Origin of the sequence: Azospirillum argentinense (genome assembly GCF_000632475.1) — a bacterium.
Classification (GTDB): Bacteria; Pseudomonadota; Alphaproteobacteria; order Azospirillales; family Azospirillaceae; genus Azospirillum; species Azospirillum baldaniorum.
Window position 1 is genome coordinate 473,608 of sequence record NZ_CP007794.1, and the last position, 111,890, is coordinate 585,497.

Below are 111,890 nucleotides of genomic sequence, written 5' to 3' on the forward strand. Positions count from 1 at the left end.
CGAAGTCGCAGATCGAACGCCTGCTGCCGCCGCCGGAGGAGCCGCTGCCGCGGCCGGTCGTGGCCCCCCAGGTGCCGCCGTCGCCGACCCTGCCGGAGGCGCCCGCGGTGGCCCAGCTGCCGCCGCCCCCGCCGGGCTCCACCACCACGGTGCCGCGCCAGGACTCGTAGCCCGCGCCGCCGGTGGCGGCCGCCCCGGCTCCGCAGCCGGCACCTGCTCCGGCGAAGGCGTCGGTGGGGGAAACTGGCGTGTCCAGCTCGCCGCGGTGCGCAGCGAGGCCGAGGCCTCGACGGAGTGGAAGCGCCTGACCAGCCGCCACGGCGCGGCGCTCGGCGGTCTGTCCATGCAGGTCGCCAAGGCCGATCTGGGCGAGAAGGGCATCTTCTACCGCATCCAGGGCGTCGGCCTTGACGAGGAGCGCGCCAAGTCGGTCTGCGCCCAGCTCAAGTCCCAGAATGTGGGGTGTGTGGTTGTCCGTCCCTGATCCGGCTTTGCCGAACGCCCGAAACGCGTCCGGACCCCATCGTGCAGTGGTGTTCGGCGCCACCGGCACCGCCCTGACCGCGGACGAGCGCGCCTTTTTCCGTGACGCCGATCCGCTGGGCTTCATCCTGTTCCGGCGCAACTGCGACACGCCGGAGCAGGTGCGTGCGCTGGTGGCGGAGATGCGCGCGGCGGTGGGCCGCGCCGACGCGCCGGTGCTGATCGACCAGGAAGGCGGTCGGGTGGCCCGCATGCGCCCGCCGCACTGGCCGGCCTTTCCGCCGATGCGGGCGTTCGGCGACCTCGCGGCCCGTGACGCCGCCGCCGGGCGGGGGGCCGCCCGGATCAACGCCCGGCTGCTGGCGCTGATGCTGGCGGACTGCGGCGTGACGGTGGATTGCGCCCCGGTCTGCGACGTGCCGGTGGAGGGCGCCCACGACATCATCGGCGACCGCGCCTTCTGCGGCGATCCGGCCCGCGTCGCCGATCTGGCGCGGGCGACCTGCGAGGGGCTGATGGCCGGCGGCGTTCTGCCGGTCGTCAAGCATCTGCCCGGCCATGGCCGGGCTTTCACCGACAGCCACGCCGAACTGCCGGTGGTGGACGCCCCGCGCGCGGCGCTGGAGGCCACCGACTTCGCGCCCTTCCGCGCCCTGGCCGACATGCCGCTCGGCATGGTCGCCCATGTGGTGATGAAGGCCATCGACCCGGACCAGCCCGCCAGCACCTCGGCGATCGTGGTGCGCGAGGTGGTGCGCGGCGCCCCCATCGGCTTCGACGGGCTGCTGTTCAGCGACGACCTGTCGATGGGCGCGCTGGCCGGCGGCATGCGCGGACGCGCGGAGGCGGTTCTCGCCGCCGGGCTGGACGTCGTGCTCCATTGCAATGGCGTGATGGAGGAGATGGTGGCGGTGGCCGAGGGCGTTCCGGCGATGAGCGGCGCGGCGGTGCGGCGCTGGGCGAGGGCCGAGGCGATGCGCGGCCCGGCGCAGCCGGCGGACGCCGACGACCTGCGGGCGCGTCTGGCGGAATTGCTGGGAACTCCCCAGGTTTAGAGCCATGCTCAGGCTTCCCCGGCGAATCCGGGGGGCGCAACGGGAGAGATGCGCGTGCTGGAAGGTCTGATCGACCGCATACCGATGATCTTTGCGGTCGCCATCCCCGCGATCCTCGCCATCACGATGCACGAGGCGGCGCACGGATTCGTGGCGATGTGGCGCGGCGACGACACGGCGTGGCGGCTGGGCCGGGTGACGCTGAACCCGCTCCGCCACATCGACCCCCTGGGCACGGTGGTGCTGCCGGCGGTGATGTATTTCACCACCGGCTTCGTCTTTGGCTGGGCCAAGCCGGTGCCGGTGAATTTCGGGCGTCTGCACCACCCGCGCCGCGACATGGTGTGGGTGGCGCTGGCCGGGCCGGGGGTGAATTTCGTGCTGGCGCTGGTCTCCGCGATCATCTGGGGCTTCACCAGCCCGCAGGGCGGGGCGACCGAGATGTGGTTCCGCGCCGCGCTGGAGGTGTCGGTCCTGGTCAACGTCGTGCTGATGGTCTTCAACATGATCCCGCTGCCGCCGCTCGATGGCGGTCGCGTGGCGGTCGGCATCCTGCCCGACGTGCTGGCCTTCCCGCTGGCCCGGCTGGAGAAATACGGCATGCTGATCCTGATCGGCGCCTTCTTCCTGCTGCCCTTCATTGGGCGGGAGCTGGGCATGGACCTCAGCGTCTTCTCCTGGGTGCTCGGCCCGCCGGTGGATTACATGATCGAGCTGATCCGCATCCTCAGCGGCAACTGACGGCATGGTCGGCAGGAAACCCCCGGATCGTGAGGACGAGGGCGCCGAGGCGGCCAGCCCGGCGGACCAGCTCGTCCTCGTCCTGGACGGGTTCGAGGGGCCGCTCGACATGCTGCTGGCACTGGGGCGCGAGCAGAAGGTGGACCTGACGAAGATCTCCATCCTCCAGCTCGCCGATCAGTATCTCGCCTTCATCGCCGAGGCGCGGAAGGTGCGGCTGGAGCTGGCGGCGGATTACCTCGTCATGGCGGCGTGGCTGGCCTACCTGAAATCGCGCCTGCTGATTCCGGAGGTCGAGGACGAAGAGCCGTCGGGCGAGGACATGGCGGCGGCGCTGGCCTTCCAACTCCAGCGGCTGGAGGCGATGAAGGGGGCGGCGGCCAAGCTGTTCGCCCGCCCGCAGCTTGGGGTGGACCGCTTCGCCCGCGGCGCCCCGGAGGACCTCGACATCCTGCGCAAGTCGGTCTTCCAAGTCACGCTCTACGACCTGCTGAAGGCCTATGGCGAGCACAAGAAGCGGCAGGAGGGCGGCGTCCTGCACATCGAGCCGGTGCGCCTTTATTCGCTGGAGGACGCGGTGCGCCGCCTGTCCGAGCTGCTGGGCCGCATGCCGGACTGGGCCACCCTGTCGAGTTTCCTGCCCGACGGCGTGCGCGGCGGGCTGCTGACCCGCTCGGCGCTGGCCGCCCATTTCGCGGCGACGCTGGAGCTGGCCAAGGCCGGCCGTGTGGAGCTTCGCCAGGACGGCGCCTTTTCCCCCATCTACGTCCGCCGGGCATCGCGCCGGCATGAGCACCAGCATGAGCAAGGCGACGAGGAATGAGCGGACCCGACGGCATGATCCAGGAGATCGAGAACCCGGAGGAGGTCGAGCGGCGCCTGCGCGATCTGCGCCTGCTGGAGGCGTTGCTGTTCGCCTCCGCCGATCCGCTGGACGAGGAGACGCTGGGCAGGCGGCTGACCCGCGACGCCGACGTGCGGGCGCTGCTGGAGGAGCTGCGCGTCCATTACGCGGCGCGCGGGGTGAACCTGATCCGCACCGGAGCCGGCTGGTCCTTCCGTACGGCGATGGACCTCGCGCCGCTGCTGCGGCAGGAGGAGGAGGTCTCCAAGAAGCTGTCCCGCGCCGCCATCGAGACGCTGGCGATCATCGCCTACCACCAGCCGGTGACCCGTGCAGAGATCGAGGCGATCCGCAGCGTGGCGACCAGCAAGGGGACGCTGGACATCCTGATGGAGAATGGCTGGATCCGGCCGGGGCGCCGCCGCGAGACGCCGGGCCGTCCGCTGACCTGGATCACCACCGACCATTTCCTCGACCATTTCGGCCTGGAGACGCTGCGCGACCTGCCGGGGGTGGAGGACCTGCGCGCCGCCGGGCTGCTCGATTCGCGGCCCGTGCTGCTGGGCATCGGCGGTGCCGGTCTGGAGGACGCGGAACCATCGGAAAACGCTGACGATTCCGATACCTGAGCGAAACGCTCGAAAATAAGAACCATTTGCATCGGGGTCGGCGCACCGGTACTAAGGTCAATCGACCGCCATCAAACGACCCCCGGGCCGCTTCAGACTGGGACCGCCATAGACTGGGACTGCCATGGATCGTCCGTCCGTCACCGACGCCCGCTCTTTCTCCGCGACCGGAGACGCCGTTTCCGAACCCCGGCCGGCCGGCCTGCGCACCGCCCTGCGCGACAAGGCGTCGGCCCTGTTCAGCCGCGGGACCGATCCGCGGCAGGGCGCGCCCTGCGAGGCCGCGCCGGTCACGCTGCCGGCCAACGGGCGGCATCTCGACGCCTCCGGCCCGCAGGGCGGCGCTGCCGCCATCGCAATGGAGGCCCTGGCGCTGAATGGAGTCACCCACCGCTACGGGCGCGTCGTCGCCGTCGACGACGTCAGCGTGACCATCGGGGCGGGGGAGATCGTCTGCCTGTGCGGGCCGTCGGGCTGCGGCAAGTCCTCGCTGCTGCGCATCGCGGCGGGGCTGGAGGCGGTGCAGACCGGCTCGGTCCGGATCGGCGGAACCGTGGTGGCGGACGAGCGCGGCGCGGTGCCGCCGGAACGCCGCGGCGTCGGCCTCGTCTTCCAAGATTACGCGCTGTTTCCGCACCTGTCGGTGCTCGACAACGTGCGCTTCGGCCTGACCGCCCTGTCCGGCGAGGCGCAGCGCAAGCGCGCGCTGGAAACGCTGGGGCAGGTCGGCATGGCCGGCTACGCCGATTCCTTCCCGCACCATCTCTCCGGCGGGCAGCAGCAGCGCGTGGCGCTCGCCCGCGCGCTCGCCCCGAATCCGGCGGTTCTGCTGCTCGACGAGCCCTTCTCGGGCTTGGACGCCCGGCTGCGCGAGCAGGTGCGCGACGAGACGCTGCATGTGCTGAAGCAGAACGGTGCGGCCACCATGCTGGTCACCCACGACCCGGAGGAGGCCATGTTCCTGGCCGACCGCATCGCGCTGATGCGCGCCGGCAAGGTCGTTCAGGTCGGCAACCCGGTGGACCTCTACACCCGCCCAGTGAACGCCTTCGCCGCCGAGTTCTTCGGCGAGGTCAACCGGCTGGCGGGCGTCGTGCAGGGCGGGGCGGTGGACACGCCGGTCGGCCCGATTCCCACGGAGATCGCCGACGGCACCGCCGTGGACGTGCTGATCCGCCCGGAAGCGCTGAAGCTGTCCGCTCAGCCCACCGCCACGGTTCCCGCCGGGGACCTGCTGGTCCTGGCGCGCGTGATGGCGGCGCGCCTGCTGGGCCGGACCAGCCTCGTCCATCTCGACGTGCCGGACGGGAAGGGCGGGTCGGTGCATCTGCACTCCCGCATGCCGGGCCAGTTCCTGCCCGCCGAACAAAGTCACGTTTCGGTGTGCATGGACCTGTGTCAGGCCTTCGTTTTTCCAGCCGGTGCACCCACTTAGTCGTTTGAGCGGTTTCGCCCGACCGATCGTTGCGGGAGGGGAACCTTTCTGCCATAGTGCCGCCCCGCCATTGGGCTGCCTGTTCAGGAAACGTGTGTCATGGGATTCTCCAGCGTCTGGCATTGGGTCATCGTCCTTCTGATCGTCCTGCTCCTGTTCGGCGCCGGCAAGCTGCCGAAGGTCATGGGCGACCTCGCCAAGGGCATCAAGAACTTCAAGGCCGGCCTGAAGGACGAGGAAGAGGGTACCGCCACCGGTGCCGACTCCAAGGTCCTGAACCAGCCGGTCCCGCCGGCCCAGCCGGTGTCCTCGGTCCATCCGGTTCCGCCGGCCCCGGTTTCGCCCGCCCCGGTTCCGCCCGTCGCCGACCCCGGCGTGAAGAAGGACGAGACGGCCCGCACCTGACCGTCCGGCGCCCTTCATCCCCGCGCCGCTTCGAAAGGCTGAGGAGCCATGTTCGACATCGCATGGTCGGAACTGATGGTCATAGCGGTCATCGCCCTCGTGGTGATCGGCCCGAAGGACCTGCCCAAGGCCATCTACACCCTGGGAAAATGGGTGAAGAAGGCGCGCGTCGTCGCGCGCGATTTTCAGGGCCACATCGACGACATGATGCGCGAGGCGGAGCTTGACGAGCTTCGCAAGGAGGCCCTGAAGGTCCGCGACACGAACCTCCAGAAGATGGTCGAGAACACGATCGATCCGAAGGGGGAACTGAAGGGCGCCTTCGACGTGGGGGCCAACCTCGGGGCCGACGGCTATCACGGCAGCCCGCCGGAGGATGGTCCCGCTCCCGTGCCTCCCGTCGGATCGCCGCAGGTGACGGCGGCCCAGCCGCAGCCGGCGACCGAACCGCCGGTCACGGCCCCGCTTCCTCCGGCACCGCCCGCGGAATTCGTCCCGGCCCCGGCCCAGCCGCCGGTTCCGGCCTCCGCCGATTCCGCTGCGGCGGCAACCACGAACAAGCAGGCGTGACCCAGTGTCCGGCGAAACGCGCATGACCGGCGAGTCCGACGACGAACTCGAAGAAAGCAAGATGCCGCTGATCGACCATCTGGTCGAGCTGCGCAACCGTCTGATGTACGCGACGCTGGCGATCATCGTTGCCTTCTTCGTGTGCTATGCTTTCTCGGACCGGATCTACAACTTCCTGGTCCAGCCCCTGGCCGACATCCTGGCCGGGCAGGGGCGGCGGATGATCTACACCGGCCTGACCGAAGCCTTCTTCACCTATGTGAAGGTGGCCTTCTGGGCCGGCTGCTTCCTGTCCTTTCCCATCGTCGCCAGCCAGATCTGGATGTTCGTCGCGCCCGGCCTCTACAAGCACGAGCGCAAGGCCTTCCTGCCGTTCCTGGTGGCCACCCCGATCCTGTTCTTCCTGGGCGGGGCGATGGTCTACTACTTTATCTTCCCGCTGGCCTGGCGCTTCTTCCTGGGGTTCGAGTTCCACCCGGGCATGGACGCCGGTGCCCTGCCGATCGAGTTCGAGGCCCGCGTCAGCGAGTATCTCGGCCTCGTGATGCACCTCATCTTCGCCTTCGGTCTGGCCTTCCAGCTTCCGGTCCTGCTGACCCTGCTGATCCGGGCCGGGCTGCTGACGACGGAGACGCTGGCCGCCAAGCGGCGCTACGCCATCGTCTTCGTGTTCATCGTCGCGGCGATCCTGACCCCGCCGGACGTCATCAGCCAGGTCGGCCTCGCCATCCCGCTGCTGGCGCTTTACGAGGTGTCGATCCTGATCGGCCGCCGCATCGAGAAGACGCGCGGCGACACCGACGAGACGGAAGCCGAGCAGGCGTAAGGCCCGTCACGCCTTACGCCGTCGCTTCGTCGACCATCACCTGATTGCGGCCGTTCCGCTTGGCCCGGTAGAGGGCCAGGTCGGCGGCCGCCAGCGCCGCGTCGAGATCCTCGCCGCTGCGGCAGGCGGCGATGCCGATGCTGACGCTGGCGGCGATCTCATGGCCCTGAAAGGGCAGCGGCCGCGCCGCCACGTCGCGCCGCAGCGCTTCCGCCAGCGTCACCGCCCCGGTGCGGTCGGTGTCGGGAAGCAGAAGGCAGAACTCCTCCCCGCCATAGCGTCCGAACAGGTCGGTGCGGCGCAGCCGCGCCGTGACGGTCTCGGAGAAGAGCCGAAGAAGCGCGTCGCCGGCCAGATGGCCGAAGGTGTCGTTGACCCGCTTGAAGCGGTCGAGATCGAGAAGCAGCAGGGTCAGCGGCGCCCCGTTGCGTTGCGCCCGCAGCAACTCCCGCTCGGCGTGCTTCAGGAAGGCCCGGCGGTTGTAGGCGCCGGTCAGCGGGTCGATGGTGCCGATGCGGTCCAGATCGGCCTGAAGCTTCTCGCTGGTCATGGCGAGGAAGCCGAACCCCCAGCCCGTGACGGCAAGGATGGCCTCCAGGAATCCGGCGCTCTGCACCAAATTGGGCGTCAGGATGCTGTCCAGCGGCCCACCCCAGGCGGTCAGCACGGCGCGCCCGGCCACGAACAGGGCGTGGGCCAGGAAAACCAGGGCGGTGACCCGCTGCGCCCGCCGCGGCCGGTCCGCCGGCCCCGTCCACCACAACTCCAGGGCGGCCAGCAGCGACAGGCCGGCGATTCCGGCGGACATGATCAGGATGCGCGCCGTCACGTCGTTGGTTGCCACCACGAACCACGCGATGCCGGCGGTCAGCACGGCGAGCAGCGCCATCCCGAAGCGCCAGGGAATGGACCGTCCGGCGAAGCTGCGCACGCCGAACCAGTTCAGGATGTAGGTGGCGGCGACCAGGGCGTTGCTCAGCGGTACGACGGCGGCGGGCGGCCAGACCCCGTAAACGGTGACCATGGCCATCCCGACGGTGCCGAGCAGCGCTCCCCCGGCCCAATAGACCAGCGCGGTGATGTGGCGGTGCGCCCTCCAGGTCAGGAAGGCGGCGATGGACAGCAGAACGCCGATGCCCACCAGGACGATGACGAGGGTGCGGGTGTCGAGGATCATGTCCGGAGTGGGGAGGGCAGCGGTCGATTCCGGGGTTCTGCACGCATTCGCGTTCCCGGCGCCACCGATAAGTATAGGACACCAATCATTTCAGGGGCTTTCCCATCGGCGGGGCTCCGCCTCTGGACCTTCACCCGGCGGCGGACTATAACCAGCCTCCCACCCATTCCGTATCGCCGTGAGCCATGCACGACCTTCGCGCCATCCGTGAGAACCCCGAATCCTTCGACCGCGGTCTCGCCCGCCGGGGCCTTGAGCCGATGTCGCCGACGGTGCTGGACCTCGATTCGCGCCGCCGCGCCGCGCAGACCCAGCTTCAGGAAATGCAGGCGCGCCGCAACGAGGCGGCGAAGGAGATCGGCCTCGCCAAGCGGGAGGGCCGCGACGCCCAGCCGCTGATGGACGAGATGGCGCAGCTCAAGGAGCGGCTGCCCCAGGTCGAAGAGGAGGAGAAGGCGCTGGGCGCCGAGCTGGACGGCCTGCTCGCCTCCATCCCGAACCTGCCCGCCGACGATGTTCCGGAAGGCCCGGACGAGAGCGCCAACGTCGAAATCCGCCGCTGGGGCGAGCCGAAGGCCATCGCGGACGCCAAGCAGCATTTCGAACTGGGCGAAGCGCTGGGCCTGATGGATTTCGAGGCGGCGTCGCGCATGTCCGGCGCCCGCTTCACCGTCCTGAAGGGCGGGCTGGCCCGGCTGGAGCGCGCGCTCGCCGACTTCATGCTGGACATTCACACCGGCGAGCACGGCTACACCGAGATCGCGCCGCCGCTGATGGTCCGCGACAACGCCCTGTTCGGCACCGGCCAGCTTCCGAAGTTCGAGGAGGACCTGTTCCGCACGGGCGATCACTACCTGATCCCGACCTCGGAAGTGCCGCTGACCAACCTCGTCAACGACCAGATCGTGGCGACGGAGGAACTGCCCCACCGCTACACCGCGCTGACCCCCTGTTTCCGCGCCGAGGCCGGGTCGGCCGGGCGCGACACGCGCGGCATGATCCGCCAGCACCAGTTCTGGAAGGTCGAGATGGTCAGCGTCACCGCCCCGGACCAGTCGGAGGCGGAGCATCTGCGCATGACCCAGTGCGCCGAGACCATCCTGCAGCGGCTGGGGCTGCCCTACCGCGTGGTGACTCTGTGCACCGGCGACATGGGCTTCTCGGCGCGCAAGACCTACGACATCGAGGTCTGGCTGCCCGGCCAGAACATGTACCGCGAGATTTCGAGCTGCTCGAACTGCGGCGACTTCCAGGCCCGCCGCATGAAGGCGCGCTGCCGTCCGAAGGGCGAGAAGCAGACGCAGTTCGTCCACACGCTGAACGGCTCGGGCGTGGCGGTCGGGCGTTGCCTGATCGCGGTGCTGGAGAACTACCAGCAACCCGACGGCTCCATCCTGGTTCCCGAAGCGCTCCGGCCCTACATGCGCGGGCTGGAAAGGATCACCACCTGATGTTCGATCTCCCGCTCGACCTGTCGAACGCGCGCATCCTCGTCACCAATGACGACGGCATCCACGCGCCGGGCCTGAAGGTTCTGGAGGCCATCGCCCGCTCCATCTCCGACGACGTGTGGGTGGTGGCGCCGGAGATGGAGCAGTCGGCGGCCAGCCACTCGCTGACCATCAACCGGCCGCTGCGCCTGCGCCAGCTGGACGAGCGGCGCTACACGGTGGACGGCACGCCGACCGACTGCGTCCTGCTGGCCGTCAACCACATCATGAAGGACGCCCGTCCGACGCTGGTCCTGTCCGGCGTCAACCAGGGCTCCAACATCGGCGAGGATGTGACCTATTCGGGCACCATCGCGGCGGCCATGGAGGCAACCCTGCTGGGCGTCCCGGCCATCGCGCTCAGCCAGCACTACGAGAACCGCGCCCAGATCGACTGGTCGGCGGCGGAGCGTTGGGGGGCGGAGGTGATCCGCAAGGCCGTCTCCACGCCTTGGCCGAAATACGTCCTGCTCAACGTGAACTTCCCGGCCTGTCCGGCGGACCGGGTCACCGGCATCCAGGTGGTCCGCCACGGCAAGCGCAAGATTGGCGACGAGTTGGTGGAACGTGTCGATCCACGCGGCAAGCCCTATATCTGGATTGGGACCCTGCGCGGCGAGGCCGACGTGGCGCCCGACACCGACATCCATGTGGTCTTCCACGGGGGCATTTCGGTGACGCCGGTCTATCTGGATCTGACGCACACGCCGACGCTCCAGACCTTGCGGCACGCGTTCGAGTAATCCGGTTTCCGAGGTGAATGGGTAGGGTGTGACGGTCGAGGCACGCAAGATCCGGCTTCTGATGGCGTTGCGCCGCAACGGCGTGACCGACACCCGGGTTTTGGCCGCGATCGAGCGAATCCCGCGCGAGCGCTTCGTCCCCGACCCCTTCCAGGATCAGGCGTGGGAGGACACGGCGCTTCCCATCGATCTGGGCCAGACCATCAGCCAGCCGCTGATCGTGGCGCTGATGACCCAGGCGCTGGAGCTGGGGGAGCGGCAGACCGTGCTGGAAATCGGCACCGGCTCCGGCTATCAGGCGGCTGTTTTGTCGCGGCTGTGCCGACGGGTCTACACCGTCGAGCGGCTGCGCCCGCTGCTGACCGAGGCGGAGGCGCGATTCCAGGCGCTGCGCCTGAACAACATCACGACCCGCCACGGCGACGGGACGAAGGGCTGGCCCGAGCAGGCGCCGTTCGAGCGCATACTGGTCACGGCCGCCGGAGGCCCCGATGCGCCAAAGGACTTGACGGATCAGCTCGCCGTTGGTGGTGTCATGGTCATCCCGCTGGGGGACGACTACCGCGGTCAGCGGGTCGTCCGCATCCGGCGGACCGAAACCGGTCTTACACGGGAGGACTTGTGGCCCGTCCGCTTCGTACCGTTGCTGTCCGACCCTCCGTCCCCGCCAGGAACGGAGTAGCCGGCCCGTTCGGCGTGTCACTTGGCGTCACATCCAGCGTGTCTGGGCGCGCCCTCCTCGCGGCGCTGGCGTTGATTCCGCTGCTCGCCGCCTGCCAGCAGCGCACCGGCGATCTGGCGCCGGTCACCTCGGTGTCCAATTCCCCGGACTCCATCGGCGGAGCGGTGATCGTGCAGCGCGGGGACTCCGCCTATTCGCTGTCGCGGCGCTACAACGTGCCGCTGCGCGACCTGCTGGAGGTCAACCACCTGTCGCCGCCCTACCAGTTGCAGGTCGGCCAGCGTCTCGTCCTGCCGGTATCGCGCCAGTACATCGTCCAGCGCGGCGACACGCTCTATGGCATCTCCCGCATGTTCAGCGCGGACATGAGCGAGCTGACCCGGCTCAACGGCCTGACCGCGCCCTACGCGGTGCAGGCCGGGCAACCGCTGCGCCTGCCGGGTGGAGACGCCCCGGGCGGCACCGCGGTGGCCCAGGCGCCGTCCTCCAGCGCGGGGTCCGCCGTCGGCGGGGTGGTGGCTTCGGCCCCGGTCAAGCAGGTGTCGCGCGGGTCCATCCAGGCGGCGGAGCTGCCGCCTCCGGGCGCCTCGGCCCCGGCTCCGGTCGAGAGGGCCCCGGTGGAGAGTCCCTCGCAGACCGCGACCGTCCTCGCCCCGGTGCCCGGCGCCAAGCCGGCCGCCGCGCCGGAGGGGACGACCGGAGCCCCCGTCTATCAGCCGGGGCAGGCCCCGACCTCGCTGCGCCCGCCCGGCCAGAAGCCCGCCGTTCCGGAGCCCGCGCCCGCGCCGCGTGCCGTCGAGGCCGCTCCGGTCCCGCCTCCGTCGCCAGCACCGGCCCAGGAGGTCGCCGCCGCTCCGCCCCCGCCGCCCAAGGCCGCGGAGCAGGCGCCGGCGCAGCGCGCCACCGGGCGCCTGCTCTGGCCGGTGAAGGGGAAGGTGATCTCGACCTTCGGGCCGAAGCCGGACGGTCTGCACAACGACGGCCTGAACATCGCCGCGGCCAAGGGAGCGACGGTGGTCGCCGCCGACAACGGCGTCGTCGCCTATGCCGGCAACGAGCTGCGTGGCTTCGGCAATCTGCTGCTGGTGAAGCATTCGGACGGCTTCATCACCGCCTATGCCCATCTCGACCGCATCGACGTCGAGCGGGGCGTGGCGGTGAAGCGCGGGCAGGCCATCGGCACGGTCGGCCAGACCGGGTCGGTGACGAGCCCGCAGCTTCACTTCGAACTGCGCAAGGGCAGCCAAGCGGTCGATCCGCGCGACCGCATGGAGCCGCGGGTCAGCGAAGGGGCTTCTCCAGACGGCCAGCCAGGTCCTGGATGAACTGCCAGGCCACCCGGCCGGAGCGGCTGCCGCGGGTCACCGACCATTCCACGGCCTCGGCCCGCAGCTGCTCCGCCGGGATGTCCAGCCCGAAGCGGGCGGCGTAGCCCTCGATCATCGCGAAGTAGGTCGGCTGGTCGCAGTTGTGGAAGCCCAGCCACAGGCCGAAGCGGTCGGACAGCGACACCTTCTCCTCGACCGCTTCCGCCGGGTTGATGGCGGTGGAGCGCTCGTTCTCGATCATGTCGCGCGGCATCAGGTGGCGGCGGTTGGAGGTGGCGTAGAACACCACATTCTCCGGACGCCCCTCGATCCCACCCTCCAGAACGGCCTTCAGCGACTTGTAGTGGGCGTCGTCATGGTCGAAGGACAGGTCGTCGCAGAACAGGATGAAGCGGCGCGGCTCGTCCTTCAGCCGGGCGAGCAGGCGGGGCAGGGTGGGGATGTCCTCGCGATGGATCTCCACCAGAGCCAGCGTGCCGGGATGGTCCTGGGCCACCGCGGCGTGCACCGACTTGACCAGCGAGCTTTTGCCCATGCCGCGCGAGCCCCAGAGCAGGGCGTTGTTGGCGGGCAGACCGGTGGCGAAGCGGGTGGTGTTGTCCAGCAGGATGTCGCGCTGCCGCTCGACGCCGCGCAGCAGGCCGATCTCCACCCGGTTGACGGTGGGCACCGGCTCCAGCCGGTCGGGATCGGCGTGCCAGACGAAGGCGTCGGCGGCGCCGAGGTCGAGCCGGCCCGGCGGCGGCGGGGCGAGCCGTTCCAGGGCCTCGGCGATGCGGGTGAGGAGGGGCAGCAATTGGGCGTCCGACATCGTGTTCCTTCGCAGGCGTTTCTTCCGGTTTCGTTGCGCCGACCCTAACCCGCCGGCGCGCCGCCGGACAAGGCGCTGCGCTTGCGGGGGAGGCGTGCGCGCCGCTATGGTGCCGGGAACGCGAACCGAGGGACGGCCATGCACGCAGAACGTTCCGCCGATTTCCCCAACCCGGCGGGGAGCGCCGCGCATGTCCTGCGGCGGCTGGAGGAGACACCCCTTCGCGAGGACCCCTTTCCGCATCTGGTGGTGCCGGACGTCCTGCCGGCGGACCTCTACGCCCGCGCCATCGCCCACTGGCCGAGGTTCGAGGCGCTGGCCCTCCTGCAGATGGACACGCTGCCCCAGCGCTATCAGATGGTCCTGACCGACCGCAATCTGAGGGAGATGGAGCCGGAGGCCGAAGCGGTTTGGCGGGAGGTCCGCGATTGCCTGTTCGGGCCGGAGACCTTGAAGCGGCTGGCGCCGCGCTTCCCCTCGCTCGCCGCCAAGCTGGAAACGCCCGTCGCCGCCCGGCCGGCCATGGTCTACGCGCGTCTGGTCGAGGACCATGCGGGCCACGCCATGCTGCCCCACACCGACGTGTTCGGCACCTTCCTGTCCATGCTGCTCTACATGCCGGCGGACGACAGCCGTCCCAATCTCGGCACGGCGCTGTACCGACCCCGCGACCCGTCCTTCACCGCCAACGCCGGGCGCTCGACCGAACGGTTCCCGCGCGAGGATTTCGAGCTGGCTGGCACAGCGCCCTTCCTGCCGAACCATCTGCTGGCCTATGCACCGTCCGACCGGTCCTTCCACGGGGTGGAGCCGGTGGAGGCGCCCTGCACGCGCCGCTTCCTGCTTCTCTTTGCCGTGATGGACAGCCGCGGCCCTTGAAGCCCGGCGGACGTACCCCTATTCCATTGCATCGACGGCCCGGACCGTTATAGTCGCCGCGTCCGCGAGCGCCCGCTGCGCCTTCGGAACCAAACCACAGGGAGCCTCCAGATGTTCGTTTCGACGGCCTATGCACAGACCGCCGCGCCCGCCGCCGGTGGGGCCGACATGATCGTGCAGTTCCTGCCGCTGATTCTGATTTTCGTCGTCTTCTATTTCCTGCTGATCCGTCCGCAGCAGAAGAAGATGAAGGAACACAAGGGCATGCTGGAGTCCATCCGCCGCGGTGACCGCGTGGTGACCGGCGGCGGCATCATCGGCACGATCACGAAGGTCGGCCCGGACGACGAGCTTCAGGTCGAGATCGCCGAGAACGTCCGCGTCCGCGTCATGCGCTCCACCGTGAACCTCGTGCTGTCGAAGTCCGAGCCGGCCAAGAGCGCCGACGAGAAGGCTGAAGAGAAGGTCGTGGACCGCAAGTAACGCGGTTCTCCGGTAGCGAACGGGACTGGTTTACGAATGCTGTATTTTCCGCGCTGGAAGATTTTTCTGATCGTCGCGATCTGCGTGCTCGGGACCATCCTCACGCTGCCGAACTTTCTCAGCCGTGAGACGTTGTCGGCCCTGCCGAACTGGTACGCGCACAACCGGGTCAACCTCGGCCTCGATCTGCGCGGCGGGTCGCACCTGCTGCTTGAGGTGGACATGGGCGCGGTCATCCGTGACCGCGTCGAAGGCTTGGTCGATTCGGCTCGCACCCAGCTGCGCAACGACAATGTCGGCTACACGGCGATTAACCCGGGCGACCGCGGCATCACCGTGCAGCTCCGCGACCCGGCGCAGGCCGACACGGCGGTGCGGTCGCTGCGCCAGCTCGCCAACACCATCGGTGGTGGACCGCTCGGCGGCGGCCAGCCGGACCTGGAGGTCACCGCCAGCGGCGGCAGCGTCACCGCCCGGCTCAGCGAGATCGCCCTGCGCGAGCGCGCCACCCAGGCCATCGAGCAGTCCATCGAGATCGTGCGGCGCCGCATCGACGAGACCGGCGTCAACGAGCCGACCATCGCCCGCCAGGGCGCCGACCGCATCCTGGTCCAGCTTCCCGGCGTCGAGGACCCCGACCGCGTGAAGCGGCTGCTCGGCACCACCGCGAAGATGACTTTCCGTCTGGTCGACATGAACGCCGACCCGAGCGCCGGCCGCGCCCCTCCGGGCACCGACATCCTGCCCTCGGCCGAAGGCGGGCGGGCGCAGAGCGCCTACGTCATCCGCAAGAAGGTCGAGGTGGACGGCGCCAACCTGACCAACGCCACCGCGGGCAGCAACCCGCAGACCGGCGAGTGGGTGGTCAATTTCGAATTCGACAGCATCGGCGCCCGCCGCTTCGCCGACGTGACCCGCGCCAACGTCGGCCGGCCCTTCGCCATCGTGCTCGACAACAAGGTCATCAGCGCCCCGGTGATCCGCGAGCCGATCACCGGCGGACGCGGCCAGATCAGCGGCAACTTCACCGCCGCCGATGCCAACGACCTTGCCGTCCTGCTGCGCGCCGGCGCCCTGCCGGCCCCGCTGAAGGTGATCGAGGAGCGCACGGTGGGCCCCGACCTCGGCGCCGATTCGATCCGCGCCGGCCTGATGGCGGTGGGCATCGGCTTCGTGCTGGTCTGCACCTACATGATCGCCGCTTACGGCCTGTTCGGGGCCTTCGCTTGCTTCGCCCTGCTGGTCAACACCGTCCTGACGCTGGCCGCGCTGTCGCTGCTCCAGGCGACGCTGACGCTGCCGGGCATCGCCGGTATCCTGCTGTCGCTCGGTCTGGCGGTCGACGCCAACATCCTGATCAACGAGCGTGTCCGCGAGGAGACCAAGAAGGGCCGTGGCGTCTTCGGCTCGGTCGAGGCCGGCTTCAGCCGCGCCTACTCCACCATCGTGGACGCCAACCTGACCACCGCCATCAAGATGGCCATCCTGTTCGTGCTGGGCACCGGCGCGATCAAGGGCTTCGCCGTCACCATCACCTTCGGCATCCTGATTTCGCTGTTCACGGCCACCGTGCTCGTGCGTCTCATGATGGTCAGTTGGCTGCGCAAGACGCGGCCGGCCGCCCTGCCGGTGTAAGAGGTCATTCCCATGTTCCGGCTTCGTCTGGTCCCTGACAACACCAACATCCAGTTCATGCGCGGGCGACACGCCGGCCTGATCGTGTCGGCGTTCCTGTCGATCGCGTCGGTGGTGCTGTTCTTCTATCCCGGCCTGAACTACGGCATCGACTTCCGCGGCGGCATCGTCATCGAGGCGCGCACGCCGCAGGCCGCCGACTTCGCCTCGCTGCGCCACACGCTGAACCAGCTCAACATGGGGCAGGTGCAGTTGCAGGAGTTCGGCTCGCCCCAGGACGTGCTGATCCGGCTGGAGCGCCAGCCGGGCGACGACGCGGCCCAGCAGGTGGCCGCCGACAAGGTGAGGGCCACGCTCGCCCAGGAGATTCCCGGCACCACGGTGCGCCGCGTCGAGGCGGTCGGCGCGTCGGTCAGCGGCGAGCTGTTCTTCAACGGCATGCTGGCGCTCGGTCTCGCGCTGCTGGCGATGCTCGTCTACATCTGGTTCCGCTTCGAATGGCAGTTCGGGTTGGGCGCCATCGTCACGCTGCTTCTGGACGTGACGAAGGTGGTCGGCTTCTACGCGATCACCGGGATGCAGTTCAACCTGACGGCCATCGCGGCGATCCTGACGATCATGGGCTATTCGACCAACGACAAGGTCGTGGTCTATGACCGCATGCGCGAGAATCTGCGCATCTACAAGAAGATGCCGCTGCGCGAGCTGATCGACCGTTCGATCAACGAGACCCTGAACCGCACGCTGGGCACCTCCATGTCGACGCTGCTGTCGATCCTGCCGCTGGCCTTCTTCGGCGGCGAGGCGTTGCAGGACTTCGGCATCGTGCTGATCTTCGGCATTTTCCTGGCGACCTCCTCGTCCATCTTCATCGCCGCCCCCATCTTGCTGTTCCTGGGCGAGAACCGGCTGCGCCGCAACGCGCCGGCGGAGAACGCGGCCCCGGCCGCCAATCCGACGCCCTGAGCGACAAGAACAGGAAACGGACAAGAGATGGCGGACATCACGCCGATCATCCCGTCGGACCGTCAGGTCATCGACGGCTACGGAGACGGGCAGTTCTGCGTGTCCGGGCAATGGCGCACCGGCGCGGTTGTGGTCCTTCCCGACCGCACGGAGCCCTGGCGCCCCCAGGACTTCGCCGCACTGACGGCGGATGACTTCGCCCAGATCATCGCGGCGGAGCCGCGAGTGGAGTTCCTTTTGCTGGGCTCAGGCGCCCGGATGCAGCTTTTGCCCAAGGCGCTGCGCCAGAGCCTGCGCGACGCCGGGCTGGTGGTTGAGGTGATGGACACCGGGGCCGCCTGCCGCACCTACAACGTCCTGCTGGCCGAAGGCCGGCGGGTGGGGGCGGCACTGTTGCCGGTGTGATCCGGGTCGGAAGCCCGACCGGAAGAGACCAACAAAAAAGGCCCCCGATTGGGGGCCTTTTCCGTTCTGGCGATCCGGTAGAGGATCAGGCCGGGGCCTTCGACAGGCGCTCGGCCACGAATTCCCAGTTCACCAGGCTCTCCAGGAACGCCTTCACGAAGTCCGCGCGGCGGTTCTGGTAGTCGACGTAGTAGGCGTGCTCCCACACGTCGGCGGTCAGCAGCGGGAAGTGGCCCTGGGCCAGCGGGGTGTCGGCGTTGGAGGTCTTGGTGACCTTCAGCTTGCCGCCGTCGATGTACAGCCACGCCCAGCCCGAGCCGAACTGGGTGATGGCGGCGTTCGAGAATTCTTCCTTGAACTTGTCGACGCTGCCGAAGTCGGCGATCAGGCGCTTCTCAAGCTCGCCCGGGATGGCGCCGCCACCGTTCTTCTTCATGCTCTGCCAGTAGAAGGTGTGGTTCCACACCTGACCGGCGTTGTTGAACAGGCCCTGCTTGGAGGCGTCGCCGTAGCTTTGCTTGATGACGTCTTCCAGGCTGGCGTCGGCCAGCGGGCTGTCCTTCGTCAGGTTGTTCAGGTTGGTGACGTAGGTCTGGTGGTGCTTGTCGTGGTGCAGGTGCAGCGTCTCCGACGACATGAACGGCTGCAGAGCATCATAGCCATACGGGAGCGGCGGCAGTTCGAACGCCATTGAGTTACCCTCTCTTCTTGGATTGTCCCATCTCGGCCCGCGCCTTGCGGCACGGCACCTCCGTCCGCTCAAATAGGCCCGCGGCGCGGCAAAGTGAAGGCTGGAAAAAGGCCGAGGCGCGAAAAGGTGGTAATCCTTGCGTTCAGGACCGCGCGTGCGGCGAACTCGCCGGAGCGCACCGCACCTTCGAGTGTTGCTGGAAGCCCCATCTTCGTCCAATCGCCGGCCAGAACGAGGTTTTTCAAAGCGGTTCGGGCATCGGGGCGATTCGCCGCATGGACAGGGGACTGGTCCGGAGTCGCCCGGCGCTCCTTGATGATTCGGTGGGGTGGCAGAGCCATGCCAGGCGCGCCGAGCGCCTTCGCCACGTCGCGCCACAGGGTGGCGGCGACCGCTTCGGCGGGCTGACCGGCGAGCGCGTCGGCGTCGCTGACCGTCACCGACAGCACGTCGCTGCGCCGGAACAGCCAGTCCGCCGTGCCGCCCACCAGTCCCAGGAAGGGCAGGCCGCCCGGCAGGTTGATCGGGGCGGGCAGCCGGAAGTGGGCGTTGACGATGGCCCGCCCGGCGGCCGGGGGGGAAACGGGCAGCGCCTCGGGAAGCAGGCGCGCGGCGATCCAGGCGGGCACCGCCAGGACCACCGTGTCGTCGTTGCCAAGCGCGATGCGCTCCCCATCCACCGACAGGGCGGCCACACGATCACCGGCGCGTTCCAGCCCGTCCACACGCACTCCGGTGCGCAGCTCGGCGCCGTGCCGTTCCAGCCACGCCACCGCCGGATCAACCAGGGCGGCGGACAGACCCTTCTCCGCGAACAGCGGGCGGCAGGCGGCCTCGCCGCGCAGCAGCGTTTCCCGCAGCACGGCCCCGAACAGGCGGGCGGACACCCGCTCCGGTGCCCCGTTCATCACCGACACGGCCAGCGGGCGCCACAGCCGGTCATAGAGCGGCCCGCCGGGGGGCAGCGCGTCGGCCACCGCCGCCTCGGGGCGGGCGGTCAGGGTCCGTAGGGCGGCGAGGTAATCGGCGGGGTGGCTTCCCGGCACACGACGCGCTTTGTCGAACAGCCACAGCCCGCCGGGCCGCAGGCACCAGCGCTCCCCGGTGGTCAGGTCGAGGAAGGGAAAGGCGGCGGGGCGCAGCTCGGTCAGGGCGCCGCCGACGCCGACCCGCTCCAGATAGCCGAGCAGGGAGCGGTTGCCGCTGAGCGCCAGATGGCTGCCGTTGTCCACCACGCGGTCCAGCGTGGCGTCGTAAAAGGAGCGGCAGCGCCCCCCGGCCTGCGGCGCGTTCTCGTGCAGGATGACCCGCCGCCCGGCCTCGGTCAGGCGGACGGCGGCGGACAGGCCGGCAAGGCCGGCGCCGACGATGTGGACGGTGCCCAAGCCGGCCCGTCAGGCGGCGGGCGGATAGCCGAGCGCGCAGCGCACGGCCACCAGGGCGCATTCGCGCTTGCCGACCCGCACCCGCCGGTCGAGGTCGCGCCAGCCCCGGGCGCGCAGCCGCACCAGCAGCCGGTGGTACAGCACCATCATGGCGACCGCCGCCCACAGCGAACCACGCCGTCCGGCGGACTGACCCTCGGCGAGCGCCCGCCGCGCTTCGGCGAAGCGCTCCTCGGCGAGAACCGCCAGCGCCTCGCAGGTCTGGGGCAGGTTGGGGTGGGCGAGCACCGTGGCGGGGTCGGAGCTGCCGATGCCGGCCTCGTCGAGCAACTCGCGCGGCAGATAGAGCCGCCCGATCTCCGCGTCCTCCGTCAGGTCGCGCAGGATGTTGGTCAACTGCAACGCCTCGCCCAGCGCCAGGGCGAAGGCCTCGGTGGAGGCATCCGCCCGGTCGAACACGCGGATCGCCAGCATGCCCACCGCACCGGCGACGCGGCGGCAATAGAGCCGCAGGGTCGGCAACGCCGGACCGGTCATGCCCCCGCTGTTCCCGGCCCCGTTGCCGTCGTCCGCCGGGATGTCCATCGCCATGCCGTCGATCAGCGCTTCCAGCTCGCCCCGCGGCAGGCCGTAGCGTTCGATGGCGCCCTTCAGCGCGGCGCCCAACGAGCTGGACGGCGCGCCGCCGGCGTAAAGGCCGCGGATTTCGGTCCTCCAGGCGTCGAGCGCCGCGCGCTTCTCCGCGGGTTCGCCGGGCTCGTCCGCGATGTCGTCGATTCGCCGGCAGAAGGCGTAGATGGCGAACATCGCCGCCCGCTTTGAGCGGGGGAGAAGCAGCATCGGCCAGTAGAAGGTGCTGCCCGACCGTCCGGTCACCGCCGCCGCCGCGGCAGCCGGGCTGCCGGCGGTGTCGCTCTGCGTCGAATCCAGCGATGGCTGCGGCATACGTCGGTCCTGCGTGGTGTCGGTCGAAGAGGCTGGAGTCTATTTGCTCCCGATGGCGCGCGCCAGCCCGCGTGCGGTGGCGAACAGCTTATGATGCGTGCCGAGCACCACCCGCTTCTTCAGCGGGTCGCGGCTGCGCAGCCGCTGCGCCAGCGATTCGGCGAGGCTGAGGATCACCGACGCCTCCATCCGCAGCCCACGGTGCTGGATCAGGCCGGGCAGGGGGGCGGCGCGCTCAAGCAGGCGGTCGGTGTGCTCCAGCGTGCGGTCGAAGATGGCGCGCAGCTTGGCGTCGCTCTCCGTCTCGACCAGCCGCTCGACGCTGATCGCCGAATCGTCGAACCAGACCAGCGGGATGTAGCAGCGCCCGAGCTGGCTCCAGTCCTCCCGGCAATCCTGAAGGTGGTTCAGCACCTGCAGGGCGGTGCACAGCGCGTCCGACGCCGGCCCGGCGGCCACGCCTTCGCCATGCAGGTCCAGCAGGTAGCGGCCGACCGGGTTGGCGGAGAAGCGGCAGTAGAGCAGCAGGTCGCTCCAGCTGTGGCAGCGCGCGCCCACCGCGTCGCGCCGGAAGGCGCGCAGCACCTGCCGGGGGTGGCGGTCGCTGACGCCGGTCGCCTGCAGGCTGGCGCGCAGGTCCAGCGCCGGCTTCAGATAGGCGTGCTTGGCCTGCCCGGTGGTCAGCGAGCGTTCCAGCGCCTCCAGATAGGCGAGCTTGGTCTCCGGTTCGAGATCGGGATCGTCGGCGATGTCGTCGCCCAGCCGGACGAACCGGTAGAAGGCCATGACATGTGGCCTGAGATGCTTCGGCAACAGGCGCGAGGCGACCGGAAAATTCTCCGAGTCCGTGTCCTTGCGGGCGACCGGGCTGGGTTTGCGGGGCTTGGTGGGGGCGACGTTGAAATCGGCCATTGTTCCGCCTGCTGCGCGTCGGGGCTGGTGTGGAAAGCCTGTGTGCCTAATATAAGGCGCAAGCGGGCTTTGCCCCGCTTCCAAACTGTGCCACCCCCATTTTTCCAGAACAGGCATCACATGGCGAAGGCGACCCCCGACCTGTCCTATTGCGGACGGGAGGTGAGGAAATATGACAACGACCGTTTCCTGACGTGCCTTTTCGCCCCGGCGGAGCGCCGCGAATCGCTGTTCGCCCTCTACGCCTTCAACCTGGAGATCGCCAAGACCCGCGAGGTGGTGACCGAGCCTGTGCTGGGCCAGATGCGGCTGCAATTCTGGCGCGACGGGCTGGACAAGATCTACGAGGGCGCCGCCGTGCCCAAGCACGCGGTGATGGAACCGCTGGCCGCTGCCGTGCGGGAGGGCGGGTTGAGCCGCGCCCTGTTCGACCGGCTGATCGACGCGAGGGAGGCCGATCTGGACGACACCCCGCCGGCCAACCTGTCCTGCCTCGTCAACTACGCGGAGGTCACCGGCGCACCGCTCGTCCAGCTCGCGCTGGAGATCCTCGGCGCGAAGGGGCCCGAGGCGATGGAGGCCGGGCGTCAGGCCGGGATCGGCTACGCGCTGGCCGGCATCGTCCGGGCGGTGCCCTTCCACGCCCGCCAGCACCGCCAGCTTCTCCCCGCCGACCGCATGGCGGCGCACGGCGCCCAGCCGGGCGACCTGTTCGAGCTGCGCTCCACCCCCGAGCTGCGCCCCGTGGCGCGCGAGGTGGCGGAGGCCGCCCGCGACCATCTGGCGAAGGCCCGCGCGCTGCGCCGCTCCGTGCCGCGCGCCGCTCTGTCGGCCCTGCTGCCGGCGGTGCTGGCCGGGCTGCATCTGGACGCGCTGGCGCGGGAGGGCAACGACCCCTTCGCCGCGCGCGTGCTGATGCCCCACCCGCTGCGCCACGCCAAGCTGGCCTGGGCGGCGCTGCGCGGGCGATTCTGACCCCTGTCGGTCAGGCGGCGCGGATCATCGCCACGAACCGCTCCACCTCCTGGCGGAGCTGGTCGGCCTCACGCGACAGGTCGCCGGCCGCGTTGAGCGCCTGATCGGCCATCGAGCCGGTGGAGCCCGCCGCCTGGGTCACGCCGCCGATGTTCACCGACACGGCGGCGGTTCCCATCGACGCCTGCTGGACGTTGCGGCTGATCTCCTGGGTGGCGGCGCCCTGCTGCTCCGCGGCGGCGGCGATGGCGGTGATCGTTTCGTTGATGGCGATGATGCTCCGCCCCACCGTCCCGATGACGCCGACCACGGTGCCGCTGACGGTCTGCATCTCGGCGATCTGCCGGGAGATGTCCTCCGTCGCCTTGGCGGTCTGGTTGGCGAGATTCTTCACCTCGCTGGCGACGACGGCGAAGCCCTTGCCGGCCTCGCCGGCGCGGGCGGCCTCGATGGTGGCGTTGAGCGCCAGAAGGTTGGTCTGCCCGGCAATGCCCTGGATCAGATTCACCACGTCGCCGATCTTCTGCGCGGCTGTGGCCAGCCCTTCCAGCGTGCTGTTGGTGCGCTCCACCTCGGCGACCGCCTCCGTGGCCATCTGGGAGGAGCGGCCGATCCGCTCGTTGATCTCGCGGATGGAGCAGCTCAGCTCCTCCGTGGCGGCGGCCACCGTCTGGACGTTCTGGCTGGCCTCCTCGGCGGCGGTGGACACGGCGGCGGCCTGACGGTCGGTCTGGGCGGCGATGGCCGACAGGCTCTGCGCGGTGCTGCGCATCTCGCCCGCCTGTTCCGACACGTTGCGCACGACCCCACCCACCGACGCCTCGAACCGGCTGGCGACGTCGGCGAGGTCGCGTTTGCGGCGTTCGGCGGCGCGCTGCTCCTCGCGGTGGCGTTCCTCCTCCAGCTCCGCCATGCGGGTGGCGTTGTCCTGGAAGAGCTTCAGGGCCTTGTTGATGGCGCCGATTTCGTCGGTGCGGCCGGTGTCGGTGATGACCACCCCACGCTCCCCGGCGACCACGGCGTCCAGCGTTGCGATGGTGCGGCGCAGCGGCAGGCCGACGATGCTGCGGCTGGCGAACAGAAGCGCGGCGACCAGGGCGGCCAGCAGGACCAGCCCGCCGATGATGGTGGCGTTGCGAAGCTCCCGGACCGGAGCGTTGATCTTGTCGAGCGGCAGGTTGACCAGCAGGGACCAGGGTGTTTCCGTTCCCGCGACCGTCACCGGCAGGAACAGCTGTTTCACGGGCTGTCCATCGGCGACCGACATCTGCTCGAAACTCCGGCCCGCGCGGATGGCCAGCTTGGCGGCGTCGAGCGTCGGGTCCGACTTGCCGATCGGTTGCCCCATCCGCTCGGTATCGGGATGACCGGCCCAGACGCCGTCGTTGGAAATCAGGTGGATGGACCCGCTGTCGAAGGGCTTCACCGTCTTCAGCATGGACCAGATGCCGTCGGTGGACAGATCGATGCCGGCCACTCCGATGACCCGGCCGTTTTCGACGATCGGGACGGACATGGACACCATCAGCACCTTCCGGCCGGCGACGGTGTAGCTGTAGGGCTCCACCACCATGGCGTGCCCGGTGCGCTTCGGGATCTGATAATAGGCGCCGTCGGAGCCCGGATCGTCATAGCCGACGAGGGACTCCAGCGCGACCGTTCCCGACCCGCGGTTCCAGTAGGGAAGGAACCGGCCGGACGCGTCGGAGCCCGGCTTGTTGGCGAACTCTGCGTCACGGCCGTCCAGGGCGTTCGGCTCCATCCCCACCCACACGCCGAGGAAATCCGGGTTGGCCTCGGCGATGCTCTTGAGCCAGATGGAGAGCTGCTCCCGGTCGGTGCGGCCCGCGGCCTTCAGGCCGACCAGCGAGGTCGCGATGAAGCGGCCGGCCTCCATCGCGTTGCCCAGCCGGGCGTGGACCATCTCGCCGTAACGGTGGCCAAGCTGTTCCCCGCTCTGGAAGGCCAGGGTTTCGATGTCCGACCCGCTCTTGGTTGTCAGGGCCGCAATTCCGACCGCCAGGGAAAAGATCGTCACCGTCACGATGACGATCACCTGTTTGGCAACCAACGATTTTGTTTTAATCATAACCATCCCACTGGAAGTCTTTCTCGCTCATTCGAAAGAAAGTGTCCCACGGCATTGGTTAAGCGTTACTTATGATCTTTATTATCGTTCCGTGATAAATTTCCCGAAATTGCTGGGCCTCAGACGGCGACAGCGGGTGCGGCCTTTAGCCACCCCTCCAAGTCCTCAAGCGCGCGGCGGGTGTAGGCCAGCTTGCGGTCGCGCCCGCGGATGCGCTCGTCCACCGGCGGGAACAGGCCGAAATTGACGTTCATCGGCTGGTAGGTGTCGGCGTTGGCGCCACCGGTGATGTGGCCGAGGATCGCCCCCAGCGCCGTGGTGACCGGCGGGGCGGCCGGCTCGCCGCCCAGCCGCTCGGCGGCGGCGAAGCGCCCGGCCAGCAGGCCGACGGCGGCGCTTTCCACATAGCCCTCGCAGCCCGTCACCTGCCCGGCGAAGCGGATGCGCGGCTGGGCCTTCAGCCGCAGCGCGCCGTCAAGCAGGCGCGGGCTGTTCAGGAAGGTGTTGCGGTGCAGGCCGCCGAGCCGGGCGAACTCCGCCTTTTCCAGGCCGGGGATCATGCGGAAGATCCGCGCCTGCTCGGCGTGGCGCAGCTTGGTCTGGAAGCCGACGAGGTTGTAGAGCGTGCCGAGCGCGTTGTCCTGACGAAGCTGGACCACCGCGTAGGGGCGGCGTTCCGGCTTGTGCGGGTTGGTCAGGCCGACCGGCTTCATCGGGCCGTAGCGCAGCGTGTCGACGCCGCGCTCCGCCATCACCTCGATGGGCAGACAGCCTTCGAAGTAAGGCGTGCTTTTCTCCCACTCCTTGAAGTCCACCTTATCGGCATTCAGCAGCGCGTCGATGAAGGCGCGGTACTCGTCCTTCTCAAAGGCGCAGTTGATATAGTCCTTGCCGGTGCCGCCGGGGCCGGGCTTGTCGTAGCGCGACTGGAACCAGGCCTTGGACAGGTCCACGCTCTCCAGATAGACGATGGGAGCGATGGCATCGAAGAAGGCCAGCGATTCCTCGCCGGTGAAGCTGCGGATCGCCTCGGCCAGCGGCGGGGAGGTGAGGGGGCCGGTGGCGATGACGACGCTGTCCCACGCCTCCGGTGGCAGGCCGGCGACCTCGCCGCGTTCCACGGTGATGAGCGGGTGTCCGGTGATCGCCTCGGTCACGGCGCCCGCGAAGCCGTCGCGGTCCATGGCCAGCGCGCCGCCCGCCGGCACCTTGTGCGCGTCGGCGCAGCGCAGGATCAGCGAACCGCAGCGCCGCATCTCCTCGTGCAGCAGCCCGACCGCGTTGTACTCCGCGTCGTCCGACCGGAAGGAGTTGGAGCAGACCAGTTCGGCGAGCTGGTCGGTGCTGTGCGCCTCGGTCGGGCGGACGGGCCGCATCTCGTGCAGCACGACGGGAACGCCGCGTTGTGCGAGCTGCCAAGCGGCTTCGGACCCGGCAAGGCCGCCGCCAATGACGTGAACGGGGGAAAGGGACGTGTCGACCATATCAGCAACTTTCACAAAGTTGCCGAACAAGTAGACCGTCATTGTCGCTACGGCAAGGCCAACCCAAACCACGGCGCGGAATCGCGACCAGCGGTGACTTACTGGGCGGCGAGCTTCTGCTTCAGCCCGTCGAAGCCAGAGGTGAAGATGCCGGAGATCACCTTGCGCGATTCCTCGTCGCTGGCGCCGTTGGAGGTGTAGCGTGCCTTCCACACGACGCGCGTGCCCTTGCCCGCCGGTTCGGCCGACAGGGAGGCCGCGTAGTCCTTGACCGGCAGCGGGCTGGTCAGGATCGAATAGCGGATGCGGTGGCTGCTGGCGGAGGAGGAGAGCAGCCGCTCCTCGATCGCGCCGCCGCCCTTGAGGGCCAGCACGCGCTCCTGCGCGCCGTCCTTCCGGCGCAGGGTGCAGCTTTCCACCGCCGGGTGCCAAGTGCCGAGGTTGCAGAAGGGGCCGATCTGCTGCCAGACCTTTTCGACCGGGTAGGGCAGGGTCGTCGATTCCGTGACCTCGACGGCCAGGGCCGGGCTGGCCAGAGCGGCCAGGGTGGCCGCGACCGCGAACAGGGTACGCATGGGGTTCCCTCCGTTGTTCGGCTGTTCCGGCGCGCTTCATTGGGCGCGCCTCGAAATCCTAGCCGAGCGGGGAGGGATTGAAACTTGTACGTTGGTAGGACGAACAGTGGAGGGACCGGCAAGACAACGGCCGGTCCCGCCTGTGCGGAGCCGGCCGTTTCATTTGGGAGCGAAACGAAAAGCCTTTATTCGCTCTTGGTCGTCGTCGTACGCTCGGTGGTGGTCGAGCCGCCGGTCGGCGGGGTGGTCAGGCTGGAGTTGCCGTAGTTGGGCGAGGTGGTCGTGGTGGTGGTCGTGGTGCTGGTGGACTCGTCGGTCCCGCAGGCGCTGACCAGCAGGGCCGCGCCGAAGGCCAGCGCCACACCGGACATCATGGTCCTGGACATGCTCCGTCTCCATCCTGTTTGGCGAACGATGAAGAGGAAACACCCCCGCTGCCGCTTTGTTTCCAGGGCAAAAATCGGCCCTAAGAAAAAGGCCGGGGGTAACCCCGGCCCATCTTCATGCCCTCTTCCGGCTTTTCGGCTTCGCCTTCAGGTAGGGGGCCAGATACTGGCCGGTGTAACTCCGCTTGACCTTCACCACGTCTTCCGGGGTGCCCTCCGCAACGATCTCGCCGCCGCCGGTGCCGCCTTCAGGGCCAAGGTCGATGATCCAGTCGGCGGTCTTGATGACCTCCAGATTGTGCTCGATCACCAGCACCGTGTTGCCCTGTTCGACCAGCGCGTGGAGCACCTCCATCAGCTTCTCGACGTCGGCGAAATGCAGGCCGGTGGTCGGCTCGTCGAGGATGTAGAGGGTGCGGCCGGTGGCGCGGCGGCTCAATTCCTTGGACAGCTTCACCCGCTGCGCCTCGCCGCCCGACAGCGTCGTGGCGGGCTGGCCGATGTGGATGTAGCCGAGGCCGACCCGCTCCAGAGTTTCCAGCTTGTCGCGGATGCCGGGCACCGCTTTGAAGAACTCCTTGCCCTCCTCGACCGTCATGTCGAGCACGTCGGCGATGGTCTTGTCGCGGTAGGTGACTTCCAGCGTCTCGCGGTTATAGCGTTTGCCGTGGCAGACGTCGCAGGTGACGTAGACATCGGGCAGGAAGTGCATCTCGATCTTGATGACGCCGTCGCCCTGGCACGCCTCGCAGCGCCCGCCCTTCACGTTGAAGGAGAAGCGGCCGGGGCCGTAGCCGCGGGCCTTGGCCTCCGGCAGGCCGGCGAACCAGTCGCGGATCGGGGTGAAGGCGCCGGTGTAGGTGGCCGGGTTGGAGCGCGGGGTGCGGCCGATCGGCGACTGGTCGATGTCGATGACCTTGTCGAGATTCTCCAGCCCCAGCAACTCGTCATGCTCCGCCGGATGCTCGCGGGCGCCCATCAGCTTGCGCGCCACCGCCTTGTAGAGCGTTTCGATGATCAGGGTGGACTTGCCGCCGCCCGACACGCCGGTCACGCAGGTGAAGGTGCCCATCGGGATGCGCGCCGAGACGTTCTGAAGGTTGTTGGCGCGTGCGCCCTTCACCTCCAGGAACTGGCCCTTGTGGCCGGGGCGCCGCTGGTCCGGCACCGGCACGAAGCGGGTGCCGTTGAGGAACTGGGCGGTGACACTGTCGGGGTTGGCCTGGACCTCCGCCGGGGTGCCCTGGGCGATCACGGTGCCGCCGTGCTGGCCGGCGCCGGGGCCCATATCCACCAGATAGTCGGCGGTGCGGATGGCGTCCTCGTCATGCTCGACCACGATCACGGTGTTGCCGAGGTCGCGCAGCCGCTTCAGCGTCGCCAGCAGCCGGTCGTTGTCGCGCTGGTGCAGGCCGATCGACGGCTCGTCCAGCACGTAGAGCACGCCGGTCAGGCCGGACCCGATCTGCGAGGCGAGGCGGATGCGCTGGCTCTCGCCGCCGGACAGCGACCCGGAGCCGCGGCTGAGCGTCAGGTATTCCAATCCCACGGCATTGAGGAAGCCCAGCCGCTCGTTGATCTCCTTGAGGATTCGGTAGGCGATCTCCTTGTCCTTCGGGCGCAGATGGTCGTTCAGCGTGCTGAACCACGTCGCCGCGTCGGCGATGGACATTTCCGCGGCCTGGGAGATGTGCTGGCCGTGCACCTTGACCGCCAGCGCCTCCGGCTTCAGGCGGGCGCCCTTGCAGGTCTCGCAAGGCTGGGAGGACTGGTACTTGGACAGCTCCTCCCGCATGTAGGCGCTTTCCGTCTCGCGGTAGCGGCGCTCCAGGTTGTTGATGATGCCCTCGAAGGCCTTGTGCGTCTGGTAGCTGCGCAGCCCGTCGTCGTAGGTCATCGTGATCGGCGCGCCGTCGGAGCCGTAGAGGATGGTCTGGCGGACCTTCTCCGGCAGCTTTTCCCACGGCGTGTCCATGGCGACGCCGAAATGCTGGGCGATGCTCTCCAGCGTCTGCACATAATACTGGGAGGAGGAGCCGGCCCAGGGGGCGATGGCGCCCTTCTTCAGCGACAGCCGCTCGTCCGGAACGACCAGCATGGGGTCGAAGTAGATCTTGCTGCCCAGCCCGTCGCAGGCCGGGCAGGCGCCGAACGGGTTGTTGAAGGAGAACAGCCGCGGCTCGATCTCCGGGATGGTGAATCCGGACACCGGGCAGGCGAATTTCTGCGAGAAGACGGTCTGCTCGTGCGACTCGGCGTCCTCGACGAAGACGATCCCGTCGGCAAGGCCGAGCGCCGTCTCCAGCGAATCGGCGAGCCGGTTGCCCAGCCCCTCGCGCACGACGATGCGGTCCACCACCACGTCGATGTCGTGCTTCAGCTTCTTGTTGAGCGCCGGGACCTCGTCGATCTCGTGCATCGTGCCGTCGACGCGCACGCGCTGGAAGCCGCGCTTGCGGAGGTCCTGGATCTCCTTTTTGTACTCGCCCTTGCGGCCGCGGATGAGCGGCGCCAGCAGCAGCAGGCGCGTGCCCTCCGGCATCGCCAGGATGCGGTCGACCATCTGGCTGACCGTCTGGCTCTCGATGGGCAGGCCGGTGGCCGGGGAGTAGGGAATGCCGACCCGCGCCCACAACAGGCGCATGTAGTCGTAGATCTCCGTCACCGTGCCGACGGTGGAGCGCGGGTTCTTCGACGTCGTCTTCTGCTCAATGGAGATGGCCGGCGACAGCCCCTCGATCGAGTCGACGTCCGGCTTCTGCATCAGTTCCAGGAACTGGCGCGCGTAGGCCGACAGGCTCTCGACGTAGCGCCGCTGGCCCTCCGCGTAGATCGTGTCGAACGCCAGCGATGACTTGCCCGATCCCGACAAGCCGGTGATGACGATCAGCTCGTCCCGAGGCAGATCGACATCGACGTTCTTGAGGTTGTGCTCCCGCGCGCCGCGGACACTGATGTGCTTGTTCATGGAGTGTTCTTAGCCGAAACCGGTGGGGAAGGGAAGACGCCTGAGACGGTTCAAAAGCCCGGACAGATATGTGCCACGCGCAGGCGACTTGCCACCGGTGCGCGTCCCTTTCCGGCCTTGCGGGACCCAGGGTCGCGGTGCGGGAATGCCAGGGAGCCGACGATGGGGAACCACCAAGGAATATGTTGGCGGCACGGACTCTCTCTGCTATGTTTGTTCATGGAGTGTTCTCTTCCGTGCGGGCTGGGCGGGTTGATCCGGATGGAAGGGGCAAGGCGCTCCGGCGGCGGCGGTTGACCCGTGCCTGTTCCCCGTGCTTTGTGAAGCGCAAGGCGGGGCGGGCATGGACCGGACCACGGATCAAACCGGCCCTGCGAACAGACACCCCCGGTATCCGGACGCCCTTCCGCCGGGCGCCCGAACGGGTCGGATGGGATACCGGGAACCCGCGCTAGGAGACACGTGCGATGAATGTATGGACGTTTACGGGGCGCCTCGGAGCGGATGGCGAGCTTCGCTCCACGCAGAGCGGCGAAAAGGTTCTGGGCTTCCGCGTCGCCAACGACGTCGGCTTCGGCGACCGCAAGACCACCCAGTGGGTGGATTGCTCCATCTGGGGCCGCCGTGCGGAGGCTCTGGCGCAGCACCTGACCAAGGGCAAGGCCGTGGTCATCTCCGGCGAGGTGACGCTTCGCGAGTTCGAGAAGCGCGACGGCACCCGCGGCGCCGGCCTGTCCGTGCGTGTCGCCGAGATCGACTTCACCGGCGGCCGTGAAGGCGAAGGCGGCGGTGGTGGCGGTTACGGCGGTGGTGGTGGTGGCGGCTACGAGTCGCGTGGCGGCGGTGGTGGCGGTGGCTACGGCGGCGGCGGCAGCAGCGGCGGTGGCGGCTACGGTGGTGGCGGTGGCGGCCGCAGCGGCGGTGGTGCTCCGCCCAAGCACGACGATCTGGACGACGAAATCCCGTTCTGACCACCCGGATGATCGTGAGGGAGGGGGCTTTCCCCCTCCCGTCCGCCATCGGCCGCAGGCTTGTCGTCGCGTAACCTGCGCAGGCCGGGCTTGACGGGGGATGCCCGCCAACCGAGATTCCACGGCGAGCGTCCGTCGTGATCCAGGAGCAGCCATGGCCCCCCAGCGCCGTCACATCCTGCGTGCCCTTGCCGCTGTCGCGGTCGGTGGTGGCGCCGCGACCCTGTCGGGTCCTGCCGCGGCGTTCCGCGTGATTCCGAACGACGATCTGAAGGGCGTGTTGGACGAGGGCTGCGGCGCCACCGCCTATCATCGCCGGATGATCGACGAGGCGGTTCAGGCGGCCGGCGTCTCGCTGACGGAGGAGCAGCGCAACACGCTGCTTTCCCAGATGTCCTGCCCGACCTGCCGTTGCCCGCTCAACCAGATCGACAATCCCGCGGCCGGCCTGCGCTTCTGAGGGACCTTCGGGGCTCTCCACGATGCCGGGCGCGCCCTGCAACCAGTTGTTTCAGCCCGCGCGGGATGCGCGTGCGGTCGCCCCAACGCACGGCGATCCCGGCGGCGCGGCATTCCGCCGTCAGTTCCCGGCCATTCTCGTAGCGGTGCTGGTCGAGCAGCGGCCAGCCGTCCAACCCGCGGTAATCGAACGGGCGCCCGTCGAGGACGTCCCGGAAGCCGTCGAAGAAGCGTGGATGCAGGACCACCGGCTTCGCCTCCCGCCAGGAGCGCGCCCCGTAGAAGCGGTTGTTGGTCACCCCGCTCATTGAAGCGATCCCGGACTGGCGCCCGTAGGGGTGTCCAGAACGGCCCGGCCCAAGCGGTCGAGCAGAGCCGCCGTCGCGCTTGGGCCATGCAGGGCGGCGAGCCGGTCCACCGATTCGACCATCATTGCCCAGGCGACCAACCGGTCCGGCACGCCCTCGCGCCGTCCTTCGGCCCACAGCGAACGCACCAGGTCCAGCGCCGCTTCGAAGCCCGCCGGAACGCCCGGCGCATCCACATCCTCGATCATCATCCCCCCGTTGCCGCATGTCGCCAAACAGCTCCGGGCGTATGTAACGTTATATCATAACATTTAAAAGATCAAAGCATGCCCATCGGCCAGACCTTGCGGCCCCGTCATGGGGTGCTTCGCATGGTCTGGCCGAAGGAGGGATCAGCGCGGGGCCGTGGCGCGGTTCCAGTTGGTGGCATCCGCCGGATCGCCGGGCAGGGGAGCGAGGGCCGGAGCCATCGCAGCGGGCGTGGCGAACAGGGCATCGAACTGGTCCGCGCTCATGCCGGTGAGGACGAGCGCCTGCCGCTCTTCCGAATAGCGCAGCTGCCCGGAATCCAGCGTCACGTGGCGTTTCACCGGATGGACCGGCGCGCCGCTCGCCACCACGAGTTGGACCGGTTCGCGGGCCGGAGTTAGGACGACGTCCTCGACCGAACCCAGGATGCGGTTCTCGGGAATGGACTGCACCGTCAGTCCGACCAGTTCCAGGGGCGACATCTGCGCCATGGGCCGTTGCGCAGCGCCGGTCTCCGCACAGGCGCCGAGCGCCGCCAGGGCGCAGACGGCGAGCAGCCGGGTGGCGGGGCGGGGGGTGAGGCGTCGATGGTTCATGCGTGGCTCCTCCGTCGCGTGGGCAAGGCTATAACGCGGCAGCGGAGCGGAGGGGCAGCGGACCGGAGCGGAAAAGGGCGCGGCCAGCCGCGGCCACGCCCCTTGCGCCATCGGGCCCCCATGCCCGCGGTACTTCCTTCAGGTGAGCTTACCGGTCAGGTGAAGACATAGTCGCGACCGGACAGCAGCCCGACGGTATCCACGGTCAGTGACGAACCGTCCCGGAACCCGAAGGCCGTGCTGGTGGCGGTGGTGGAGACGGTCAGGTCGGCGGCGGAGAAGCCGCGGAACTCGATGCGGTCGATTCCCGCTTCGAAATAGCTGATGTCGTCGGTGCCGAAGCCGCCCGGCGCCACGTCGAAGCGGAAGATGTCCGTCGCGCCGTCGCGGTAGCTGACCATATGGTCGTTGCCGGCACCGGGCAGGAAGATGTCGGACCCGTCGTCGCGCAGCGTGTCGATCAGCCAATCGTCGCCGGTTCCGCCGACCAAAGTGTCGTCGCCGCGCCCGCCCTTCACCGTGTCGTTGCCCGAACCGCCGTCCAGCCAGTCATTGCCGGCCCCGCCGAACAGCTGGTCGTCGCCCTGGCGCCCGTACATGCGGTCGTTGCCCGGATCGCCGGCGTAGGGATCGCCCAGCCAGTCGTTCCCAAGCCCACCATCCAGAAAATCGTTGCCGAGCCCCCCTGAGAGCGAGTCATTCCCTCCATTGCCATAGACCGTGTCGGCGGAGTCGGTGCCGAGATAGCGTTCGGCGGCGTTGGTTCCCGAAAACCTGGCCATGGTTGCCTCTCCTTAATGATTAACAAATCGTTAACATTAAGTTGGGAAGAGAGAAAGGTAAAAAAACACTTAACGCCCCGGTGCCAACTTTTGCCACCGTCCCTTTGGTCTTGTTGCCCATGTGTTTCGGTGTTGTTTCCAGATTCGAATATTCGACTTTCGGCGGCTGGAGTACGGACAAGGAAAAAGGCCGACGCTTCACAGCATCGGCCTTTCTTGAAACGACGTTCGCGCGGATTGCGCCGCGCCCGGCGCCTTACGCCTGGGTCGGCGTCGGCATGCCGGGAACCGGCTGATCCGCCGGCGGCGGCATCTCCGGAGGGGTGTCGGGATTCTCAGGCACCGGGTAGGGGTCCGGCGTGGTCGGACGGTCCGGCTGCGGGGTATTCGGGTTGCTCGGCGGCGGCACCTCGGTAGGGCGTCCTGGGGTGGGGCGCTCCGGCGTCATGGGATCGCTCATACGGGCGTCTCTCTTGTGGTTGAAAAGCGTGGTGGGACGCGTCACTCGGCGGCGCGTTCGACGGCCCGGCCGCCGGCCTGGACGTCCTGCCCGGCCCCTTCGATCGTGTTGCAGCCGACGAGCAGCGCGGCGAAGGTCAGGACGAAGCTGGCGAGGGCAATCTGGCGGACGGGGAACGGCATGGAGCGGCTCATGATCCCGAACTCCTCAGTGGATGCTGTTGCTTCGTCAACGCGCCGCCGCGGGCGTTGGTTCCGGCCCATTCGGCGGATTTGCAACAGGGCGGAAGGACAATAAGCCGCCACTTGACGTGGTACGCCGCACGGTCAAGATGGCCGGTTCCGCCACCGGCGGTGACAACCGTACACAAGCGACCGACAGCCTTGATCATGCCCGACCACGCGATTCCCGCTCCTCTCCTGGCCGACCGTCTGCGCACCCACGCCGGCGAACTGCTGCGGCTGGCCGCCCCGGTCATCGTCTCGCGCGCCGGGCTGGTCGTCATGATGGCGGTGGACACGGCCATCGTCGGCCGCTACAGCGCGCAGGAGCTGGCCTATTACGGGCTGGCCCACCTGCCGGCCAATCTGCTGGTCACCACCGGCGTGGGGCTGATGATGGGCGTGGTGGCGGTGACCGCCCATGCCCTTGGCGCCGGGCAGGACGCCGAGTGCGGGCGCGTCTGGCGCCGGGCGATTCCCTACGCGCTGCTGCTTGGCATCCTCTTCGCCCTGGCCTCGCTGGCCGGAGAGTCCTTCTTCCGCCTGACCGGCCAGTCCGCGGATCTGGCGGCGGGCGGCGGGCAGGTGATGGCGGTGCTCGGCTACGGCATGCCGGGCATGATGCTGTACGTCGCTACCGGTTTCTTCCTGGAGGGACTGAAGAGACCCATTCCGGGCATGGTGGCGATGATCCTCGGCAATCTCCTGAACGCGTTGCTCGCCTGGATGCTGGTCTGGGGGCATGGCGGGTTCCCGGCGCTGGGGGCGGTCGGCTCGGCCTGGGCGACCACGGCGGTGCGCTGGGGAATGGGGCTCGGCCTCGTCTTCTACGCTTGGCATATGAGCGACCACGCCCGCTGGGCGGTGCGCGACCCGGTCCGCGACTGGTGGAGCGGCAGCCGCAAGCAGCGCCATCTCGGCTACGCCGCCGGGGTCAGCCTGGGCGTGGAAAGCGGCGCCTTCGCCACGCTGGGCCTGTTCGCCGGGATGATCTCGCCGCTGGCGCTGGGCGCCTACACGGTCGGGCTGAACCTGACGGCGCTGCCCTTCATGGCGGCGGTCGGGCTGGCCTCGGCCACGGCGGTGCGGGTGGGGGTGGCCTATGGCCGGCGCGACCCGCTGGACATGGCGCTGGCCGGCTGGACGGGGCTGGCCGTGACCAGCCTGATCCTGGCCGGAGTCGGGGTGCTCTACCGCTGGATGCCGGAGCCGCTGGCGGCGATCTACAGCGCCGACACCCAGCTGATCGCCGCGGTGGCGCCGCTGATCGCCTTCACCGCCTGGGTCCTGGTGGCGGACGGCGGGCAGGTGGTCATGGCGAACGCGTTGCGCGGGCGCGGCGACGCCTGGGTTCCCACCGCGCTGCACTTCATCTCCTACGCGGTGGTGATGATTCCGGTGTCGGCCTTGCTCGCCTTCGGGTTGGAGCGCGGCGCGCGTGGTCTTTTTGAGGGAATTTTGATCGCCAGTGTGGTATCCGTGACCATCCTTTCGCTGCGCTTCGCGCTGTTGAGCCGCCCTCGTCCTGCAAAGGCCGGAGGCCATTGACCTGCAAAGGCCAGAAATCGTGGGACTGCCGGAGCGTTGTGTGCACATGCGAAAGCTGATAGGAATTCTTATATTACATGCAGCGGCCCGAAGGGCCGTGCGGACGTGCCCCGTTGAACCTTAAGTGTTGACCTTGAGCGTTGAACAGCAAGCGTTGAACACCGAGCATCGCCGCAGCCCGTAGAATGAGTTTGTCTCCTTGAGCACGACGCCCCTTCCTCCCGCCTCCGACATCGCGCCGGTCACCATCGAAGACGAGATGCGCCGGTCCTATCTCGATTACGCGATGAGCGTGATCGTGAGCCGCGCTCTGCCCGACGTCCGCGACGGGCTGAAGCCGGTGCACCGCCGCATCCTCTACGCGATGAAGGAGGGCGGGTACGATTCGACCAAGCCCTACAAGAAGTCGGCGCGCATCGTCGGCGACGTGATGGGTAAATACCACCCGCACGGCGACAGCGCGATCTACGACGCCATGGTCCGCATGGCGCAGGACTTCTCCATGCGCCTGCCGCTGATCGACGGGCAGGGCAACTTCGGCTCGATGGACGGCGACCCGGCGGCGGCCATGCGCTACACCGAGGCGCGGCTGGCCAAGGCGGCGGAGGCGCTGCTCGACGACATCGACAAGGACACCGTCGATTTCCAGGCCAACTACGACGATTCGGGCAAGGAGCCCACGGTCGTCCCGGCGCGCTTCCCGAACCTGCTGGTCAACGGCGCCGGCGGCATCGCCGTCGGCATGGCGACCAACATCCCCACCCACAATCTGAGTGAGGTGGTGGACGCCTGCTGCGCCTACATCGACAACAACGATGTCACCGACGAAGAGTTGATGGAGTTCGTGCCGGGCCCGGACTTCCCGACGGGCGGTATGATCCTCGGCCGGTCGGGCGTCCGCTCGGCTCTGATGACCGGGCGCGGCTCCGTCATCATCCGCGCCAAGACCGAGATCGAAGAGATCCGCAAGGACCGCTTCGCCATCGTGGCGACGGAGATCCCGTACCAGGTCAACAAGTCCAAGCTGATGGAGCGCATCGGCGAGGTCGTCAACGACAAGACGATCGAGGGCATCGCCGACCTGCGCGACGAGTCGGACCGCGACGGTGTCCGCGTGGTGATCGAGCTGAAGCGCGATGCCGTGCCCGACGTGGTGCTGGCCCAGCTGTTCCGCCACACCCAGCTCCAGACCTCCTTCGGCGTCAACATGCTGGCGCTGAACGGCGGCCGGCCGGAACTGATGAACTTGCGGCAGATCATCGCCGCTTTCGTCCGGTTCCGCGAGCAGGTCATCACCCGGCGCACCGAGTTCCTGCTGGGCAAGGCGCGCGAGCGCGCCCACACCTTGGTCGGTCTGGCCGTCGCCGTCGCCAATCTGGACGCCATGATCGCGCTGATTCGCAGCGCCCCGGACCCCGTCTGGGCGCGCGAGCAGATGATGGAGCGCGAGTGGCCGGCGATGGACGTCGCACCGCTGATCGCGCTGATCGACGAGCCGGGCCGTGGCGTGTCCGAGAACGGGACCTACCGGCTGTCGGAGGAGCAGGCCCGCGCCATCCTGGATCTGCGTCTGCACCGCCTGACCGGGCTGGAGCGCGACCGGATCGGCGCCGAGCTGAAGGACGTCACCGACCAGATTGCCGATTACCTGGAGACCCTGGCCAACCGCGCGAAGCTGCTGGGCATCCTCCGCGACGAGCTGGTGGAGATGAAGGAGCGGTTCGGCACCCCGCGCCGCACCGAGATCCAGGAGCTGGAGTTCGAGGCCGACATCGAGGATCTGATCCAGCGCGAGGACATGGTCGTCACGGTCAGCCAGTCCGGCTACGTGAAGCGCGTTCCGCTGTCCACCTACCGCGCGCAGAAGCGCGGCGGCAAGGGGCGGTCGGGCATGTCGATGAAGGCGGAGGACGCGGTCAGCGACCTGTTCGTCGCCAACACCCACACGCCGCTCCTGCTCTTCTCTTCACGCGGCATGGTCTACAAGCTGAAGGTCTACCGTCTGCCACTGGGCAACCCGCAGGCGCGCGGCAAGGCTTTCGTGAACCTGCTGCCGCTGATCGACGGCGAGACCATCACCACCGTCCTGCCGCTGCCCGAGGACGAGGCCGTGTGGGCGGACCTGCACGTCGTCTTCGCCACGTCGAAGGGCAATGTGCGGCGCAACCGCCTGTCGGATTTCGCCAACATCCGCTCCAACGGCCTGATCGCCATGAAGCTGGAGGAGGAGGGCGAGCGCCTGATCGCCGTCCGCACCTGCTCCGAGGCCGACGACGTGCTCCTGGCCACCGGCGGCGGCAAGTGCATCCGCTTCGAGGTCGCCGACGTGCGCGTCTTCGCCGGCCGCACCTCGACCGGCGTGCGCGGCATCCGTCTGGCCGATGGCGACGAGGTCATCTCAATGACCACGCTCCACCACGTCGAGTCCTCGCCCGAGGAGCGCGCCGCCTTCCTGAAGCGCAAGCGCGAGGAAGGCGTCGACATGGAGGGTGAGGCGGCGCCGGAGGCGGACGAGGTGTCGACCGAGTCCGTGACGCTCAGCACGGAGCGTTACGAGGAGCTGAAGGGCCTGGAGCAGTATGTGCTGACCGTGACCGAGCGCGGCTACGGCAAGCGGACCTCCTCCTACGAGTACCGGGTGACCGGCCGCGGCGGCCAGGGCATCTGGAACATGGAGATGGGCGAGCGCAACGGCTCCATCGTCGCGGCCTTCCCGGTGGAAGACTCGCATCAGGTAATGATGGTGACCAACGGCGGTCAGGTCATCCGCATGCCGATCCACGACGTGCGAATCGCGGGTCGCAAGACGCTGGGCGTCACGCTGTTCCGCGTCGGTGCGGACGAGCGCGTGGTGTCCGTCGCCTCCATCGCGGAGGATGAGGACACCAACGGGAACGGGACCAACGGAAACGGTGGCGATCCGAACGTCGATGATCCGAACGGCGGCGGGACGGCCTCCGTGGACGATGCTGCTGGGAACGAGGCCGCTCCTGGCGATACCCCCGGTGATACGATCGAATAAAAAGAGGCGGAAGGTACTCCCATGGCCAAGCGCCGCATCGGTGTCTATCCCGGCACCTTCGACCCGATCACCAACGGGCACATGGACATCATCCAGCGGGCCTCGCGTCTCGTCGATCATCTGATCGTCGGCGTGGCCCGCAACGCCGGCAAAGGCCCGCTTTTCTCGACGGACGAGCGAGTGGCGATGGTCCGGGAGGACGTGACCGCCCTGAACAACGCCGGGGCCAGCATCGAGGTGCGGGCCTTCGACACGCTGCTGATGCATTTCGCGGTGGAGGTGAACGCCACCGTGATCATCCGCGGCCTGCGGGCGGTTTCGGACTTCGAATACGAGTTCCAGATGGCGGGCATGAACGCCCGCCTGAACCCGAAGATCGAGACCATGTTCCTGATGGCCTCGGAGAAGAGCCAATTCATTTCCTCCCGCTTCGTCAAGGAGATCGGGCGTCTGGGCGGTGACATCCGCGGCTTCGTCAGCGGCCGTGTGGCCGACCATCTGGCCGAACGTTTCGCCCTGGAAGCCGGCAACGGCGACGCCAGCAAGCAGATCCAGACCCTCAAACAGTGACGGGCAAACAGTGACGGCGCCGGGGCTGCGGCGGAGAGCGAAATTTTTGTGCGCTCCGTCCAACCCCGCTGTTGACCGGGGCGTCACCGCCCCCTATGTTGCGCCCCGCATCGGCAACAGGCCGCATGCTTTTTGTGATCCGGTAGCTCAGTCGGTAGAGCACGTGACTTTTAATCATGTGGCCGTGGGTTCGAGTCCCACCCGGATCACCATTCCCCTCAATAACTTAACGGTTTAACAGGGCATCCGTTCGAACTCCCTCGGCAAACCGGCCCGTGGCGCTTTGCAAAGGACGGGGTACTGCTCCCGGTCGCGGCCTGTTCAAATAGCCGATCCCTCGTGTCACCCCGGCAGAAAGCCGGAACCTTCGGCCAATTTCCGGTGTTGCTTGGCGGCAGCGTCAAGAGGGGGAGTCGCCGGCATGAACCGAGCCACCGATCCGTATGCCGACACCATGGGCGGCGTCGCGGCGGGCAACACAGCAAACACAACACCCACATCCGATGCCCCGGCAGCGCCGCAAGGCCGGCGTGGGACGGACGAGATCGAGCAGGACATCCACGCCATCCGTGGCCGCATGGACGCGGTTCTCGACGAAATCGAATTCCGCCTGTCGCCCGGCCAGATGTCAGGCGGTGTCATCGAGGTGGTGCGGGACGTGGTGGAGGGCAACCCGTCGCGCATGGCGCGCGCCATCCGCTCCAATCCCTGGCCGCTGGCCGTGATGGCGGCGGGCGCCCTGTGGTTCGCCTGGACTGTGTCGCGCACGCCGGAGGTCGAACCCGTCTCCTCCGGAGCGCCGGCGGGACGGGTCGTCGACGGGACGATCCAGGATGTGCTGAGCGTTCTGGTCGCCGCTTGCCGTCAGGGGGCCACCGGATTCCGTCAAGCCGACATGGTTCTGGACGATCCGGACCTGAAGGGGCGGCTGGCCCAGGTTGCCACCCAGTTCGACCGTAGCGCCGCCGCCTTGGAGGCGGAACTGGTGCGCCGCGGCGGCGGCCGCGATCTCCAGGCGCCGGTCCACGCGGTCTGGCGCGACCTGGACATGGAACTGGGCGGTCCGCGGACGCGCGGCGGGCTGCTCCGCGGGCTGGAAAGCGGTGTGGAGGGAACGCTGGGGCTGTTCCGCAACAGCCTTCACGATGACCTGCCCGAAGAGCTGACGGTGATCGTCGGCGCCCATTTCCATGAGATCGAGACGGTGCGTCACCGTGTCGGCGCTCTGCGCGAAGCGGTCGCGTGAGGGAGGGGGCATGCTGGGGTTGAGCCGTCACCACCGCAACCAGTATCCGCGCGTCGAGATGGGAGGGGGACGTGGACGGTCGGCGGCCCGGCCTTCCGACATTCCCAAGGCGGGCTGGAAGGACATCCTCTGGCGCACCTGGGAGGAGCAGGGAAAGGACAACATCTCCATCGTGGCGGCGGGGGTGGCCTACTACGCCCTGTTCGCCATCTTCCCGGCCATCGCCGCGCTGGTGTCGCTCTACGGCCTCGTCTTCGACCCGGCGGGGGTGGAGCAGCAGGTCAATCAACTGGCCGGTCTGCTGCCGCCGGAGGCGCTGAACGTGCTGCGCGATCAGGCGCGCAACGTGGCGTCGGCGCCGCAGGAGGGGCTGGGCTTCGGCGTTCTGTTCGGCCTTGTCCTGACGCTGTGGAGCGCGTCGCGCGGCACCAACTCGTTGATCACCGCGCTGAACATCGCGTATGGCGAAGAGGAACGGCGCAGCTTCATCCGGCTTGCCGGGCTGTCGCTGGTGTTGACGCTGGCCGGTTTGATCTTCGTGATCGTGACGCTGGCGCTGATCGTGGCGGTGCCGGCGGCCATCAATTTCCTCGGCCTGCGGGACACCCCGATCGGCTGGGCCGCCAGCCTCGCGCGTTGGCCGATCCTGGCGGTGGCGATCGTGCTGGCGCTCGCCGTGCTCTACCGCTACGGCCCGGATCGGCGGCAGCCGAAATGGCGCTGGGTTACCTGGGGATCGGCCATCGCCACGGCGCTGTGGATCATCGCCTCGGTGGGCTTCTCGGTCTACGTCTCGAACTTCGGCAGCTACAACCAGACCTACGGGTCGGTCGGGGCGGGCGTGGTGCTGCTGCTGTGGTTCAACCTGACCTCCTACGTGATCCTGATGGGGGCGGAGCTGAACGCGGAGATCGAGCACCAGACCGCCCGCGACACCACGGAAGAGGATGGGCGCGGCCCGAAGCCGATGGGTCATCGGGACGCCTATGTCGCCGACACGGTGGGAAAGCGCCGTGCGTAGCGCTTTCCCCTGCCGGATGCTGTCGGGTCAGCGGCTGCCGCAACTCTGAATGACGCCGTCGACCTTGCGGGCAGCGTCCGCGCTCAGCCGGTCGTGGACGAAGTCGGACCACAGGCCGGCCCGGTTCAGATCGTCGGCCACGCAGCGGCAGGTGGCGGTGCAATGCGCCATCTCGCCGCCACTGCTGGTGCAGGTCGCCACGCAGGAGGTCTGGAAACTGCGGACGTCCGCCGGGTCGGCGCCAATCCCCATCGCCAGCAAGGACAGCGTACCGAACAGAACGGGCTGGTGAAGCAGATAGACCGCCAGACTGTGCCGGCCGGCCCAGGCGAACCCGCGCCCGACCGCTCCGCCCGGAGTCTTCTCCGGGCCGGGACGCCACAGGCGACCCAGCGCCATCCCGAACAGGAAGCCGCCGAACCACGGAAAGAGCGGCACGTAGTCGTTCGATTCCGGCTCGAAGGTCATCAGCCCGATCCAGCGCAGCCAGGGCTCATCGAACAGCGGAAGGGTGATGGTCTCGCCCAGCGCGATCACCGCCACGCCGAGCAGCAGAAGCCCCGGCCAGGGGAGGCGCAGCAGCGCGAGGCCGAGAAGACTCGCCACCGCCATGTGGTGCAGCACGCCGAAGACGATCGGGCTGTCCGGAAACATGACCACCGACACCGCCGACACGCCGGCCGCCGCCAGAACGAGCAGGGCGAAGCGCCGCAGGAAGCGGCGCCGGTCGATGCCGCCTTCCGCCGCCAGGACGAGGCTGAGACCCGACAGGATCAGGAAGCTGCCGAGGATGCCGGTGCGCGCGGCCAGCCAGAGCGGATCGCCGAACAGGTCGAAATCGGCCAAGCCGAGATAGGTCAGGTCCCAGGAGCCGTGATAGAGGGCCATGGCGAGCAGCGCCACGCCACGCGCCGTGTCGATGACGCCGACGCGCCGTGCCGTCTTGGTCGCCGAGGGCGCCGATGCGGATGGGGTGGGGAGGATGGGCATGGCGCGACTTTTGCCGGAACGGCGCGCCGCTGTCCACCGATGCCCGCCAGGAAAGGCCTATCGGGAAAAGGCCTGTCAGGAAGCCATGGTCTGGGTCAGGACCAGCCGGGCCGTGGTGCCCTGTCCGCGCGATCCGGTCATGCTGAAGGTTCCGCCGATCTGGGCGGCCAGCGAGCTGACGATCTTCAGGCCGAGGCTGGAGGGGCGCGTCAGGGTGAAGCCATCGGGAAGGCCCGCACCGTCGTCATGCACCGTCAGGACCAGTGCCCCATCGTCGGCCCGCAAGTCGACGCCGATCCGCCCGGCCTCGCCGTTGGGGAAGCCGTGCTCCAGCGCGTTGCTGACCAGCTCGGCGAGGATCAGGGCCAGCGGGATCAGGGTGTCCGGCGGCAGATCGGATTCGGCGGCGCTGACCGTGCAGTCGACCCGCTCCGCCCCGGACGTTTTGAGGATGTCCTGGCACAGTTCGCGCAGGAACGGCTCCATGTCCATCGGCCCGTCATGGGGGGCGTGAAGCCGGCGGTGCAGGCGGCCCAGCGTGGACAGCCGTCCGGCGGCCTCCTCCAGCGCGCGGCGGGCTTCGGGATCCCTGACCTTGGACTTCTGGATCGCGATCAGCGAGGAGGCGAGCTGAAGGTTGTTGGAGACGCGGTGCTGAAGCTCGCTGAACATCACCTGGGTCTGCTGCGTCAGGCGGGCGCTGCGGTTGCGTTCCTCCGCCAGCCGTTCCAACGCCACGTTCAGGATGTGGATCACGGCGATGTCGACCGCCACGACCAACCCGAAGAAACCCAGCGCCAAGGCGCTGCCTGGGTTCAGATCAAGCGATTGGTTGGGGCCGAGGAAGAAATACCAGGAGGCCAGCCCGCTCAGCAGCGCCGTCAGGATGCCCGGCCACAGCCCGGCGAGGAAGGTGGTGACGATGACCGCCGGGAAGAAGGTCAGGAAGGGGAACCCCGCCGGCAGCCGGTCGTCCAGGGCGAGGCGCGCCACCAGGGCGACGGCGAAGGTCGCCAGAGCGAACATGAACCCCAAACCCTTGTGCCCGCGCAATCGGGTGAACTGGGCAAGAGTCATATGCGGCGGTCGTCCGTTTCGAAAGCGGGGAACGGACGAAGCCGTCCGCGGAGGGAAGCGACTACGATATGGAGATTCGTATGCGAACGCACCGCCTTTTATACGGGTGCTTGGCAAATTAAGTTCGATCTTCGTGCGGTTTGTCCGGCGCTTGGCCGCGGGTCTTCAGTCGGACGTCACGGATCTGCGGAAATCAGTGCATAGACCAAGCAACGGCGCCATCGAGCGGTGTGCGGCGATGCGGGTGGCGGTGTCCAGGGGCTGCCGGGCCGCGGTGATGTTCCCCTGGTCGGCCAACCCGCGGGCCAGCGCGAGTCGCGCCCAGGCTTCGTCGCCCAGCTGTCCGGCGGCCACGGCTTTTTCGGCGGCGTCGCGGGCATTGCGGACGGCGTCCTCCGGCTGACCGGACAGCAAAGCGGCTTTGGCGATCCAGATGAGGATTTGCGGCTCGTGGCGCCGGATGCCGAGCATCCGAGCATGTTCCCGGCTGCCCAGCAGCAAGGACGCTCCATCATTGAGCGCTCCGGTGCGAACCAGCGCATAACCCAGCGCACCCAGGACCAGGGGTTGGCAGGTATGCAGGCGGATCGTTTCGGTGATGGCGACGGCCTGCTTCAACGGCTCCACCGCCATGGCGTAGCGCTGCGCGGTCAGCGCGGCCCAGCCGAGATGCAGACAGGCCAGAGCGCGGGATGCGGCGTGGCCGTCATCCTCCGCCCGGGCGAGCGCCGCGCGGGCCAGCCGCAGCGCCTCCTCCGGATCACCCAACTCCGCCCGGCAACGCGCCCGGTGCGCGGCGATGCAGACCGGCGCCAACGCGGTCGGGCCGTGGAGACGGCACGTTTCCCCGCGCGTTGCCAACGCGGCGGCGGCGCGCAGAACGCTGTCGGCGTAGCGGAAACGGCCTTCTTCGGTCAAGCCTCGGCCCAGTTTGATGAGCATCTGCACCTGTTGACCGGGGCTTTGGCTTTCCCGCCAGAGCCTCAACGCCCGCAGGCCCGTCCGCCGGGCTGCCGTCAGGTCGCCGCCGGCCCAGCGCAGAGTGGCCAGAAGCGACAAGGCGCGTGCGATGCGCGGCCGGTCCCCAAGGTCTTCGGCAAGCGCCAGGGCCTTCTCCGCCGCCGTTATGGCGCCGCCGTCCGGTGATGGTCGGGTGCGGGCCAGGGCGGCCCACACATCGATCCGGCGTTGCGCGTGCCGCCGGGTTTCGGGCAGCCGGTCCAGCGCGGCCAGGGCATCCATGTAATGACGGGCGGCGTCGGCCAGGCGGCAGTCGGTCTCCGCCCGTCGTCCGGCGTGCCGTGCGCTGGCGCAGGCCAGCGCCCAATCGCCCGCCAACGGAGCGTGATGGGTCATCCACTCGATCCGTCCCGGCCGCCGGTCGTGGCGCAGATCCCCAAGCAGCGCGGCGTGCGGCCTCGGATCATCCTCGTCCTCGTTCTCGTTGGGGCCGGCGACGTCGGGTGGTCTCCCAGTGGGCACCGGCAGAGTGATGCGCCGTGCCGTGCCGGGGGGCTCCCAACCGTCGGGCCGACCGCGCGGCACGGGGGAGCGGATGGCGAGCAGGCACAGGCGTGCATCGTCGACGGCGTTGCTCAGCGCGTCCAGCAGGGGCACCGTCAGCCCGCGCGTCCACTGGGCGTTTTCCACCACGCTCAGGATGGGGCGCTCGAAGCACAGGTCCAGAAGGGCGGCGGTCAGCCCTTCCACTTGGAACGCGGCCCGTTGCGTGCCGTCCAGCCCCAGCCAGAGCGGGTGGAGCGAGGGAAGACCCAACAGGCCGCGCACCGCTTCTCCGGCCAGATCACCGCCGCCGCGTTCGGCGGCCAGGGCGATATCCCGACGGGCTTCATCCGGAGGAGCATCGGCCAAGGGCAGAAGGCTGATGGCGACCGCGTCGAGATCGTCGGGTCCTCCCAGCGGCGGCAGCAGGGACTGCGGCCAGCGCAGGACGCTGAAACTGGCGGCGACGGGGCTGCCGACGAGCGCGGCAAGCAGACCGTCGGCGGTCCCCTCCGCAGCGGTCAGGGACAGGACGGAACCGATGCCTTCCTCGGCCCGGTGCAGGGCATGCGCGATGTCCGCCAGCGCGCGCCGGAGCGCGACACCGTCAGGTGGCGCCCCGGCATGATCCCGAGCGACGGACCGCGGTTGCGCCATCGGTCTCCCCGTGATGTTGATCTTACGGAACGCACATCCCGCGACGGCATTCCGGAGGGTGTGGAAAGACAATGGCAGATTTCGCGGTGGTTGGCCTGTGCTTCTTTTGGTGATGGAAGCGGAGGATTGGAGACATACTGCCGCATGCCCTGCTGCGGATCATTGCTCCTGGAAAGAGAAACGGCGCCGCGGAATGCCACGGCGCCGTTTCTCTTTCATGTCGCGTTCACAACCCTGCCAAAAGTCTTAACCGGAAGGTTCTGGTCCCTTCGGTTGAGCTTTCGGCGACGCGTCAGCGCTTCACGGCGATGCCTTCCACTTGCGACACGTCACGGACCGCGCCGCGGTCGGCGCTGGTGGTCAGGGCGGCGTAGGCGCGCAGCGCCGGCGAGACGACGCGGTTGCGGTTGGCCGGCTTCCAGGCGTCGGCGCCCTTTGCGTTCTCGGCGTCGCGGCGGCGCTGCAACTCCTCGTCGGACAGGGCGAGGTTGATCTTGCGGTTGGGGATGTCGATTTCGATCCGGTCGCCGTCCTGGACGAGGCCGATGGCGCCGCCCTGCGCCGCTTCCGGCGAGGCGTGGCCGATCGACAGGCCCGAGGTGCCGCCGGAGAAGCGGCCGTCGGTGACCAGGGCGCAAGCCTTGCCCAGCCCTTTCGACTTCAGGTAGCTCGTCGGGTAGAGCATCTCCTGCATGCCGGGGCCGCCGCGCGGGCCTTCGTAGCGGATGACCACCACGTCGCCCGCCTTGACCGTGTCGCCCAGGATGGCCTCGACCGCCGCGTCCTGGCTTTCGAAGACGCGGGCCGGGCCGGCAAAGACGAGGTTGGAGGCGTCCACGCCCGCCGTCTTCACGATGCAGCCCTTCTCGGCGATGTTGCCGAACAGCACGGCGAGCCCGCCGTCCTTGCTGAAGGCGCTGTCGACGGAGCGGATGACGCCCTTGTCGCGGTCGAGATCCAGATCCGGCCAGCGCTTCTCCTGGCTGAAGGCGATGGTCGTCGGGATGCCGCCGGGGGCGGCCTTGAACATGGTGTGGACGCCCTCGTCCTGGGTGCGCTTGACGTCCCAGCGGTCCAGCGCGTCGCCCAGCGTCTTGGCGTGAACGGTCGCGACGTCGCGGTTCAGCAGCCCGCCGCGGTCGAGCTCGCCCAGGATGCCGAAGATGCCGCCGGCCTTGTGAACGTCCTCGATGTGGACGTCGGACACCGCCGGGGCGACCTTGCAGACGTTGGGCACGCGGCGCGACAGCCGGTCGATGTCGGCCATGGTGAAGGGCACCTGACCCTCCTGCGCGGCGGCCAGCAGGTGCAGCACCGTGTTGGTCGAGCCGCCCATGGCGATGTCGAGCGTCATGGCGTTCTCGAACGCCTCGAAGGTGGCGATGCCGCGGGGCAGGGCGGTGGCGTCCTCCTCCTGGTACCAGCGGCGGCACAGCTCCACCGCCATGCGGCCGGCGGCCAGGAACAGCTCCTTGCGGTCGGCGTGGGTCGCCAGGATCGTGCCGTTGCCGGGCAGGGAGAGGCCCAGCGCCTCGGTCAGGCAATTCATCGAGTTGGCGGTGAACATGCCGGAGCAGGAACCGCAGGTCGGGCAGGAGCCGCGCTCCATCACCGCCGCCTCCTCGTCGGTCACCGTCGGGTCGGCGGCGGCGACCATGGCGTCGATCAGGTCCACGGCCTTGGTCTTGCCGCGCCAGTTGACCTTGCCGGCCTCCATCGGGCCGCCCGACACGAAGACCGCCGGGATGTTCAGCCGCATGGCGGCCATCAGCATGCCGGGGGTGATCTTGTCGCAGTTGGAGATGCAGACCAGCGCGTCGGCGCAGTGGGCGTTCACCATATACTCGACGGCGTCGGCGATCAGCTCGCGCGAGGGCAGGCTGTAGAGCATGCCGTCGTGGCCCATGGCGATGCCGTCGTCCACGGCGATGGTGTTGAACTCCTTGGCGACACCGCCGGCCTTCTCGATCTCGCGGGCGACGAGTTGGCCCAGATCCTTCAGGTGGACGTGCCCCGGCACGAACTGGGTGAAGGAATTGGCGATCGCGATGATCGGCTTGCCGAAATCGCCGTCCTTCATGCCCGTCGCGCGCCACAGGCCGCGGGCGCCCGCCATGTTGCGGCCGTGCGTGGAAGTGCGGGAGCGATAATGCGGCATGTCTCTACCTCAGGGATCGAACATTGCGTGCGGATGCGCAGGGGCAGCAACACTAGCAATCCCGAAGGGCAGAAACCAGACCTCTCGTTCCCTTTTCCGTCCCATTTTCCGGCAGGCGGGGCATAGGAGCTTTGCGGAGAACGGGGATGGGGGAGCGCCCCGCCCCCTCAGCCGCGCGAGGCGTCCCGGCGCGACGCCTTGCCCGGTTTTCCGCTGGCCGCCCCGCCGCGGGAGATCTGGCCGCCGGTCTTGGTCGTTCCGGTCTGCTCCGTCCGCCCGGCGGCCACCGCCGACAGATTCTCCGCCGCCGCCCGCGTGCCGCTGGCGCGAGCGGCTTTGGGCGTGGCTTTGGGTTTGGCGGGGACCGGCTTCGCTGCGGTCGGCTTCGAACGCCGTTTCGGTGAGGCATCCGACGCGCTGCTTTCCGTCTCCTCGCTTTGCCGCTCGGCGCGAATCTCGTCGTCGACCTCGGCTTCGGCCTGGGCCCAATGCTCGTCATGCCGTCCGTCGGGGCGGCCATCCCGTTCCCAGATGTCGTGGGCGCGGCGGCGAACACGCTCGGCCCGATCCTGTCCCGGCTTTTCGGTCATGGGGCTGCCTCCTCCTGGTCATGGCGGGTCGGGGTCACGGACCGGCCTGTCCGTCACAACGCAGGAGAGCGGCAGTGGTTTCCGGACATCCGGAAGTGCGGGCCAAAAGACGGAAGGCGTATCGTTCAGCGGCTTTCCTGTCCGATGAACCGGCTTTCGAAACGGGCGGCGTCGGCGGGGGCCAGGGCGACATGCACATGGGCCTGTCCATCCTCGTCCCGGCGGTCCAGCACCTGCCCATGCTCGTACAGCCACGCCAGGGCGCGCCCGTCCGCAAGGTTCACGCTCAGTTCCAACACCTGCCGACCAGCCGATATGCGCCGGTCCAGCAGATCCAGCAGATCGTCCAGACCCTCCCCGGTCAGGGCGGACACCGCGACGGCGCGCTCCTCCCCCTCCATCATCCGTTGGTTGGCGAGGCGCATGTGGAGCGCGCCGCGGGCGGTCGCGGGCATCTGGTCGGTCTTGTTCAGAACCTCCACCACCCGCGGGTCGTTGGCGGCGTCGATCCCGAGGTCGGCCAGCACCGAATCCACGTCCGCCTTCTGCGCCGCCGCATCGGGGTGCGAGACGTCGCGGACATGCAGGATCAGGTCGGCGGCCTGCACCTCCTCCAGCGTCGCGCGGAAGGCGGCGACGAGCTGGGTCGGCAGCTCCGACACGAAGCCCACCGTGTCGGACAGAGCCATGGTCTTGCCGGAGGACAGAACGAGCCGGCGCACCGTGGGGTCGAGCGTCGCGAACAGCATGTCCTCGGCGGTGACGCTGGCGCCGGACAGCCGGTTGAACAGGGTGGATTTGCCGGCGTTTGTGTAGCCGACCAGCGCCACCAGCGGCGTGCCACCCCGCTGCCGGGCGGAGCGGTGCAGCTTGCGCGTCCGCCGGACCTCCTCAAGATCCGATTTCAGGCGGATGATACGCTCGGCGATCAGGCGGCGGTCGAGTTCGAGCTGGCTTTCGCCGGGACCGCCCAGGAAGCCGAAGCCGCCGCGCTGCCGCTCCAGGTGGGTCCAGGACCGCACCAGCCGCGAGCGCTGGTAGGTCAAGGCCGCCAGTTCGACCTGCAACTGGCCCTCGCGCGTGTGGGCGCGGTCCCCGAAGATCTCCAGGATCAGGCCGGTGCGGTCGATCACCTTGGCCATGCAGCGGCGTTCGAGGTTGCGCTGTTGCACCGGGCTCAGCGGATGGTCGATCACCACCAGATCGGCGTGGAAGGCTTCGACCATGCCGCCGATCCGCTCGGCGGTGCCGCGCCCGAACAGGGTGGCAGGATCGGGACGGGCAACGTGGATCACCTCGGCGTGCGGCACCTCAAGGCGGATGGCCTGGGCAAGCGCGATCGCTTCGGCGAGGCGCGCGTCGGGCTGGCGCGCCGCGCCGTGTCCTTGGTCGGGGTGCGTTGGCAGAACGGGCAGGATGACCAGGGCGCGGCCCGCGGAGGGCGGTGCCGGGCCGTCAGGTTCGTGGACCTGGGCGCTGCGGGAAACGGAGGCGGTGGAACGGGGTGACGGGCGGTCGTCGGAATCTGGCATCGGGCTGGCACCGTTCCTTCAGGCAAAGGGGTTGGGCGATCAGGAGTTGCAGGTCCGCAAAAAACAGCCCGCTGCTGCCGCGGTTCCAAAACCGTCCGGAATCGTGCACAAACCGCTGGCGTGTAACCTCTGGACATACTCCGATCATGTCATCCTTGGACCGCGGCGCCACCTCCCGACAGACGGCTCCCCAGACGGCCATGGCCAAAGGCTCCGTCGGGGTGCCCGGCGCCGGCATGCTGGACCGCTGGCCCTGGTGGGGGCTGTGCGCGGGGCTGGCGGCGGTGATGGTGGCGTCGGCGGTGGCGATCGGTTTCCGCACACCCTACTGGTCGCACGCCGACCAGGATCTGGTGCTGGCCTATCACGGACTGCTGTTCAACGAGGGGCTGCCCCAGGAGTATTTCGACCATCCCGGCTACACCTATTTCCTGGTGATCGAAGTCTGGTACCGGCTGCTGCACGGGCTGGGTCTGATGCCGGTCGTCACCCTGTCGGGCCTGCCGCCGGCTGCCGACACCGCCGCCTACAACGCCGCCTGGCAAAATCTGGTGGAGGCCGGGCGGGCGCTGTCCATCCTCATCACCACGGCCTTCGCGCTGGTCTACGCCAACCTCGTCCGCGCGCTGGTCGGCGACCGCCGGGTGGCCTTCCTTGCCGCCGTGGTGATGGCCTTCGGGATCGGGCTGTCCACCCAGGCGCGGCAGATGCGCACCGATCTGCTGTCGGCCTCCTTCGTGGTCACGGCGCTTCTCCTGGTTCTGGTCGCCATCCGCACCGCGCCGGGCTGGCGGCCCCTGTTGCTTCTCGGGCTCGCCGGGCTGCTGGCCGGACTGGCGATGGTGACGAAGATCCAGGCGATCTTCCTGGCGCTGGGCATCCCGGTGATCGCTCTGGCCTTCGGGCGCCGCTTCGCCGGGGAGGGCGGACAGCATTGGATCGCCGCCGGCATTCTGGGGCTGGCGGCTGCCGCCGCTGCGCTGCCCGCGGTGGCCCTGATCCAGCATGGCATCGCCAGCGCCGGCCAGTCGCTCTATCCCTACCGCCCGGTCGGCGGCGGGCTGTCGGGAGTCTATCAGGGGATCATCGTCGGCTGGGTCGTTCTCGGCATGGCCGTCTACGCGGCGGTGTGGCGGGTGCGCCTGTCCTACGCGGTGGCGGCCATGGCGGCGGTCGTGCTCGGGCTGGCGCTCGGCGTGCTCGCCCTGACAATCCGCCCGCACGAGCAGAACGTCATCGCCGTCGCCAACCTGATCGAGCACATGTTCGTCTTCACCACCTGGAAGCATCAGGCCGCGCTCCAGGGGCAGGAGCAGGTGCTGTCGGACGGGCTGGTGACGCTGCTGGCGAAGGGGCTGTGGCGCACGCTGGCGATCCGCACCATCGTTTTCCACCCCGACAACATCCCACAGACCGTGGTGGTGGAGTGGTTCATCATCGGGGGCTGCATCGTCCTGTGGCGCCGGGGGGAGCGGGTGGGCGCGGCGCAGGCGGCGCTTCTGCTGCTGGTCGCCTGGGGGCTGGAGACGCTGTTCTCCCTGCGCGGCTTCCAGCGGGCCTACGCCGCATACACCGACCCGCTGATGGGGCTCGCCGCGGCCTGGGTCCTGCTGCGCCTGCCCGGCCTGCTGGAGCGTGCCCGGACGCGGCGCTGGATTGTCGGCACGGTGGCGTTGATCGTCGTCGTCGCCCAGGTCTGGCCGGCCATCGAGGCCATCCGCCTGCCCAACCCCGCCGGCCAGTGCGGCTGGATTCCCACCTATATGAAGCACGTCGAGCCCTTCCCCTTCTGCCGCCCCGGTTGAGGTGCGGCGTGGGCGTCCCACATCATGGGGACAGGCTGACCACGAGGCTCGACCCCATGGACGACACCGCCGACACCCGCTGGAAGACCGATCCCGAAGCCCCCGACGCCGCGGAGCACGCCGCGGAAGGGGGAGGCGCCGATGAGCTGGACCGGCGGGTGGCGGCCGCGGCGATGCGGCTCGCCGCCGGGCAGGGGTGGCGCAACACCGGCCTGCTGGCGATCGCGCGGGCGGCGGGGGTGCCACCCGGCGCCTTCTACCGCCGTTTTCCTTCCCGCTCCGACGTGCTGGCGGCCGTGTCGCGGGTCGCCGACACCGCGGTCCTTGCCGACGATGCCCCGGTCGGTCCGGACGAGAGCGCCCGCGACCGGCTTTTCGATGTGATGATGCGCCGTTACGACGCGCTGCTTCCTTACCGGGGCGGCCTGCGCTCGGTCGTCCGCGATCTGCGGCGGGAGCCGCTGACCGCGCTGGCCTTCTCCCGCCATTTCGGACGGTCGATGGCCTGGATGCTGCGCGCCGCGGGGGTGGAGGCCGACCGCACCGGCGGCGCCCTGTTCGTGGCCGGGCTGGGCGCGGTGCAGGCGCGGGTCATGCGCGTCTTTCTGGAGGACGACAGCGCCGACCTGTCGCGGACCATGGCGGCGCTCGATTCCGAGCTGCGGCGGGCGGAGCGCTGGGCTGGGGCATTACGCCGCAGATCCGGACGCGCTTCTCCGACCGAATCACCGCCGCCGCAGCAGGGCACCGGGGAAACGGCCGGGGAACCAGGAAGCGCGTCCGCTGGTTGAGGTTCCATGAGCCGCGGTGTAGCCCCTGGTGCGACGCACAAGGGCGTTGACTATCTTTTTGGCAATCTGCATAGTCGCGCCACAGGTTTGCTGCGTCGCAGCATGCCCGCAAATCCTTTCGTCGGGGGTGAGAACCATGGCCAAGCAGTCGTCCGGTAACCCGTTCCTCGAATTCGATCTGTCCAAGGTGCTGGGCGATTACAAGGTGCCCGGCCTCGACGTCGAGTCGATCCTGGCGAGCCAGCGCAAGAACATCGAGGCGGTGACCGCCGCCAACCAGCTCGCGATCGAGGGTCTGCAGGCCGTGCTCCGCCGCCAGGCCGAGATCGTCCGTTCCTCCGTCGAGGAGGCCGGCAGCTATGTGAACCAGGTCGCCGCCGCCGGCACGCCGGAAGAGAAGGCCGCCAAGCAGGCCGAACTGGTCAAGGTCGCCTTCGAGAAGGCCCTGTCGAACATCAAGGAACTGGCCGAGCTGGTCGCCAAGTCCAACACCGAGGCCGCCGACGTGCTGTCCAAGCGCGTGTCGGAGAGCCTGGACGAGGTCAAGGCCGCCATCGCCAAGAAGTAAGCATCTCTCCCGCCGGAGAGTGCCGCAAAGGGCCGCCCACCGGGGCGGCCCTTTCGCGTTTCAGCTTCGGCACCGCCGGTGCTAGCCTTGCCCGTGACGATTGAAACCATGACAACCGCAACAGGGCAGGGACGAGACCCGTGACCATCAGTTATGACGATTTCCTGAAGGTGGACATCCGCGTCGGCACCATCACCGCGGCGGAGCCCTTTCCGGAGGCGCGCAAGCCGGCCTACCAGCTGACCATCGATTTCGGGCCGGAGATCGGCACCCGGCGCAGCTCCGCCCAGATCACACGCCACTACACGCTCGACGAACTGGTGGGCCGGCAGGTGCTGGGGGTGGTGAACTTCCCGCCCAAGCGCATCGGCCCCTTCACCAGCGAGGTCCTGTGCCTGGGCCTGCCCGATGCGGAGGGCGAGGTCGTGCTGGTCGGGCCGGGGCAGGGCGTGCCGAACGGCGGGCGCCTATACTGAGTCTGCTGCTGAGTCTGCGGACAGCAAAAGGGCCGGGAGGCAGCGCCGTCCCGGCCCTTTTGTTTTGGGCGAAGCGCCTTACTCGGCGCGCTCGATGGAGCCCCAGAGGTCGTATTCGTCGGCGTGCTCGATGGTCACGTCCACGATGTCGCCCGGCTTGACGTTTGTCTCACCGTTCAGGAAGACGTTGCCGTCGATCTCCGGCGCGTCGGCGTAGGAGCGGCCGATGGCGCCCTCCTCGTCGACCTCGTCGATGAGGACGCCCAGCGTGAAGCCGACCTTCTGCTGGAGCCGCTCGGCGCTGATCGCCTTCTGGGTCTCCATGAAGCGCTCCCAGCGCTCCTGCTTGACCTCTTCCGGAACGGCGCCGAGCAGGTCGTTGGCGGTGGCGCCCTCGACCGGCTCGTACTTGAAGCAGCCGACGCGGTCGAGCTGCGCTTCCTTCAGCCAGTCCAGCATGAACTGGAAGTCCTCCTCCGTCTCGCCGGGGAAGCCGGTGATGAAGGTGGAGCGCAGAACCAGATGCGGGCATTCCTGCCGCCACTTCCGGATGCGGTCGAGCTGCTTCTCCTGGGCCGCCGGGCGGCGCATGGCCTTCAGGACGGTAGGCGAGGCGTGCTGGAACGGGATGTCCAGATAGGGGAGGATGCGGCCCTCCGCCATCAGCGGGATCACCTCGTCCACATGCGGGTAGGGGTAGACGTAGTGCAGGCGCACCCAGACGTCGAAGTTCGCCAGCTCGCGACAGAGGTCGATGAAGCGGGCCTTCACCTTGCGCCCGTACCAGTCCTCTTCCGCATACTTGCGGTCGACGCCGTAGGCGCTGGTGTCCTGGGAGATGACCAGCAGCTCCTTGACGCCGGCGGTCGCCAGCTTCTCCGCCTCGCGCAGGACCGAGACGACCGGACGGCTGACCAGATCGCCGCGCAGGGACGGGATGATGCAGAAGCTGCAGCGGTTGTTGCAGCCCTCGGAAATCTTCAGGTAGGCGTAGTGGCGCGGGGTCAGCCGCAGCCCTTCCGGCGGCACCAGATCGGTGAAGGGATCATGCACCGGCGGCACGGCGTCGTGCACGGCGTTGACCACCTGCTCGTACTGGTGGGGACCGGTGACGGCCAGCACGTCCGGATGGACCTGCCGGATCATGTCCGATTCCACGCCCATGCAGCCGGTCACGATGACCCGGCCGTTTTCCTTGATCGCCTCACCGATGGCTTCCAGCGATTCCTTCTTGGCGGAATCGAGGAAGCCGCAGGTGTTGACCAGCACGACGTCCGCACCGTCGTAGGACGGCGAGATGTCGTAGCCTTCGGCGCGCAGGCGCGTGAGGATGCGCTCGGAGTCGACGAGCGCTTTGGGGCAGCCCAGGCTGACGATCCCCACCTTGGGGGAGGACGCCGGGTTGGTCTTGAAACCGGGAATGGACGGGGGCGTGCTGGTCATGGCGCGCATATATAGGCGAGTCGCGGCGCAACGCCAGACAAAACGCGCGGCGCAGCCCCGACACGAGGTGGTAGGTGCCCTGCGTTGTCTCCGCACCGCTCCGGAAATCCCCGGATGGCGCCACAGGGGGGTGCGACACCTTGTGCTGGATGAGCTTTAAGGTCAATGTTTCGTTTACTGTGCCGATGCCGTAGTGTGCGCCCCGTCGTCGGGGGTGGGGGAGTCGTGGACTTGCCTACTGTGGTATGTTAGTTTTGCAACCATATAGTCTCTGCATCGTACAGACTCGCGGACGGCGTCCCGCCGCGCTCCGGGTCAAATTTTGACAACTGTCGAGACCCCGCTGCCATGTCGAAAAGCCCCCAGTCCCTGGCATCGGCGCAGGCGATCGCCGAGGTCATGATGCACATCGGTCACATCGCCGACAGCATGGGCTACACGCAGGGTTTGAAACCGTCGCAGTGGACGGCGCTGCGCTATTTCGCGCGCGCCAACGACAGTCAGCGGACGGTGTCCGCCTTCGCCGATTTCCACGCGACGACCCGCGGCGCGGCGTCCCAGATGGTCGAGGTTCTGGTGACGAAGGAGTTGCTGACGCGGGTCCCCGTGCCGGAGGACCGCCGCGTCGTGCAGCTACACCCGACGGAGAAGGCGTTGGCGCTTCTCGAATACGACCCGTTGAAGGATTTCGCCGCGGTCATCGCGGCCCTGCCGGGGCCGGAGCAGTTCCAACTGGCGGATCTGCTGACGCGCGTGCTGAAGGGGTTGCTGAGCCAACGGGCCTGAACAGGAGAGAGGTGCTGTTGCCGGAGAGAGGTGCTGTTGCCCCCTCCCTAACCCTCCCCCGCTTCGCAGGGGAGGGGACAATTTCTCCCTCCCCTGCGAAAGCGGGGGAGGGTCGGGGTGGGGGAAATGATCTTTTACGCGCTCCCCACGGTCGGCCCCTTCAGCCGCTCGACCGCCTGGGTGACGATCTCGTGCAGACCTTCACCGCCCGCGCTGCTGTGCTCCAGCAGGCGCTGACGCATGCGTGGCTCCCAGAAGGCGCGGATGTGGCCGGCGGTCTCGATCACCGCCTCGTCCTTCGGGTAGGACTGGAAATAGCTGGCGATCTGATTCGCCATGCGGACGAGTTCGCGTGTGGTGTCCATGGGTCGGCTCCCGGAAATTTGCTTTTCTTCGTCAACGGAACAGCATGACGCCGTTGCCGCGCGCGCGCGCGGCCAGAGTCATGCCGGCGGCGCGGGCGAGCTTCAGCGCCAGCGCCGTGGGGGCGGAAATGGTGGCGAGCATGGGGATGCCGATGGTCGCGGCCTTCTGGACCAGCTCGAAGCTGCACCGGCTGCTCATCACCGCGAAGCCGCCGGACGGGTCGATCCCCGCACGGGCGAGGGCGCCGGCCAGCTTGTCGAGCGCGTTGTGCCGCCCGACGTCCTCCCGCGCCATCACGATGCGCCCGCCCGGCCCGGCCCAGGCCGCGGCGTGCAGGGACTTGTTGGCGCGGTTCATCGGCTGGTGGTCGGGCAGGGCGGCGAAGGCGGCGGCCACCGCCTCCACCGACGGGGTGAAGCCCGCCGTCACCCGCGGCGGTTCGCGCACCGCGTTGGCGAGGCTGTCCACCCCGCACAGGCCGCAGCCGCTCCGCCCTTCCATCGAGCGGCGGCGGAGCGAGCCGCGCAGAAGACGCAACGGGTCGGCCTCGATGGACAGGACGATGCCGTCCTCCACCGGGCGGACGTCGACGCGGTCGATGTCGGCGGCGCTGCCGACGATTTCCTCGCACAGGCTGAAGCCCAGCGCGAAGTCCTCCAGGTCGGCGGGCGTCGCCATCATCACGGCGTGGGAGCGTCCGTTGTATTCGAACGCCACCGGAGTCTCCTCGGCGACCAGCCACGTCACGTCAGCCTGATTGGCCGCTTCCGGAAAGCCGGTGCCGCTGGCCGGCAGGGAATGGGCGAGTGACTGCATCGTTGGTCTCCTGTTTTCCCTCTCCCGCCCCGGGAGAGGGAAGGGGCCTGCGCGCAGCGCGGGAAGGGTGAGGGTGCTGACAAGTATCATCCACTGATCTTTGGACGACCCTCACCCGGCCGCTTCGCGTCCACCCTCTCCCGGGACGGGAGAGGGGTTCGGATTACTCCGCCGCCACTTCCACCAGGTCGCCGCGGCGGATCTGCCAGTCGGACGGGTGGTTGCTCAGCGTCACCTGCACCGCGGTCACCTTGTATTCGGGGCAGTTGGTGGCCCAATCCGAATTCTCGGTGGTGACCACGTTGGCGCCCGTCACCGGGTGGTGGAAGGTGGTGTAGACCACGCCCTGCGGCATCCGGTCGGAGATGCGCGCCCGCAGCGTGGTGGCGCCGATGCGGCTGGCGATGGACACCAGATCGCCGTCGCGGATGCCCCGCTCCTCGGCGTCGTGGGCGTGGACCTCCAGGATGTCCTCCGGGTGCCACGCCACGTTGGCGGTGCGGCGGGTCTGGGCGCCGACGTTGTAGTGGCTGAGGATGCGGCCCGTCGTCAGGATCAGCGGGTAGAAGCGCGAGGCGCGCTCCTCCGTCGGCACATACTCGGTGATCATGAAGCGGCCCTGGCCGCGCACGAAGCCGTCGGCGTGCATGATCGGCGTGCCGACCGAGTCCTCGTCGGTGCAGGGCCATTGCACGCTGCCCACCCGGTCCAGCTTCTCGAAGCTGACGCCGGAGAAGGTCGGGGTCAGGCGGGCGATCTCGTCCATGATCTGCGCGCCGCTGCGGTAGAACATGGGATAGCCCATGGCGGTGGCCAGATCGCAGACGACTTCCCATTCCTGCTTGCCGGTCTTGGACGGCATCACCGGGCGGACGCGGTTGATGCGGCGCTCGGCGTTGGTGAAGGTGCCGTCCTTCTCCAGGAAGGAGGTGCCGGGCAGGAAGACGTGGGCGAAGGCCGCGGTCTCGTTCAGGAACAGGTCCTGCACCACGACGATCTCCATGGCCCGCAGGGCGGCGAACACATGCTGGGTGTTCGGGTCGGACTGGGCGATGTCCTCGCCCTGGACGAACAGGCCCATGAAGGTGCCGTCCACCGCGGAGTCGAACATGTTGGGGATGCGCAGGCCCGGCTCGGGGTCGAGCGCGGCGTTCCACACCTCCTCGAACTGCTGGCGGACCACGTCGTCGGAGACGTGGCGGTAGCCGGTCAGCTCGTGCGGGAAGGACCCCATGTCGCAGGAGCCCTGGACGTTGTTCTGGCCGCGCAGCGGGTTCACGCCGACGCCGTCACGCCCGATGTTGCCGGTCGCCATGGCGAGGTTCGCCATGCCCATCACCGCCGTGGAGCCCTGGCTGTGTTCGGTGACGCCCAGGCCGTAATAGATGGCCGCGTTGCCGCCGGTGGCGTAGAGCCGGGCCGCCGCGCGCATCTCCGCCGCCGGGATGCCGGTGTACTGCTCGGTGTTCTCCGGGGAGTGGCGCGGGTCGCGGACGAAGGCTTCCCACCGGGCGAACTCCATCGGGTCGCACCGGTCGGCCACGAAATCGCGGTCGACCAGTTCCTCGGTCACGATCACGTGGGCCAGCGCGTTCATCGCGGCGACGTTGGTGCCGGGACGGAGCTGGAGGTGGTGCGTGGCCGAGACGTGCGGGCTGCGCACGAGGTCGATGCGGCGCGGGTCGATGACGATCAGCTTGGCGCCCTGGCGCAGCCGCTTCTTCATGCGGGAGCCGAAGACCGGGTGGCCGTCCGTCGGGTTGGCGCCGATGACCAGGATCACGTCGGACTTGTCGACGCTCTTGAAGTCCTGCGTGCCGGCAGAGGTGCCGAAGGTCTGCTTCAGGCCGTAGCCGGTCGGGGAATGGCAGACGCGGGCGCAGGTGTCGACGTTGTTGTTGCCGAAGGCGGCACGGATCATCTTCTGGACGACATACACCTCCTCGTTCGTGCAACGGGACGAGGTGATGCCGCCGATGGAGCCGCGGCCGTATTTCTGCTGGACCGCGCGCAGGCGGGTGGCGGCGTAGGTGATCGCCTCCTCCCAGGACACGACGCGCCACGGATCGTCGATGCTCTCGCGGATCATCGGCTGCGTCTGGCGGTCGGCGTGGGTGGCGTAACCCCAGGCGAAGCGGCCCTTGACGCAGGAATGGCCCTCGTTGGCGCCACCATCCTTGTGGGGGACCATGCGGACCACGGTTGTGCCCTTCATCTCCGCCTTGAAGGAGCAGCCGACACCGCAATAGGCGCAGGTGGTGATGACGCTGTGCTCCGGCTGGCCCAGCTCGATCAGCGACTTCTCGGTCAGGGTGGCGGTCGGGCAGGCCTGGACGCAGGCGCCGCAGGACACGCACTCGCTGTCCATGAACTGTTCGAGCGCTCCCGGCGACACCTTGCTGTCGAAGCCGCGCCCGTCGATGGTCAGGGCGAAGGTGCCCTGGACCTCGCCGCAGGCCCGCACGCAGCGCGAGCAGACGATGCATTTCGACGGGTCGAAGGTGAAGTAGGGGTTGCTCTCGTCCTTCACGGCGGCGCGGTGGTTCTCACCCTCGTAACCGTAGCGGACGTTGCGCAGGCCGACCGCGCCGGCCATGTCCTGAAGCTCGCAATTGCCGTTGGTCGGGCAGGTCAGGCAGTCCAGCGGGTGGTCGGAGATGTACAGCTCCATCACGCCGCGGCGCAGCCGGCCCAGACGCTCATTTTGGGTGTGCACCTTCATGCCCGGGGCGACCGGCGTGGTGCAGGAGGCCGGCGTGCCGCGCCGCCCCTCGATCTCCACCATGCACAGGCGGCAGGAGCCATAGGCGTCCAGCATGTCGGTGGCGCAGAGCTTCGGGACGGTGATGCCGGCTTCCATCGCCGCGCGCATCACCGAGGTGCCTTCCGGCACGGTCACCGTGCGGCCGTCGATGTCCAGCGTCACCATGGTGGCGGACTCGCGGGCCGGGGTGCCGTAATCGATGTCTTGGATGGACATGGGGTCTGGTCCTTTCCGCTCACTCGGCCGCGACAGCCGCGGGGCTGCGGGTGAAATCCTCGGGGAAGTGCTTCAGGGCGCTGCGCACCGGGATCGGCGTCATGCCGCCCATGGCGCAGAGCGAGCCGTCGGTCATGACCTCGCACAGGTCGTTGAGCAGCGTGATGTTCGCCGCCACCTTCTCGCCGGCGATGATGTGGTCCATCACCTCGACGCCGCGCACCGCGCCGATGCGGCAGGGGGTACACTTGCCGCAGGATTCGGCGGCGCAGAACTCCATGGCGAAACGGGCCTGTTTGGCCATGTCGACGCTGTCGTCGAAGACGACGATGCCACCGTGGCCGACCATGGCCTCGACCGCTGCGAAAGCCTCGTAATCCTTCGGCAGCTCGAACAGCGAGGGCGGCAGGTAGGCGCCGAGCGGGCCGCCGGCCTGCACCGCCCGGATCGGCCGCCCGGTGATGGTGCCGCCGCCGAACTCGTAGAGCAGTTCGTGCAGGGTGACGCCGAAGGCCTTCTCGACGATGCCGCCGTGCTTGATGTTGCCGGCGAGCTGGAAGGCCAGCGTGCCGCGCGACCGGCCGACGCCGAAGTCGCGGTAGTGGTTGGCGCCCTTGTCCAGGATGATCGGGACCGAGGTCAACGACAGCACGTTGTTGACGATGGTCGGCTTGCCGAACAGGCCCTCCAGCGCCGGCAGCGGCGGCTTGGCCCGGACGGTGCCGCGCTTGCCCTCCAGGCTTTCCAGCATGGAGGTCTCCTCGCCGCAGATGTAGGCGCCGGCGCCGACGCGGACGTCGAGGTGGAAGCGGTGGCCGGTGCCGTGGATCTCGTCGCCCAGCCACTTTTCGTCATAGGCCAGCCGGATCGCCTCGCGCATCGTCGCGACGGCGTGCGGGTACTCGGAGCGGATGTAGATGTAGCCCTCGGTGGCGCCCACCGCGATGGCGGCGATGGTCATGCCTTCGATCAGGCAGAAGGGGTCGCCCTCCATGATCATGCGGTCGGCGAAGGTGCCGCTGTCGCCCTCGTCGGCGTTGCAGCAGATGTACTTCTGGTCCGCCTGGGCGTTCAGCACCGTGTTCCACTTGATGCCGGTCGGGAAACCGGCGCCGCCGCGGCCGCGCAGGCCGGATTCGGTGACTTCGGTGACGATCTCCGCCGGGGTCATGGCGAGCGCCCGCTCCAGCCCGCGGAAGCCGCCGTGCAGCCGGTAATCCTCGACCGACAGCGGGTCGATGATGCCGCAGCGGGCGAAGGTCAGCCGCTCCTGCTTGGCGAAGTAGGGGATCTTCTCGGTCAGGCCATGGGCCAGAGCGTGGTCGGCGCCTTCGAGGAAGCCGGCGTCGAACAGCCCGGCCACGTCCTCGGCCATCACCGGGCCGTAGGCGACGCGGCCCTCGGGCGTTTCCACCTCGACCAGCGTCTCCAGCCACAGCATGCCGCGGGAGCCGTTGCGGACGATGCGCAGAGGGATGCCCCGCTTTGTGGCCTCGGCGCGGATGGCGGCGGCGGTCTCGTCGGCGCCCACCGACAGGGCGGCGGCGTCGCGCGGCACGTAGATGGTGTGCAGGGGTTCGCTCATCGCGCGGCCTCCGTGGCCAGGGTGGAGGCGGTGATGGCGTCGAAGCGGGCCGGGCTGACCCGGCCGTGCAGCGTCTCGTCCACCATCACGGCGGGGGCCAGGGCGCAGTTACCCAGGCAGAAGACCGGCTCCAGCGAGAAGGCGTCGTCGGCGGTGGTCTCGTGGAAGTCCACCTTCAGACGGCGGCGGATGTGGTCGATCAGCCCGTCGGCGTTCATCGACTGGCAGGCCTCGGCCCGGCAGACCTTGATCGTGTGGCGGCCTGGACGGCTGCGGCGGAATTCGTGGTAGAAGGACACCACCCCGTGCACGTCGGCGCGCGACAGGTTCAGCTCACGCGCCAGCAGCGGGATGGCCTCCTCGTCGATGCAGCCGAACTCTTCCTGAAGAGCGTGCAGCATCGGCAGCAGGGCCCCGCGCAGGTGACGGTTGGCGGCGATCACCGCCGTGGCGCGTTCCTCGCTCCATGGAGATCGGGCGTTCATGGTCTCCTCCCCCGCGCCCACCTGGATCGGCGGCGCTTCGTTGGTGTCTTGTCCGTCAGCGTTACGGACATTGGGGGAGGCGCGCAAATTTGATTTTCTGATGCGGTGATAGGGTTTCGCTATCACCACACGAGCGGAACGGTTATGTCGTTGAGATCATAGCCCTTTTGACAAGCCCCAGGGGGCCAGCGCCTCGTCGGTCAAGGCGCGCACGCGCTCGGCGAGGCCCGGTTCGGCGGCGACGGCGGCCAGCGCCTTGGCGAGCGGGGCCGGCGGTTCGCGGTCGGCGTAGACGAGTCCGACGGCGTAGGTGAGGTCCGGCTCGGTCAGCGGCAGAGCCACCAGATCGGGGTGGAGCGCGACCAGGGTGAGGAGCTGGCTGGGCACCACGCTGGCCGCCAGACCGCTGCGCACGATGGTGTAGATGGTGACGATGGAGTTCGTCTCCATCAGCGGGACCACCGTCCGGTCGGCCATGCGGAAGGCGGTGTCGGCGATGCGCCGGTTCTGCATGTCCGGGGTGAGCAGGCACAGCGGCAGCTTCGCCGCGTCCGCCCAGCGGATGCTGGTGGTGCCTTCGCTGACTTGGCGGCGCTGGGCCAGCAGAAAGTAGCGCTCCGAGAACAGCGGAACGGTGCGGACGTTGCTCAGCGGCTCGTTGTCGAGATAGGTGACGGCGGCGTCCAGCTCGAACCCGTCGAGGTCGCGCTGGATGTCCCGCGAGCTGAGCGAACGCACGCTGGAGCGGATCTGCGGGTAGCGCTCGGCGAAGCGGGCCAGCACATGGGGAACGGCGGGCAGGGCGGTCGGGATGGCGCCGATCCGCAAATGGCCGGACAGGCCCTGGCCCAGCGCCGTCAGTTCCTGGTACAGCCCGTCGCGCTCCGCGACGATGCGGCGGGCGTATTCCAGAACCTTCAGCCCCTCCGGCGTGAAGCCGGAGAATTTCTGCCCGCGCTCGACGATGGGCACGCGCAGCTCGTCCTCAAGCTGGCGGATGGCGTTGGACAGCGTCGGCTGGGAAACGTGGCAGGCCTCCGCCGCCCGGCCGAAATGCTGCTCGCGCGCCAGGGCCAGCAGATAGACGAATTTGCGGAACACAGTCCCCTCCCGCGCGTGATGGGCTGGTGCCCGCTCGGCGCCCGCTCCCGGGCGTCGCGCACGTTATGCCGAATCGGGCACACCGCCGGCAAGGGCGGAGACGCTTCCCCTCCGATGCACCCGTTGGCGTCAGTCTCCCGGCTGCGCCGTGGCGGCGGCGTGGGTGGAGCGCATCAGGGTTCCGCGCTCGGTCAGCAAAACCGTCAGCAGCGCCAGCACCCCCAGCACGGTGAAGCCGATGGTCAGCGGGCGCACGGTGCCGTCGAAGGACTGGCCGACGATCCAGCCGACCACCGCCGCCATGCCGGTGCTGAAGAAGCCGACGAAGGACGATCCCATGCCCGCCACGTGGCCCAGCGGTTCCATGGCCATGGCGTTGAAGTTCGGGGCGATCAGGCCGAAGCAGAAGAAGATCGCCGCCATGAACAGGCCGAGGCCGAGCAGCGGCGGATGCTCCGGAAAGCCCAGCAGTGCCATGGCAACGCCGGTCAGCGTGTAGCCGAGCAGGGCGACGTGCGACACCCGGTGCATGCCGACCCGCCCGACCAGCCGCGCGTTGACCAGCGAGGCCAGCGCCATCACCCCGGCGATCGCTCCGAAGGCCACCGGGAACAGCGCCCCCAGCCCGTAGACGTCCACGAAAATCTGCTGGGCGCTGCCGACGTAGCTCAGCAGCCCGCCGAACAGCAGCCCCATCGCCGCGGTGTAGCCGACCGTCGCGCGGGTCGTCACCACCTTGTGGAAGGCATGGCCGAGCGACGCGGGGGAGAGCGGCATCCGGTCCTCCGGCGCGCGGGTTTCCGCCAGCCGCAGCATCGACCAGGCGAAAGCGGCGACGGCCGCCAGGAACAGCGCGCCGAACACCCACGGCCAAGTGCCGAGGCGCAGGATTCCCTCGCCCAGGGCCGGGGCGATGATCGGCACGATGATGAAGATCATCATCACGAAGGACATCACCCGCGCCATGTCGCGCCCGACGAAGCGGTCGCGCACGATGGCGATGGCGACGACTCGCGGGGCGGCGGCGCCGAAGCCCTGCAACGCGCGGGCGGCCAGCAGCGCGGTGAAGCTGGGGGCGAAGACCGCGCCCAGCGACCCGATGGCGAAGATCACCAGACCGGCGGCCAGCACCGGCTTGCGCCCGAACCGGTCGGACAGCGGCCCGTGGAAAGGCTGCCCGATCGCGAAACCCAGCATATAGGCGGTGATGACGAGCTGCCGGTCGTTCTCCCGCACCACCCCGAAGGAACCGGCGATGTCCGGCAAGGCAACGAGCATGATGTCGATGGACAGCGCCGTCAGCGCCATCAAGAGGGCCATGAGCGCGACGAACTCGCCGAAGCGGATGTCGCCGCTCCGACCGGCGGAAGCGGAATGGGGCATGGATTCAGGCATTCGACCAATGTGCCGCCCGTCTGTCTCCGCGGCAAATCGAATTCCCGCAGGCCCGCCATCGATATTTGGACATCGACACTTCAGGGCTGTGTCACCTTGCGGCCCTGTGCGCTGCACACTACCACTTTCTGTGGCGCACCCAACTTTCATTTGAGAACACCAAGAACTTCACGCGGTCCCTGCTGAAAATAGTGATAGATGGGCGGATTTTGTGGGAGTCGCTTGAGTGTCTGTCTATAGTGGGCGGCGTCAACGGTCTGTGAAAATCGGGTATGCGCCTTCGTCTCCCCTTTGTGGCCCTGCTGGCGCTTCTTCCACTCGTCGCCTTCGCGGTGGCAGCGATCATGCTGGTCGACCGTCAACAGGAGCGGTCGGTCGAGGAACTGATCCGCCATGCCACCGACGCGGCGGTGCGGACCGTGGATGGGCGCGTCCTTATGACGCGCAGCGCGCTCGAAATCATGTCCTCGGCCCGTTCGCTCGACATCGGCGACCGCGCGGTTTGGATGGAGCGGGCGGAACGTGCGCTGCGCCAGCGTCCGGATTGGATCGCCCTGGAGGTTCGCGACCGCCACGGTGACGTCAACCTGCTCCACCGGCCGCAGGAGCCGGAAGCCGCCGCCATCGATCCTGCGGCCCGATCCGTCCAGACGGACCGTGTGTTCCGGTCGGGGGAGGTCTGGATCAGCGGCGTCATAACCGACCCGACCGGCAAGGTGGAGCCGGTCTTCGCCGTCAGCGTGCCGGTTTGGGGCGTGGGCGAGGTGCGGTTGGTCCTGACCGCCTACGTGCGGGCCTGGTCCCTCCGTCAGGTCCTGATCGATCAGGTGGCGACGCCGAACTGGATCGTCGCGCTCCTCGACCGTGACGGGCGGTTCGTCGCCCGGTCGAGGTCCGAAACGGCCTTCGACCCGGTGGTCGGGAGGCAGGCGCACGAATCCCTCGCCCATGCGCTGAAGACCGGCGACGAGTTCTTTCTGTCCCGCACCCAGCAAGGGCAGGAGGTGCTGTCGGCGAAGGCCGGTTCCGTGGCGGCGCCGGGCTGGCTCCTGGCCCTCGGCACGCCGGCCGAGCCGATCCAGGCGGCGGCGCGGCGCACGGTCTACACGATCGCCGGCGGCGGTCTGGGCGCGCTGGCGGTGGCGGCGCTGGTCGCCTGGGCGCTTGTGCGTTCCCACGACCGGCGCGCCGCGGCCGAGCGGCGCGCGCGGGTGGCCGAAGCCGCGGCGGAGGCCGACCGGCGATCCCACGCCATTCTGGAAAGCACGACGGACGGCGTCTACGAGGTCGACCGGTCCTGGCGCATCGTCTACATGAACGGACGCGCGCGCGGCCTGATGGCCGGCAGCAGCGACCTGACCGGACAGCGGCTGTGGGAGGCCTTTCCCGACGCCATGGGGACGGTGCTGTGGGACCGCCTGCACATCGCCATGAGGGACCGCCATCCCGACGAGTTCGAGGCTTACTTCGCCCCGCTCGGCGTCTGGCTCTTCCTGCGGGTTTTCCCGTCGTCCGCCGGGTTGGCCATCTATTTCCAGGACATCAGCAAGCGCCTTCTCGCCGAGCGGGCGCTGGAACGCGCGGTGGAACAGGCGAACCAGATCCTGGAGAGCATCGGCGACGCTTTCTACGCCATCGACCGCGATTGGCGGATCACCTATGTGAACAAGCGCGCCCAGGAGATGTTCGAGCGCCCGCGCGCGGATCTCGTCGGCAGCTGCCTGCTGGATCTGTTTCCCGAAGTGGCCGGCAACACCGTCATCCGCACCTTCGAGGCCGCCATGGCCGACCAGCAGCCGCGGGAGTTCGAGGCGTTGTCCGGCATCTTCCAGCGCTGGACGATGTTCAACGTCTATCCGCAGGCGGGCGGCGGCCTGTCCATCTACTTCCGCGATGTGTCCGCCCACCGCGCGGCGGAGGCCGCCCTGCGCGCCAGCGAACACCGCTACCGCACGCTTCTGGAAGCGCTGCCGCAGATGGTCTGGACCTGCCGGGCGGACGGCAGTTGCGATTTCCTCAGCCAGCAATGGCTGTCCTACACCGGCCAGCGGGCGGAGGAGGCACGGGATTTCGGCTGGTCCGAATCTGTTCATCCCGACGATCGACAGCGCCTTCTCACGATCTGGATACAGGCGGTCGAAGCGCGGACGATCTTCGACACCGAGGCGCGTATCCGCAGCGCCGCCGGCAGCTACCACTGGTTCAAGCAGCGTGCCCTGCCGATCACCGACCCGGAAACCGGGGAAGAGCGCTGGTTCGGCACCTCCACCGACATCACCGACATCTTCGAGGCGCGCGATGCCATGCAGGCGGCGAAGGAGGAGGCGGAGGAGGTCGGGCTGCGCTTCCGCACGCTGGCGGACTCCATCCCGCAGCTCGCCTGGATGGCCCGTCCGGATGGGCGGATCTTTTGGTACAATCAAAGATGGTATGACTATACGGGCGTCGTCGAGGGCGCGGACGCCGCTTCCGGTCCTCTGTGGGACGGAATCCTTCCCGCCGACCACGCCGAGCGCGTCACCGCCAGTCTTCAGCGGTCCCTTCGGACGGGGAAACCGTGGGAGGACACCTTCCCCATGGCCGGGCGGGACGGTGCCTTCCGCTGGTTCCTGTCGCGGGCGCTGCCCGTCCACGATTCCGACGGTGCCGTCGTTCTGTGGTTCGGCACGAACACCGACGTGACCGACCGGCTGGAGGCCGAGGACGCCCTGCGCCGCGCCAAGGAGGAGGCGGAACGGGCAGCCCTGTCCAAGTCCAAGTTCCTCGCTTCGGCCAGCCACGACCTGCGCCAGCCGATGCAGTCGTTGTTCCTATTCTCCGGGGCGCTGCATGGCCACGTCCAGGGGGAGAAGGGGATGAAGGCGCTGCGCCTGCTGGAGAGCGGTCTGGACGCGCTGAAGGGATTGCTGGACAGCCTGCTCGACGTGTCGCGCCTGGACGCCGGGGTGGTCAAGCCGACATTGGAGGATTTTCCGGTGGCGCTGCTGCTCGACCACATCGCGGCGGGCTATGCCCCGGTGGCCCGTGGCAAGGGGCTCGACTGGACGATGGAGGGGTGTCCGCTGAACATCCGCTCCGACCGGGTGCTGCTGGGCCGGATGATCCGCAATCTCGTGGAGAACGCCATCCGCTACACGGAGCAGGGCAGCATCGCCATCACCTGCGCGGTCGTGGACGGGCGCATGCGGATCACCGTCGCCGACACCGGCATCGGCATCTCAGGCGAACAACTGCCCCGCATCTTCGAGGAGTTCCATCAGGTCGGCAACCCGGAACGCGACCGCAGCCAGGGGCTTGGGCTGGGCCTCGCCATCGTGCAGCGCATCGGGCAGCTTCTGGACCATCCGGTGACCGTCCGCTCCACGCCCGGCGTGGGGTCGGTCTTCGCCATCGAGGTGCCGTTGGGCGAGATTCCAAAGCCCGTGGACCTCGCGTCGGCGGGGCATGCCCCCATGGCGCCGGGCGGCGGGGAGGAGCGGTTGGCGATGGTCATCGACGACGACGCCATCGTGCTGCTTGGCCTTCAGGCCATCCTGCGCGAATGGGGGTACGAGGTCCTGATCGCCGGATCGGGGGAACAGGCGGTGGACAAGCTGCGCTCGGTCAGTCGCAAGCCCGACATCATCATCGCCGATTACCGCCTGCGCGAAGGCAAGGTCGGCACCGATGCCATCCTCGGCATCCGCAACCTGTTCGACGCCGAGATCCCGGCGATCATCGTGACCGGGGAAACCGGTCCGGAATGCCAGCGCGACGCCGTGCGTCACGGCTTCGGCCTGATGCACAAGCCGGTGACCCCGCGCCAGCTCGCCGGAGCCATGGAACGCTCCCTGCAACCGGCGGAATAAGGCCGGCGGAATGGGGTTGGCCGAACGAGGCGAACGGGCTTCGGCGATCAGTCGCCGCCGCCACCCATCGCGGGCGGGCTGGGGGGAAGGCGGCGTCGCGTCTCACGGTGCAGGATGTAGAGGCCGCTCACCGCCACCACGGCGGCCCCCGACACCATGTGCAGGGTCGGCATCTCGTTCCACAGCAGCCAGCCGAACAGGACGGCCCACAACAGCGCGGCGTAGTTGAAGGGCGCCACCACGGCCGCCGGGGCCAGCGAATAGGCCCGCGTCAGGAAAAGCTGGGCGCCGCCGCCCAGGACGCCGGTGGCCGACAGCAGGGCGAAATCGGTCAGGCTGCGCGGGGTGACCCACACGAAGGGCATGACCAGCGCCAGGATCAGGGTGGTGATCGCCGTGAAGTAGAAGACGATGGTGTTGGCGCGCTCGGACTTGCTGAGCTGGCGGATCGCCACCATCGCGAAGGATTGGAAGAAGGCGGCACCGAGCGCGACCAGCGCCCCCAGATGGGTCAACATCTCGCCGGACGGCTGGACCATGATGAGGACACCGACGAAGCCGACCAGCACCGCGCTCCACCGGTAAATGCCAACCTTTTCGCCGAGCAGCGGCACCGACAGGGCGGTGAGGAAGAGCGGGGCCGAGAAGTTCAGCGCCACCGCGTCTCCCAGCGGCAACAGATTGAACGACCAGAAGGTCAGCGACATGGCGGTCAGCCCGACGACCGAGCGCCAGACATGACCCATCGGCCGCTCGGTGCGCAGGTTGCTGATCCACCCGCCCTGCAGCGAGATGACCACCGCCACCGGGATCAACGCCATGGCGTTGCGGAAGAAGGTCACCTCGATGACGGGGTACGTCTCCGAGAGCAGCTTCACCAGCACGTTCATCACGGAGAACAGCAGCACCGATGCCAGCATCATGACGATGCCGAGCGGTATGTTCTCCACGCGGATGTGGCGGGGCGTCGCGGGACGGGCGGGGGCGGGGGAGAGGGGAGGCGCGGTCACCCCCGGATGCTATCAAGCGCAACCACCCGCGTCACGTTGCCGCGACGCGGGTGGTCATGTCCTGACGGAATGGCCGGATTGCGGCGTCATGCCGTTCCGGCCGCGGCGTGTTGTCAGCGGTTGTTCAGCAGGTCGGCGATTTCGGCTTCGGCTAGCAGCCAATGGTCCATCTCGCGCCCGTTCGGACGGCCTTCGCGCTCCCAGATCTCATAGGCGCGCTCCTGCACCATGCGGTTCTTCTGGCCGTGCAGCAGGCCTTCCGCGATGTGCATGTTGATGCGCGACAGCGAGACCATCTTGCTCGCCTCGATCGAGCCCCGGGTCGCTTCCATGGTGGTGACGGTGACGTACTGCGCGAGGTTGCGCAGGTTCGCCTTGACCTCGGACTCCAGGGTGTTCTCTTCGTTCTGGAGCACCGTCTTGATGGCGACCCAGAGGCGCAGATTGTGGTCCAGCGCCTGGCTCGCCTTTTCCGGCGTGTCGGCTTCGACCAGCAGGCTGGCGGCGTGCAGCAGCGCGACCGCGTCCTGCTCGATGGCCGCGAAATTGGTGTTCAGGACGATTTCCGCCCCGGTGTCGGTGGCGAGCGCCTCGGCCGCTTCAAGCGACGGAGCGGCTTCGACGGTCTTTGCGGTGGCGGTCTTGCGCTTGGCCATGATCGAATCCCCGGCGTTGGTCCCCGAGGTCAATAGAACCAGCCGTCATTAACAAGTGGTTAAGGCGAGTATTGCCAACCCCTTTGCGCAGCCTCCGCGTCAAAACAAACGTCAAGTGATTCGCGGATGGTCATGTTGCGCTGCAAAACAAGCGGCGGGCTGTCAGCGTCCGGTGAACGCCCCGAACGGCATGCGGTAGTAGAGTCCGAAGACGTTGTTGGCCGGCGCCGCGGCGTCCGCGTTTGGTCCACTGGTGTCGATGCGGCTGTAGCCCAGGCTGAAGCGGGCCTTGTTCTCGAACTGGTAGCCGAGTTCGAGCTGGGAGCGGAATTCGACCACGCTGCCCGTCGCCGCGGAGTCGCGTGGGGTGACCGGCAGGGTTCCGGCTCCGACGCTGGGCGTGAAGACGAAGGAGGACCCTCCCAGCGGAACGTCGATCAGGATGCCGCCCATGCCGTACAGGCTGCCGTCCGGCGCGCTGGGGCCGAGCGACACCCAGGGGCGCACCTCCGCGTATCCGTCGAGCTTGGGCAGGAGGGAGGAGCCGATGCGGATCTTGTTGTGCAGGTCGGACACCTTGGTGTCCGGTGCTTCCCCGACGCTGTAGGCGAGGCCGCCGATCTTCCAGTTGCCGATGCGGTCTTCGGGCATCGACAGGGTCTGCGCGCCAGCGGATCCGGAGAGCATGAGGCCCGCCGCGGCAACCACCAGACAGAGGCACGAGGTCCCATGACGCACGGCGGCCTGCTCCCGATCGATCGTTGACGGTCCTACTCCGGCTGCTCCAGTCTACCGCGCCCGATCACGGCGCGGTTGTGGCATTACGCGTCGCGCCGCACCTCCGCGCAAGCGCGTAACGGGGCTACTCCCAGATGTCGTGCGTGCTGCCCTCCGCGTCAATGGTGGAAGGGCTGCCCTGTTTGCGGAGGCCTAGGCGGTTTGCGGGGCTCATCGGGGACGCCCGGAGCGTGCTAGACTTTCGCCATGCAGCACGCCGCTTCCGATCCGAAGCAGGACCCGGCGCCGGGCCCGACGCCGGGTTCGATTCCGATGGCGGCCGCCTTTCTCGCCGATCCGGCGAGCCATGGCGGGGCGGCGGTGCAGCGTGTCGAAACCCACGCCGCCATCGTCTTCCTGGCCGGAGACCGCGCCTACAAGCTGAAGCGCGCGGTCCGCTATCCCTATCTCGATTATTCGACGGTCGAGCGGCGGCGCATGGCGTGTGTGGAGGAGTTGCGCCTGAACCGGCGCACCGCGCCGTCGCTCTATCTCGGACTGGACTCGGTGGTGCGACGGTCGGACGGAAGTCTCGCTTTCGGTGGCGAGGAAGTGAAGGGTGGAACGGCGCTGGATTGGCTGGTCGTGATGCGCCGCTTTCCGCAGGACGCCCTGCTGGACCGCATGGCGGAGCGTGGGGGTCTCGACGACGCGCTGATTCGCGACCTCGCCGACGCCGTGACCGCCTTCCACGCCGCCGCTGAGCCGCGTCCGGACAGTGGCGGGGCGGTGGCGATGCGGGAGGTGGTGGAGGGCAGCATCGCTGAACTGCGCGCCGGATCGTCCCTGTTTCCGCCGGCGCGTGTGGAGCGGCTGGGCAAGCGGTCGGCGGAGGCGCTGGACCGTCTGGCCCCGCTGCTGGAGGAGCGGCGGCGCGGCGGCTTCGTCCGGCATTGCCACGGCGACCTGCATCTGCGGAACATCGTGCTGCTGGATGGAAAGCCGGTGCTGTTCGATGGCATCGAATTCGACGAGCGGCTGGCGGTCATCGACGTCGCCTACGACCTCGCTTTTCTGCTGATGGATCTGGAGCGGCGGGGCCTTCGTCCGCTTGGCAACGCCTTCCTCAACCGCAGCCTGGACGCGGCTGAGGATTACGGCGCCCTGGCGCTGCTGCCCCTGTTCCTGTCGGCGCGGGCGGCCATCCGTGCCAAGGTCGCCGCCAGCACGGCGGCGCTCCGCCCCGACGAGGACGCGGCGCGGCGGTTGGAACGGGAGGCGGCAGCCTATCTGGAACACGCCGTGGCGGCGCTGGAACCGCCGCCGCCGCGGCTGGTCGCCATCGGCGGCCTGTCCGGCAGCGGCAAGACGCGGCTGGCCCGTGCTCTGGCGCCGTCGCTGGGCGCCTCGCCGGGGGCCGTGGTCCTGCGCTCCGACGCGCTGCGCAAGCGGCTGTTCGGGATCGGGGAGACGGAGCGGCTCCCCGCCGAGGCCTACACGCCGGCGGTGACCGAGCGGGTCTATGCCGGGCTTCTGGAGCGGGCGCGGACGGCGCTGGCGGCTGGACACGCCGTGGTGCTGGACGCCGTCCATGCCCGTCCGGAGGAGCGGGCCGCCGCGGCCGCTCTCTCGGCGGAGGCCGGCGTGCGATTCGACGGGATCTGGCTGGACGCCCCCTTGGACACGCGGATCGCCCGCATCGCCGGCCGCCGCGGCGACGCCTCCGACGCCACGGCGGAGGTGGCCGAGCGGCAGACTGTCTATGATCTGGGCCCGCTTGAATGGCTGCGCACGAATGCTGGCAGGGATGCGGGGGAAACGCTTGCGGCCGTGCTGGAGCGACTGGTGTAATTCCAGGTGGAACGGGCGCCGCCGGTTCCCCATGGTCTAGACTACGGGCGGCGCGGCGCTGGAAACGGTGCATCCAGCCGCCGTTCCGACAGGCACCGTCCAGAAGATGGGCCGGCGGAAACGGCCCGGGGGGAGATCATGTCACTCAAGACGATCCTTGTGCCGCTGGCCGGACTCGACGGCGACACGGTGGCGCTGAACGCCGCGCTGAAGATCGCGCGCGAATTCGACGCCCATGTCGACGCCCTGTTCGTGTCGCTGGACCCGCGCGACGCCGTGCCCATGCTGGGCGAGGGCATGTCCGGCGCGATGGTCGAAGAGATCATGCGCGCCGCCGAAGGGGAGTCGAAGACCCACCTCCACACCGCCCGCCGGACCTTCGACGATGTGATTCGCGCTGCGGACATCGAACTGCGCGACATCCCCACCGGCGTCGAGGCGCCGACCGCCCAGTGGCGCGAGGAAACCGGACGCGTCGAGGAGGTGGTGCCGCGCGAGGGGCGGCTGGCCGATCTGCTGGTCTTCGCCCACACCACGCTCGACAGCAACACCCAGGCCTACGCCACGGTGGAAAGCGCCCTGCTGGGGGCGGCCCGTCCGCTGCTGCTGGCGCCCGCCACCCTGCCGGACGAGATCGGGCGCACGGTGGCGCTCGCCTGGAACGGCAGCCCCGAATCGGTGCGCGCCCTGGCCGGGGCGATGCCCTTCCTGACCGGCGCGGACACCGTCCACGTCCTGACCGCCGAGACCTCGCACACCCAGGCTGCGGCAGGTCGTCGCATCGCCCACTATCTCGCTTGGCACGGCGTTAACGTTCAGGTAACCATATTGAAGCCGGGATCGGAACCCGTCGGCCAAGCCATCATCAACAAGGCCACGGAACTTGGGTCCGACCTCCTCGTGATGGGGGGCTACGGACACAGCCGGATGCGGGAAATGATCCTGGGTGGCGTGACCCGCTATGTGCTGAATCACGCCGGCCTGCCCGTGCTGATGGCCCACTGATCCAAGGGCCTCTCTTTTAAAAGGCCGGGCTTTTCCGATCCGACGCGCGGCGCCGCAATGGTGGGCGCCCTCCACGCCGATGGTTTTCAACCACAAGGGCCACCCGGACTCCGGTCCGGGCAAGGCCCGGCAATCGGGAAGGGAACGCGCCATGTTGACGATCGACGATTGCATCGCGCTCAGCGATCTGACCGAAGCGGAAATCGACGCCATCGCGGAACATGAGCATCTGCCGGAAATCCTGGCGGTGGAGCTGGGTTGCTGCCTTGCCCACGACGCCGAGGGCATCCGCCGGATCGCCCGCATCATCCGCGAGGACATCGACCGGGCCCGCAGCCATGGGCAGACCGTCCATGCCCGTCAGTTGACGGTGGTCCTGGACAGCTTCGTGCAGCAGCACCCGGCCCTTTAGCCGGGCGGCACGAGCCGGTGACAGGAAGGAAACGCCCCGCCTGCACCCCGCCTGCGCCATGACGGCGAGCTGGGTGCAGGGCCGGGTGTGGGGAGGTGCGGAACAACCGCCCCCCTTTTCGGTTGGCATCGGCGAGTTCGCGTCGGGGGGGCGGTGGGGAGCGCGTCGATCGCGCTCCCCCAACCGTCGTCCGCCTGCGACGCGCAGTCTCGTTCCGCTGCCAGCACAAAGGACGACGCCCGTGCCCTTGAAGACAATCCGCCTCGAACTGGCCCGCACCACCGACCATCCGGAAGGCAGCGCGGAGCACGGCTATGAATTCACCGCCCCGCTGACGTCGGACGGTCATCTTGACCTTGAGGAATGGTGCGATCGGAAGGCTGTGTGCACGGTCCGCCGTTTCTGGCGCGGGGAGGACGAGCAGACCGGCCATCTGGTCCATCGGGGCAAGGGCTGGCTGTTCGATTACGACGCCGACGACAGCGACGACGACGAACCGATTTTCCGCTTCGACCGTCACACGCTGGTGGAGGGTGAATACATCTCCATCACCGAGCATGACGGTGTGCAGCGTCCCTTCCGCATCGTCTCCGTCCGCTGAGCGCCCTTCACCGGGTGCACCTCGGCATCCGAGCCGGTCCGCCTCGGTCGGACGCGCCGCCGGTCCGGCAGATGCATGAGCTGGATTCGCTCGGGCTGCCGGGTTTCGCCGTGCCGGATTTCGCCGTTCAGGCGGCCAGCTGCTCCTCGCGGTCGCGCAAGTTCCGCCCGACCTGATCGAGAAGTTGCCGGAGCGTCTCGGCGGTCATCCCATCCCGTTTCATCAGGGCGACGATGATGGGCTCGTCCAGGATTTCCGACAGGGTCGGAGCCGTCAAATGGTCCATGTTACCCTCCCTGTGCATTCCGGCCGGCCTTGAGGCGGCGTCGATTCTATTTTACGGAAGATACGGTATTTCGCAATGATGCTGCATCGCGAAATAAACTGTCTCGGTCTATGCAAGGGTAAGAAAGCGCTGAGTGTTCATGCCTGAACATCGCAAGGATGCCTATACCGGCATGGGAGGTACCGCGAAGGGAGAGTGCTGTCGGGGTCAGTTGTCCGCGTCGCGGTTCCGCGTGATCGTCACTCCGGCCCCGGCGGTGTCGGGAAGCAGGGATGGCAGTTCCACGTCGACGCGCACCTGGCGCACCTTCGGGTGGGCCAGGCACAGGGCGGCGGCCTGATCGGCCAGATAGTCGGGGCCGGGCACGGCTTCCTGCGCGCACAGGCGGCGCAGATCCTCCACGATGTCCTCGTAGGACATGACGGCGGTGATGTCGTCGGGGAAGCTCAGGCCGGGGTGGCTGACCTTCAACTCCAGGCTGATATGGACGGTGGGCCGCCCGGGCCGTCCGGCGATCGACACTGAGGCGGTGAAGTCGCGCAGCAGGATGGTGTAGGTCGCCGCCGCGCCGCAAACATCGGCGCCGAGGGGTCGGGAAACGGGATCGTTGGGCAAAAAAGACATCTCCTGGCGGGTGGCGGCCGCCTCGTCGCTGCGCCGCGCCCACTATAGCGCAGGCGCCCGTCCTTTCGGCAAGGTCAGACCGTTACCGGAAGCTCCGTGCCGGTGCGGACCACCGTGTCGCGGCCCGGCACGGTGGCCAGAAGATCGTCGACGCTGCGCGCGATGGCCGGGTGCTGGAGGCCGCCGGCGATGTCGGCCAGCGGGGCCAGGACGAAGGCGCGCTCCGCGATGCGGGGATGGGGGATCTCCAGCTCCGGCGCATACATCACCAACTCGCCGTAGAACAGGATGTCGATGTCGATGGGGCGCGGCCCGAAGCGAAGGCCGCCGTCCAGATCACGGCCCATCTCCGCCTCGACAGCCTTGAGGTGGCGGAGAAGCTCCCACGGGCCGAGCGCCGTCTGAGCGCGCAGCACCATGTTCAGGAAGGCCGGCTGGTCGGTCACGTACATCGGTGCGGTTTCGTAGACGGGCGACGTCAGCGTGATGCGGACCTGCGGGGCGAGCCGTTGCTGCGCGGCCGCCAGATTGGCGGCGCGGTCGCCGAGATTGCTGCCGAGCGCAAGGTAGACCGTGGTCATCGCAGAACCGTCGCTAGTCGAAACCATACCATTGTCAGTCATACCACGATCCTCCGTTCCATCAACCGTCAAAGCGTCCTCACATCCGAAACCAGCCATTCGGCCCCGGGGATCGGCGCCGGGTGATGGCCGGACCGGCAGTAAGCACGCTCCGGTTTAGGTAGCCGGCTTTCTCCGGGAACCGCAAGCGGTGGGCGGGGTTGTGCCAGTCGTGCGATGCTGCAGGGGAGGGTAGGGTCATGACGCTTCGGCATGGTGGGACGGTGGCGCTTCTGGGCATGGCCGGGGCGCTTCTGGCGTCCTGCGCCACCGGGCCGGACCCGCAGATCGCCCGGCGCGCCCAGACCGAACTGGTGGGCATGCCGAAGGAGAGGCTGCTCGCCTGCGCCGGGGTTCCGGCGCGGCAGGCCCAGGCCGGCGGACGGGAATACTACACCTACGTCTCCGACCCCGGCGTGGCGATCAGTCCGCTCGGCGGCAGCAGCATCGGCGTCGGCGGTTTCGGAGGCGGCGGTTCCAGCGGCGTCGGTGTCGGGTTGGGATTCGGGCTCCCTCTCGGTTCTTCGTCTCCCGGCATGTGCGAGGCCACCTTCGTCCTGGGGCCGGGCGGGGTGGTGGAGCAGGTGTCCTACCCGGGCAACGCCTCGCTGTCCGCCTGCACGCCGATCGTCCAGAACTGTGTGCCGCCCGCCCCGCGGTGAACCGTCCCGTCCTGGCTGAAAGGGGGACTGTCGCCGGTTGCGGCCTTGCCGTATCGTCCGGCTATGGCTTGGCTGTGAAAAAAAAGCAGGGGAGGACCACGTCATGGACATGAGCGGCAGCCAGCGCATCACGGCCCCGCGGGACAAGGTGTGGGCGGCGCTGAACGACCCGGACATTCTGCGCCAGTGCATTCCCGGCTGCGAGGAGGTGCAGAAGACCTCCGACACGGAATTCACCGCGAAAGTGGTCGCCAAGGTGGGACCGGTCAGCGCCAAGTTCTCCGGCAAGGTGACGCTGTCGGACCTCGATCCGCCCAACGGCTACACCATCACCGGCGAAGGCTCCGGCGGGGCCGCCGGCTTCGGCAAGGGCGGCGCCAAGGTCTCGCTGGAACCGGACGGCGAGGCGGCGACGGTGCTGTCCTACACCGCCCACGCCACGGTTGGCGGCAAGCTCGCGCAGATCGGTTCACGCCTGGTGGACGCCACGGCGCGCAAGATGGCCGACGATTTCTTCAACCGCTTCACGGCGGTGGTCGGCGGACCGCAGCCGGAAGCGGTTTCCGAACCGGTTGCCGGACCAGCCCCCGAGATGGCCGCCGCACCGGTCTCCGACGCCGTTGCGAGGCCCACTGCCCAGAGTGCTGCCAGGAGCGCTGCCGCTCCACAACCGGTGACGCCCGCCGTCGCGGCGCCCGCGCCGGAAATCCCCATTCCGCTTCCCGCCGCCCGGGGGCGCGGCGGCTTCTATGTGCCCTGGGCGGCGCTGGTCGTGGTGGCCGTTCTTGTCCTTCTTCTCGCCTGGATGAAATAACCCGTATTTGGTGTTTGTGCTGTGGGCGCGACACGTTGGGGGGTTGGCCTTAACCACAGAATGTGTATGCTGCGCCCGAACCTGCCGGCATCCGAACGCCGGCTTCATCCGGAAGGGGGAATCTGACCAATGAACAAGCATATCCTGGGCGCCGCTCTGATCGCCGGCATTGCCATGGGCGCGGGCGCCGCGCAGGCCGCTGATGCCGCCGCCGGTAAGGACGTCTTCAAGCAGTGCATGGCCTGCCATACCGCCGAGCAGGGCAAGAACAAGGTCGGCCCGTCGCTGTTCGGCGTCGTTGGCCGCCCGGCCGCCTCGATCGACGGCTTCAAGTACTCCAAGCCGATGCAGGAGAAGGCCGCCGGTGGTCTGACCTGGACCCCGGACAACCTGAAGGCCTACATCACCGCCCCGAAGGAAGTCGTTCCGGGTGGCACGATGGCCTTCGCCGGTATCAAGGACGCCGGCAAGGTGGACGATCTGGTCGCCTTCCTGGCCGAGCAGAAGTAAAGACGCCCGCGTTTCGGCGCGGGGGTACGGTTGGGCCGGAGGGGAAACCCTCCGGCCCTTTCCTTTTTCATCAGGCCTCTTCCAATCAGCCGGCCGCCTCCAGGCTCTTGCTCGCCACCTCGAAGACGTCCGGCGACAGGCCCGGCGTGGCGACGATGCGCTCCAGTTCGGCCTTCATCAGGGCGCGTCGCGTCGCGTCGTAGCGGCGCAGGCGCGAGAAAGGACCGACCATGCGCGCTGCCACCTGCGGATTCATCGGGTCGAGCCGAAGAACCTGATCGGCGAGGAAGCGATAGCCCGCCCCGCTGGTGTCGTGGAAGCGCACCGGGTTGCCGCCCGCGAAGCCGCCGATCAGGGCGTAGACCTTGTTCGGATTGCGGATCTCGAAGGCGGGATGGGCGAGGAGCGCCGTCACCCGCTCCAGGGCGTCGGGCCGGTGCGAGGTCGCCTGCACGCCGAACCACTTATCGACAACCAGTGCCTCGCCCTTCCAGCGCTCGTAGAAGCTGGCGATGGCCTCGTCCCGCTCCGGCGCGTTGGAATTGCTGAGGAACTGGAGCGCCGCCATCACATCGGTCATCGCCTGGGCGCCATGATACTGGCCGAGGCAGAGGCCGAGCGCCTCCTCGTCCTCCAGCGCCATCAGGTAGGCGAGGCAGAGATTCTTCAGCGCCCGACGCCCGATGGCGGCGGCGTCCACCGAGAAGGGCTCGTTGCCCGCGTTGCGGCGGTGCGTGTCGAGCCAGCCCGGCCGCAGCGCTTCGGCCAGCCGGCGGCGGGCGAACTCGCGCACGGCGTGGATGGCGTCGGGGTCGATCACCTCCATCTGCGTGCCGAGGTAGCTCTCCGTCGGCAGCACCAGGGCCTGCGCGGCGAAGGCCGGGTCCTGGTCGGCGTCCTTGAGGACGGCGCCCACCGCGTCGATGAAGCTCCGGGGCAGCGCCAGCTCCCGCCCGGCCTGCCGGTCGGCGACGAGGGAGAGCAGCAGCCGGGTCGCCAGCGTCTGCCCGGCCTCCCAGCGGTTGAAGGCGTCGCTGTCGTTGGCCATCAGGAAGGTCAGGTCGCCGTCCGTCAGGTCGGCCCGCAGCTTCACCGGGGCGGAGAAGCCGCGCAGCAGCGACGGAACCGGGCGAGCCGGCACGTCGACGAACGTGAAGGTCTGCTCGGCCTCGGTGATGTGCAGGGTGCGGCTGGTGCCGGCGGGTTCCGCCTCGCCCGTCAATCGCAGCGGCAGGTCCGCCCCGTCCGGACCGAGCAGCCCCATGACCAGCGGGATGTGCATCGGCTCCTTCACCGGCTGCCCGGGGGTGGGCGGCACGGTCTGTTTGACGGTCAGCCGGTAGGTCTTGGCCGCCTCGTCATAGGCGCCGGTGACGTCCAGTTCCGGCGTGCCGGCCTGCCGGTACCAGCGCTTGAACTGGGTCAGGTCCACGCCGGTGGCGTCGGACATCGCCGCCGCGAAGTCGTCGCAGGTGACCGCCTGCCCGTCGTGACGCTGGAAATACAGGTCCATGCCCTTGCGGAAGCCCTGCGGCCCCAGCAGCGTGTGGTACATGCGGATGACTTCCGACCCCTTGTCGTAGACCGTGGGGGTGTAGAAGTTGTTGATCTCCACATAGCTGTCCGGGCGCACCGGATGCGCCATGGCGCCGGAATCCTCGGGAAATTGCACGGTGCGCAGGCGCTGCACGTCGGCGATGCGCTTGACAGCCCGCGAATTCATGTCGCTGGAGAATTCCTGGTCGCGGAAGACGGTCAGACCTTCCTTCAGCGACAGCTGGAACCAGTCGCGGCAGGTGACGCGGTTGCCGGTCCAGTTGTGGAAATACTCGTGCGCCACCACCGCCTCGATGCCCAGGAAGTCCTGGTCGGTGGCGGTCTCCGGCTTCGCCAGAATGTATTTGGTGTTGAAGACGTTGAGGGACTTGTTCTCCATCGCCCCCATGTTGAAGTCGCCGACCGCGACGATGTTGAAGATGTCGAGGTCGTATTCCAGCCCGAACACCTCCTCGTCCCAGCGCATCGACTTGATGAGCGAGCGCATGGCGTGGTCGACCTTGTCCTCGTTCCCCGGTTCGACATAGATGCGCAGGGTGACGTCGCGGCCGGACGCGGTGCGGAAACGGTCCTCCTGGTGCACCAGGGTGCCGGCGACCAGGGCGAACAGGTAGCAGGGCTTGGGGAAGGGATCCTCCCACACCGCGCGGTGGCGCCCGTCGGGCAGGTCGCCGGATTCCATGAGGTTGCCGTTGGACAGCAGCACCGGATAGCGTGCCTTGTCCGCGGTGATCGTGGTGGTGTAGCGGGCCATCACGTCGGGCCGGTCGGCGAAATAGGTGATCTTGCGGAAGCCCTCCGCCTCGCACTGGGTGCAGAAGTTGCCGGAGGACTTGTAGAGCCCTTCCAGCGCGGTGTTCTCCTGCGGCTTGATGCGGACGACGGTTTCCAGCGTGAAGGTCTCCGGCACACTGTGGACGGTCAGATGGTCCGGCGTGACGGTGTAATCGGCATCGCCCAGCGGCTGCCCGTTCAGCGCCACGGACATCAGTTCCAGCCGTTGCCCGTCCAGCGTCAGCGGCAGCGCCGCCGCGCCGTCGCACGCCGGGTTGCGCCGCAGCCCGAGCTGCGCGCGGACCGTGGTCACCTCCTCGCCGAGGTCGAAGAACAGATCGACCGTGTCGATCAGATGCGCGGGCGGGCGATAGTCCTGCAGGCGGATGGCCTTGGGCGTGCCTTTGTCCATGGGGCTTTTCTCTAACCTTGTTTTGGCCGTGTCGGCGTCGCGGAGACGGACTCTAGCATGGAGAGTGGGGACGCGGAGTGCCGTTGGACAGGGGGTGTTCCCCAACGGGAAACAACGGTGCCGCGCTTGTCGGCGATGTGGAGCGTGACTATCATGGAGCGTGGAGGTGGACGATGGGCAAAACCGTTCGTGTGAATGCCGAAATCAGCGAGGACCTCAACGCCAGCCTGCAACGGCTTGCGGACGAGCATGGCTGGTCCAAGGATGTTTTGATCGAACAGGCGTTGCAGGCCTTTGTCCGCACCGAAGAACAGTTTGCAGCGGCGGTTCAGGACGGCATCACCGCTTGGCGGGCCGGCGAGACGGTCGAGCATAGCGATGTCATCGCGGATTTCGAACGCCGCTATGGCCAAGCTCGATGAAGCAACCTCGCTGGACACAACCGGCGCGGAACGACTTTCTTGGCATTTGTGAGTGGATCGAGCAGCGGAATCCTGGCGCAGCGGGGATCGTTGGCCGCAAAGTACTGGACGCTGTTGAGCGCATCGGCGGCACGCCCAGGATCGGGCGGACCGGACGTGTCCCAGGAACGCGGGAACTGGTGGTTCCTGGCCTGCCTTACATCATCGTCTATCTGATCGATGGAGACGGAACGGACGATGCCGTTGCCATTCTCCGCATCATTCACGGCGCCATGCATTGGCCTGACGAATAAAAAAAGCCCCTGTCCAAACAGTACAGGGGCTTTTTCAACGGCGATCCGCAACCTCAGACGTGGAAGCTCTCGCCGCAGCCGCAGCGGCCCTTCTCGTTCGGGTTCTTGAAGACGAAGCCGGTCTGGAACTTGTCGTCGACGTAGTCCATCTCGCTGCCGATCAGGAACATCACGGCGGCGGGGTCAATCAGGACGGTGACGCCCTTATCCTCCACCACCTCGTCGAACTTCATCTTTTCCTTGGCGTACTGCACGTCGTAGCTGAGGCCGGAGCAGCCCTTCGCTTTCACGCCGATGCGCAGGCCGATGTAGTCGTCGGTCGCCTTGGCTATCAGCATCCGCACGCGCTCCGCGGCGGCGTCGGTGATGGAGAGGGCCTTGGGGAGAGAAGCCGTAGAAGCCGTAGCCATGGGGGATCTTCGCCTCCTTAAAACATGTCCAGTTGGACCCGCGCGACCTCGGACATCATGTCCTGGCGCCAGGGCGGTTCCCAAACCAGCTCTACCTTGCATGTGGTGACGTCCTCGACGGACTCAACCGCCTGCTGAACCTGCATCGGCAGTTCGCCGGCCACCGGGCACATGGGGCTGGTCAGGGTCATGTCGATCTCGACCTCGTTGTTCGGGCCGATGTCGACGCGGTAGATCAGCCCGAGTTCCCAGATATCCACGGGGATTTCCGGGTCGTAGCAGCTCTTCAGCGCCGAGATCACCGCCTCGCTCAACGCGGCGCGCGGATCGTAGGCGGCCTTGGCCGCGGCCATGTCCGCTTCGGTCTGGTTCATCGGCTTGGCCTCCGCGGCGTCGGCTTCCTTGGAGATCGCGTCATCGGGCATCGCGTTTCACCGTTTCCTGCAACTTACTCGCTGCTCGCCTTGTCCTCGCCTTCGATGGCCGCGTTCATCGCGTGCCAGGCGAGGGTGGCGCATTTCACGCGCACCGGGAACTGACGGACGCCGGACAGCACCATCAGTCGTTCCATGGCGTCCTCGTCCACCGGGCCGTGGTCGCCGTGGTCGTGGTCGTCCTTGGTGCAGAGGTCGTGGAAGGTCTCGAACAGGGCCTTGGCCTCCGCCTCGGTCTTGCCCTTGACCACCTCGGTCATCATGGACGCGCTGGCGGTGGAGATGGCGCAGCCGCGGCCCTGAAAGGCCACATCCTCGACCACCCCGTCCTTCAGCTTCAGGTAGACCATGAAGCGGTCGCCGCACATGGGGTTCTCCCCCTTGGCCTCCCGGTTGGCATCGTCGGGATGCCGGAAGTTCCGGGGGTTCTTGCCGTGGTCCAGGATCACCTCCTGGTACAGCTCGCGCAGTTCGTCCATCATGCTCCGAAGAACTCCTTCACCGCGATCACCGATTCGACCAGAGCGTCGGCTTCCGCCCGCGTGTTGTAAAGGGCGAAGCTGGCCCGCGCCGTGGCGCCGACACCGAAACGGTCCATCAGCGGCTCCGCGCAGTGGCGGCCGACGCGGACGGCGACGCCGTACTGGTCCACGATGGTGCCGAGGTCGTGCGGGTGCACGCCCTCCAGCGTGAAGGAGATGATCGGACCCTTGCCCGGCGCGGTGCCGTAGACGCGCAGGCCGTCGATCTGGGAAAGCTGCTGCGTGGCGTACTGGAGCAGGTCGTGCTCGTGCGCCGCGATGGCCTCGCGGCCCAGCGTCTCCATGTAGTCCAGCGCCACGCCCAGACCGATCACCTCGGTGATCGCCGGGGTGCCGGCCTCGAAGCGGGCCGGCGGGGCCTTGAAGGTGGTGCCTTCGAAGCTGACGCTCTCGATCATGTCGCCGCCGCCCTGGTAGGGGGGCATCTTCTTCAGCAGATCGTACTTTCCGTACAACACGCCGGTCCCGGTCGGGCCGTACAGCTTGTGGCCGGTCATGATGTAGAAGTCGGCGTCGATGTCCTGTACGTCCACCACGCCGTGCACCGCGGCCTGGCTGCCGTCGAACAGCACCGGCACGCCGCGCTCGTGCGCCATGCGGGCAATGATCTTGGCCGGAGTCACCGTGCCCAGCACGTTGGAGCAGTGGGTCATCGCCACCAGCTTCGTGCGATCGGACAGCAGGTCCTCGAAGGCGTTCAGGTCCAGCACGCCATGCTCGTCCACCGGGACGACGCGGATGCGGATGCCCCTGTCCATCTGGAGGAGCTGCCACGGCACGATGTTGGCGTGGTGCTCCATGACCGAGACGATGATCTCGTCGCCTTCCGAAAGGAAGGTCCGGCCATAGCTGTGGGCGACGAGGTTGACGGCCTCGGTCGCGCTGCGGGTGAAGACGATGTTGCGCTCCGACGGGGCGTTCAGGAAGCGGGCGACCTTGCGGCGGGCCTCCTCGAACTGGTCGGTCGCGGTCTGCGACAGGAAATGGACGCCCCGGTGGATGTTGGAATAATCCTCCTCCAGGAAGCGGGTCATGGCGTCGATGACCTGCCGCGGCTTCTGCGCGGAGGCGGCGCTGTCCAGATAGACGAGCGGCTTGCCGGGCTTGCCCTTCCGCTCGTGCACGGTGCGCGACAGAATGGGGAAGTCGGCGCGGACGCGCTCGACATCGAAGGTGGGGAGGGTGATCTGGGTGTCCATATCCGGGTCCCTCCTCAGCGCGCGTTCTGCCAGTTGGCGACGTAGCTCTGGAAGGCGTCGCGGACGCTCTCCTCAGCGATCTCCTCCAGCGCTTCGGACAGGAAAGCGCCGATCAGCAGGCCGCGCGCCGTATCCTTGTCGATGCCGCGGGCGCGCAGGTAGAAGAGCTGGTCGTCGTCCAGTTCGCCCACCGTGGCGCCGTGGCTGCACTTCACGTCGTCGGCGTAGATCTCCAGTTCCGGCTTCGCGTCGATCTCCGCGGTGTCGGAGAGCAGGAGCGCGCGGTTCTGCTGGTAGCCGTCGGTCTTCTGCGCGTCGGGGCGGACGATGATCTTGCCCTGGAAGACGGCACGGGCCTGATCGTCGATCACGCCCTTGTAGACCTCGCGGCTGGTGCAGCAGGGCTTGGCGTGGTCGATGAAGGTCGTGGTGTCGACGTGCTGGCTGCCGCGCACCATGTAGGCGCCGCTGACATGCGTGTCGCCTTCCTCGCCGTCCAGGACGCTGTTCACTTCGTTGCGCGACAGCTTGGCGCCGATGGTCAGGATGAAGTTGTCGTAGACGCCCTTGCCGGCCACCTTCGCCGCGGTGTGCGACAGGTGGAAGGACTCCGCGTGCTCGCGCTGGACCTTGTAGTGGTGGACCGACGCCCCCGCGCCGACGAAGACCTCGGTCACGCCGTTCGACAGGGTGGTGCAGGAGCCCAGGCCGACGTGATGCTCGACGATCACGGCGCGGGAGTCCGCTTCCGCGACGATCAGGCCGCGCGGGTGAAAGGCGGTCGGCTGCGCCTCGGAGCCGACGGAGACGAAGACCAGCTCGATGGTCTCGTCCACCGTGACGCCGCGCGGCACATGCAGGACCGGGCCATCCGCCAGGAAGGCGGTGTTCAGCGCGACCAGCGGCTGATCGTCCGGGGCGGCGATGCGGCCCAGATGCTCGGCCACCAGATCGGGCTTGCGCGTCAGGGCGTCGGCGAGGTTCAGAAGCTCGACCCCCGCCGGCAGGCCGGCGGTCGAGGACAGCTCCGCCCGGAAGCGCCCATCGACGAAGACCAGCCGCGGTCCGGTCGTGCCCTCCGTGCGCACGGTCGGCAGCACGTCGAAGCGGACGGCCTCGCCGGTCACGGCCGCCGGCTGGAAGGCCAGCTTGTCGAGCGCGCGCAGATTGGTGTAGCGCCAGGACTCGTTCTTGACGGTCGGCAGGCCGAGCGCGGCGAAGCGGTCACGGCCCTGGCTGCGCAGGTCGGTCAGCCAGGACAGGCCGGTGCCGGGCAGGCCGTCCTTGACCCGGTCGAACTGCTCCAGGAAGGGCTTGGCCGCCGCCGGGTCGTAGCCCCGCGGTGCCTTGGTGAGGGTTGTCGTCGCCATGGTCAGGCCGCCTCGTTCACGCCGAACTCGGCGTAGCCGTTCTTCTCCAGCTCCAGCGCCAGCTCCTTGCCGCCGGAGCGCTGGATCTTGCCGAAGGCCAGCACATGGACATGGTCCGGCACGATGTAGTCGAGCAGGCGCTGGTAGTGGGTGATGACCAGCATCGACCGCTCCGGCGAGCGGAGCGCGTTCACGCCCTCGGCCACGATCTTCAGCGCGTCGATGTCCAGGCCGCTGTCGGTCTCGTCGAGGATGGCGAACTTCGGCTGGAGGACGGCCATCTGGAGCGTCTCGTTGCGCTTCTTCTCGCCGCCCGAGAAGCCGACGTTGACCGCGCGCTTCAGCATCTCGTCGGTCATGTTCAGCGCCTTGGTTTTCTCGCGCACCAGCTTCAGGAACTGCATGGCGTCCAGCTCCGGCTCGCCGCGCTGCTTGCGGATGGCGTTCAGGGCGGACTTCAGGAATGTGGTGTTGGCGACGCCGGGGATCTCGACCGGGTACTGGAAGGCCAGGAACAGGCCGGCGGCGGCGCGCTCCTCCGGCTCCATCTCCAGCAGGTCCTTGCCGAAGAAGCTCACCGAGCCCTCGGTGATCTCATAGCCGTCGCGGCCGGCCAGCACGTAGCTGAGCGTGCTCTTGCCCGAGCCGTTCGGCCCCATGATGGCGTGCACCTCACCCGGGTTGATCGTCAGGTCGATGCCCTTGAGGATTTCCTTGCCGTCCACCGTGGCGTGCAGGTTCTTGATCTCGATCATCGTTTCTTCTTCCTTCGCGATACGGTGGGCGGTCAGCCGACGCTGCCTTCGAGGCTGATGCCGACGAGCTTCTGGGCTTCCACGGCGAACTCCATGGGCAGCTCCTTCAGCACTTCCTTGCAGAAGCCGTTGACGATCAGCGACACGGCGTCCTCTTCCGACAGGCCGCGCTGGCGGCAGTAGAACAGCTGGTCCTCGCTGATCTTGGCGGTCGTCGCTTCGTGCTCGACGCGGGCGGTGCGGTTGCGGTTCTCGATGTAGGGCACCGTGTGGGCGCCGCACTGGTCGCCGATCAGCAGGCTGTCGCACTGGGTGTGGTTGCGGGCACCCTCCGCCTTCGGCAGGATTTTCACCAGCCCGCGGTAGGTCTGCTGCGCCCGTCCGGCGGAAATGCCCTTCGACACGATGGTCGAACGGGTGTTCTTGCCGATGTGGATCATCTTGGTGCCGGTGTCGGCCTGCTGGAAGTTGTTGGTGATGGCGACCGAATAGAACTCGCCCACCGAATTGTCGCCCTGCAGGATGCAGCTCGGGTACTTCCAGGTGATGGCGGAACCGGTCTCCACCTGGGTCCAGGAGATCTTGGAGTTGCGGCCGCGGCAGGCGCCGCGCTTCGTCACGAAGTTGTAGATGCCGCCGACGCCCTCCGCGTTGCCCGGATACCAGTTCTGGACCGTGGAGTACTTGATCTGCGCGTCATCCAGCGCGACCAGTTCGACCACTGCGGCGTGCAGCTGGTTCTCGTCGCGCTGGGGCGCCGTGCAGCCTTCCAGATAGCTGACGTAGCTGCCCTCGTCGGCGATGATCAGCGTCCGCTCGAACTGGCCGGTGTTGGCCTGGTTGATGCGGAAGTAGGTGGACAGCTCCATCGGGCAGCGCACGCCCTTCGGAATGTAGACGAAGCTGCCGTCGGTGAAGACCGCGCAGTTCAGCGTCGCGTAGAAATTGTCGGTGTAGGGCACGACCGAGCCGAGATACTTCTGGACCAGCTCCGGACACTTGTGCACGGCCTCGGAGATCGCGCAGAAGATGATGCCCATCTCCTCCAGCTTGGCCTTGAAGGTGGTCGCGACCGACACGCTGTCGAACACGGCGTCCACGGCGATGGCCGGGCTCTTGCCCTCGGCCCCCTCGACGCCGGCCAGGATCTCCTGCTCGCGCAGCGGGATGCCCAGCTTCTCGTAGGTCTTCAGCAGTTCAGGATCGACTTCGTCCAGAGACTTTGGGCGATCCTTCATCTTGGGCGCGGCGTAGTAGTGCGCGTCCTGATAGTCGATCGGCGGGAAGGACAGCTTCGCCCAGTGGCGCGGCTCCTCCATTTCCTGCCAGACGCGGAACGCCTTCAGGCGCCATTCGAGAAGCCATTCCGGCTCCTCCTTCTTGGCGGAGATGAAGCGGACGATGTCCTCGTTCAGGCCCTTGGGTGCGACATCCGATTCAATGTCCGTCGTGAAGCCGTACTTGTACTTCTGCTCCGTGACGGCGCGGACCTGTTCGACGGTTTCGGTCGTGGCGGCCATGCTTGTCTCTCGTTCCCTGAAAGCGTTGTCCGATGAAGGCGCCGAAACGTCAGACGGCGGCGCGCCGTGCCGGGCTGGGGCCGGCTCCAATCTTGTCGAGCGGACCGGGTGGGCCCTCCGCCCAGGCGGGCGGTCCCATCATGTCGGCCAGCGTCACCTGTTCGAGCGCGCCGCGGATGGCGCTGTTGACCTTCTCCCAGCCGCCGCGCATCGGGCACAGGCGCTGCACGCCGCACTGGCTGTCGCCGCCCTCGACACAGGCGGTCAGCGCGATCGGGCCGTCGAGCGCCGTGATGATCTCGGCGATAGAGATTGCATCGGCGGCGCGGCTGAGCGCATAACCACCGGCGGCGCCGCGGTGCGAGGTCGTGAGGCCCGCCGGGGTCAGCGTCTTCATGAGCTTGGCGACCGTGGGGGAGGGCACGCCCGTGCGCTCCGCCAGATGGGAGACGGTGTGAACCGTGCCCACATGGCGCGCCATTTCGCTCATCACGACGATGGCGTAGTCGGTCAGCTTGCTCAGCCGGATCATGACCACCCCGATACAGGACTAAATTGGTCCTGATTAAGTGGCCATCATAGGACCTTTGTCAAGCGGAACCGGAGCGGGATAACCGGGAAAAACACTCGGGTATAAGGATGGCAGGCCTGCGCCCGGTGCACGCTGCGGCGAACTGTCGCGGGCGGTCTCCACCCACGGGAAACCATGCGGGGCGGTCGGACAACGAAAAACCGGCCCCGCGGTTGAGGCCGCGGGGCCGGTGCAGTCAGCGTGGAACCCGAAGGGAGCCGACGGGAGAAGCCGGATCAGCCCGGCTTGCGCGCCTCTTCCCGGGCCGCGTCGCTGGCCGCGCTCACCGCGTCGCCGACCTCTTCCTTCGCGGCCTCGACCGCCGCGCGGGCGGCGCGGGTGCCGCGGTCCATGGCGTCGAGGGCCATCTCCTTGGCGCGGCTGGTCGCCTCGTCGGCGTAGTCGCCGACCCAGCGGTCCTCATAGCGGGAGGACGGGATGCTGGCGCCTAGAGCGGCGCCGAGCGCGACGCCCATGATGCCGGCGACCATCGGGTGGTCGTCCACCATCTCCCAGAAACGTCCGGTCGCGCTGTGCAGCCGGTCCGATGCCCGGAAATGGCTGGCGCCACCATGGTTGCCGCCATGGTTGCCGATGTGGCTGTCCACGCGGCTGCTCATGTCCCGGCGCATGTCGTGCGCCCGGTCACGGGCTTGATCGGTCAGCCCGCGCACGCGATCGCCGGCCTCGTCCACGGCGTCGCTCGCCCGCTCGTAGACGTGGCTCGCCGCATCGCTGGCGCGCTCGTAGGCGTGGCTGGCCGCCTCGCGCACGGTGCCGCCGGCGCTGTAGAAGGTGTCGCGGGCGTACTGCGCGGCGCTGCCGGCGCGGTCGCGGACGTTGTGCATCGCGCCGCTGCGCGCGATGCGCCGGTCGTAGCCCGAGGCGGTGAGGGCCAGCCAGCCCAGACCGATGCCGATCATGGCGAGCGGAATCGGGTTGCTGCGCATGGTCTCGCCGACCGAGTGGGACCGCTGGTGGGACTGGTTGCGGATCGGCTCGTAGTAGCGGTCCTGGGCGCGTTCGCCGTAGCCGCCGGTGGTGGTGTGCATCCGGTTCATGGTCTGCTCCATCAGGTGACGGGGAGCGAGCCGCGCGGTCTTTCGCTTCAGGACCTGGATCGTGTCGCCGATCCGGGCCTGGCGTTCGCGGATCTCCCGTTGCATCGCGTCGTAGTCGCGGGGCGTTTCGCGCCCCTTTTCACCGCCGTTCCTTGACCCCTCGCTCATTGGGCCGCTCATCGGGCAAGCTGGGAGCGAGCCCAGCGCTTGTCGTCACGCAGCGTCTCGATGGTGCGCTGCGGCTGGAGATTCTCCGGACTGAGCCGCTTCTTGCCGATCATCGCCAGCACGCCGCCGATGATCAGCACGACGGCCCCGACGATGACGGCGGCCAGCCAGGGCTCGATCACCTTCGACAGGGCCAGCACCGCCGCGGCCAGCAGGACCAGAACGCCCGCGAAGGCGATCAGTCCGCCGGCGACGACATAAGCCGCGCCGCCCGCCGCCTGTCCGGCCTTCTCGGTCAACTCGGCCTTGGCCAGCTCGATCTCGGTGCGGGCGAGGTTGGTGGTCTCCCGCGCCAGATCGGCGAACAGGCCGGCGATGGGACGGTCTTGCCGCGGATCGTAGGAACGGTCCTCCGCAGCGCTCATGGTTTGATCCCCTGGATCGGGTTGTTGCTGGACACCGGCTTGGACTCGGTGGTGCTGCCCTGTGTGGAACCGGGTGTGGAACCGGGTGTGGAACCGGGCGTGGCGCTGGGCGTGGTGCCGGCGACCATTTCGGCGGCGTCACGGGTGCGGGCGGCGGTGGTCGCCGCGGTGGCGGTGTTCAGCGGACGCGGGCTCTCCTGGTTGCGGCCGATCCCGCCGCCGGCCGACGTTATCGCCGTCGCCGACGTCATGCCGGAGGAGGCGATGCCGGACGACAAGCCAGCCCTCGGGCGCACCGCGCCGGTGCTTTCCGAGGAGGTCGCGCCGCCGATGCCGCCGGTTCCTGTCCGGCGATGGCCGGCGAGATCATGGTCGGTGCGCAGGGCCTCCTGTCCGGCGCGGTCGGCGCCACGCAGGCCGAAGTCACGGTAGTCGTGATGGTCCTGGTCATGACCGCCACGGCTGCGGTCGTGCCGGGCATAGCCGCCGGTCAGATGCGACGACGACGCGCCACGAAATCGCCGTTCTCCGGAGCTTTTGACGAAGCGGGCGAACAGGAAGCCCACGGCGAAGGCCGCGCCGACGAAGACCTCCGGCTGACGCCGCGCGAAGCGCTCCACCTGACCGACCATGTCGTCCACGGTGGAGTTGCGCAGCATGTCGGCCACCCGCTCGACGCGGTCGGCGGCCTGCCCGGCGTAATGGGCGGCGGTGCCGTTGTTCTCGTCGTTCAGCTGCTCCGCGGCCTTGTGCAGCGCGTTGGCGACGCTGCCCAACTGGTCGGCGGCGCGGTCCGTCTGCGTCTCCAGAAGCGAGCGGATGCGGCCCTGCGCGGCGCCAAGGGTGTCGCGGCCGGCATCGGCGGCCTCGCCGGCCATGCGGTTGATGTCGTCGGAGGGACCCCGGTTTTGCGAACGGTCGTTCCCCATTCCCGTGTTCGCTCCACTGCTTGCCATCGGGTCCGGCGTCTTGCGGTTCGGTTCGCCGGTGCCCAACGTATCGCGGTCTGCCATCTGTTTTCCTCCTCGGGGGTCGGCTGCGGGTCTGTGCCGGTCCGCAGCCTGCGGCAATTCGCCGCACTTGGCGGCGTCCGATGTCGGGAATCAAACACCCTCATGGGCATCGGAGTTCCAGGGTGTGTACTGCGTTCCTGCGAAGCAACGCGGGGTTGCCGGAGCCGATTCCGGGAGCGCTGTCGGAATTGGACGGATGGCGAAACTGTGCTAAACTTCTCCGCGAATTCGCGAAGGTTCCAATGAACCGGAGGAGGCGGCCGTGAACGGCATTTTTTCCGCTCTGAGCAACGGCCAGAACAGCCTCTTCCAGCTCCAGAAGGCCAAGAAGGACTGGGAGCGGGCGATGGACGCCATGGATTACAAGGATGCCACCCAGCGCCTTGTGGACAAGGCCGACCAGGCGAAAATGCCGTTCACCATGACTCCCGAGCAGCAGAAGAATTTCACCGCCGTGGTCAACGCGCTGGAGGAGGCCAAGCGCGTCGGGGGGCCGAAGGCTGTCGCCGCGCAAAGGCTGGAGGAGGTCGAGCGCAAGATCTCCGAACTGAAGATGATGATGCGCCACAACCAGGGCGACCGGGAAAAGCTGGTGCAGCTGGCGCGGGAAGCCGCGATCCTCGCCAAGCAGGCCGGACGGGCGGCGAAGGAGTACGGCGCCGGCGTGGCCGCCGCGGCGGAGATGGGGCTTCCCGGCGGGGCGGGGGCGCCGTCCATCGGCGGCATCACCATCGAGCGGACGATCACCCGCACCTCCGTCACCATCGTTCAGACGGAAATCGCCGTCGATGTGACGATGACCATCCGTGGCGACGGCGCGACGGCTGAGGGCGTGACGGCCGAGGGCGCCTCGACCGAAGGGGCACCATCGGAGATGCTGCCGGCTCCGCCGGCCCCGCCGCTGCCGACGGGCGCTGCGGCCGCAGAGGGCACGAGCACGGCTGAGGATATGGCCGCCGGCGAAGAGGCGGCGGAAGACGGAGAGGCCCGCGCCGCCGAGGCCGTTGCGGCGGAGGCCGCCGGTCTGGCCGGGCAGGCCACGGCCCAAGGCGTTGCTCCGGACGGCAAAACCCCGTCTGATGGCAAGTCCGCCACTGAAAAGGCTGCGGTCGAGAAGACGGCAGCCGAAAAGACGGAAGAAGAAAAGGAAAAGGACAGGGCCGAAGGGAAAACCGACGAGGAGGCCAAGGATGGGCAGGGGACCGACCTCGAGCAGCTGATGAAAGACGTGGCGCCCAGCCTGAACGCCACGCCCAACGCTCCGCAGGGCGACCGGATCCGCAACTACATCCAGCGGATGATGGCCGACAACGATCTGAAGATGTCACGCTACCGCGAGGCCGACGAGTTCGGGCGCCGGGTGGAGGCCGTCCTCGCCGAGGCGAAGTCGATCATCGCCGAAGCAAAGGCCGCCAACGAGCTGGATCAGGCCGAAGAGCGGCGCAAGGCGCGGCGGGAGTCCTTCAAGGATTACGACAAAATCGTCGAAGAGGCGCAGGACAACGTCAACGAACTGCGTCAGGCGGCCTTCGGGTCCGGCACGACCCTGAAGGATTTCGTGGAGGCCATGACCACTCCGGACGATGCGGACGGCGGTTCCAGCGAGCCGGACGGTACCGCCGGGGAGGTGGCAATCATGCCCACGGCGGAGAGTCTGGCGGCTCTCGGCGGGACGGATCTGGGGATGCCCGCCCTGTCCGGTTCGGTCAATCTGCTGGCGTAAGAGCGTCGGGGCGCGGACGCTCAGGGCACCCCCTTCGTACGCGTTGGGTGATCCCCTTCGGCAGTATCGCCATCTGGGTAACCCAGCCCATTTCGCAGTCCAAGCGGTCTTGACGACGGTCTCCGGCGGGCGCAGGATGGTCGGCGTGAAGGTTGATGCTCGAAAAGCATTGTACGCACAGTGCCGACCGGCTGTAATGCCGGCCGGATAGAAGGCTGGAGTTCAAGCGGCAACATCCTGTGAGGCGCCATCGCGGCGCTCTCATCTTACTGATACTGTTGCCCGTCCGGCTGACCGGCGGCGGAGCCATACCCGGGTGGCTCCGCCGCCGATTGTTTTTGGGCTCTTTTTGGCCCTTTCCTTTTCCCTTCCCATTCGCCGGTTTCTGCGCCCAGGGGCTCGCGGTGCCACGCGCCGCGCGCACGGACTCCCTATGCTTTTCCCGTCATAGGATAAGCCAAAGGGAAGTAAGGGTATTTGAAGCGATCGGCGCCCTCCTATCTAACCTCCAAATAGGGAATTTAGTTCGAAATCCGACCTATCGATAGGAGTAGGAACAAAAATTGGCCGCAAATGTGCGCAAAAAGGGGGTATCAAACAGGGGTTTAACGCCACATTAACCAGACTGGACTGACCTTGATCTCACGGAGGCGGCAAGTGCAGGCATGGGGCCAGCAACACCGCCCGCGAATTCAACCACGATGCTTGAAAGGCCCGACGATGACGATGACGGGTACCATATGCGAAGTGGCTGGAACCAATGTCGGAGTGGGGTGCCGGCGGCGGAAGGCGGGCCTTGTGCTGGCGGTTCTTCTGCTGGCCGGGTGCCCCGGCACCACGGTTCCTCCTGAAACGCAGACCGCCGGACCGACCGCCATGGCCGTTCCGGTGCCGAAGACGAAACCTGCTCCTCCGCGCGTCAAGACCGCGGGGAAGGATCAGGCGGCCACGCCGGCGGTGAACGGTCTGGGGACCGGCCCCGCCGCCGAGGTCATCGCCATGGCTGGGACAGAGGTGGCGGGGCTGCCCCCCGTACCGTTCGGCGGCGCCAGCCCGCCCGCCACCCTGTCCCCCGAAACGCTCGTCGGCCTGGACCAAGTCCAGACCCGGCGTCTCCTGGGCACCCCTGCCGCAACGGAAGAGGCGCCACCTGCAAAGGTGTGGCATTACGCTAAGGGCGACTGTTCGCTCAAAGTCTTCTTCTTCATGGACATGACGTCCTCCCAGGACTTCCGTGCCCTTTCCTACGATATGAAGAGCAGCGAAAATGTCCCAGATGTCGATAAACGATGCTTCGCTCAACTCCTTGCCCAAGGCTGGGATGTCCGCAATGACTGAGGCCGCCGTCGCCCGCGTGGCGCTGGTCGACGACGACGACCTGTTCCGCGAATCCCTCAGCCTCAACCTCGCCGACGAGGGGTATGAGGTCATCACCTTCGACCGTGGCGAACCCGCGCTCGACTTCTTCGCCGAGGGCGGTTCGGTGGACATCGTCCTGCTGGACTGGCGCATGCCGAAGATGGACGGCATCGACGTCCTCCGCCAGATGCGCTCCCGCGGCATCGACCTGCCGGTGATCTTCCTCACCGTGCTGTCGGATCAGATTTACGAAGAGGCCGCCCTGGCCGGCGGCGCGCTCGACTTCGTGGAGAAGTCGCGCAGCCTGTCCATCCTCCTGAAGCGCATGCGCCTCATCGTGGACGGCTCCAAGGGCACGCCCGAGGAGGCCGAGGGGCCGAAGGAGTCCGTCTACGCGCTGGGCAATCTCGACCTGCGCCTGGACAACAGCCGCGCCCTGTGGAACGGCAAGCGCATCGACCTGACGCTGACCGAGTTCAACATCGTCAAGCTGATGGCGACCCGTCCGGAAGAGGACGTGTCCTACCGCGAGATCTACGACCTCGTTCATGGCAAGGGCTTCCTGGCCGGCTACGGCCCGTCGGGCTACCGCGCCAACGTCCGCGCCTTCATCAAGCGCATCCGCCAGAAGTTCCGCGTGGTGGACGCCGAGTTCGATTGCATCGAGAACTATCCGGGCTTCGGCTACCGCTGGGGCAACGGCACCGGTGGCACGGGCCGCACGCGCGACGACGACGCGGATGTGATGGCCGATGGCGCTGCTGCCGATTGAGGCCCGCGGGCCTGACGAGGTGCGGGACGGGGCGGAACTCACCAAGGGAGGCTTCTCCATGGCGGGTTTCCCCGGCGGCCGGTTGCGGTGGCTGTGGCACTCGCTGGCCAGCCGGCTGGCGCTGCTGACCATCGTCTTCCTGGCGGTCCCGGTGCTGATCTACGATCAGTTCCAGCGCGCCGACACCACGACGCAGACCCTGCTGCTGCAAAGCGCGCAGCGGCAGGGCGAGTTGATCGCCCGCGCGTTGGAACCGGACCTGTCCCGTGCCAACCGCGCGGCCCTGCCGCAGCTCGGTCCCATTCTGCGCCGCTTCGCGGATGGGAACACGCGGCTGAAGCTGCTGGTCCGGCCGCGCGCCCTGGCCGGCAACAACCTGATGGGCAGCGACGGCTTCTATTACGTCGCCGCCGCCCCGTCGGTGCCCACCGACGATCTGGACGCCGAGCGGCACCAGCTCCTCGAGCAGGGGGTGCTGGACCGGCTGGGCGCCTCCTGCGCCGGGAACGAGCCGCTGGCCTTGCGCCTGCCGCGCTCCTCCGGCGGTTATGAGATCCTGACCTCGGTTACGCCGATCAACACGGCCTTCGGCTGCTGGGCATTGGTGACCAGCCACACCGCCGGCGGCTATCTGGAATCCTCCCTGGGACGTCCCTACTGGAGCACGCCGGTCGTCCAGGCCGCGGCGATGATCTACATCGTCATGGCGGCGCTGGTGATGGCTGTCCTGCTGGGGGTGTGGCGCAACCTGCACCGGTTCGGCGATCTGGCCCGCGACATCGTGTCGGGCGGCATCGGCGAGAGCGGGCAGGGGTCCTTCACCAACCGCAACACCGTGCCGGAGCTGTCCGGGGTGGCCGAGGATTTCGACCGGTTGGTCGATACCCTGCGCGAAAGCGCGCGGTCGCTGCGCCGCGCGGCGGAGGACAACGCACACGCCTACAAGACGCCCATCGCGGTCATTCGCCAGTCGGTGGAGCCGTTGCGCCGCTCGCTGTCCACCGAGGACAACCGCAGCCAGCGCGCCCTGACCATGATCGAGAAGTCGGTCGACAAGCTCGACGGTCTGGTCTCCTTCGGGCGGCGCATGGACGAGGCCGCCGCCGACCTGCTGGTTCCGCCGCGCCGCCGGGTGGACCTGTCCGATCTGGTCGAGCGCATGGCCGGCGGCTACACCAGCCTGCTCGCCGAACGGCAGCTCCACATGCGCTCGCGCATCGAATCCGGGGTGGTGGTGCGGGCCAGCGACGACATCCTGGAAACCGTCATCGAGAATCTGGTGGAGAACGCCGTCAGCTTCTCCCCGCCGGACGGCACCGTCAGCGTGCGCCTGTCGCGCAACGGCGCCTGGGCGGAGCTGGTGGTCGAGGATGAGGGGCCGGGCGTCGATCCGGCGAACCTGCCGCGCATCTTCGAGCGCTACTTCTCCCAGCGCGAGCCGGGACGGGGCATGCCGGAGGACGCGGCGGCCCAGAACCAGGCCGAGGCGACCCATTTCGGCATTGGCTTGTGGATCGTGCGGCGGAACATCGAGGCGTTCGGCGGCAAGGTCCGCGCCGAGAACCGCTCCACCGGCGGCTTCCGCATGACGGTGACCCTGGCGGTGGCGTAAGACTGTACGTCCCCCTTCGTACGGGTGTGGCCGGACCGTACGTCCGGTCACACGTACGGAACAGCTTTGTCCCTTATCCTGACCTTGCTCCCGCCCCAATCGGGCGATACCGTGCGCCGCGACCCCCCAAGGGCAAGGCAGCCCCATGCACGTCATCGTCATTTATGTCCTCGCGGTTTCCGGCCTTCTGGCGCTGGTCAGCCTGCTTCCGCCACTGGCGGCGCGGCTGCGAGTGCCCTACACGGTGCTGCTGGCCGCCGTGGGTGTGGCGTTGGGGCTGGCGATCCAGACCTTCGCCGGGCAGGGCGGCACCGGCCCCTTCCATGACTTTCTGAATTCCCTGGCCGAGATGGACATCTCGTCCGAGGTGCTGATCTACGTCTTCCTGCCGGTGCTGCTGTTCGAAACGGCGCTGGCGGTGGATGTGCGGCGGCTGTTCGACGACGTGTGGCCGATCCTGCTGATGGCCGTGGTGGCGGTGTTCGTCTGCACCTTCGCCGTCGGCTACGCGCTCAATCTCTTCACCTCGATGGGGTTGGTGGCCTGCCTGCTGCTGGGGGCGATCGTTGCCACCACCGATCCGGCGGCGGTCGTCAGCATCTTCCGCGACCTGGGCGCGCCGCGCCGCCTGACCATGCTGGTCGAGGGCGAGAGCCTGCTGAACGACGCCGCGGCCATCGCCCTGTTCACGTTGCTGCTCGGCATGCTGACCCGCAACGCCCATGGCGGGGCGACCGAGGCGGCGATGGAGTTCCTGCGCGATTTCGCCGGCGGCGTGGCGACCGGCTATGTCTGTGGGCGCGTGGTCTGCATGATCGTCGAGCCGGTGCGCGACCAGCCGATGGCCGAGATCACGCTGACCGTGGCGCTTGCCTATCTCAGCTATGTGCTGGCGGAGCATTACGTCGGCGCGTCGGGCGTCGTAGCGGTGGTCACGGCGGCGCTGGTGGTCGGCTCGGTGGGGCGTACGCGCATCTCCCCGGCCACTTGGGGGGCGCTGGAGCATGTCTGGAAACAGCTCGGCTTCTGGGCGAATTCGCTGATCTTTCTGATGACGGCGCTTCTGGTGCCGCGCCTGCTGGGCGGCATCGGCTGGAGCGACGTCGGGCTGGTGCTGGTCGTGGTCGGGGCGGCGACGGTGGCGCGCGCTCTGGTGCTGTTCGGCCTGCTGCCGCTGCTGTCCGGCGCCGGTCTGGCCCAGCGGGTCAGCCACGCCTACAAGACGGTGATGCTGTGGGGGGGCCTGCGCGGCGCGGTGTCGCTGACTCTGGCTCTGGCCGTCACGGAGAACGGGCGCGTGCCCGACCGGGTGCAGGGCTTCGTTGCCGTGCTGGTCACCGGCTTTGTCTTCTACACGCTGTTCATCAACGGCACGACGCTGCGCGCCGTCATCAACCTGCTGGGCCTCAACAAGCTGTCCCCGGTCGAGCACGCCATGCGCAACCGCGCGCTCGCTTTGTCGCTGGCCGGCGTGCGCGAGCGGGTGGAGGGGCTGGCCCACCGCTACGAGGTGGACGAGCAGGCCGTCGGCTCCATCGTGTCGCAATACAGCGACCGGCTCGACGCCATCGTCCGGGAGCGGTCGACCGAGGCGCCGCTGAACAACGAAGACCGCGTGACCATCGGCCTCGTCATCCTGGTGAACCGCGAGGAGGAGCTGTATTACGAGCACTTCCGCGAGGGCATCCTGTCACGCGGCGTGGCGGAACTGCTGAACCGCCGCACCGGACGCCTGCTCGACGCGGTGAAGACCCAGGGGCGCGCCGGTTACCGCGCCTTCGAGGAGCCCTTCATCTCCTTCACGCCCTGGATGCGGGTCGCCAGCCTGCTGCACCGCCGGCTGGGCATCCACGCGCCGCTGGCCCGCCGGCTCGCCTTCCGGTTCGAGATTCTTCTGGGCGTGCGCACGGTGCAGCGCGAACTTCTGGAGTTCATCAACGACAAGGTCGGCCAAGTGCTGGGCACTGACGTCGCCTGCGAGCTGGAAGGCATCCTGACGGTGCGCCTCGCCATGGTCGAGCAGGCCCTGGCGGCGCTGAAGCTGCAGTACCCCGACTACGCGCTGATCCTGCAGAGCCGCTACGTCAGCCGCGCCGCGCTGCGGCTGGAGGAGGCGGATTACCGGGCGCTCTTCTCCGAATCGATCATCAGCCAGGAAATCCTGAGCGACCTGCAGCGCGATCTGGACGACCGCCGCCGCGCGCTCGACGCCTTGCCGAAGCTCGATCTGCGGCTGGATCTGATGGACCTCGTGGGGCGGGTGCCGCTGTTCGAAGGGCTGGAGGGCGACCGCCTGCGCGGCATCGCCACCCTGTTGAAGCCGCGGCTGGTCCTGCCCGGGGAGACCATCGTCCGGCGCGGCGAGCGCGGCGACGCCATGTTCTTCATCGCGTCCGGCGCCGTCGAGGTGCTGGTTCCGGGTCTGGACGAGCCGGTCCAGCTCGGCACCGGGGAGGTGTTCGGCGAGATGGCGTTGCTGACCCGCCAGCGGCGCAACGCCGATGTGCGTGCGATGGGCTATTGCCAACTGCTGGTCCTGGATGTGAGAGACTTCCATCGGCTGGTGAAGAAGGATGCAAGCCTGCGCGCCCATCTCCAGTCGGTGGCCGAGGCGCGGCGCAACCCGCCGCCGAAGCCGGCCGAGGCTGTTCAGGAGGTTGCGACCCCGCTGGCGGACCCGCCTGCCGTGGTCGAGGCCCCCGCCGCCGAAAGCGTGCAGGCACGGGGATAGGAGACGACGAGAGACGATGACCGTGCAAGCGACCACCGCCGCCGCGGGCGGGCGGCCCGATTGGGTGCGCCTGATGCCGGGCGTCTTCGTCCTGCTGTGGAGCACCGGGTTCATCGGCGCCAAATACGGCCTTCCCTACGCGGAGCCGCTGACCTTCCTGCTGGTCCGGCTGGGGCTGGTCGCGGTGATCCTCGGCATTGTCGCCCTGGTCACCGGCGCGCCTTGGCCGAAGAGCTGGGCCGAGGCCGGGCGGATCGCGCTGGCCGGGCTCCTGGTGCACGGCGTCTATCTGACCGGCGTGTTCTGCGCCATCGCCAAGGGCATGCCGGCGGGTGTGACCGCTCTGATCGTCGGCATCCAGCCGCTGCTGACCGCCGCCCTCTCGGGCCCGCTGCTGGGCGAGCGGGTGAGCGGACGGCAATGGGTGGGCTTCCTGATGGGGCTGGCCGGAGTCGGGCTGGTGGTGGGCGAGAAGCTCCACTTCGACTCCACCGACGCGCTGGGCATCGGGCTGGCGCTGGCCGCCCTGATGGGCATCACCTTCGGCACGCTCTACCAGAAGCGCCACGGCACGGCAATGGACCTGCGCAGCGGTGCCGCGATCCAGTACGCCGCGACCGCGGCGGTGCTGGCCGTGCTGGCCCCGTTGTTCGAGACGATGCGCATCGATTGGACCGGCGAATTCGTCTTCGCCCTGCTGTGGCTCAGCTTCGTGCTGTCGGTGGGAGCGATCTTCCTGCTGTTCCTGTTGATCCGGCGCGGTGCGGCGGCGCGCGTGGCGAGCCTGTTCTATCTGGTCCCGCCGGTGACGGCGGTGATCGCCTGGGCGATGTTCGGGGAGCGGCTGGGACTGCTGGCCCTGTCCGGCATGGCGCTGGCGGTCGCCGGGGTCGCCCTGGTCAATCGCAGTGCCAAGCGTGCGGCCTGACGCCGTGCGCATTGCCTCGGCGGGGCGCTCCGACTATGCTTTCCCGCACCGGCAAAAGTTCCGGCGGCGTCCGCTGGTTCAACCACGCTTCGGCAAACCACATCGGAAGTGAGTGTCATGGACGGCCTGGAGCCCATCTCGCTCGATGACAACCAGACCCTTCAGGCCATCGGCATCCTGGCCGATGTCCTGGACGGGGTGGACGGCCCCGGCGGGCTGGACACGGTTCTGGTTTCCAAGGCGCTGCGGCAGGTGATCGCCACCAAGTCCCAGCCGGCCTTCGAGTTCGCCACCCGCGCCTTCAACACGCTCGATGCCGACGTGCGCCGTCAGGTGGCGGAGACCGCCGATCAGGCGGCCCACGATTCGGTCGAGCTGCGCGCCCGCGTCGGTGGCTTCCTGGCAACCTCGGCCAAGGCGCCGGGGGCCGGCGGGCCGGCCACGCCGGCGCAGGCCACCAGCTTCCTCAACGCGCTCAATCTGCGCAACCGCCGCCGGTCGCCGCAGTCGGAGTGAGCCGGCTCAACTCCGGTCAGATCACCTGGGTGTAGCGGTTCGGCTGGCCCTCGGCGGACCAGCGGGCATGGATTTGCCCCTTGCCGTCGAAGATCAGCGACAGCCAGTTGCGCTGCCGGATGATGCGCTTGCCCGACTCAGGAAAAGCCGGCATTTCGAAGACATAGCCGTTGGGCAGGGTTTCCTTGCGGCCGGCCAGCCATTCCAACGCGAAGGCGGTGGCCTTGGCGGGCGGCGGATGGACGACCCCCGACGCGATGAGCTGCCAGATCTCCACGCCGCCGCCGCGCAGCACGGCCCGAGCGCCCGCGTGGATTTCGCCCGATACGGACGTTACCCGGCACCCGGTGCGCCGTGAGAATTCCGCCAGCAGGCCGATCAGGCGCAGCCACTCCTCGGCGTGGGCCGGGCTGCGCCACTGGTCGCGCAGATCGTCCTCGATCCCGACGCGGACGGGCGACAGGCCGACCGCCCGCTCCATCACGCCGGTGTCGAGGTAGAGCAGCGGCACGCTGGACATCAGGATCAGGTGGCGGCAACCCTTGAAGCGTTCCAGCCACTCCGGCAGGGCCTCCCACACCCGGTCCGACAGAACGCGGCGGGGCGTGCGGTCGCTGCGCATGTCCAGCGCCAAGACGCCGACGTCGCCGAGCCTGAACCCCTGGCTGAAGGAGTCCATGGGCGCCCCCCACACGCATTCCGGCTGGGCGCCCTCCATGGCGGCCAGTTGGAACAGCGAGAAATGGCGGCGGGCGGCCGCGTACACGCCGCGCCAGGCCGGGGACATCATCTCCTCGTCCGGGTGGGAGCCCCAGCCATCGAAGATGTCGTGGTCGTCCCACATCATCACCGAGGGAATGCGCGCCGTGACCGCCGCGGTTTCCGGCTGGCCCCAGACCCTCAGATAGAGGTCGAAGTAGAAGTCTTCCGCCTCTTGCGCCATGGCGGGGGAGAAGGGCTCGTCCAGGCGGGCGGCGTCGGTCCGCTTCTTCCAGGCGCTGAGCAGCGGCGGCTTGCGCCACACCGCGTCGGCGTAGAGCTGGTCGCCGCCTTGCAGCAGCAGGTGGAAGCGTTCGCCCTCATGGCGGCGGCGCAGGTCACCCCACAGGGCGTTGCGCGGCGCGTCCAGCCCGGCGATTTTCTCCTCGTCCTCCGCCCCGTTGCAGGAGACGTAGGCGATCCGCGGCGGCGAGGCACGTCCCGGAACGGTCACCGCCCAGGTGTCCCCCGGCGAGGCCCCGTCGGTGAAGCCATAGGCGGCCTCGACATCGCGGGCGCCGCGCGGAATGGCGAAATCGAACCGCCAGACATGCCGATTGCCCCGTTGGGCGAGGTGGCGGGGCGGAACGGGCAGGGTCACGCCGTCCACCCGCAGATCGTAGGGTTCGGCGTCGCCGTCCAGCACGAAGAGGGCGGACAGCCACCAGCGGTCGCCTTGCTCTCCCCGGAAATAAAGGACGGGACCCAGAATGATGTTCGGTGCCGGCCTGCCGCGCGCCATGGACGCTGTTTATCCTCTTCGTTCCCGCCGGTCCGGGCGCCCATGGCCCAGCTTCCGTTTCCGCGGCTCCTGTTTATGGGAAAAGCCGCCGGTCTGTAAAAGGGGCAAGCGTTGATCCGAAGGGGGAAGCCGCGTGGAAATGCGGGAGGACCCGCAACGCCGGTGGGAACGCCAGGGTGCGGGCAAAAAAAGCGGGCGGCCGGGTCGTCCGGTCGCCCCTCATGTGACGATGGAACGCGGGAATCGGGTGGCTAGTCCTTGCGGCGCTGCCTCAGCAGTTCGAGCATGCGCGCCGGTACCGGCTCTTCCAGCACGGGATCGTAAAGGCGGTGAAGCTCATCCACATGGCTTCTGTGGAAGGTCACCACGGCCTTTGCGTCGGCATCGTCCTCTACGGACTGCTCGAACTCCTGACGCTCCTTATCGTCCAAGGCACCGTCAAGATATGCGTTGATATGGTTCATCGTCACACGCTTCATATCTTTTGATCCCGGAACGTCTCCGGAGGCCATCCCCCTGAGACGGAAACGATCCGCGACGCAGAGTTCAATATAGTGCGGCGGGCACGGCGTCGGGAGTGGTGACTTACCTCTTCTTATGGGGATGATGCGATACCGCCAAATGGATGGCGAAGCGTATCCGATCGGTCCCCGTGGATGTTCGGCCACTCCGCAGCAGCCATACTCGTTTCACACGCGGAATGTAACAGCCGCTCCCATCGGTTGTTCCGGCGCCGGATTGTCCGATGCGATGGAAGAATCAACCTGTTGTACGGTTGCCATACCCCGCGGCGCATTCCCTGCCGCGCCCTAGGCGGCCATCAGGTTGTTCAGCCGTTCGCGGGCCCGGCACAGGCGGGACCGGATGGTGCCGATGGAGACGTTCAGCTTCTCCGCGGCCTCCTGATAGGGGCGGCCTTCGATGGCGACCAGCTTCACGACCTTGCGCTGGCTGGGGGTGAGGGCACCGAAGGCGCGGTCCACGTCGCGGAAGACCAGCCGGGCGATCTGCGAGGCCTCGACCGACATGGCGCCGTCCCACAGTTCGACCTTGGTGACGTGCTTTTCACGCTGGAGGTTGTTGAAATGCAGATTCTTCAGCATCGTGGTCAGCCAAGCCTGCATATTGGTGCCGGGCTCGAAACGATGCTGGCGGGACAGAGCGCGGGCAAGACAGTCCTGGGTGAGATCCTCGGCGGCGCTGACGTCGCGCGTCAACTTGCAGGCATAGCGCTGCAGGTTCGGCATGCAACGGATCAGTTCGGCTTCGAAACAATACGCCATTGTTGCTCTTCCTCCAGCTTCTCTTCATTCGGCGGGGCTGCCGGTCCGTAGTGACGGCGCCCCCGTCCCGAGAGTTCAGTTCGCGGGATTCCGACTCCCGAGGCTTCGGTGGGAGACGATCCCTCTTTCGACGCGCCCAATTTTCGACGCGTGGTCCCTTCCGGCGCCGGTCCTGTGGCCGCGCCGGTTTTTGCGATTCGTGTCGGTGGTTTAGAATGCGGTGGTGCTGCCTAGCAGTGTCCGGGTGTCGGTCCGGCGCAGCACAATGAGCAGTTCGTCGTCATCAACGGTCTCCCGCTCTCCAGCCTGGGCAACTCCAAAGCGTTGATGCGCTTCGGTGTTGCTCCCGTTCGTGGTGACGTTGATTTCATAACGCGGTGGGAAGAGGCTTGTTCCCCGGCGGCCACAGCCGAAAACATCTTAGGAGGAGAAGTGATTGGAATGTGGGGGTCATCCAAACGGATGGCGGAACTGCCCGAAGGGGGATTTCAGGCGCCAGAGCCGGGCTTGCGCGGCCGCGATTCCAAGCGGCGCAAGAATTCACCCATGATGAGGCGGTACAGGCCATCTTTCAGCTTAGCGTCTTCGACGCCGAGGTCGATGCTGGGGTTGTCGTTGATTTCGATGACGAAGACGCCGCGCTCGTTCTGCTTCACGTCCACGCCGTAGAGCCCGTCGCCGATCAGTCCCGCCGCCTTCACGGCGGTCTCGATGACCTCGCGCGGCGCCTCCTCGACGGCCAGCGTGCGGGAGGAGCCTTGCTCGGCGCGGCCGTTGCCGCCATGCTTGACGATCTGCCAGTGCTTCTTCGCCATCAGATACTGGCAGACATAGATCGGCTGCCGGTTCAGCACGCCGACGCGCCAGTCGAACTCCGTGTACATGAACTCCTGGGCCAGGATCACGTCGGACTGCTCGAACAGGCTTTGCGCCGTCGCGTCCAATTCGCTGCGGGTCTGCACCTTGAAGACGCCGCGGGAGAAGGAGCCGTCCGGAATCTTGAGGACGATGGGGTAGGGGATCTCCTGGTCCAGCGTCGCCAGCCCGCGCTTGTCGAAGATCACCGTCTTCGGCGCCGGGATGCGGTTGGCGCGCAGCAACTCGGCCAGATAGACCTTGTTGGTGCATTTCAGGATCGAGTTCGGATCGTCGATCACCGGCATGCCCTCCGCCGCCGCCTTCTTGGCGAAGCGGTAGGTGTGGTGGTCAAGATTCGTCGTTTCGCGGATGAACAGCGCGTCGAACTCGGCGAGGCGGGCGTAGTCCTTCTTCTCGATCAGCTCGACCGCGATGCCCAGGCTTTCCCCGGCTTTGACGAACTTCTGGAGCGCGCGCGGGCTCGAGGGCGGAAGCTCCTCCTTCGCGTTGTGCAGGATGGCCAGCGTGTAGCGCGGCGGCGCCTTCGCCGTCGGCTCCCGCCAGGAGGTCCGGGTGTAGGCGTCGAGCGCCGCCTGAAACAGCGGTTCCTGGTCGGGCCGAAGGTCGGCCAGCGACAGCGGTTCCAGGGCATGGACGGTCCAGCCGTCCTTCAGCCGCACCTGAACCTTCAGCAGCGGACAGCGGAACAGGTCGAAGATCGTCCGGGCGATGTCCTGGAACCGGGCGTCGTCGGCGTGGCCGAAGAAGAGGGTGAGATTGAAGGACGCTTCCGGCGGGTGGTCCATCCGCTTGATCGCCTTGCGCAGCGCCTCCTCCACCTCGGCCAGCTGGGCGCGGTAGAAGGTCTTTTGCGACAGGTCTAGGATGGTCCGGACGGAGGGGATCACCCGCTCGCCGCGCGCCTCCGCCAGCAACGAGACGTAGTAGCCGGTGCCCAAATAGCGGTAGCTGCGCGACAGGTTCAGCACCCGCGCGCCGCGCGGCGCCTGCTCCGGGTGGGCGATGTAGTCGCGGGCGCTGATCACCGGCAGCCCGTCCTTCGCCCATTTCACGTCTGCCCGGCGGTCGACGACCAGGAGATGCGCGGGCATCAGTCGGCGGACCCATCAGAGAGCTGGGGGCGGAGGAGAAGGGCGGCCTTCAACTGGGCCTTTCCGTAGCGGGCCATGCGCTCGAAGTCGGCTTTCGGGATCGGCATGTTCATCCGGTCGATGTGAGCGTGGTGACGGTCGTACACAAGCGGATCATGAACATAGAGAAAGCGGTCGTCGGCACCGGTCACGACGACCCAATGCGGAAATTTTTCGTGATAGATCCGGTAGGAGCTGATGAGCACGATGGGGATGGCCCCGCCCGCCACCGCGTCGGCCATGTCCTGGGCGGTCAGGGTGTTGTGGCGGACGGTGGCGCCGCTGCCTTCCAACTCGTCGAGGAAGTCCTCGTGCACGATGCGCATGACCTCTTTCTTCTCGTCGCTGCGCACGCTGTCCAGGAAGGGGGTGGCGTTGTCCTTGATGTGGATGTCCACCGCGAAGCCGCGCCGCGCCGCCGCCAGCGCCAGCCCGAACGGGCCGCAGCCGCCGTGGCCGGAGGTCATGAACACCGTGGTGGATTCCCGCCACAGGCGGATTTCCAGCTTGCGCCCCAGTTCGATCTCCGCGGGCTTCAGCGCCTTCATCGCCATCATCAGGGCCGACGGGCCGCAGGTGAAGTCCAGGGTCTGCTGGTAGTAGGGGACCAGGGGCCCGCCCAGCGGCGCGCTGGGGCCGCTGTGGCCAAGGCGCTTCTCCAGCCGCAGCGCCTCCATGTGGTCTTCGTAATAGTCGGTGTAGACGCCGAACTCGCGGTAGCCAGCCTTCTTGTAGAGATCGATCGCCGCGGCGTTGTCGCGCCGCACCTCCAGCCGCAGGTAGATGCAGTCCCGCGAGCGGGCCGCCTGCTCCGCCGCGGCGAGCAGCCGCTTGGCGACGCCCTGGCCGCGGTGGTCGGGATCGACGGCGAAGGAGTAGAGCCGGGCGAGCGACGTGCCGGAATGGAAGGAAACCAGCGCGTAGCCGACGACCGCGCCGCTGTGGACTTCCACAAGTCCAGTGGCCTTGGCTTTCGTGAGCAAATATTGAAAACTACGTCGGGTCAGGCGGTCGGTGGCGAAACACCGCTCCTCGATGACCAGCAGCGCGGCGATGTCCGCCGGCTGGGCTTGGCGGAGAAGGATGGTGGCGTCGCCGGGCAGGTCCTGACGGGAGTCCGCAGATACGGTATTGTCGAGCATCGGGAGGTTCAAAGAGGCTGACACGGACGCCATCTTACTCCCTCCAGCGGGGCTTCGCAGCGATTACCGAGCTTCGGTGCGCCGCGGGGGTGGTTCCCATTTTGGCACAGCGCGTGTGGCACAAGGGCAAGTCTTGGCTGTTGCTCTGGACGAACGGCCTAGCCAATTCGACAGGCCCATTCGACTGGTTGGCGCAGCGACTTAAACGTTGCTTAACCATGGACCCCGGAAACTGCCGCCGATGGAAGACCGGCTGAATAACCGCCGCTCCAGTTGGCCCTGGAAAGAAGAAAGTCAAGACATGGACGCTCGGTATAAGTCCCGCGAGATCGAACGCCGCAGTCTGGATGTCGACGGGCTGAAGCGCTCGTTTCTGGAGTGGCTGGTTTATTCCGTCGGCAAGGACGCGCGGGCGGCGACCCGGCGCGACTGGTTCCACACCGTGGCGCTCGCCGTGCGCGACCGCCTCGTGGACCGCTGGATGGACACGACGCGGACCTATTACCAGCAGGACGCCAAGCGCGTTTACTATCTATCGCTGGAATTCCTGATCGGCCGCCTGCTGACCAACAGCCTCGCCAACCTCGGCATCACCGACCAGTGCCGTCAGGCGCTCGACCGCATCGGCCTGAACCTCGACGATGTGGTGGAGGCTGAGCCGGACGCGGCGCTCGGCAACGGCGGCCTCGGCCGTCTGGCCGCCTGCTTCCTCGACAGCATGGCGACGGAAGCGCTGCCCGGCTACGGTTACGGCATCCGCTACGAGTTCGGCCTGTTCGAGCAGCGCTTCGAGCACGGCTGGCAGGTCGAGTACCCGGAGCAGTGGCTGCAATTCGGCAACCCGTGGGAATTCCCGCGCCCGGAGGTGCTGTACCCCGTCCAGTTCTACGGTCGCGTCGAGGAGTTCCGGGATTCGGTGGGCGAGCGCGCCTACCGCTGGGTCGACGCCGAGCGCGTGCTGGCCATGGCCTACGACACCCCGGTGGTCGGCTACGGCGGCGATACGATCAACACGCTGCGCCTGTGGTCGGCCCGCGCCACGCGCGACTTCAACTTCGGCCACTTCAACGACGGCGCCTACATGAAGGCGGTCGAGCAGAAGGTGCTGACCGAAAACCTCAGCCGCGTCCTCTACCCGAACGACGCGACGGAGGGCGGCAAGGAGTTGCGGCTGAAGCAGGAGTATTTCTTCACCTCCGCCTCGCTCCAGGACATCCTGCGCCGCTATCTGCAGCACCATTCCAATTTCGACAGCCTGCCGGACAAGGCGGCGATCCAGCTCAACGACACGCACCCGGCCATCGGCATCGCCGAGCTGATGCGGCTGCTGGTGGACCAGCACGGCGTGGTCTGGGACAAGGCGTGGGACATCACCCGCGCGACCTTCTCCTACACCAACCACACGCTGCTGCCGGAGGCGCTGGAGGCGTGGCCGGTGCGCATGATGGAGCGCGTGTTGCCGCGCCACATGCAGATCATCTACGAAATCAACGCCAAGTTCCTCAACCGCTCCAAGGCGCGGGCGGCGGGCGACAACGGGCGGCTGTCCCGCCTGTCGCTGATCGACGAGCGCGGCGACCGCCGGGTGCGCATGGGCAATCTGGCCTTCCTCGGCTCGCACAAGGTCAACGGCGTGTCGGCCCTGCACACCGAGCTGATGAAGCAGACCGTCTTCGCCGACTTCCACGCGGAGTTCCCGGAGCGCATCAACAACAAGACCAACGGCATCACCCCGCGCCGCTGGCTGCATCAGGCGAACCAGCCGCTGGCCGCGCTGATCACCAGCCGCATCGGCAACGGTTGGATCAAGGACCTCAGCCAGATCAAGGCGCTGGCCGAGAAGGCCGACGATCTGGTCTTCCGCGAGGAGTTCCGCCGCGCCAAGCGCAAGAACAAGAAGCGGCTGGCCGCCTATATCGCGCGCCAGACCGGGGTGGACGTGCAGGTCGACAGCCTGTTCGACGTGCAGGTCAAGCGCATGCACGAGTACAAGCGCCAGCTCCTGAACATCCTCCAGGCGATCGCGCTGTACAACGAGATGCGCGACAACCCGACCGTGTCCTGGGTGCCGGTGACCAAGATCTTCGCCGGCAAGGCGGCGCCGAGCTATCACATGGCCAAGCTCATCATCAAGCTCATCAACGATGTGGCGAAGGTGGTGAACCATGACCCGTCGGTGCACGACAACCTGAAGATCGTGCTGCTGCCGAACTACAACGTGACGGCGGCGGAGATCATCATGCCGGCGGCCGACCTGTCGGAGCAGATCTCCACCGCGGGCATGGAAGCGTCGGGCACCGGCAACATGAAGCTGGCGCTCAACGGCGCGCTGACCATCGGCACGCTGGACGGCGCCAACGTCGAAATCCGCGAGCATGTGGGCGACGACAACATCTTCATCTTCGGCCTGACCGCGGAGGAGGTGAACGACCTGCGGGCCAGCGGCGGATTCAACCCGCGCGACGTCATCGCGTCGAACCCCAGCCTGAAGCGGGCGCTGGACATGATCTCCACCGGCGTCTTCTCGCCGGACGATCCCCACCGCTACCACCCGATCCTCCAGGCGCTGACCGACGGCGGCGACCATTTCCTGGTGACGGCGGACTTCTCCGACTACTGCCAAGCGCAGCAGGCGGCGATGGACCTCTACCGCGATCAGGAGGAATGGACGCGCAAGGCCATCCTGAACACGGCCAACATGGGCTGGTTCTCCTCCGACCGCACCATCATGGAATACGCGACGGAGATCTGGGACGTGCATCCCGTGAAGCCGGAGCATCCCGCCGAAACCGAGACCTGACGCGGCCCTGTCCGGCACCGGACAAAAGCCTGGTTCGGCGCCGAACAAAAATTGTGCTGCGAAGGCGCGGGCGCTTTACAAGCCCCGCGCCTTTCGTTTATCTAGCGAGTTATGAATCGCTCGCTCGCCATCACCACCACCACTACCAAAACGACCCGCCCCGGCGGGCCGTCGGATGGTGGCGTGCGTTGATCGAGTAAGACGCTTCACCCACCACGAAGGCCCCGCCGGACACGGACGGGGCCTTGGTGCATCTGGGGCCGCCGTCCACGCTCGATCCGGGCAAGACCAAAGGACGGACCACACCCATGAGCACCTCTTCCCCTTCTCCCCGCCGCGTTGCCATCGTTGGTGCCACGGGCGCCGTCGGCCGCGAAATGGTCGATGTTCTTCACCGCCGTTCGTTCCCGGTCGCGGAACTCGGCCTGTTCGCGTCGGAGCGCAGCGCCGGCCGCACGGTCGAGACCCCGTTCGGCGAGAAGACCCTCGTGGCGTTCGATGTCGAGAAGGTGAAGGGTTACGACATCGTCCTGCTCGCCGTGTCCGGTGATTTCGCCAAGGAGCACGCGCCGGCCATCGCCGCGGGCGGTGCGCTGGTGATCGACAACTCCTCGGCCTTCCGCTACGACGATAACGTCCCGCTGATCGTGCCGGAGATCAACGCCCACGCCATGGGCGCCATCGAACAGGGCAAGGGGAAGCTGATCGCCAACCCGAACTGCACGACCGCCATCGCCGTCGTGGCGCTCGGCCCGCTGCACAAGGCCTTCGGCTTGAAGCGCGTCATCGTCTCCACCTATCAGGCGACCAGCGGCGCCGGAGCCGAGGGCATGGCCGAGCTTGAGGAGCAGACCCGCAACCAGCTTGACGGCAAGCCGGTCGTCAACAGCGTGTTCCGTCATCCGATCCCCTTCAACCTGATCCCCCAGATCGACGCCTTCCAGGAGAACGGCTACACGAAGGAGGAGATGAAGGTGACCTGGGAGACCCGGAAGATCCTGGAGATTCCGGACCTGCCGGTGAGCTGCACGGCGGTTCGCATCCCGACCTACCGTGCCCATTCCGAGGCGATCACGGTCGAGACGCTGTCCCCGGTCACCCCGGACGCCGCCCGCGCCGTGCTGGCCGACGCGCCGGGCGTGGTGGTGAAGGACGTGCCGGCCGACGGCGTCTACCCGATGCCGATCAACGCGACCGGCCAGTTCGACGTCGAGGTGGGCCGCATCCGCACCAGCCTGATCTTCGGCGACCACGGCCTCGACCTGTTCGTCTGCGGCGACCAGCTCCTGAAGGGCGCCGCGCTCAACGCGGTGCAGATCGCCGAGCTTTCTCTGTAACGTCATCGTCGCTTCGTCGAAAAGGCGCTGCGGGCCGAAAGGTCCGCAGCGCCTTTTTTTGTGCACCGTCAGAAAACATTGGCTAGCATGATAATAATTATTCAATTTTGCGGATGAATCATAATGATTCTTGCTGATTCTGAGTGGTGAAATTGAGCACACTTCGTGCCGATCATTACATTTATTGCAACGATACAATCTATCCGGAAGTCAATACCGACATTCGCAATGATTTAAAGCGGGGGTGCAGCATGCCGGAAGAAGGACAGCAAGCGCAGAGCAGCATCGGACAGATGCTGAAATTGATTGAAGACGCTACCGATGCCTGGAACAGCGTCGATACGATCATCGAGTTGATCACTGGTGACGACGGCGGACTGAGTCAGGTATCGGCTCAATTGACGGAGCTCACGAGTGTCTGTCAGGCAGGGTTTTCATCCGTCGTCCAGGCCATCGCGAACGCGGAGACGCAGCGGGAGTGGGACGCCTTCGCGACGAAGATTGAGGGCATCCAACAGAGCATCGCCGGCTATTCCAACGAACTGCAATCGCTCGACAAAAACCTGACAATTATCGTTAATTCAAAGAGCTACAGCTTCAAGGACTGGTGCGAGGGCAGCAGTGGCCTTTCCGGTGCGCTGAATTCGCTCGCCGGCTTGGCGGAGCAGATGTGGTCACTGTTCCAGTCCGGTGGGGTTGGCAATCCGCCACTTCTCACCGTCTGGTCCAGCGTGGTGCAGTCGGGCGGCAACGCTTCGGCAGGCCAGACACAAATGACAATGCTGTACGCTCTTTATCAGGAATTCTATGGAACGCTGCTGAAATTGTTTTACGTTCGTGAGAACGCATTGCAAATCTATTACAACAACTATGGGAAGGGTGACTTCCTGCCGTTGACGCAATACACCATTCCAAGATACTTCGGATCGGTTACATCCAGCGATACGACCTGCGTCTGGGCGATTTTTGGCGCAAAATTCGAATCCATCCTCGCTTCGACGATTCCCAACAACGATCATCTGCTCACGGCGACCGATGGCGGTGACTATACCGGCACCGATTCGTCGATGTGCATCGGTTC

106 protein-coding genes and 1 tRNA gene (2 of these 107 only partly in view) are annotated in these 111,890 nt (G+C 67.9%); 53 read left to right on the top strand and 54 right to left on the bottom strand.

Annotation, left to right across the window (positions count from 1 at the left end):
* The 10 genes from ABAZ39_RS36965 to tatC all read left to right on the top strand — a co-directional run.
* On the top strand, positions 1 to 170 hold the final stretch of the coding sequence (locus tag ABAZ39_RS36965) for a hypothetical protein (RefSeq protein WP_051658183.1). 289 nt of this gene lie to the left of the window's left edge; the window shows 170 of its 459 coding nt (coding positions 290-459); the start codon falls outside the window, past its left edge; the stop codon is at positions 168 to 170.
* 95 nt (positions 171 to 265) lie between these two features.
* Complete coding sequence (locus ABAZ39_RS36970) at positions 266 to 484, top strand: SPOR domain-containing protein (RefSeq protein ID WP_051658184.1); 219 nt, start codon at positions 266 to 268, stop codon at positions 482 to 484.
* Positions 456 to 1,538, top strand: a complete 1,083-nt coding sequence (gene nagZ / locus ABAZ39_RS16315) for a beta-N-acetylhexosaminidase (protein WP_081863101.1) — start codon at positions 456 to 458, stop codon at positions 1,536 to 1,538. The genes ABAZ39_RS36970 and nagZ overlap by 29 nt, the downstream gene beginning before the upstream one ends.
* A 48-nt stretch (positions 1,539 to 1,586) precedes the next feature.
* Positions 1,587 to 2,279 (top strand): site-2 protease family protein, encoded by a 693-nt coding sequence (locus tag ABAZ39_RS16320; RefSeq protein ID WP_051658185.1) that lies wholly within the window; start codon positions 1,587 to 1,589, stop codon positions 2,277 to 2,279.
* A gap of 4 nt (positions 2,280 to 2,283) precedes the next feature.
* Positions 2,284 to 3,102 carry a segregation and condensation protein A gene (locus tag ABAZ39_RS16325; protein WP_040134014.1) on the top strand — a complete coding sequence of 273 codons (819 nt, stop codon included), beginning with the start codon at positions 2,284 to 2,286 and terminating at the stop codon, positions 3,100 to 3,102.
* A complete protein-coding gene (scpB, locus tag ABAZ39_RS16330; protein WP_081863102.1) occupies positions 3,099 to 3,752 on the top strand; it encodes an SMC-Scp complex subunit ScpB in 654 nt (217 codons plus the stop codon). Before ABAZ39_RS16325 ends, scpB begins: the two co-directional genes overlap by 4 nt.
* Before the next feature lie 124 nt (positions 3,753 to 3,876).
* Positions 3,877 to 5,187: an ABC transporter ATP-binding protein gene (locus tag ABAZ39_RS16335; RefSeq protein ID WP_040134015.1), complete on the top strand. Its 1,311-nt coding sequence runs from the start codon at positions 3,877 to 3,879 to the stop codon at positions 5,185 to 5,187.
* A 99-nt stretch (positions 5,188 to 5,286) separates the two neighbouring features.
* Positions 5,287 to 5,592, top strand: a complete 306-nt coding sequence (locus tag ABAZ39_RS16340) for a twin-arginine translocase TatA/TatE family subunit (RefSeq protein WP_040134016.1) — start codon at positions 5,287 to 5,289, stop codon at positions 5,590 to 5,592.
* A gap of 48 nt (positions 5,593 to 5,640) precedes the next feature.
* Positions 5,641 to 6,162 (top strand): Sec-independent protein translocase protein TatB, encoded by a 522-nt coding sequence (gene tatB / locus ABAZ39_RS16345; protein ID WP_040134017.1) that lies wholly within the window; start codon positions 5,641 to 5,643, stop codon positions 6,160 to 6,162.
* A gap of 22 nt (positions 6,163 to 6,184) precedes the next feature.
* Positions 6,185 to 6,988 carry a twin-arginine translocase subunit TatC gene (gene tatC, locus ABAZ39_RS16350; protein WP_040134018.1) on the top strand — a complete coding sequence of 268 codons (804 nt, stop codon included), beginning with the start codon at positions 6,185 to 6,187 and terminating at the stop codon, positions 6,986 to 6,988.
* A 13-nt stretch (positions 6,989 to 7,001) separates the two neighbouring features.
* Here tatC and ABAZ39_RS33100 read toward each other — a convergent pair whose 3' ends face one another.
* Positions 7,002 to 8,165: a GGDEF domain-containing protein gene (locus ABAZ39_RS33100; protein ID WP_051658186.1), complete on the bottom strand. Its 1,164-nt coding sequence runs from the start codon at positions 8,163 to 8,165 to the stop codon at positions 7,002 to 7,004.
* Between the two features lie 185 nt (positions 8,166 to 8,350).
* On the opposite strand from ABAZ39_RS33100, the gene serS reads away from it, so the two are divergent.
* Genes serS through ABAZ39_RS16375 form a run of 4 tightly spaced genes read left to right on the top strand, consistent with a single transcriptional unit; the run spans position 8,351 to position 12,405 of the window.
* On the top strand, positions 8,351 to 9,616 hold the full coding sequence (gene serS, locus ABAZ39_RS16360; protein WP_040134019.1) for a serine--tRNA ligase: 1,266 nt from the start codon (positions 8,351 to 8,353) through the stop codon (positions 9,614 to 9,616).
* Positions 9,616 to 10,398 carry a 5'/3'-nucleotidase SurE gene (gene surE, locus ABAZ39_RS16365; protein ID WP_040134020.1) on the top strand — a complete coding sequence of 261 codons (783 nt, stop codon included), beginning with the start codon at positions 9,616 to 9,618 and terminating at the stop codon, positions 10,396 to 10,398. Before serS ends, surE begins: the two co-directional genes overlap by 1 nt.
* Before the next feature lie 28 nt (positions 10,399 to 10,426).
* Entirely contained in the window at positions 10,427 to 11,080 is a 654-nt protein-coding gene (locus ABAZ39_RS16370) for a protein-L-isoaspartate(D-aspartate) O-methyltransferase (RefSeq protein WP_040134021.1), read from the top strand.
* A 38-nt stretch (positions 11,081 to 11,118) separates the two neighbouring features.
* Positions 11,119 to 12,405: a LysM peptidoglycan-binding domain-containing M23 family metallopeptidase gene (locus tag ABAZ39_RS16375; RefSeq protein ID WP_247881703.1), complete on the top strand. Its 1,287-nt coding sequence runs from the start codon at positions 11,119 to 11,121 to the stop codon at positions 12,403 to 12,405.
* On the opposite strand, the gene ABAZ39_RS16380 is transcribed toward ABAZ39_RS16375, so the two are convergent.
* Entirely contained in the window at positions 12,362 to 13,219 is an 858-nt protein-coding gene (locus tag ABAZ39_RS16380; RefSeq protein ID WP_014197286.1) for an ATP-binding protein, read from the bottom strand. The two genes, ABAZ39_RS16375 and ABAZ39_RS16380, sit on opposite strands and share 44 nt — an antisense overlap.
* Positions 13,220 to 13,357: 138 nt before the next feature.
* Between ABAZ39_RS16380 and ABAZ39_RS16385 the strand changes: the two genes are divergently transcribed.
* From ABAZ39_RS16385 to ABAZ39_RS16405, 5 genes are all read left to right on the top strand, one after another.
* Positions 13,358 to 14,098, top strand: coding sequence for a hypothetical protein (locus tag ABAZ39_RS16385; RefSeq protein WP_040134022.1), 741 nt, complete (start codon positions 13,358 to 13,360; stop codon positions 14,096 to 14,098).
* Between the two features lie 111 nt (positions 14,099 to 14,209).
* Positions 14,210 to 14,581 carry a preprotein translocase subunit YajC gene (gene yajC, locus ABAZ39_RS16390; RefSeq protein WP_014197284.1) on the top strand — a complete coding sequence of 124 codons (372 nt, stop codon included), beginning with the start codon at positions 14,210 to 14,212 and terminating at the stop codon, positions 14,579 to 14,581.
* A gap of 36 nt (positions 14,582 to 14,617) precedes the next feature.
* Positions 14,618 to 16,216, top strand: a complete 1,599-nt coding sequence (secD, locus tag ABAZ39_RS16395) for a protein translocase subunit SecD (protein ID WP_040134023.1) — start codon at positions 14,618 to 14,620, stop codon at positions 16,214 to 16,216.
* 12 nt (positions 16,217 to 16,228) lie between these two features.
* Positions 16,229 to 17,182: a protein translocase subunit SecF gene (gene secF / locus ABAZ39_RS16400; protein ID WP_040134024.1), complete on the top strand. Its 954-nt coding sequence runs from the start codon at positions 16,229 to 16,231 to the stop codon at positions 17,180 to 17,182.
* 27 nt (positions 17,183 to 17,209) lie between these two features.
* Positions 17,210 to 17,587: an Mth938-like domain-containing protein gene (locus tag ABAZ39_RS16405; RefSeq protein ID WP_040134025.1), complete on the top strand. Its 378-nt coding sequence runs from the start codon at positions 17,210 to 17,212 to the stop codon at positions 17,585 to 17,587.
* An 85-nt stretch (positions 17,588 to 17,672) separates the two neighbouring features.
* Here the strand turns inward: ABAZ39_RS16405 and ABAZ39_RS16410 are convergent, their stop codons facing one another.
* The 4 genes from ABAZ39_RS16410 to ABAZ39_RS16425 form a co-directional block, all read right to left on the bottom strand.
* Positions 17,673 to 18,278, bottom strand: coding sequence for a superoxide dismutase (locus ABAZ39_RS16410; RefSeq protein WP_014197280.1), 606 nt, complete (start codon positions 18,276 to 18,278; stop codon positions 17,673 to 17,675).
* Positions 18,279 to 18,346: 68 nt separating this feature from the next.
* Positions 18,347 to 19,663, bottom strand: coding sequence for a hydroxysqualene dehydroxylase HpnE (hpnE, locus tag ABAZ39_RS16415; protein WP_040134026.1), 1,317 nt, complete (start codon positions 19,661 to 19,663; stop codon positions 18,347 to 18,349).
* A 9-nt stretch (positions 19,664 to 19,672) separates the two neighbouring features.
* Positions 19,673 to 20,608, bottom strand: a complete 936-nt coding sequence (hpnD, locus tag ABAZ39_RS16420; RefSeq protein WP_051658187.1) for a presqualene diphosphate synthase HpnD — start codon at positions 20,606 to 20,608, stop codon at positions 19,673 to 19,675.
* 39 nt (positions 20,609 to 20,647) lie between these two features.
* Positions 20,648 to 21,520, bottom strand: a complete 873-nt coding sequence (locus ABAZ39_RS16425; RefSeq protein ID WP_040134027.1) for a squalene/phytoene synthase family protein — start codon at positions 21,518 to 21,520, stop codon at positions 20,648 to 20,650.
* A gap of 120 nt (positions 21,521 to 21,640) precedes the next feature.
* On the opposite strand from ABAZ39_RS16425, the gene ABAZ39_RS16430 reads away from it, so the two are divergent.
* On the top strand, positions 21,641 to 22,495 hold the full coding sequence (locus tag ABAZ39_RS16430) for a phytoene/squalene synthase family protein (RefSeq protein ID WP_040134028.1): 855 nt from the start codon (positions 21,641 to 21,643) through the stop codon (positions 22,493 to 22,495).
* Between the two features lie 10 nt (positions 22,496 to 22,505).
* Here ABAZ39_RS16430 and ABAZ39_RS16435 read toward each other — a convergent pair whose 3' ends face one another.
* The 5 genes from ABAZ39_RS16435 to uvrA all read right to left on the bottom strand — a co-directional run bounded on the left by ABAZ39_RS16435 (position 22,506) and on the right by uvrA (position 29,997).
* Complete coding sequence (locus ABAZ39_RS16435; protein WP_247881704.1) at positions 22,506 to 24,566, bottom strand: methyl-accepting chemotaxis protein; 2,061 nt, start codon at positions 24,564 to 24,566, stop codon at positions 22,506 to 22,508.
* Between the two features lie 137 nt (positions 24,567 to 24,703).
* Positions 24,704 to 26,068, bottom strand: coding sequence for a methylenetetrahydrofolate--tRNA-(uracil(54)-C(5))-methyltransferase (FADH(2)-oxidizing) TrmFO (gene trmFO, locus ABAZ39_RS16440; protein WP_040134030.1), 1,365 nt, complete (start codon positions 26,066 to 26,068; stop codon positions 24,704 to 24,706).
* A 98-nt stretch (positions 26,069 to 26,166) separates the two neighbouring features.
* Positions 26,167 to 26,643 carry an SRPBCC family protein gene (locus tag ABAZ39_RS16445; RefSeq protein WP_040134031.1) on the bottom strand — a complete coding sequence of 159 codons (477 nt, stop codon included), beginning with the start codon at positions 26,641 to 26,643 and terminating at the stop codon, positions 26,167 to 26,169.
* Positions 26,644 to 26,828: 185 nt separating this feature from the next.
* Positions 26,829 to 27,029, bottom strand: coding sequence for a hypothetical protein (locus ABAZ39_RS36185; RefSeq protein ID WP_014197270.1), 201 nt, complete (start codon positions 27,027 to 27,029; stop codon positions 26,829 to 26,831).
* Positions 27,030 to 27,144: 115 nt separating this feature from the next.
* Positions 27,145 to 29,997 carry an excinuclease ABC subunit UvrA gene (gene uvrA / locus ABAZ39_RS16455; protein WP_040134032.1) on the bottom strand — a complete coding sequence of 951 codons (2,853 nt, stop codon included), beginning with the start codon at positions 29,995 to 29,997 and terminating at the stop codon, positions 27,145 to 27,147.
* A gap of 467 nt (positions 29,998 to 30,464) precedes the next feature.
* On the opposite strand from uvrA, the gene ABAZ39_RS16460 reads away from it, so the two are divergent.
* Both ABAZ39_RS16460 and ABAZ39_RS16465 read left to right on the top strand, forming a co-directional pair.
* A complete protein-coding gene (locus tag ABAZ39_RS16460) occupies positions 30,465 to 30,968 on the top strand; it encodes a single-stranded DNA-binding protein (RefSeq protein WP_040134033.1) in 504 nt (167 codons plus the stop codon).
* Positions 30,969 to 31,122: 154 nt separating this feature from the next.
* Positions 31,123 to 31,428, top strand: coding sequence for a hypothetical protein (locus ABAZ39_RS16465; protein ID WP_040134034.1), 306 nt, complete (start codon positions 31,123 to 31,125; stop codon positions 31,426 to 31,428).
* On the opposite strand, the gene ABAZ39_RS34320 is transcribed toward ABAZ39_RS16465, so the two are convergent.
* The 6 genes from ABAZ39_RS34320 to ABAZ39_RS16485 all read right to left on the bottom strand — a co-directional run bounded on the left by ABAZ39_RS34320 (position 31,388) and on the right by ABAZ39_RS16485 (position 34,016).
* Positions 31,388 to 31,735: a hypothetical protein gene (locus ABAZ39_RS34320; RefSeq protein ID WP_081863105.1), complete on the bottom strand. Its 348-nt coding sequence runs from the start codon at positions 31,733 to 31,735 to the stop codon at positions 31,388 to 31,390. The genes ABAZ39_RS16465 and ABAZ39_RS34320 overlap by 41 nt on opposite strands.
* Positions 31,732 to 31,986 carry a hypothetical protein gene (locus ABAZ39_RS16470; protein ID WP_040134035.1) on the bottom strand — a complete coding sequence of 85 codons (255 nt, stop codon included), beginning with the start codon at positions 31,984 to 31,986 and terminating at the stop codon, positions 31,732 to 31,734. Before ABAZ39_RS16470 ends, ABAZ39_RS34320 begins: the two co-directional genes overlap by 4 nt.
* Before the next feature lie 141 nt (positions 31,987 to 32,127).
* Positions 32,128 to 32,580, bottom strand: a complete 453-nt coding sequence (locus ABAZ39_RS16475) for a hypothetical protein (protein WP_051658188.1) — start codon at positions 32,578 to 32,580, stop codon at positions 32,128 to 32,130.
* A 155-nt stretch (positions 32,581 to 32,735) separates the two neighbouring features.
* Positions 32,736 to 33,362 carry a calcium-binding protein gene (locus ABAZ39_RS37545; RefSeq protein WP_040134036.1) on the bottom strand — a complete coding sequence of 209 codons (627 nt, stop codon included), beginning with the start codon at positions 33,360 to 33,362 and terminating at the stop codon, positions 32,736 to 32,738.
* A 256-nt stretch (positions 33,363 to 33,618) separates the two neighbouring features.
* Entirely contained in the window at positions 33,619 to 33,822 is a 204-nt protein-coding gene (locus ABAZ39_RS34325) for a hypothetical protein (protein WP_081863106.1), read from the bottom strand.
* Between the two features lie 41 nt (positions 33,823 to 33,863).
* Positions 33,864 to 34,016, bottom strand: a complete 153-nt coding sequence (locus ABAZ39_RS16485; RefSeq protein WP_014197259.1) for an entericidin A/B family lipoprotein — start codon at positions 34,014 to 34,016, stop codon at positions 33,864 to 33,866.
* A 195-nt stretch (positions 34,017 to 34,211) separates the two neighbouring features.
* Between ABAZ39_RS16485 and ABAZ39_RS16490 the strand changes: the two genes are divergently transcribed.
* From ABAZ39_RS16490 to ABAZ39_RS16515, 6 genes are all read left to right on the top strand, one after another.
* Entirely contained in the window at positions 34,212 to 35,591 is a 1,380-nt protein-coding gene (locus ABAZ39_RS16490) for an MATE family efflux transporter (protein ID WP_040135359.1), read from the top strand.
* Between the two features lie 199 nt (positions 35,592 to 35,790).
* A complete protein-coding gene (gene gyrA, locus ABAZ39_RS16495; protein WP_040134037.1) occupies positions 35,791 to 38,613 on the top strand; it encodes a DNA gyrase subunit A in 2,823 nt (940 codons plus the stop codon).
* Positions 38,614 to 38,634: 21 nt separating this feature from the next.
* Positions 38,635 to 39,183 carry a pantetheine-phosphate adenylyltransferase gene (gene coaD, locus ABAZ39_RS16500; RefSeq protein ID WP_014197255.1) on the top strand — a complete coding sequence of 183 codons (549 nt, stop codon included), beginning with the start codon at positions 38,635 to 38,637 and terminating at the stop codon, positions 39,181 to 39,183.
* A gap of 136 nt (positions 39,184 to 39,319) precedes the next feature.
* Positions 39,320 to 39,395, top strand: a tRNA-Lys gene (locus ABAZ39_RS16505).
* A gap of 209 nt (positions 39,396 to 39,604) precedes the next feature.
* Positions 39,605 to 40,429, top strand: a complete 825-nt coding sequence (locus ABAZ39_RS16510; protein ID WP_081863107.1) for a DUF3618 domain-containing protein — start codon at positions 39,605 to 39,607, stop codon at positions 40,427 to 40,429.
* Positions 40,430 to 40,439: 10 nt separating this feature from the next.
* On the top strand, positions 40,440 to 41,450 hold the full coding sequence (locus tag ABAZ39_RS16515; RefSeq protein ID WP_051658189.1) for a YihY/virulence factor BrkB family protein: 1,011 nt from the start codon (positions 40,440 to 40,442) through the stop codon (positions 41,448 to 41,450).
* 27 nt (positions 41,451 to 41,477) lie between these two features.
* Here the strand turns inward: ABAZ39_RS16515 and ABAZ39_RS16520 are convergent, their stop codons facing one another.
* The 6 genes from ABAZ39_RS16520 to hflX form a co-directional block, all read right to left on the bottom strand.
* Complete coding sequence (locus ABAZ39_RS16520; RefSeq protein ID WP_040134038.1) at positions 41,478 to 42,440, bottom strand: acetyltransferase domain-containing protein; 963 nt, start codon at positions 42,438 to 42,440, stop codon at positions 41,478 to 41,480.
* Between the two features lie 75 nt (positions 42,441 to 42,515).
* A complete protein-coding gene (locus ABAZ39_RS16525) occupies positions 42,516 to 43,466 on the bottom strand; it encodes a sensor histidine kinase (RefSeq protein WP_051658190.1) in 951 nt (316 codons plus the stop codon).
* Positions 43,467 to 43,682: 216 nt separating this feature from the next.
* Positions 43,683 to 45,677, bottom strand: coding sequence for an ATP-binding protein (locus tag ABAZ39_RS16530; RefSeq protein WP_040134039.1), 1,995 nt, complete (start codon positions 45,675 to 45,677; stop codon positions 43,683 to 43,685).
* A gap of 292 nt (positions 45,678 to 45,969) precedes the next feature.
* Positions 45,970 to 47,835: a dihydroxy-acid dehydratase gene (gene ilvD / locus ABAZ39_RS16535; RefSeq protein WP_040134040.1), complete on the bottom strand. Its 1,866-nt coding sequence runs from the start codon at positions 47,833 to 47,835 to the stop codon at positions 45,970 to 45,972.
* Positions 47,836 to 48,002: 167 nt separating this feature from the next.
* Entirely contained in the window at positions 48,003 to 48,425 is a 423-nt protein-coding gene (locus ABAZ39_RS16540; RefSeq protein ID WP_051658191.1) for a DUF2934 domain-containing protein, read from the bottom strand.
* A gap of 125 nt (positions 48,426 to 48,550) precedes the next feature.
* A complete protein-coding gene (gene hflX, locus ABAZ39_RS16545) occupies positions 48,551 to 49,957 on the bottom strand; it encodes a GTPase HflX (RefSeq protein WP_103039086.1) in 1,407 nt (468 codons plus the stop codon).
* A gap of 146 nt (positions 49,958 to 50,103) precedes the next feature.
* Between hflX and ABAZ39_RS16550 the strand changes: the two genes are divergently transcribed.
* The 4 genes from ABAZ39_RS16550 (at position 50,104) to ABAZ39_RS16565 (ending at position 53,597) form a co-directional block, all read left to right on the top strand.
* Entirely contained in the window at positions 50,104 to 51,762 is a 1,659-nt protein-coding gene (locus tag ABAZ39_RS16550) for a phospholipid carrier-dependent glycosyltransferase (protein ID WP_247881705.1), read from the top strand.
* Positions 51,763 to 51,818: 56 nt separating this feature from the next.
* Positions 51,819 to 52,553, top strand: a complete 735-nt coding sequence (locus ABAZ39_RS16555) for a TetR/AcrR family transcriptional regulator (RefSeq protein WP_040134042.1) — start codon at positions 51,819 to 51,821, stop codon at positions 52,551 to 52,553.
* A gap of 136 nt (positions 52,554 to 52,689) precedes the next feature.
* On the top strand, positions 52,690 to 53,121 hold the full coding sequence (locus ABAZ39_RS16560; protein ID WP_040134043.1) for a phasin family protein: 432 nt from the start codon (positions 52,690 to 52,692) through the stop codon (positions 53,119 to 53,121).
* A 140-nt stretch (positions 53,122 to 53,261) separates the two neighbouring features.
* A complete protein-coding gene (locus ABAZ39_RS16565) occupies positions 53,262 to 53,597 on the top strand; it encodes a tRNA-binding protein (RefSeq protein WP_040134044.1) in 336 nt (111 codons plus the stop codon).
* Positions 53,598 to 53,675: 78 nt separating this feature from the next.
* On the opposite strand, the gene rimO is transcribed toward ABAZ39_RS16565, so the two are convergent.
* On the bottom strand, positions 53,676 to 55,040 hold the full coding sequence (rimO, locus tag ABAZ39_RS16570; protein ID WP_051658390.1) for a 30S ribosomal protein S12 methylthiotransferase RimO: 1,365 nt from the start codon (positions 55,038 to 55,040) through the stop codon (positions 53,676 to 53,678).
* Positions 55,041 to 55,388: 348 nt separating this feature from the next.
* On the opposite strand from rimO, the gene ABAZ39_RS16575 reads away from it, so the two are divergent.
* On the top strand, positions 55,389 to 55,826 hold the full coding sequence (locus ABAZ39_RS16575; RefSeq protein WP_040134045.1) for a MarR family winged helix-turn-helix transcriptional regulator: 438 nt from the start codon (positions 55,389 to 55,391) through the stop codon (positions 55,824 to 55,826).
* Positions 55,827 to 55,960: 134 nt separating this feature from the next.
* Here ABAZ39_RS16575 and ABAZ39_RS16580 read toward each other — a convergent pair whose 3' ends face one another.
* The 7 genes from ABAZ39_RS16580 to ABAZ39_RS16610 form a co-directional block, all read right to left on the bottom strand.
* Complete coding sequence (locus tag ABAZ39_RS16580) at positions 55,961 to 56,191, bottom strand: formate dehydrogenase subunit delta (RefSeq protein WP_040134046.1); 231 nt, start codon at positions 56,189 to 56,191, stop codon at positions 55,961 to 55,963.
* 31 nt (positions 56,192 to 56,222) lie between these two features.
* Positions 56,223 to 57,008, bottom strand: coding sequence for a formate dehydrogenase accessory sulfurtransferase FdhD (gene fdhD, locus ABAZ39_RS16585; RefSeq protein WP_040134047.1), 786 nt, complete (start codon positions 57,006 to 57,008; stop codon positions 56,223 to 56,225).
* Positions 57,009 to 57,171: 163 nt separating this feature from the next.
* A complete protein-coding gene (gene fdhF / locus ABAZ39_RS16590) occupies positions 57,172 to 59,988 on the bottom strand; it encodes a formate dehydrogenase subunit alpha (protein WP_040134048.1) in 2,817 nt (938 codons plus the stop codon).
* Positions 59,989 to 60,007: 19 nt separating this feature from the next.
* The gene (locus tag ABAZ39_RS16595) at positions 60,008 to 61,573 is read right to left on the bottom strand and encodes a formate dehydrogenase beta subunit (protein WP_040134049.1); all 1,566 of its coding nucleotides are present in this window, start codon (positions 61,571 to 61,573) and stop codon (positions 60,008 to 60,010) included.
* Positions 61,570 to 62,058, bottom strand: coding sequence for a formate dehydrogenase subunit gamma (locus tag ABAZ39_RS16600; RefSeq protein ID WP_040134050.1), 489 nt, complete (start codon positions 62,056 to 62,058; stop codon positions 61,570 to 61,572). The genes ABAZ39_RS16595 and ABAZ39_RS16600 overlap by 4 nt, the downstream gene beginning before the upstream one ends.
* A gap of 156 nt (positions 62,059 to 62,214) precedes the next feature.
* Complete coding sequence (locus tag ABAZ39_RS16605; RefSeq protein ID WP_040134051.1) at positions 62,215 to 63,159, bottom strand: LysR family transcriptional regulator; 945 nt, start codon at positions 63,157 to 63,159, stop codon at positions 62,215 to 62,217.
* 129 nt (positions 63,160 to 63,288) lie between these two features.
* Positions 63,289 to 64,542 (bottom strand): multidrug effflux MFS transporter, encoded by a 1,254-nt coding sequence (locus ABAZ39_RS16610; protein WP_103039090.1) that lies wholly within the window; start codon positions 64,540 to 64,542, stop codon positions 63,289 to 63,291.
* A gap of 284 nt (positions 64,543 to 64,826) precedes the next feature.
* Here ABAZ39_RS16610 and ABAZ39_RS34330 point away from each other — a divergent pair, with 284 nt between their 5' ends.
* Entirely contained in the window at positions 64,827 to 68,402 is a 3,576-nt protein-coding gene (locus tag ABAZ39_RS34330; protein WP_081863108.1) for a hybrid sensor histidine kinase/response regulator, read from the top strand.
* Between the two features lie 47 nt (positions 68,403 to 68,449).
* Here the strand turns inward: ABAZ39_RS34330 and ABAZ39_RS16620 are convergent, their stop codons facing one another.
* The 3 genes from ABAZ39_RS16620 to ABAZ39_RS16630 all read right to left on the bottom strand — a co-directional run bounded on the left by ABAZ39_RS16620 (position 68,450) and on the right by ABAZ39_RS16630 (position 70,755).
* Positions 68,450 to 69,412 carry a DMT family transporter gene (locus ABAZ39_RS16620; RefSeq protein WP_040134053.1) on the bottom strand — a complete coding sequence of 321 codons (963 nt, stop codon included), beginning with the start codon at positions 69,410 to 69,412 and terminating at the stop codon, positions 68,450 to 68,452.
* Between the two features lie 113 nt (positions 69,413 to 69,525).
* Positions 69,526 to 70,068, bottom strand: coding sequence for a DUF2934 domain-containing protein (locus tag ABAZ39_RS16625; protein ID WP_040135378.1), 543 nt, complete (start codon positions 70,066 to 70,068; stop codon positions 69,526 to 69,528).
* A 162-nt stretch (positions 70,069 to 70,230) separates the two neighbouring features.
* Positions 70,231 to 70,755: an acyloxyacyl hydrolase gene (locus ABAZ39_RS16630; RefSeq protein WP_247874869.1), complete on the bottom strand. Its 525-nt coding sequence runs from the start codon at positions 70,753 to 70,755 to the stop codon at positions 70,231 to 70,233.
* Between the two features lie 297 nt (positions 70,756 to 71,052).
* Between ABAZ39_RS16630 and ABAZ39_RS16635 the strand changes: the two genes are divergently transcribed.
* From ABAZ39_RS16635 to ABAZ39_RS16650, 4 genes are all read left to right on the top strand, one after another.
* Entirely contained in the window at positions 71,053 to 72,636 is a 1,584-nt protein-coding gene (locus tag ABAZ39_RS16635) for a bifunctional aminoglycoside phosphotransferase/ATP-binding protein (protein ID WP_247874870.1), read from the top strand.
* A 138-nt stretch (positions 72,637 to 72,774) separates the two neighbouring features.
* Positions 72,775 to 73,641, top strand: a complete 867-nt coding sequence (locus tag ABAZ39_RS16640) for a universal stress protein (protein WP_051658193.1) — start codon at positions 72,775 to 72,777, stop codon at positions 73,639 to 73,641.
* A gap of 151 nt (positions 73,642 to 73,792) precedes the next feature.
* Positions 73,793 to 74,053, top strand: a complete 261-nt coding sequence (locus tag ABAZ39_RS16645) for a hypothetical protein (RefSeq protein ID WP_040134055.1) — start codon at positions 73,793 to 73,795, stop codon at positions 74,051 to 74,053.
* Between the two features lie 241 nt (positions 74,054 to 74,294).
* Positions 74,295 to 74,654 carry a hypothetical protein gene (locus tag ABAZ39_RS16650; RefSeq protein WP_040134056.1) on the top strand — a complete coding sequence of 120 codons (360 nt, stop codon included), beginning with the start codon at positions 74,295 to 74,297 and terminating at the stop codon, positions 74,652 to 74,654.
* Between the two features lie 127 nt (positions 74,655 to 74,781).
* Here ABAZ39_RS16650 and ABAZ39_RS36550 read toward each other — a convergent pair whose 3' ends face one another.
* The 3 genes from ABAZ39_RS36550 to folK all read right to left on the bottom strand — a co-directional run bounded on the left by ABAZ39_RS36550 (position 74,782) and on the right by folK (position 76,145).
* On the bottom strand, positions 74,782 to 74,940 hold the full coding sequence (locus ABAZ39_RS36550) for a hypothetical protein (RefSeq protein WP_175428731.1): 159 nt from the start codon (positions 74,938 to 74,940) through the stop codon (positions 74,782 to 74,784).
* Positions 74,941 to 75,147: 207 nt separating this feature from the next.
* On the bottom strand, positions 75,148 to 75,555 hold the full coding sequence (locus tag ABAZ39_RS16655) for a dihydroneopterin aldolase (RefSeq protein ID WP_247874871.1): 408 nt from the start codon (positions 75,553 to 75,555) through the stop codon (positions 75,148 to 75,150).
* Between the two features lie 83 nt (positions 75,556 to 75,638).
* Complete coding sequence (folK, locus tag ABAZ39_RS16660; RefSeq protein ID WP_040134057.1) at positions 75,639 to 76,145, bottom strand: 2-amino-4-hydroxy-6-hydroxymethyldihydropteridine diphosphokinase; 507 nt, start codon at positions 76,143 to 76,145, stop codon at positions 75,639 to 75,641.
* Positions 76,146 to 76,384: 239 nt separating this feature from the next.
* On the opposite strand from folK, the gene ABAZ39_RS16665 reads away from it, so the two are divergent.
* The 3 genes from ABAZ39_RS16665 to ABAZ39_RS16675 all read left to right on the top strand — a co-directional run bounded on the left by ABAZ39_RS16665 (position 76,385) and on the right by ABAZ39_RS16675 (position 78,170).
* On the top strand, positions 76,385 to 76,846 hold the full coding sequence (locus ABAZ39_RS16665) for a hypothetical protein (protein ID WP_040134058.1): 462 nt from the start codon (positions 76,385 to 76,387) through the stop codon (positions 76,844 to 76,846).
* 103 nt (positions 76,847 to 76,949) lie between these two features.
* On the top strand, positions 76,950 to 77,660 hold the full coding sequence (locus ABAZ39_RS16670) for an SRPBCC family protein (protein ID WP_040134059.1): 711 nt from the start codon (positions 76,950 to 76,952) through the stop codon (positions 77,658 to 77,660).
* Positions 77,661 to 77,789: 129 nt separating this feature from the next.
* Positions 77,790 to 78,170 (top strand): c-type cytochrome, encoded by a 381-nt coding sequence (locus tag ABAZ39_RS16675; protein WP_014197150.1) that lies wholly within the window; start codon positions 77,790 to 77,792, stop codon positions 78,168 to 78,170.
* A gap of 85 nt (positions 78,171 to 78,255) precedes the next feature.
* Here the strand turns inward: ABAZ39_RS16675 and pepN are convergent, their stop codons facing one another.
* The gene (gene pepN / locus ABAZ39_RS16680; protein ID WP_040134060.1) at positions 78,256 to 80,913 is read right to left on the bottom strand and encodes an aminopeptidase N; all 2,658 of its coding nucleotides are present in this window, start codon (positions 80,911 to 80,913) and stop codon (positions 78,256 to 78,258) included.
* A gap of 173 nt (positions 80,914 to 81,086) precedes the next feature.
* Between pepN and ABAZ39_RS16685 the strand changes: the two genes are divergently transcribed.
* Both ABAZ39_RS16685 and ABAZ39_RS33750 read left to right on the top strand, forming a co-directional pair.
* Positions 81,087 to 81,335, top strand: a complete 249-nt coding sequence (locus ABAZ39_RS16685) for a CopG family ribbon-helix-helix protein (protein WP_103039095.1) — start codon at positions 81,087 to 81,089, stop codon at positions 81,333 to 81,335.
* On the top strand, positions 81,332 to 81,628 hold the full coding sequence (locus tag ABAZ39_RS33750) for a type II toxin-antitoxin system RelE/ParE family toxin (RefSeq protein WP_040134062.1): 297 nt from the start codon (positions 81,332 to 81,334) through the stop codon (positions 81,626 to 81,628). Before ABAZ39_RS16685 ends, ABAZ39_RS33750 begins: the two co-directional genes overlap by 4 nt.
* Before the next feature lie 53 nt (positions 81,629 to 81,681).
* Here the strand turns inward: ABAZ39_RS33750 and ABAZ39_RS16695 are convergent, their stop codons facing one another.
* The 11 genes from ABAZ39_RS16695 to ABAZ39_RS33105 all read right to left on the bottom strand — a co-directional run bounded on the left by ABAZ39_RS16695 (position 81,682) and on the right by ABAZ39_RS33105 (position 91,096).
* Entirely contained in the window at positions 81,682 to 82,038 is a 357-nt protein-coding gene (locus ABAZ39_RS16695; protein ID WP_040134063.1) for a HesB/IscA family protein, read from the bottom strand.
* Positions 82,039 to 82,055: 17 nt separating this feature from the next.
* A complete protein-coding gene (locus ABAZ39_RS16700; RefSeq protein WP_014197142.1) occupies positions 82,056 to 82,463 on the bottom strand; it encodes an iron-sulfur cluster assembly protein in 408 nt (135 codons plus the stop codon).
* Between the two features lie 23 nt (positions 82,464 to 82,486).
* Positions 82,487 to 82,954 carry a Fe-S cluster assembly sulfur transfer protein SufU gene (sufU, locus tag ABAZ39_RS16705; RefSeq protein ID WP_014197141.1) on the bottom strand — a complete coding sequence of 156 codons (468 nt, stop codon included), beginning with the start codon at positions 82,952 to 82,954 and terminating at the stop codon, positions 82,487 to 82,489.
* Positions 82,951 to 84,213 carry a cysteine desulfurase gene (locus ABAZ39_RS16710; protein WP_040134064.1) on the bottom strand — a complete coding sequence of 421 codons (1,263 nt, stop codon included), beginning with the start codon at positions 84,211 to 84,213 and terminating at the stop codon, positions 82,951 to 82,953. The genes sufU and ABAZ39_RS16710 overlap by 4 nt, the downstream gene beginning before the upstream one ends.
* Before the next feature lie 14 nt (positions 84,214 to 84,227).
* Positions 84,228 to 85,583, bottom strand: a complete 1,356-nt coding sequence (gene sufD, locus ABAZ39_RS16715) for a Fe-S cluster assembly protein SufD (protein ID WP_051658195.1) — start codon at positions 85,581 to 85,583, stop codon at positions 84,228 to 84,230.
* A 2-nt stretch (positions 85,584 to 85,585) separates the two neighbouring features.
* On the bottom strand, positions 85,586 to 86,338 hold the full coding sequence (gene sufC, locus ABAZ39_RS16720) for a Fe-S cluster assembly ATPase SufC (protein WP_040134065.1): 753 nt from the start codon (positions 86,336 to 86,338) through the stop codon (positions 85,586 to 85,588).
* 32 nt (positions 86,339 to 86,370) lie between these two features.
* Positions 86,371 to 87,858: a Fe-S cluster assembly protein SufB gene (gene sufB / locus ABAZ39_RS16725; protein ID WP_014197137.1), complete on the bottom strand. Its 1,488-nt coding sequence runs from the start codon at positions 87,856 to 87,858 to the stop codon at positions 86,371 to 86,373.
* A gap of 49 nt (positions 87,859 to 87,907) precedes the next feature.
* Entirely contained in the window at positions 87,908 to 88,390 is a 483-nt protein-coding gene (locus ABAZ39_RS16730) for an SUF system Fe-S cluster assembly regulator (RefSeq protein WP_014197136.1), read from the bottom strand.
* A gap of 275 nt (positions 88,391 to 88,665) precedes the next feature.
* Entirely contained in the window at positions 88,666 to 89,658 is a 993-nt protein-coding gene (locus ABAZ39_RS16735) for a hypothetical protein (protein WP_063922674.1), read from the bottom strand.
* An 8-nt stretch (positions 89,659 to 89,666) separates the two neighbouring features.
* Complete coding sequence (locus ABAZ39_RS16740) at positions 89,667 to 90,083, bottom strand: phage holin family protein (RefSeq protein WP_040134066.1); 417 nt, start codon at positions 90,081 to 90,083, stop codon at positions 89,667 to 89,669.
* Complete coding sequence (locus ABAZ39_RS33105) at positions 90,080 to 91,096, bottom strand: hypothetical protein (RefSeq protein ID WP_081863110.1); 1,017 nt, start codon at positions 91,094 to 91,096, stop codon at positions 90,080 to 90,082. Before ABAZ39_RS33105 ends, ABAZ39_RS16740 begins: the two co-directional genes overlap by 4 nt.
* 262 nt (positions 91,097 to 91,358) lie before the next feature.
* Here ABAZ39_RS33105 and ABAZ39_RS36980 point away from each other — a divergent pair, with 262 nt between their 5' ends.
* The 7 genes from ABAZ39_RS36980 to ABAZ39_RS16780 all read left to right on the top strand — a co-directional run bounded on the left by ABAZ39_RS36980 (position 91,359) and on the right by ABAZ39_RS16780 (position 100,737).
* Positions 91,359 to 92,819 (top strand): hypothetical protein, encoded by a 1,461-nt coding sequence (locus ABAZ39_RS36980; protein ID WP_051658198.1) that lies wholly within the window; start codon positions 91,359 to 91,361, stop codon positions 92,817 to 92,819.
* 798 nt (positions 92,820 to 93,617) lie between these two features.
* The gene (locus ABAZ39_RS16755) at positions 93,618 to 94,157 is read left to right on the top strand and encodes a hypothetical protein (protein ID WP_081863111.1); all 540 of its coding nucleotides are present in this window, start codon (positions 93,618 to 93,620) and stop codon (positions 94,155 to 94,157) included.
* The gene (locus tag ABAZ39_RS16760; protein ID WP_040134068.1) at positions 94,150 to 94,950 is read left to right on the top strand and encodes a response regulator transcription factor; all 801 of its coding nucleotides are present in this window, start codon (positions 94,150 to 94,152) and stop codon (positions 94,948 to 94,950) included. The genes ABAZ39_RS16755 and ABAZ39_RS16760 overlap by 8 nt, the downstream gene beginning before the upstream one ends.
* Positions 94,931 to 96,562: a sensor histidine kinase gene (locus tag ABAZ39_RS16765; protein WP_014197126.1), complete on the top strand. Its 1,632-nt coding sequence runs from the start codon at positions 94,931 to 94,933 to the stop codon at positions 96,560 to 96,562. Before ABAZ39_RS16760 ends, ABAZ39_RS16765 begins: the two co-directional genes overlap by 20 nt.
* Before the next feature lie 145 nt (positions 96,563 to 96,707).
* Positions 96,708 to 99,293 carry a cation:proton antiporter gene (locus ABAZ39_RS16770; RefSeq protein ID WP_081863112.1) on the top strand — a complete coding sequence of 862 codons (2,586 nt, stop codon included), beginning with the start codon at positions 96,708 to 96,710 and terminating at the stop codon, positions 99,291 to 99,293.
* Positions 99,294 to 99,309: 16 nt separating this feature from the next.
* Positions 99,310 to 100,221 (top strand): DMT family transporter, encoded by a 912-nt coding sequence (locus ABAZ39_RS16775; RefSeq protein WP_051658199.1) that lies wholly within the window; start codon positions 99,310 to 99,312, stop codon positions 100,219 to 100,221.
* A gap of 117 nt (positions 100,222 to 100,338) precedes the next feature.
* The gene (locus ABAZ39_RS16780) at positions 100,339 to 100,737 is read left to right on the top strand and encodes a hypothetical protein (protein WP_014197122.1); all 399 of its coding nucleotides are present in this window, start codon (positions 100,339 to 100,341) and stop codon (positions 100,735 to 100,737) included.
* Positions 100,738 to 100,753: 16 nt separating this feature from the next.
* Here ABAZ39_RS16780 and ABAZ39_RS16785 read toward each other — a convergent pair whose 3' ends face one another.
* From ABAZ39_RS16785 to rimI, 5 genes are all read right to left on the bottom strand, one after another.
* Entirely contained in the window at positions 100,754 to 102,238 is a 1,485-nt protein-coding gene (locus ABAZ39_RS16785) for an alkaline phosphatase D family protein (protein WP_051658200.1), read from the bottom strand.
* A gap of 251 nt (positions 102,239 to 102,489) precedes the next feature.
* On the bottom strand, positions 102,490 to 102,717 hold the full coding sequence (locus ABAZ39_RS16790) for an anti-sigma factor family protein (RefSeq protein ID WP_103039101.1): 228 nt from the start codon (positions 102,715 to 102,717) through the stop codon (positions 102,490 to 102,492).
* 330 nt (positions 102,718 to 103,047) lie between these two features.
* Positions 103,048 to 103,521, bottom strand: coding sequence for a sigma-70 family RNA polymerase sigma factor (locus ABAZ39_RS16795; RefSeq protein ID WP_014197118.1), 474 nt, complete (start codon positions 103,519 to 103,521; stop codon positions 103,048 to 103,050).
* A 488-nt stretch (positions 103,522 to 104,009) separates the two neighbouring features.
* Complete coding sequence (locus ABAZ39_RS16800; protein WP_040134069.1) at positions 104,010 to 105,491, bottom strand: RimK family ATP-grasp domain-containing protein; 1,482 nt, start codon at positions 105,489 to 105,491, stop codon at positions 104,010 to 104,012.
* Positions 105,491 to 106,672 (bottom strand): ribosomal protein S18-alanine N-acetyltransferase, encoded by a 1,182-nt coding sequence (rimI, locus tag ABAZ39_RS16805; RefSeq protein WP_051658201.1) that lies wholly within the window; start codon positions 106,670 to 106,672, stop codon positions 105,491 to 105,493. Before rimI ends, ABAZ39_RS16800 begins: the two co-directional genes overlap by 1 nt.
* A 301-nt stretch (positions 106,673 to 106,973) precedes the next feature.
* On the opposite strand from rimI, the gene ABAZ39_RS16810 reads away from it, so the two are divergent.
* The 3 genes from ABAZ39_RS16810 to ABAZ39_RS16820 form a co-directional block, all read left to right on the top strand.
* Complete coding sequence (locus ABAZ39_RS16810; protein ID WP_040134070.1) at positions 106,974 to 109,472, top strand: glycogen/starch/alpha-glucan phosphorylase; 2,499 nt, start codon at positions 106,974 to 106,976, stop codon at positions 109,470 to 109,472.
* Between the two features lie 308 nt (positions 109,473 to 109,780).
* Positions 109,781 to 110,809: an aspartate-semialdehyde dehydrogenase gene (locus ABAZ39_RS16815; protein WP_040134071.1), complete on the top strand. Its 1,029-nt coding sequence runs from the start codon at positions 109,781 to 109,783 to the stop codon at positions 110,807 to 110,809.
* A gap of 152 nt (positions 110,810 to 110,961) precedes the next feature.
* On the top strand, positions 110,962 to 111,890 hold the 5' portion of the coding sequence (locus ABAZ39_RS16820; RefSeq protein WP_144243580.1) for a hypothetical protein. The gene runs 739 nt beyond the window's last position; 929 of the gene's 1,668 nt are visible here — the first part of the coding sequence; the start codon lies at positions 110,962 to 110,964; the stop codon falls past the right edge of the window.

Coding starts and splice junctions, on each gene's coding strand:
- tatC (WP_040134018.1), top strand. CDS start 6,185: ATGACCGGCGAGTCCGACGACGAACTCGAAGAAAGCAAGATGCCGCTG.
- ABAZ39_RS16780 (WP_014197122.1), top strand. CDS start 100,339: ATGGACGGCCTGGAGCCCATCTCGCTCGATGACAACCAGACCCTTCAG.
- ABAZ39_RS16760 (WP_040134068.1), top strand. CDS start 94,150: ATGACTGAGGCCGCCGTCGCCCGCGTGGCGCTGGTCGACGACGACGAC.
- trmFO (WP_040134030.1), bottom strand. CDS start 26,068: ATGGTCGACACGTCCCTTTCCCCCGTTCACGTCATTGGCGGCGGCCTT.
- ABAZ39_RS16765 (WP_014197126.1), top strand. CDS start 94,931: ATGGCGCTGCTGCCGATTGAGGCCCGCGGGCCTGACGAGGTGCGGGAC.
- ABAZ39_RS16790 (WP_103039101.1), bottom strand. CDS start 102,717: ATGAAGCGTGTGACGATGAACCATATCAACGCATATCTTGACGGTGCC.
- ABAZ39_RS16595 (WP_040134049.1), bottom strand. CDS start 61,573: ATGAGCGAACCCCTGCACACCATCTACGTGCCGCGCGACGCCGCCGCC.
- ABAZ39_RS16460 (WP_040134033.1), top strand. CDS start 30,465: ATGAATGTATGGACGTTTACGGGGCGCCTCGGAGCGGATGGCGAGCTT.
- ABAZ39_RS34320 (WP_081863105.1), bottom strand. CDS start 31,735: ATGAGCGGGGTGACCAACAACCGCTTCTACGGGGCGCGCTCCTGGCGG.
- ABAZ39_RS16640 (WP_051658193.1), top strand. CDS start 72,775: ATGTCACTCAAGACGATCCTTGTGCCGCTGGCCGGACTCGACGGCGAC.
- secF (WP_040134024.1), top strand. CDS start 16,229: ATGTTCCGGCTTCGTCTGGTCCCTGACAACACCAACATCCAGTTCATG.
- fdhD (WP_040134047.1), bottom strand. CDS start 57,008: ATGCAGTCACTCGCCCATTCCCTGCCGGCCAGCGGCACCGGCTTTCCG.
- sufC (WP_040134065.1), bottom strand. CDS start 86,338: ATGATCGAGATCAAGAACCTGCACGCCACGGTGGACGGCAAGGAAATC.
- ABAZ39_RS16405 (WP_040134025.1), top strand. CDS start 17,210: ATGGCGGACATCACGCCGATCATCCCGTCGGACCGTCAGGTCATCGAC.
- ilvD (WP_040134040.1), bottom strand. CDS start 47,835: ATGCCGCATTATCGCTCCCGCACTTCCACGCACGGCCGCAACATGGCG.
- ABAZ39_RS16470 (WP_040134035.1), bottom strand. CDS start 31,986: ATGATGATCGAGGATGTGGATGCGCCGGGCGTTCCGGCGGGCTTCGAA.
- ABAZ39_RS16520 (WP_040134038.1), bottom strand. CDS start 42,440: ATGCCCATCCTCCCCACCCCATCCGCATCGGCGCCCTCGGCGACCAAG.
- surE (WP_040134020.1), top strand. CDS start 9,616: ATGTTCGATCTCCCGCTCGACCTGTCGAACGCGCGCATCCTCGTCACC.
- ABAZ39_RS36550 (WP_175428731.1), bottom strand. CDS start 74,940: ATGGACCATTTGACGGCTCCGACCCTGTCGGAAATCCTGGACGAGCCC.
- ABAZ39_RS16320 (WP_051658185.1), top strand. CDS start 1,587: ATGCGCGTGCTGGAAGGTCTGATCGACCGCATACCGATGATCTTTGCG.
- ABAZ39_RS16465 (WP_040134034.1), top strand. CDS start 31,123: ATGGCCCCCCAGCGCCGTCACATCCTGCGTGCCCTTGCCGCTGTCGCG.
- ABAZ39_RS16325 (WP_040134014.1), top strand. CDS start 2,284: ATGGTCGGCAGGAAACCCCCGGATCGTGAGGACGAGGGCGCCGAGGCG.
- ABAZ39_RS33105 (WP_081863110.1), bottom strand. CDS start 91,096: ATGGCAGACCGCGATACGTTGGGCACCGGCGAACCGAACCGCAAGACG.
- ABAZ39_RS16425 (WP_040134027.1), bottom strand. CDS start 21,520: ATGGCCGATTTCAACGTCGCCCCCACCAAGCCCCGCAAACCCAGCCCG.
- ABAZ39_RS16625 (WP_040135378.1), bottom strand. CDS start 70,068: ATGGCCAAGCGCAAGACCGCCACCGCAAAGACCGTCGAAGCCGCTCCG.
- ABAZ39_RS16730 (WP_014197136.1), bottom strand. CDS start 88,390: ATGATCCGGCTGAGCAAGCTGACCGACTACGCCATCGTCGTGATGAGC.
- coaD (WP_014197255.1), top strand. CDS start 38,635: ATGGCCAAGCGCCGCATCGGTGTCTATCCCGGCACCTTCGACCCGATC.
- folK (WP_040134057.1), bottom strand. CDS start 76,145: ATGACCACGGTCTACCTTGCGCTCGGCAGCAATCTCGGCGACCGCGCC.
- serS (WP_040134019.1), top strand. CDS start 8,351: ATGCACGACCTTCGCGCCATCCGTGAGAACCCCGAATCCTTCGACCGC.
- ABAZ39_RS16555 (WP_040134042.1), top strand. CDS start 51,819: ATGGACGACACCGCCGACACCCGCTGGAAGACCGATCCCGAAGCCCCC.
- yajC (WP_014197284.1), top strand. CDS start 14,210: ATGTTCGTTTCGACGGCCTATGCACAGACCGCCGCGCCCGCCGCCGGT.
- ABAZ39_RS16695 (WP_040134063.1), bottom strand. CDS start 82,038: ATGGCTACGGCTTCTACGGCTTCTCTCCCCAAGGCCCTCTCCATCACC.
- ABAZ39_RS33750 (WP_040134062.1), top strand. CDS start 81,332: ATGAAGCAACCTCGCTGGACACAACCGGCGCGGAACGACTTTCTTGGC.
- sufD (WP_051658195.1), bottom strand. CDS start 85,583: ATGGCGACGACAACCCTCACCAAGGCACCGCGGGGCTACGACCCGGCG.
- ABAZ39_RS16525 (WP_051658190.1), bottom strand. CDS start 43,466: ATGTTCGCTCTGGCGACCTTCGCCGTCGCCCTGGTGGCGCGCCTCGCC.
- ABAZ39_RS34325 (WP_081863106.1), bottom strand. CDS start 33,822: ATGAGCGATCCCATGACGCCGGAGCGCCCCACCCCAGGACGCCCTACC.
- ABAZ39_RS16340 (WP_040134016.1), top strand. CDS start 5,287: ATGGGATTCTCCAGCGTCTGGCATTGGGTCATCGTCCTTCTGATCGTC.
- ABAZ39_RS16800 (WP_040134069.1), bottom strand. CDS start 105,491: ATGCCCGCGCATCTCCTGGTCGTCGACCGCCGGGCAGACGTGAAATGG.
- ABAZ39_RS34330 (WP_081863108.1), top strand. CDS start 64,827: ATGCGCCTTCGTCTCCCCTTTGTGGCCCTGCTGGCGCTTCTTCCACTC.
- ABAZ39_RS16430 (WP_040134028.1), top strand. CDS start 21,641: ATGGCGAAGGCGACCCCCGACCTGTCCTATTGCGGACGGGAGGTGAGG.
- ABAZ39_RS16630 (WP_247874869.1), bottom strand. CDS start 70,755: ATGCTCTCCGGATCCGCTGGCGCGCAGACCCTGTCGATGCCCGAAGAC.
- ABAZ39_RS16550 (WP_247881705.1), top strand. CDS start 50,104: ATGTCATCCTTGGACCGCGGCGCCACCTCCCGACAGACGGCTCCCCAG.
- ABAZ39_RS16445 (WP_040134031.1), bottom strand. CDS start 26,643: ATGCGTACCCTGTTCGCGGTCGCGGCCACCCTGGCCGCTCTGGCCAGC.
- ABAZ39_RS16785 (WP_051658200.1), bottom strand. CDS start 102,238: ATGGCGCGCGGCAGGCCGGCACCGAACATCATTCTGGGTCCCGTCCTT.
- ABAZ39_RS16540 (WP_051658191.1), bottom strand. CDS start 48,425: ATGACCGAAAAGCCGGGACAGGATCGGGCCGAGCGTGTTCGCCGCCGC.
- ABAZ39_RS16380 (WP_014197286.1), bottom strand. CDS start 13,219: ATGTCGGACGCCCAATTGCTGCCCCTCCTCACCCGCATCGCCGAGGCC.
- ABAZ39_RS37545 (WP_040134036.1), bottom strand. CDS start 33,362: ATGGCCAGGTTTTCGGGAACCAACGCCGCCGAACGCTATCTCGGCACC.
- rimI (WP_051658201.1), bottom strand. CDS start 106,672: ATGCTCGACAATACCGTATCTGCGGACTCCCGTCAGGACCTGCCCGGC.
- ABAZ39_RS16600 (WP_040134050.1), bottom strand. CDS start 62,058: ATGAACGCCCGATCTCCATGGAGCGAGGAACGCGCCACGGCGGTGATC.
- ABAZ39_RS16700 (WP_014197142.1), bottom strand. CDS start 82,463: ATGCCCGATGACGCGATCTCCAAGGAAGCCGACGCCGCGGAGGCCAAG.
- ABAZ39_RS16515 (WP_051658189.1), top strand. CDS start 40,440: ATGCTGGGGTTGAGCCGTCACCACCGCAACCAGTATCCGCGCGTCGAG.
- ABAZ39_RS16490 (WP_040135359.1), top strand. CDS start 34,212: ATGCCCGACCACGCGATTCCCGCTCCTCTCCTGGCCGACCGTCTGCGC.
- ABAZ39_RS16795 (WP_014197118.1), bottom strand. CDS start 103,521: ATGGCGTATTGTTTCGAAGCCGAACTGATCCGTTGCATGCCGAACCTG.
- fdhF (WP_040134048.1), bottom strand. CDS start 59,988: ATGTCCATCCAAGACATCGATTACGGCACCCCGGCCCGCGAGTCCGCC.
- ABAZ39_RS16645 (WP_040134055.1), top strand. CDS start 73,793: ATGTTGACGATCGACGATTGCATCGCGCTCAGCGATCTGACCGAAGCG.
- nagZ (WP_081863101.1), top strand. CDS start 456: ATGTGGGGTGTGTGGTTGTCCGTCCCTGATCCGGCTTTGCCGAACGCC.
- secD (WP_040134023.1), top strand. CDS start 14,618: ATGCTGTATTTTCCGCGCTGGAAGATTTTTCTGATCGTCGCGATCTGC.
- ABAZ39_RS36185 (WP_014197270.1), bottom strand. CDS start 27,029: ATGTCCAGGACCATGATGTCCGGTGTGGCGCTGGCCTTCGGCGCGGCC.
- ABAZ39_RS16710 (WP_040134064.1), bottom strand. CDS start 84,213: ATGGACACCCAGATCACCCTCCCCACCTTCGATGTCGAGCGCGTCCGC.
- ABAZ39_RS16560 (WP_040134043.1), top strand. CDS start 52,690: ATGGCCAAGCAGTCGTCCGGTAACCCGTTCCTCGAATTCGATCTGTCC.
- uvrA (WP_040134032.1), bottom strand. CDS start 29,997: ATGAACAAGCACATCAGTGTCCGCGGCGCGCGGGAGCACAACCTCAAG.
- ABAZ39_RS16770 (WP_081863112.1), top strand. CDS start 96,708: ATGCACGTCATCGTCATTTATGTCCTCGCGGTTTCCGGCCTTCTGGCG.
- tatB (WP_040134017.1), top strand. CDS start 5,641: ATGTTCGACATCGCATGGTCGGAACTGATGGTCATAGCGGTCATCGCC.
- scpB (WP_081863102.1), top strand. CDS start 3,099: ATGAGCGGACCCGACGGCATGATCCAGGAGATCGAGAACCCGGAGGAG.
- sufU (WP_014197141.1), bottom strand. CDS start 82,954: ATGATGGACGAACTGCGCGAGCTGTACCAGGAGGTGATCCTGGACCAC.
- ABAZ39_RS16510 (WP_081863107.1), top strand. CDS start 39,605: ATGAACCGAGCCACCGATCCGTATGCCGACACCATGGGCGGCGTCGCG.
- ABAZ39_RS16685 (WP_103039095.1), top strand. CDS start 81,087: ATGGGCAAAACCGTTCGTGTGAATGCCGAAATCAGCGAGGACCTCAAC.
- ABAZ39_RS16610 (WP_103039090.1), bottom strand. CDS start 64,542: ATGCCCCATTCCGCTTCCGCCGGTCGGAGCGGCGACATCCGCTTCGGC.
- ABAZ39_RS16335 (WP_040134015.1), top strand. CDS start 3,877: ATGGATCGTCCGTCCGTCACCGACGCCCGCTCTTTCTCCGCGACCGGA.
- ABAZ39_RS16815 (WP_040134071.1), top strand. CDS start 109,781: ATGAGCACCTCTTCCCCTTCTCCCCGCCGCGTTGCCATCGTTGGTGCC.
- ABAZ39_RS16735 (WP_063922674.1), bottom strand. CDS start 89,658: ATGAGCGAGGGGTCAAGGAACGGCGGTGAAAAGGGGCGCGAAACGCCC.
- ABAZ39_RS16385 (WP_040134022.1), top strand. CDS start 13,358: ATGCACGCAGAACGTTCCGCCGATTTCCCCAACCCGGCGGGGAGCGCC.
- ABAZ39_RS16410 (WP_014197280.1), bottom strand. CDS start 18,278: ATGGCGTTCGAACTGCCGCCGCTCCCGTATGGCTATGATGCTCTGCAG.
- ABAZ39_RS16675 (WP_014197150.1), top strand. CDS start 77,790: ATGAACAAGCATATCCTGGGCGCCGCTCTGATCGCCGGCATTGCCATG.
- rimO (WP_051658390.1), bottom strand. CDS start 55,040: ATGACCAGCACGCCCCCGTCCATTCCCGGTTTCAAGACCAACCCGGCG.
- ABAZ39_RS16810 (WP_040134070.1), top strand. CDS start 106,974: ATGGACGCTCGGTATAAGTCCCGCGAGATCGAACGCCGCAGTCTGGAT.
- ABAZ39_RS16670 (WP_040134059.1), top strand. CDS start 76,950: ATGGACATGAGCGGCAGCCAGCGCATCACGGCCCCGCGGGACAAGGTG.
- pepN (WP_040134060.1), bottom strand. CDS start 80,913: ATGGACAAAGGCACGCCCAAGGCCATCCGCCTGCAGGACTATCGCCCG.
- hflX (WP_103039086.1), bottom strand. CDS start 49,957: ATGCCAGATTCCGACGACCGCCCGTCACCCCGTTCCACCGCCTCCGTT.
- ABAZ39_RS16665 (WP_040134058.1), top strand. CDS start 76,385: ATGACGCTTCGGCATGGTGGGACGGTGGCGCTTCTGGGCATGGCCGGG.
- ABAZ39_RS16575 (WP_040134045.1), top strand. CDS start 55,389: ATGTCGAAAAGCCCCCAGTCCCTGGCATCGGCGCAGGCGATCGCCGAG.
- ABAZ39_RS16635 (WP_247874870.1), top strand. CDS start 71,053: ATGCAGCACGCCGCTTCCGATCCGAAGCAGGACCCGGCGCCGGGCCCG.
- ABAZ39_RS16775 (WP_051658199.1), top strand. CDS start 99,310: ATGACCGTGCAAGCGACCACCGCCGCCGCGGGCGGGCGGCCCGATTGG.
- sufB (WP_014197137.1), bottom strand. CDS start 87,858: ATGGCCGCCACGACCGAAACCGTCGAACAGGTCCGCGCCGTCACGGAG.
- ABAZ39_RS33100 (WP_051658186.1), bottom strand. CDS start 8,165: ATGATCCTCGACACCCGCACCCTCGTCATCGTCCTGGTGGGCATCGGC.
- ABAZ39_RS16740 (WP_040134066.1), bottom strand. CDS start 90,083: ATGAGCGCTGCGGAGGACCGTTCCTACGATCCGCGGCAAGACCGTCCC.
- ABAZ39_RS16580 (WP_040134046.1), bottom strand. CDS start 56,191: ATGGACACCACACGCGAACTCGTCCGCATGGCGAATCAGATCGCCAGC.
- ABAZ39_RS16530 (WP_040134039.1), bottom strand. CDS start 45,677: ATGGCGCAACCGCGGTCCGTCGCTCGGGATCATGCCGGGGCGCCACCT.
- ABAZ39_RS16475 (WP_051658188.1), bottom strand. CDS start 32,580: ATGAACCATCGACGCCTCACCCCCCGCCCCGCCACCCGGCTGCTCGCC.
- hpnD (WP_051658187.1), bottom strand. CDS start 20,608: ATGCCGCAGCCATCGCTGGATTCGACGCAGAGCGACACCGCCGGCAGC.
- ABAZ39_RS16485 (WP_014197259.1), bottom strand. CDS start 34,016: ATGAGCCGCTCCATGCCGTTCCCCGTCCGCCAGATTGCCCTCGCCAGC.